The sequence below is a fragment of the Pseudaestuariivita rosea genome, from assembly GCF_017592335.1.
Taxonomy (GTDB): Bacteria; Pseudomonadota; Alphaproteobacteria; order Rhodobacterales; family Rhodobacteraceae; genus Parasulfitobacter; species Parasulfitobacter rosea.
The window spans coordinates 112694-215728 of the sequence record NZ_JACNMP010000003.1 but is presented as its reverse complement, the minus strand read 5'-3'; the positions used below and the strand labels follow the sequence as shown (position 1 = coordinate 215728).

At 55.7% G+C, this 103035-nt stretch carries 103 protein-coding genes and 2 pseudogenes (1 of these 105 running past the window's edge); 50 read left to right on the top strand and 55 right to left on the bottom strand.

The window, feature by feature from the left end:
- Positions 1-132 precede the first annotated feature (132 nt).
- From glyS to H7848_RS04110, 4 genes are read right to left on the bottom strand one after another with little or no spacing between them, the layout of a single operon-like run.
- A complete protein-coding gene (gene glyS, locus H7848_RS04125) occupies positions 133-2385 on the bottom strand; it encodes a glycine--tRNA ligase subunit beta (RefSeq protein ID WP_208348247.1) in 2253 nt (750 codons plus the stop codon).
- On the bottom strand, positions 2386-2916 hold the full coding sequence (locus tag H7848_RS04120; RefSeq protein ID WP_208348245.1) for a DUF6446 family protein: 531 nt from the start codon (positions 2914-2916) through the stop codon (positions 2386-2388).
- Between the two features lie 10 nt (positions 2917-2926).
- On the bottom strand, positions 2927-3601 hold the full coding sequence (locus H7848_RS04115; RefSeq protein ID WP_208348242.1) for an FkbM family methyltransferase: 675 nt from the start codon (positions 3599-3601) through the stop codon (positions 2927-2929).
- Positions 3598-4548, bottom strand: coding sequence for a glycine--tRNA ligase subunit alpha (locus tag H7848_RS04110; protein WP_208348240.1), 951 nt, complete (start codon positions 4546-4548; stop codon positions 3598-3600). The genes H7848_RS04115 and H7848_RS04110 overlap by 4 nt, the downstream gene beginning before the upstream one ends.
- A 144-nt stretch (positions 4549-4692) precedes the next feature.
- Between H7848_RS04110 and H7848_RS04105 the strand changes: the two genes are divergently transcribed.
- Positions 4693-6417 carry a serine protease gene (locus H7848_RS04105; RefSeq protein WP_208348238.1) on the top strand — a complete coding sequence of 575 codons (1725 nt, stop codon included), beginning with the start codon at positions 4693-4695 and terminating at the stop codon, positions 6415-6417.
- Here the strand turns inward: H7848_RS04105 and H7848_RS04100 are convergent, their stop codons facing one another.
- Both H7848_RS04100 and H7848_RS04095 read right to left on the bottom strand, forming a co-directional pair.
- A complete protein-coding gene (locus H7848_RS04100; RefSeq protein WP_208348236.1) occupies positions 6418-7044 on the bottom strand; it encodes a DUF1287 domain-containing protein in 627 nt (208 codons plus the stop codon).
- Positions 7044-7472, bottom strand: a complete 429-nt coding sequence (locus tag H7848_RS04095) for a VOC family protein (protein WP_208348232.1) — start codon at positions 7470-7472, stop codon at positions 7044-7046. Before H7848_RS04095 ends, H7848_RS04100 begins: the two co-directional genes overlap by 1 nt.
- Positions 7473-7632: 160 nt before the next feature.
- On the opposite strand from H7848_RS04095, the gene thyX reads away from it, so the two are divergent.
- Positions 7633-8553 carry an FAD-dependent thymidylate synthase gene (gene thyX, locus H7848_RS04090; RefSeq protein ID WP_208348229.1) on the top strand — a complete coding sequence of 307 codons (921 nt, stop codon included), beginning with the start codon at positions 7633-7635 and terminating at the stop codon, positions 8551-8553.
- A 467-nt stretch (positions 8554-9020) separates the two neighbouring features.
- Positions 9021-10409, top strand: a pseudogene (locus tag H7848_RS04085) (transposase).
- A 112-nt stretch (positions 10410-10521) separates the two neighbouring features.
- On the opposite strand, the gene H7848_RS04080 reads toward H7848_RS04085, so the two are convergent.
- A complete protein-coding gene (locus tag H7848_RS04080) occupies positions 10522-10977 on the bottom strand; it encodes a MarR family winged helix-turn-helix transcriptional regulator (protein ID WP_208348226.1) in 456 nt (151 codons plus the stop codon).
- Between the two features lie 90 nt (positions 10978-11067).
- On the opposite strand from H7848_RS04080, the gene H7848_RS04075 reads away from it, so the two are divergent.
- The gene (locus H7848_RS04075; RefSeq protein ID WP_208348223.1) at positions 11068-11667 is read left to right on the top strand and encodes an SRPBCC family protein; all 600 of its coding nucleotides are present in this window, start codon (positions 11068-11070) and stop codon (positions 11665-11667) included.
- 7 nt (positions 11668-11674) lie between these two features.
- Positions 11675-12187 (top strand): YdeI/OmpD-associated family protein, encoded by a 513-nt coding sequence (locus H7848_RS04070; RefSeq protein ID WP_208348222.1) that lies wholly within the window; start codon positions 11675-11677, stop codon positions 12185-12187.
- Positions 12188-12646: 459 nt separating this feature from the next.
- Here H7848_RS04070 and H7848_RS19725 read toward each other — a convergent pair whose 3' ends face one another.
- The 3 genes from H7848_RS19725 to H7848_RS04060 form a co-directional block, all read right to left on the bottom strand.
- Entirely contained in the window at positions 12647-12760 is a 114-nt protein-coding gene (locus H7848_RS19725) for an antibiotic biosynthesis monooxygenase (protein ID WP_237072564.1), read from the bottom strand.
- A 286-nt stretch (positions 12761-13046) separates the two neighbouring features.
- Positions 13047-15452: a YbcC family protein gene (locus tag H7848_RS04065; protein WP_208348218.1), complete on the bottom strand. Its 2406-nt coding sequence runs from the start codon at positions 15450-15452 to the stop codon at positions 13047-13049.
- Between the two features lie 14 nt (positions 15453-15466).
- Positions 15467-16984 carry a proton-conducting transporter transmembrane domain-containing protein gene (locus H7848_RS04060; protein ID WP_208348216.1) on the bottom strand — a complete coding sequence of 506 codons (1518 nt, stop codon included), beginning with the start codon at positions 16982-16984 and terminating at the stop codon, positions 15467-15469.
- Positions 16985-17083: 99 nt separating this feature from the next.
- On the opposite strand from H7848_RS04060, the gene H7848_RS04055 reads away from it, so the two are divergent.
- Complete coding sequence (locus H7848_RS04055) at positions 17084-17950, top strand: LysR family transcriptional regulator (RefSeq protein WP_208348213.1); 867 nt, start codon at positions 17084-17086, stop codon at positions 17948-17950.
- Between the two features lie 63 nt (positions 17951-18013).
- Here the strand turns inward: H7848_RS04055 and H7848_RS04050 are convergent, their stop codons facing one another.
- On the bottom strand, positions 18014-18907 hold the full coding sequence (locus H7848_RS04050; protein WP_208348211.1) for an endonuclease/exonuclease/phosphatase family protein: 894 nt from the start codon (positions 18905-18907) through the stop codon (positions 18014-18016).
- Entirely contained in the window at positions 18889-19425 is a 537-nt protein-coding gene (locus H7848_RS04045; protein ID WP_208348208.1) for an AAA family ATPase, read from the bottom strand. The genes H7848_RS04050 and H7848_RS04045 overlap by 19 nt, the downstream gene beginning before the upstream one ends.
- 90 nt (positions 19426-19515) lie before the next feature.
- Here H7848_RS04045 and H7848_RS04040 point away from each other — a divergent pair, with 90 nt between their 5' ends.
- Positions 19516-20802 (top strand): AsmA family protein, encoded by a 1287-nt coding sequence (locus H7848_RS04040; RefSeq protein WP_208348205.1) that lies wholly within the window; start codon positions 19516-19518, stop codon positions 20800-20802.
- A gap of 6 nt (positions 20803-20808) precedes the next feature.
- Here H7848_RS04040 and H7848_RS04035 read toward each other — a convergent pair whose 3' ends face one another.
- Positions 20809-21306 carry a hypothetical protein gene (locus H7848_RS04035; protein WP_208348203.1) on the bottom strand — a complete coding sequence of 166 codons (498 nt, stop codon included), beginning with the start codon at positions 21304-21306 and terminating at the stop codon, positions 20809-20811.
- Positions 21307-21455: 149 nt separating this feature from the next.
- Between H7848_RS04035 and H7848_RS04030 the strand changes: the two genes are divergently transcribed.
- The 11 genes and pseudogenes from H7848_RS04030 (at position 21456) to H7848_RS03980 (ending at position 37714) form a co-directional block, all read left to right on the top strand.
- Positions 21456-22169, top strand: coding sequence for a class I SAM-dependent methyltransferase (locus H7848_RS04030; RefSeq protein ID WP_208348201.1), 714 nt, complete (start codon positions 21456-21458; stop codon positions 22167-22169).
- A 75-nt stretch (positions 22170-22244) separates the two neighbouring features.
- Positions 22245-24272, top strand: a complete 2028-nt coding sequence (locus H7848_RS04025; RefSeq protein WP_208348199.1) for a M3 family metallopeptidase — start codon at positions 22245-22247, stop codon at positions 24270-24272.
- Positions 24273-24419: 147 nt separating this feature from the next.
- Positions 24420-27185 carry a formate dehydrogenase subunit alpha gene (gene fdhF / locus H7848_RS04020; RefSeq protein ID WP_208348197.1) on the top strand — a complete coding sequence of 922 codons (2766 nt, stop codon included), beginning with the start codon at positions 24420-24422 and terminating at the stop codon, positions 27183-27185.
- A 199-nt stretch (positions 27186-27384) separates the two neighbouring features.
- Positions 27385-29355 (top strand): AMP-binding protein, encoded by a 1971-nt coding sequence (locus H7848_RS04015; protein WP_208348195.1) that lies wholly within the window; start codon positions 27385-27387, stop codon positions 29353-29355.
- A gap of 49 nt (positions 29356-29404) precedes the next feature.
- Entirely contained in the window at positions 29405-30223 is an 819-nt protein-coding gene (locus H7848_RS04010; protein ID WP_208348192.1) for an ABC transporter ATP-binding protein, read from the top strand.
- Between the two features lie 32 nt (positions 30224-30255).
- Positions 30256-31359 (top strand): annotated as a pseudogene (locus tag H7848_RS04005) (branched-chain amino acid ABC transporter permease); the annotation flags it as partial.
- A gap of 3 nt (positions 31360-31362) precedes the next feature.
- Complete coding sequence (locus tag H7848_RS04000; protein ID WP_208348189.1) at positions 31363-32529, top strand: branched-chain amino acid ABC transporter permease; 1167 nt, start codon at positions 31363-31365, stop codon at positions 32527-32529.
- A gap of 60 nt (positions 32530-32589) precedes the next feature.
- Positions 32590-33873 carry an ABC transporter substrate-binding protein gene (locus H7848_RS03995; RefSeq protein WP_208348187.1) on the top strand — a complete coding sequence of 428 codons (1284 nt, stop codon included), beginning with the start codon at positions 32590-32592 and terminating at the stop codon, positions 33871-33873.
- A gap of 104 nt (positions 33874-33977) precedes the next feature.
- Entirely contained in the window at positions 33978-34802 is an 825-nt protein-coding gene (locus H7848_RS03990; RefSeq protein WP_208348185.1) for an ABC transporter ATP-binding protein, read from the top strand.
- Between the two features lie 58 nt (positions 34803-34860).
- Positions 34861-36081: a phenylacetate--CoA ligase family protein gene (locus H7848_RS03985; protein ID WP_208348184.1), complete on the top strand. Its 1221-nt coding sequence runs from the start codon at positions 34861-34863 to the stop codon at positions 36079-36081.
- Between the two features lie 13 nt (positions 36082-36094).
- Positions 36095-37714: a peptidoglycan-binding domain-containing protein gene (locus tag H7848_RS03980; protein WP_208348181.1), complete on the top strand. Its 1620-nt coding sequence runs from the start codon at positions 36095-36097 to the stop codon at positions 37712-37714.
- Here the strand turns inward: H7848_RS03980 and H7848_RS03975 are convergent.
- Positions 37711-38514, bottom strand: coding sequence for an undecaprenyl-diphosphate phosphatase (locus tag H7848_RS03975; RefSeq protein WP_208348177.1), 804 nt, complete (start codon positions 38512-38514; stop codon positions 37711-37713). The genes H7848_RS03980 and H7848_RS03975 overlap by 4 nt on opposite strands.
- Positions 38515-38729: 215 nt before the next feature.
- Between H7848_RS03975 and H7848_RS03970 the strand changes: the two genes are divergently transcribed.
- The 10 genes from H7848_RS03970 to cobO all read left to right on the top strand — a co-directional run bounded on the left by H7848_RS03970 (position 38730) and on the right by cobO (position 50431).
- Complete coding sequence (locus tag H7848_RS03970) at positions 38730-40163, top strand: NAD(P)-dependent oxidoreductase (RefSeq protein ID WP_208348174.1); 1434 nt, start codon at positions 38730-38732, stop codon at positions 40161-40163.
- A gap of 196 nt (positions 40164-40359) precedes the next feature.
- On the top strand, positions 40360-41196 hold the full coding sequence (locus H7848_RS03965; RefSeq protein ID WP_208348172.1) for a hypothetical protein: 837 nt from the start codon (positions 40360-40362) through the stop codon (positions 41194-41196).
- Positions 41193-41888, top strand: a complete 696-nt coding sequence (locus H7848_RS03960) for a hypothetical protein (protein WP_208348170.1) — start codon at positions 41193-41195, stop codon at positions 41886-41888. The genes H7848_RS03965 and H7848_RS03960 overlap by 4 nt, the downstream gene beginning before the upstream one ends.
- A 3-nt stretch (positions 41889-41891) precedes the next feature.
- Positions 41892-42320: a GFA family protein gene (locus H7848_RS03955; protein WP_208348168.1), complete on the top strand. Its 429-nt coding sequence runs from the start codon at positions 41892-41894 to the stop codon at positions 42318-42320.
- A 77-nt stretch (positions 42321-42397) separates the two neighbouring features.
- Positions 42398-46936, top strand: coding sequence for a glutamate synthase large subunit (gene gltB / locus H7848_RS03950; protein WP_208348167.1), 4539 nt, complete (start codon positions 42398-42400; stop codon positions 46934-46936).
- Positions 46937-46977: 41 nt separating this feature from the next.
- Positions 46978-47745 (top strand): monofunctional biosynthetic peptidoglycan transglycosylase, encoded by a 768-nt coding sequence (gene mtgA / locus H7848_RS03945; protein WP_419555490.1) that lies wholly within the window; start codon positions 46978-46980, stop codon positions 47743-47745.
- Between the two features lie 52 nt (positions 47746-47797).
- Positions 47798-48463: an FtsZ-binding protein FzlA gene (gene fzlA, locus H7848_RS03940; RefSeq protein ID WP_208348164.1), complete on the top strand. Its 666-nt coding sequence runs from the start codon at positions 47798-47800 to the stop codon at positions 48461-48463.
- The gene (gene queG, locus H7848_RS03935; protein WP_208348163.1) at positions 48444-49490 is read left to right on the top strand and encodes a tRNA epoxyqueuosine(34) reductase QueG; all 1047 of its coding nucleotides are present in this window, start codon (positions 48444-48446) and stop codon (positions 49488-49490) included. The genes fzlA and queG overlap by 20 nt, the downstream gene beginning before the upstream one ends.
- A gap of 60 nt (positions 49491-49550) precedes the next feature.
- Entirely contained in the window at positions 49551-49736 is a 186-nt protein-coding gene (locus H7848_RS03930; RefSeq protein WP_208348162.1) for a hypothetical protein, read from the top strand.
- Positions 49737-49837: 101 nt separating this feature from the next.
- Positions 49838-50431 (top strand): cob(I)yrinic acid a,c-diamide adenosyltransferase, encoded by a 594-nt coding sequence (gene cobO / locus H7848_RS03925; RefSeq protein WP_237072563.1) that lies wholly within the window; start codon positions 49838-49840, stop codon positions 50429-50431.
- 37 nt (positions 50432-50468) lie between these two features.
- Here the strand turns inward: cobO and fliP are convergent, their stop codons facing one another.
- From fliP to fliF, 4 genes are read right to left on the bottom strand one after another with little or no spacing between them, the layout of a single operon-like run.
- On the bottom strand, positions 50469-51197 hold the full coding sequence (gene fliP, locus H7848_RS03920; protein ID WP_208348158.1) for a flagellar type III secretion system pore protein FliP: 729 nt from the start codon (positions 51195-51197) through the stop codon (positions 50469-50471).
- Positions 51194-51487 carry a FliM/FliN family flagellar motor switch protein gene (locus tag H7848_RS03915; RefSeq protein ID WP_208348156.1) on the bottom strand — a complete coding sequence of 98 codons (294 nt, stop codon included), beginning with the start codon at positions 51485-51487 and terminating at the stop codon, positions 51194-51196. The genes fliP and H7848_RS03915 overlap by 4 nt, the downstream gene beginning before the upstream one ends.
- Positions 51459-52070 (bottom strand): FliH/SctL family protein, encoded by a 612-nt coding sequence (locus H7848_RS03910; RefSeq protein ID WP_208348153.1) that lies wholly within the window; start codon positions 52068-52070, stop codon positions 51459-51461. Before H7848_RS03910 ends, H7848_RS03915 begins: the two co-directional genes overlap by 29 nt.
- Entirely contained in the window at positions 52070-53704 is a 1635-nt protein-coding gene (gene fliF, locus H7848_RS03905) for a flagellar basal-body MS-ring/collar protein FliF (RefSeq protein ID WP_208348149.1), read from the bottom strand. The genes H7848_RS03910 and fliF overlap by 1 nt, the downstream gene beginning before the upstream one ends.
- A 126-nt stretch (positions 53705-53830) precedes the next feature.
- Between fliF and H7848_RS03900 the strand changes: the two genes are divergently transcribed.
- The 10 genes from H7848_RS03900 (at position 53831) to H7848_RS03855 (ending at position 63362) form a co-directional block, all read left to right on the top strand.
- The gene (locus tag H7848_RS03900) at positions 53831-54313 is read left to right on the top strand and encodes a flagellar basal body-associated FliL family protein (RefSeq protein ID WP_208348146.1); all 483 of its coding nucleotides are present in this window, start codon (positions 53831-53833) and stop codon (positions 54311-54313) included.
- Positions 54314-54324: 11 nt separating this feature from the next.
- On the top strand, positions 54325-54690 hold the full coding sequence (locus H7848_RS03895) for a hypothetical protein (protein WP_208348144.1): 366 nt from the start codon (positions 54325-54327) through the stop codon (positions 54688-54690).
- Complete coding sequence (locus tag H7848_RS03890) at positions 54690-55271, top strand: MotE family protein (protein ID WP_208348142.1); 582 nt, start codon at positions 54690-54692, stop codon at positions 55269-55271. The genes H7848_RS03895 and H7848_RS03890 overlap by 1 nt, the downstream gene beginning before the upstream one ends.
- Before the next feature lie 73 nt (positions 55272-55344).
- Positions 55345-56211 carry a flagellar motor stator protein MotA gene (gene motA / locus H7848_RS03885; protein ID WP_208348140.1) on the top strand — a complete coding sequence of 289 codons (867 nt, stop codon included), beginning with the start codon at positions 55345-55347 and terminating at the stop codon, positions 56209-56211.
- Complete coding sequence (locus H7848_RS03880) at positions 56211-58214, top strand: hypothetical protein (protein WP_208348138.1); 2004 nt, start codon at positions 56211-56213, stop codon at positions 58212-58214. Before motA ends, H7848_RS03880 begins: the two co-directional genes overlap by 1 nt.
- 224 nt (positions 58215-58438) lie before the next feature.
- A complete protein-coding gene (locus H7848_RS03875) occupies positions 58439-59032 on the top strand; it encodes a transglycosylase SLT domain-containing protein (protein ID WP_208348135.1) in 594 nt (197 codons plus the stop codon).
- 16 nt (positions 59033-59048) lie between these two features.
- Positions 59049-61139 (top strand): flagellar biosynthesis protein FlhA, encoded by a 2091-nt coding sequence (flhA, locus tag H7848_RS03870; protein ID WP_208348128.1) that lies wholly within the window; start codon positions 59049-59051, stop codon positions 61137-61139.
- Positions 61136-61909, top strand: coding sequence for a flagellar biosynthetic protein FliR (locus tag H7848_RS03865; protein WP_208348127.1), 774 nt, complete (start codon positions 61136-61138; stop codon positions 61907-61909). Before flhA ends, H7848_RS03865 begins: the two co-directional genes overlap by 4 nt.
- A complete protein-coding gene (locus tag H7848_RS03860; protein ID WP_208348126.1) occupies positions 61909-62991 on the top strand; it encodes an EscU/YscU/HrcU family type III secretion system export apparatus switch protein in 1083 nt (360 codons plus the stop codon). Before H7848_RS03865 ends, H7848_RS03860 begins: the two co-directional genes overlap by 1 nt.
- Positions 62991-63362: a hypothetical protein gene (locus H7848_RS03855; protein ID WP_208348125.1), complete on the top strand. Its 372-nt coding sequence runs from the start codon at positions 62991-62993 to the stop codon at positions 63360-63362. The genes H7848_RS03860 and H7848_RS03855 overlap by 1 nt, the downstream gene beginning before the upstream one ends.
- Here H7848_RS03855 and H7848_RS03850 read toward each other — a convergent pair.
- Genes H7848_RS03850 through H7848_RS03810 form a run of 9 tightly spaced genes read right to left on the bottom strand, consistent with a single transcriptional unit; the run spans position 63334 to position 67891 of the window.
- On the bottom strand, positions 63334-63828 hold the full coding sequence (locus H7848_RS03850; protein ID WP_208348124.1) for a flagellar basal body-associated FliL family protein: 495 nt from the start codon (positions 63826-63828) through the stop codon (positions 63334-63336). The genes H7848_RS03855 and H7848_RS03850 overlap by 29 nt on opposite strands.
- Positions 63829-63838: 10 nt before the next feature.
- Entirely contained in the window at positions 63839-64564 is a 726-nt protein-coding gene (gene flgH, locus H7848_RS03845; RefSeq protein ID WP_208348123.1) for a flagellar basal body L-ring protein FlgH, read from the bottom strand.
- A gap of 9 nt (positions 64565-64573) precedes the next feature.
- A complete protein-coding gene (gene flgA / locus H7848_RS03840) occupies positions 64574-64996 on the bottom strand; it encodes a flagellar basal body P-ring formation chaperone FlgA (protein ID WP_208348122.1) in 423 nt (140 codons plus the stop codon).
- Positions 64996-65781 carry a flagellar basal-body rod protein FlgG gene (gene flgG, locus H7848_RS03835; protein WP_208348121.1) on the bottom strand — a complete coding sequence of 262 codons (786 nt, stop codon included), beginning with the start codon at positions 65779-65781 and terminating at the stop codon, positions 64996-64998. The genes flgA and flgG overlap by 1 nt, the downstream gene beginning before the upstream one ends.
- A gap of 12 nt (positions 65782-65793) precedes the next feature.
- Positions 65794-66507, bottom strand: coding sequence for a flagellar hook-basal body complex protein (locus H7848_RS03830; protein WP_208348118.1), 714 nt, complete (start codon positions 66505-66507; stop codon positions 65794-65796).
- A gap of 3 nt (positions 66508-66510) precedes the next feature.
- Positions 66511-66780, bottom strand: coding sequence for a flagellar biosynthetic protein FliQ (locus H7848_RS03825; RefSeq protein WP_208348117.1), 270 nt, complete (start codon positions 66778-66780; stop codon positions 66511-66513).
- A gap of 3 nt (positions 66781-66783) precedes the next feature.
- Complete coding sequence (gene fliE / locus H7848_RS03820; RefSeq protein ID WP_208348114.1) at positions 66784-67074, bottom strand: flagellar hook-basal body complex protein FliE; 291 nt, start codon at positions 67072-67074, stop codon at positions 66784-66786.
- Between the two features lie 17 nt (positions 67075-67091).
- On the bottom strand, positions 67092-67484 hold the full coding sequence (flgC, locus tag H7848_RS03815; protein WP_208348112.1) for a flagellar basal body rod protein FlgC: 393 nt from the start codon (positions 67482-67484) through the stop codon (positions 67092-67094).
- Between the two features lie 14 nt (positions 67485-67498).
- Positions 67499-67891, bottom strand: a complete 393-nt coding sequence (locus H7848_RS03810; RefSeq protein ID WP_208348110.1) for a FlgB family protein — start codon at positions 67889-67891, stop codon at positions 67499-67501.
- Positions 67892-67980: 89 nt separating this feature from the next.
- On the opposite strand from H7848_RS03810, the gene H7848_RS03805 reads away from it, so the two are divergent.
- Complete coding sequence (locus H7848_RS03805; protein ID WP_419555489.1) at positions 67981-69333, top strand: FliI/YscN family ATPase; 1353 nt, start codon at positions 67981-67983, stop codon at positions 69331-69333.
- Positions 69334-69360: 27 nt separating this feature from the next.
- Here the strand turns inward: H7848_RS03805 and H7848_RS03800 are convergent, their stop codons facing one another.
- From H7848_RS03800 to H7848_RS03785, 4 genes are read right to left on the bottom strand one after another with little or no spacing between them, the layout of a single operon-like run.
- A complete protein-coding gene (locus H7848_RS03800) occupies positions 69361-70314 on the bottom strand; it encodes a 2-hydroxyacid dehydrogenase (protein WP_208348107.1) in 954 nt (317 codons plus the stop codon).
- The gene (locus H7848_RS03795) at positions 70311-70649 is read right to left on the bottom strand and encodes a tRNA-binding protein (protein WP_208348105.1); all 339 of its coding nucleotides are present in this window, start codon (positions 70647-70649) and stop codon (positions 70311-70313) included. Before H7848_RS03795 ends, H7848_RS03800 begins: the two co-directional genes overlap by 4 nt.
- Positions 70642-71454 carry a pyrroline-5-carboxylate reductase gene (proC, locus tag H7848_RS03790; RefSeq protein WP_208348103.1) on the bottom strand — a complete coding sequence of 271 codons (813 nt, stop codon included), beginning with the start codon at positions 71452-71454 and terminating at the stop codon, positions 70642-70644. The genes H7848_RS03795 and proC overlap by 8 nt, the downstream gene beginning before the upstream one ends.
- Positions 71455-71482: 28 nt before the next feature.
- The gene (locus tag H7848_RS03785) at positions 71483-71986 is read right to left on the bottom strand and encodes a type III secretion system chaperone family protein (protein WP_208348100.1); all 504 of its coding nucleotides are present in this window, start codon (positions 71984-71986) and stop codon (positions 71483-71485) included.
- Positions 71987-72356: 370 nt separating this feature from the next.
- Between H7848_RS03785 and rpmI the strand changes: the two genes are divergently transcribed.
- From rpmI to pheT, 10 genes are all read left to right on the top strand, one after another.
- Complete coding sequence (gene rpmI, locus H7848_RS03780; RefSeq protein ID WP_208348098.1) at positions 72357-72557, top strand: 50S ribosomal protein L35; 201 nt, start codon at positions 72357-72359, stop codon at positions 72555-72557.
- A 12-nt stretch (positions 72558-72569) separates the two neighbouring features.
- Entirely contained in the window at positions 72570-72932 is a 363-nt protein-coding gene (rplT, locus tag H7848_RS03775) for a 50S ribosomal protein L20 (protein WP_208348096.1), read from the top strand.
- Positions 72933-73052: 120 nt separating this feature from the next.
- Positions 73053-74126: a phenylalanine--tRNA ligase subunit alpha gene (gene pheS / locus H7848_RS03770; protein WP_208348094.1), complete on the top strand. Its 1074-nt coding sequence runs from the start codon at positions 73053-73055 to the stop codon at positions 74124-74126.
- Complete coding sequence (locus H7848_RS03765; protein WP_208348092.1) at positions 74126-74497, top strand: DUF2513 domain-containing protein; 372 nt, start codon at positions 74126-74128, stop codon at positions 74495-74497. The genes pheS and H7848_RS03765 overlap by 1 nt, the downstream gene beginning before the upstream one ends.
- A gap of 59 nt (positions 74498-74556) precedes the next feature.
- The gene (locus tag H7848_RS03760) at positions 74557-75036 is read left to right on the top strand and encodes a hypothetical protein (RefSeq protein ID WP_208348090.1); all 480 of its coding nucleotides are present in this window, start codon (positions 74557-74559) and stop codon (positions 75034-75036) included.
- A gap of 7 nt (positions 75037-75043) precedes the next feature.
- The gene (locus H7848_RS03755) at positions 75044-75415 is read left to right on the top strand and encodes a hypothetical protein (protein WP_208348088.1); all 372 of its coding nucleotides are present in this window, start codon (positions 75044-75046) and stop codon (positions 75413-75415) included.
- 27 nt (positions 75416-75442) lie between these two features.
- Positions 75443-75757 (top strand): hypothetical protein, encoded by a 315-nt coding sequence (locus H7848_RS03750; RefSeq protein WP_174137632.1) that lies wholly within the window; start codon positions 75443-75445, stop codon positions 75755-75757.
- Positions 75758-75874: 117 nt separating this feature from the next.
- Complete coding sequence (locus H7848_RS03745) at positions 75875-76099, top strand: AbrB/MazE/SpoVT family DNA-binding domain-containing protein (RefSeq protein ID WP_208348085.1); 225 nt, start codon at positions 75875-75877, stop codon at positions 76097-76099.
- The gene (locus H7848_RS03740; protein WP_208348082.1) at positions 76096-76482 is read left to right on the top strand and encodes a type II toxin-antitoxin system death-on-curing family toxin; all 387 of its coding nucleotides are present in this window, start codon (positions 76096-76098) and stop codon (positions 76480-76482) included. The genes H7848_RS03745 and H7848_RS03740 overlap by 4 nt, the downstream gene beginning before the upstream one ends.
- A 77-nt stretch (positions 76483-76559) precedes the next feature.
- Positions 76560-78956 carry a phenylalanine--tRNA ligase subunit beta gene (pheT, locus tag H7848_RS03735; RefSeq protein ID WP_208348081.1) on the top strand — a complete coding sequence of 799 codons (2397 nt, stop codon included), beginning with the start codon at positions 76560-76562 and terminating at the stop codon, positions 78954-78956.
- Here the strand turns inward: pheT and H7848_RS03730 are convergent.
- From H7848_RS03730 to H7848_RS03680, 11 genes are all read right to left on the bottom strand, one after another.
- Positions 78953-79411, bottom strand: coding sequence for a YHS domain-containing (seleno)protein (locus H7848_RS03730; protein ID WP_208348080.1), 459 nt, complete (start codon positions 79409-79411; stop codon positions 78953-78955). The two genes, pheT and H7848_RS03730, sit on opposite strands and share 4 nt — an antisense overlap.
- A gap of 143 nt (positions 79412-79554) precedes the next feature.
- Positions 79555-80268: an FG-GAP repeat domain-containing protein gene (locus H7848_RS03725; protein ID WP_237072562.1), complete on the bottom strand. Its 714-nt coding sequence runs from the start codon at positions 80266-80268 to the stop codon at positions 79555-79557.
- Positions 80268-80591, bottom strand: coding sequence for a 2Fe-2S iron-sulfur cluster-binding protein (locus H7848_RS03720; RefSeq protein ID WP_208348079.1), 324 nt, complete (start codon positions 80589-80591; stop codon positions 80268-80270). The genes H7848_RS03725 and H7848_RS03720 overlap by 1 nt, the downstream gene beginning before the upstream one ends.
- A 96-nt stretch (positions 80592-80687) precedes the next feature.
- Positions 80688-81614, bottom strand: a complete 927-nt coding sequence (gene ppk2, locus H7848_RS03715) for a polyphosphate kinase 2 (protein WP_208348078.1) — start codon at positions 81612-81614, stop codon at positions 80688-80690.
- Positions 81615-81756: 142 nt separating this feature from the next.
- On the bottom strand, positions 81757-83166 hold the full coding sequence (locus tag H7848_RS03710; RefSeq protein ID WP_208348266.1) for a Do family serine endopeptidase: 1410 nt from the start codon (positions 83164-83166) through the stop codon (positions 81757-81759).
- A 187-nt stretch (positions 83167-83353) separates the two neighbouring features.
- Complete coding sequence (locus H7848_RS03705) at positions 83354-83548, bottom strand: DUF2065 domain-containing protein (protein WP_208348076.1); 195 nt, start codon at positions 83546-83548, stop codon at positions 83354-83356.
- The gene (hflC, locus tag H7848_RS03700; RefSeq protein WP_208348073.1) at positions 83548-84459 is read right to left on the bottom strand and encodes a protease modulator HflC; all 912 of its coding nucleotides are present in this window, start codon (positions 84457-84459) and stop codon (positions 83548-83550) included. The genes H7848_RS03705 and hflC overlap by 1 nt, the downstream gene beginning before the upstream one ends.
- A 1-nt stretch (position 84460) precedes the next feature.
- The gene (gene hflK, locus H7848_RS03695) at positions 84461-85612 is read right to left on the bottom strand and encodes an FtsH protease activity modulator HflK (protein WP_208348071.1); all 1152 of its coding nucleotides are present in this window, start codon (positions 85610-85612) and stop codon (positions 84461-84463) included.
- Positions 85613-85677: 65 nt separating this feature from the next.
- On the bottom strand, positions 85678-87129 hold the full coding sequence (locus H7848_RS03690; RefSeq protein WP_208348264.1) for an FAD-dependent oxidoreductase: 1452 nt from the start codon (positions 87127-87129) through the stop codon (positions 85678-85680).
- A gap of 10 nt (positions 87130-87139) precedes the next feature.
- A complete protein-coding gene (gene rpiA, locus H7848_RS03685; RefSeq protein WP_208348068.1) occupies positions 87140-87928 on the bottom strand; it encodes a ribose-5-phosphate isomerase RpiA in 789 nt (262 codons plus the stop codon).
- 80 nt (positions 87929-88008) lie between these two features.
- Entirely contained in the window at positions 88009-89019 is a 1011-nt protein-coding gene (locus H7848_RS03680) for a hypothetical protein (RefSeq protein ID WP_208348067.1), read from the bottom strand.
- A 120-nt stretch (positions 89020-89139) separates the two neighbouring features.
- Between H7848_RS03680 and H7848_RS03675 the strand changes: the two genes are divergently transcribed.
- On the top strand, positions 89140-89796 hold the full coding sequence (locus H7848_RS03675) for a sulfotransferase family 2 domain-containing protein (RefSeq protein ID WP_208348066.1): 657 nt from the start codon (positions 89140-89142) through the stop codon (positions 89794-89796).
- A 489-nt stretch (positions 89797-90285) separates the two neighbouring features.
- Here H7848_RS03675 and H7848_RS03670 read toward each other — a convergent pair whose 3' ends face one another.
- The 13 genes from H7848_RS03670 to H7848_RS03610 form a co-directional block, all read right to left on the bottom strand.
- A complete protein-coding gene (locus H7848_RS03670) occupies positions 90286-91242 on the bottom strand; it encodes an aldose epimerase family protein (RefSeq protein ID WP_237072576.1) in 957 nt (318 codons plus the stop codon).
- 2 nt (positions 91243-91244) lie between these two features.
- Positions 91245-93146, bottom strand: a complete 1902-nt coding sequence (locus H7848_RS03665) for a beta-galactosidase (RefSeq protein WP_208348064.1) — start codon at positions 93144-93146, stop codon at positions 91245-91247.
- Positions 93146-94534, bottom strand: coding sequence for a dihydrolipoyl dehydrogenase (lpdA, locus tag H7848_RS03660; protein WP_208348063.1), 1389 nt, complete (start codon positions 94532-94534; stop codon positions 93146-93148). Before lpdA ends, H7848_RS03665 begins: the two co-directional genes overlap by 1 nt.
- A 51-nt stretch (positions 94535-94585) precedes the next feature.
- Positions 94586-94960, bottom strand: a complete 375-nt coding sequence (locus H7848_RS03655; protein WP_208348062.1) for a hypothetical protein — start codon at positions 94958-94960, stop codon at positions 94586-94588.
- Positions 94957-95352, bottom strand: coding sequence for an MAPEG family protein (locus H7848_RS03650; RefSeq protein WP_208348060.1), 396 nt, complete (start codon positions 95350-95352; stop codon positions 94957-94959). Before H7848_RS03650 ends, H7848_RS03655 begins: the two co-directional genes overlap by 4 nt.
- The gene (locus tag H7848_RS03645; protein ID WP_208348057.1) at positions 95349-95792 is read right to left on the bottom strand and encodes a hypothetical protein; all 444 of its coding nucleotides are present in this window, start codon (positions 95790-95792) and stop codon (positions 95349-95351) included. The genes H7848_RS03650 and H7848_RS03645 overlap by 4 nt, the downstream gene beginning before the upstream one ends.
- A gap of 3 nt (positions 95793-95795) precedes the next feature.
- Positions 95796-96350 (bottom strand): L,D-transpeptidase family protein, encoded by a 555-nt coding sequence (locus tag H7848_RS03640; protein ID WP_208348055.1) that lies wholly within the window; start codon positions 96348-96350, stop codon positions 95796-95798.
- Between the two features lie 293 nt (positions 96351-96643).
- Positions 96644-97024, bottom strand: coding sequence for a hypothetical protein (locus H7848_RS03635; RefSeq protein ID WP_208348053.1), 381 nt, complete (start codon positions 97022-97024; stop codon positions 96644-96646).
- A gap of 87 nt (positions 97025-97111) precedes the next feature.
- Positions 97112-98632, bottom strand: coding sequence for a 2-oxoglutarate dehydrogenase complex dihydrolipoyllysine-residue succinyltransferase (odhB, locus tag H7848_RS03630; RefSeq protein ID WP_208348051.1), 1521 nt, complete (start codon positions 98630-98632; stop codon positions 97112-97114).
- Between the two features lie 7 nt (positions 98633-98639).
- A complete protein-coding gene (locus H7848_RS03625) occupies positions 98640-101600 on the bottom strand; it encodes a 2-oxoglutarate dehydrogenase E1 component (protein WP_208348049.1) in 2961 nt (986 codons plus the stop codon).
- The gene (locus H7848_RS20290) at positions 101597-102076 is read right to left on the bottom strand and encodes a DUF805 domain-containing protein (protein WP_208348048.1); all 480 of its coding nucleotides are present in this window, start codon (positions 102074-102076) and stop codon (positions 101597-101599) included. The genes H7848_RS03625 and H7848_RS20290 overlap by 4 nt, the downstream gene beginning before the upstream one ends.
- Positions 102077-102078: 2 nt before the next feature.
- On the bottom strand, positions 102079-102960 hold the full coding sequence (gene sucD, locus H7848_RS03615; protein WP_208348046.1) for a succinate--CoA ligase subunit alpha: 882 nt from the start codon (positions 102958-102960) through the stop codon (positions 102079-102081).
- A gap of 61 nt (positions 102961-103021) precedes the next feature.
- A protein-coding gene (locus tag H7848_RS03610) for a hypothetical protein (protein WP_208348044.1) crosses the window boundary here: on the bottom strand, positions 103022-103035 show its 3' end. It continues 577 nt past the right edge of the window; only the last 14 of its 591 coding nucleotides appear in the window; the start codon falls outside the window, past its right edge; it ends in the stop codon at positions 103022-103024.

Genomic DNA, 103035 nt, shown 5'->3' with positions numbered 1-103035 from the left:
CGAGACGCCGCCGAACGCACGATAGAGGCAACATGGCGCAGGATCGGTAAGCTGCTCGACCGCTTCACCCCGCAGGAATGTGCGAATTACCTTGTCAACTCAGGATACGCTTCAACCTGATCTCATCTTGCTCTAGCCTTCGATCCGGGTCAGGTCCGCGACGCTAAGGCAGATTGTGCGAATGCGGCTGAGAAGGTTCAGGCGATTACGGCGCAGGATCTCGCTGTCGGCGTTTACCTGAACGGCTTCGAAAAAGGCGTCAATCGGCCCGCGCAGGGCGGCCATAGCTGTCATCGCCGTTTCGAAATCCTCGGCCTGCATGGCCGGATCAATCTTGGCCTGCGCATCGTCAAGCGCGGCGAACAGTGCTTTTTCTTCGTTCATTTCAGCAAACTTGATATCGGCGCCGAATGAGTATTCGACCCCATCCTTTTCTTCCGCCTGCGTCAGGATGTTATTGGCCCGTTTGAACCCTTGCAGCAGGTTTTCCCCGTCGTCGGTTTTCAGGAACGCACTCAGCGCCTCGGCCCGTTTGACCAGCAGGGTCAGATCATCATTTCCCGGCATCGCGATACAGGCGTCGATGACGTCGTGGCGGATACCTTCGTCACGCAGGTGAACTTTGAGGCGGTCGTGGATGAAGGAGAGAAGGCTGGCACCAGGATGTTGTAGTTGCGAAAAATCAATGGACAAAAGCCTTCTTTCCATATCGCTCGGGCCACTAATTTTCCGCTTTTCGTCTCCTATCTTGGATCGCCAATCTTGAAAGACGACTTTTGGAACTCCGAGCCGTTCAGCCGCCTCAAGATCAGCCTTTTCCTCATCGTCAAGAATATCCCACCTTAACTTTGTATCATAAGGATCATAACCACTAAGTATTAAATTCAGCAGCTCAACTTTTATCGTATTCTCCAAGATCAGTCTTGTTAGACCTAGTGCAGCTCTGCGCAATGCATATGGATCTTTAGATCCCGTAGGTTTTTCCGAAATCCACCAGAAACCCGTTAGCGTATCGATTTTGTCAGCCAGCGCGACGGCGACCGATATCGGGTTTGTCGGCACATCGTCGGATGGTCCGAGGGGCGAGTAGTGGTCCTGGCACGCCTCGGGCACGCCGTCATCATGGCCCGCGGCTTTGGCATAATACTTCCCCATGATCCCCTGAAGTTCGGGGAATTCGTAGACCATTTCGCTGGCCAGGTCGGCTTTGCAGACACGCGCGGCCTCGGCCGCCAGATCGGGTTTCGCGCCGACTAGCGGGGCGATTTCGCGGGCCAGGGCCTCGATCCGCGCAATCCGTTCCGCCTGCGATCCCAGCTTGTTGTGGAAGGTGACATCGGCCAGCGGCTTGGCCATACCTTCCAGCCCGATCTGATTGACGGTACGCAGGTCGTTTTCCCAAAAAAACTTCGCATCGGCCAGGCGGGCACTTAAAACCTTCTCATTCCCGGCCAGAATTGTGGCGCCATTGTCGACTGTTTCGCGATTGGCGACTGTCACAAATCGAACAATTTTGCCCGTTTTCGTGTCACGAACCGAGAAAAACTTTTGATGCTCACGCATTGAGGTCTGAAGCACCTCGGGCGGCAGGTCCAGATAATCAGCCCCGATATTGCCCATCAGAACGACCGGCCATTCGACCAATCCGGCGACCTCGGCCAGCAGTCCTTTGTCTTCGACAACCTCAAGACCCTGGGCAAAGGCCATGTTCGTGGCGTCGTGCCGGATGTGTTCGGCGCGTTCGGTCGCATCCAGCACGACATGGGCGCGCTTCAGCTTGGCTTCGTAATCCTCAAACGAGGTCACCTTGATCGCGCCCTGCGACATGAAGCGGTGACCTTGCGTGGTGTCGCCCGCAGTGATGTCATCCACGATCAGCGGCACCATCTGCGCGCCGTCTTCCGCATAAAGGATGCACAGGATCGATTGCAGTGGCCGCACCCACCGCAAGCTGCCCGCACCCCATCGCATCGACTTGGGCCAGGGGAAGTTGCGGATGGTGTCGCCCAAAACCTCGGCCACGATATCCGCTGCAGGGCGGCCCGGTTTTTCGATCACGGCAAAATAGACCTGGCCCTTTTTGTCATCACGCACCTCAAGCTGGTCCTTGGTCAGACCGGTTGAGCGCAAGAATCCCTCGACCGCCTTTTCGGGCGCGTCGGTGCGGGGGCCTTTGCGTTCCTCGCGCACATTCGGGCTTTCAGCGGTCAGGCCATTGACCGTCAGCGCCAACCGCCGCGGCGTGGCAAAGGCGCGGACCCCGGCATAGATCAGGCCCGCCTCGACCAGACCATCGGTGACCCGTTTTTGCAGATCACTGGCCGCCTTGGCCTGCATCCGCGCGGGGATTTCTTCAGAAAAAAGCTCAATCAGCAGGTCGGGCATCTAGTTATCTCTTGCAGGGGGTTCGGGGCAGCCGTCGGGCGTGGGTTGGCCATCAAAGACGACTTCACCACAGGCGTTGATCTGGTGCCAGACAAAGCCGCGGCCGTCGTCCAGAATGGCGACAACACGGTCGATGCCGTAGGTGATGTTTTCGGTGCCCATAAAGGCGATGGCGGTTTCGTTTTGCAGGGCGGTGCCGATTTCGTCAGCATCGAAACAGTCGAACCAACCGGGGGCCTCAAGCGGGACGGCATCGTCGTAAATCACATAGGTTTCCGTCAGCATCGCCTGGCTTTGGGGCGTTGTGAAACAGGCGCGATACCTCAGGGGGGAACTGCCTGCGTCAATCGCTTCAAAGCTGTCATACAAGATCGGTTCGGGTTCGCCCGAGACGATCGTCGTCATCTGAACGTCGGTCAGGCCATTCGCCTCAACCGGTTCATAGAACGCGTAAATCTGCAGATAATACAGGGCGATGCCTGCGATAACGGCCATTGCGACAATCCCTATTCCGATGATTTTGCCTGACATCTGATGCGCCTTAGATCCAATCAAGATTGACTTGGGTTTTCGGATAGGCCTTGGCAATCCGTTCTTTCAGCGCCTTGAACCGGGGTCGCAGGGCCTTGAACTTGTTTTCATGGGTTTCGGCAACGGTACAGCGGATGTGGCGGAACAGATCATCACGTTCCATCTGTTCAAGAATATCCAGTTCGGCCCCTTCGATATCCATCTTCAGAAAAGCGATTTCGGTGTGTTCGTCCAGCTTTGTCCGCAGGAAGGCCGGAAAATCGATCAGATCGACTTCGATCGCGCTGTCATCGCTTTCATCGATCTTGCGCCCGCCTTCGATGATCGTGCTTTTGACCGATCCGCCTTTAGGGTTGTCGTCAAAGTTCACGGACCGCATCAGGTTTACGGTGCCAGCAGACAAACCGACGGCGGCATTCTGAACGGTGACATTGTCGTTTTCCCTAAACCGCTGCGAGAGCCGATCAAAGGCATAGGGGTCCGGTTCAAAGCAGTGTACGGTCGCACCAGTTGCAGCCAAAGGTTCGGTGACGTCGCCAATATTCGCGCCGCAGTCGATGACCAAGTCACCGGGTTTCAACATGGATGTGATGCCAAACAGATATCCTTTGGCAAAACTGTTGCGCATATTCCGGTCATGCCGCCGTTTGTATTTTTCCAGTTCTTGCGCCGGATCGGGTGTCATTGTGCGGCCTGATTTTCCGGGCTGACCTCAAACCCCCCCGCCTCGGTCTGCACAAAAGCATCGGCGCATTGTTTCGCCAACGCGCGGACGCGGCCGATATAGGCCTGGCGTTCGGTGACCGAGATAACGCCGCGCGCGTCCAGCAGGTTGAACAGGTGGCTGGCCTTGATGCACTGGTCATAGGCGGGGTGCGCCATGATGATACGCATGCCGGTTTTCGGGTCTTGGGCGGGTTCTGACAGGATGCGTTCGCATTCGGCCTCGGCATCCTTGAAATGCTGCAACAGCACATCCGTGTCGGCCACATCGAAATTCCAGCGGGCGTATTCCTGTTCGGTCTGACGGAATACATCGCCATAACTCAGCGCAATCGGGGTCTGCGGGTCGTTGAACGGCATGTCCATCACGTGATCAACGCCCAGAACATACATCGCCAGCCGTTCAAGACCATAGGTCAACTCGCCCGAGACGGGTTTGCAGTCATGCCCGCCGACCTGCTGGAAATAGGTGTACTGGCTGACCTCCATCCCGTCGCACCAGACCTCCCATCCAAGGCCCCAGGCGCCCAATGTCGGGCTTTCCCAGTCGTCTTCAACAAAGCGGATGTCGTGCAGGTCCATATCGATCCCGATGGCCTCAAGGCTGCCAAGGTACAGGTCCTGCAGGTCAGGGGGGCTGGGTTTGATCAGCACCTGATACTGGTAGTAATGCTGCAGCCGGTTGGGGTTTTCGCCATAGCGGCCATCGGTTGGCCGACGGGATGGCTGAACATAGGCGGCAGCCCACGCGTTTGACCCCAAAGCGCGCAAGGTCGTTGCCGGGTGAAAGGTGCCTGCGCCCACCTCCATGTCATAGGGCTGCAGGATCGCGCAGCCCTTGGATGCCCAATAACTCTGCAAACGCAGGATGATTTCCTGAAAACTGCGCGGCGTTGTGGCGTTTGACATGGTATAACCCTGCAAAGTAAAGCCTGTGTGTCCTAACGGTCAGCGCAGCAAGGGTCAATTGCCCGAAATCCGATTATTGGGTCGCCAGCGTGCTATGATTTGCTAGGTATATCGCAAGATCGGGCGAACAGGCTGGTGATTTGGATGATATTGCGGATTTGGATCGGACTTTTGCTGTGGGCGGTTGCGATTATACCGTTGCAGGCCCAGGATCGCGTCTGGGTTCAGATCGAGGCGCAGCCCAGTCTGACCGAAGCGCAGGAACGCATCCGCGATTATTCCGCCAGTCTGACGGATATCAATGGTTTCGCGCTTGATACGGGCTGGTATGGTATCGTGCTTGGGCCTTATTCCAGGCCGGATGCCGATCGCACCCTACGCAGGCTGCGGCGCTATGGGCTGATCCCGCGCGACAGCTTCATCGCCTTTGGCGATAACTTCAGTCGGCAGTTCTGGCCCATTGGGGCGGGCGCCTTTACCACGCTGGCGACGCCGCCTGCGCCGCAGATCACGATCGAGCCCGTGTCAGAAGCCCCACCGCTGATCGACGAAACCCCGCAACAGGCCCGCCGCAGCGAGGCGCGTTTGACCCGGCAAGACCGCGAACTGCTGCAAAAGGCGCTGAAGTGGGCGGGCGTTTATACCGCAGGCATCGATGGTGCCTTTGGCCGCGGCACCCGCAGCGCGATGCGTGATTGGCAACTGCAAAAGGGGTACGAGGACACCGGTATTCTGACCACGGCGCAGCGCGTGGAACTGCTGCGCGACTATAATGCCGTGCTGGATGGGCTGGACATGCAGATCGTGGTTAACTCCAACGCTGGTATTCAGATCATACTGCCCAGTGCGGTTCTGGCCTTTGATAAATATGAACCACCGCTTGTGCATTATCGCCCCACGACCGACCTGCAGGTTCAGGTTCTGCTGATCAGTCAGACGGGGGATGCCAACAGTCTGCTTGGTCTTTACGACCTGCTGCAAACGCTTGAGGTGATGCCGACCGACGGCCCCCGTGAACAGAATGATCGGCGGTTTGAAATCACCGGCGTTGATGCAACCCGCCATTCCTATGCCTATGCCGAACGCCAGGGCGATGTGATCAAGGGGTTCATTCTGGTCTGGCCTCCGGGCGATACCCAACGGCAGGCCCGCGTTCAGCAGGAAATGCAGGACAGTTTCACGGTCATTGATGGTGTGCTTGACCCTGATCTAGGCCCGCCGGACATGGAACAATCGATCGATCTGGTCTCAGGCCTTCAAATTCGGCGCCCACGCCTGTCACGATCGGGCTTTTATGTCGATCAGGATGGAACCGTTCTGACCACGACCCGTGTCATCGATCAATGCGCCCGGATCACCTTGGATGAACAGTATGAAGCCGAGGTCGTCGCGCAAAACAACACCCTGGGCATCGCCATCCTGCGCCCGAAAGAACCTTTGTCGCCCGCCGGCGTTGCTGCGTTCCTGGTCGGAGTGCCACGCATTCAGGATCAGGTCGCCGTTGCCGGTTATCCCTATGAGGGTGTCTTGGGCAAGCCATCCCTGACTTTCGGCCAACTGGCTGATATTCGCGGTTTGGATGGGGCTGATGATGTGGACAGGCTGGCACTGACTTCCCTGCCGGGCGACGCCGGTGGGCCTGTTCTGACAAACACCGGGGCCGTGCAGGGCATGCTGCTGGCGCAGGATCAACAGGATCGGCAACTGCCAGAGGACGTCAAATTCAGCATTGATGCGACAGTTCTTGTGGCCGAACTGGCAAAGCTGGGTGTCGAAGCCACGCTGGCGTCAGATCAACAGCTGTTGCTACCCGAAGACCTGTCACAACTGGCCGCCGATATGACAGCATTGGTCAGCTGCTGGGATTAATCAGGCCAGCCGCCTCAGACGCTCGCGTTGTTCAGAACCCAACCGGAAATGCCCGGTGATCTTATGATCGAACAGCATATCCTGCGTTCGCGTGCCCCAACCGATATTATGCGTGATCAACGGCCGTTCGTCATCACGGCTGCGTCGGTCGCTGGCAATCCCGATATGGGGCAGATTGCTGCCTGTCAGACGCCAACTGACAATGTCACCCATCTGAAACACACTTGAATCTGACGACACAGACCGCGCCGCGCCGATCCGCGCAAACAGGGTTTCAAGGTTCGGAACACGCCGGTGATCGATGTTACGATCTGGTCGCGTCAGACCCCAGTTCTTTGGATAGGCCGAAAAATTATTCCGCATGTCGCGGTTCACAGCCACCTGCAAATCAATGTCCCACGCATCACGCATCGCGCGGATCACGACATCAGTGCAGACCCCACGCAGCCTGGGGATATCGCCACCGGGAAAGCCCAGCCCGCGGTAACTGCCGTCGTAAATCAGCGTGACGCCGACCTGACCCTGCGCCGCTGCGACCAGTTGCGCCATCGCCGGATCAGGCGTCGCCAGCGCAGGTGCCGCAACCCAGGCCGCCGCACCCGCCAGAACTGCGCGCCGTGATAGCATCACCAATGCCCTGTGTTCTCCATACTGGCCCAGGGTTCGGCGGGGGGCAGATGGTCGCCCTCTTGCAGCAATTCGATCGAGATATTGTCAGGCGACCGCACAAACGCCATATGCCCGTCGCGCGGCGGGCGGTTGATCGTCACGCCATTGTCCATCAGCTTCTGGCACATGTCGTAGATGTTATCGACGCGATAGGCCAAATGCCCGAAATGCCGACTGTCCGAGGGCAACGCATCATCGCCATCCCAGTTGTAGGTCAGCTCAACCGGGCATTCCTCTTGCCCCGGCGGGGCCATGAAAACCAGCGTGAACCGACCTTTGTCGTTTTCCATCCGGCGGGTTTCCTTCAGGCCCAGCAACTCATAAAAAGCCATTGATTTTTCAAGATCTTTCACGCGCACCATCGTGTGCAGATATTTCAAAGACATGCAGTAAGCCCCCTTGCTGTTTCGCCCACACTCTAACACCAAAAACCACAGTTTCGACCCCTTGCTGCAATAAATCACAAAACACCTGATATAGATGTTTTGCGAAACGTGACTGCAATATATAGTGGCCCGCGACTCAGGATGACAGAAAGCAGATGCCATGCCACTTAGCCCGGAACAACAGGCCGAAATCGACGAACTGCGTGCGACCCCGCAACCGACCCTGCGCGCGGTCAGCCCAGGGATGGAGCAGCATCTTTACAAGGCCTACGACGTTCTGGATCACGGCTTTATCCGGGTGATCGACTATATGGGCGACGACGCCGCCATTACGCAGGCCGCGCGCGTCAGCTATGGCAAGGGCACCAAATCGGTCAGCAATGACGAAGGGCTGATCCGCTATCTAATGCGTCACTGGCATTCGACGCCGTTCGAGATGTGCGAGATCAAGCTGCACGTTAAATTGCCCGTCTTTGTGGCCCGCCAGTGGATCCGCCACCGCACGGCGAATGTGAATGAATACTCGGCCCGCTATTCGATTCTGGATCGCGAATTCTACATCCCCGCGCCCGATCATCTGGCCGCGCAATCCACAGTGAACAACCAGGGCCGTGGCGCTGCGCTGCAAGGCGAAGAGGCCGCCCGCGTGTTGGAGATTCTGAAAACCGACAGCACCCGCGCCTATGATAACTACGAGGCGATGATCAGCCAGGACGATCAACAGGGTCTGGCCCGCGAACTGGCGCGTATGAACCTGCCTGCGAATATCTATACGCAGTGGTATTGGAAGGTTGATTTGCATAACCTTTTTCACTTTTTGCGGCTGCGGGCGGATGCACATGCGCAATATGAAATCCGGGTCTATGCCGATGCGATTTGTGAGGTCGTGAAGGACTGGGTGCCGTTTGCCTATGCGGCGTTTGAGGATTATCGGATGGGTGGCGCGAATTTGTCAGCAAAAGCAATAGATTGCGTGAAACGGATGCTGGCGGGTGAGGAGGTGACTCAGGAAAGCTCGGGCATGAGCAAGGGCGAGTGGCGCGAGTTTGAGGGGGCTTTGGGGACACCGAAGCCCGTGTGATAGCACATCTTAACGCCCCGCACGGTGCCCGAAAAAATGTGCAGATTGCACATATTGGGCTGAAAAGGCCCAAAACTACCGAAAATAAATGTGCAATTTGCACATTTTTGGGGAAAGAGGCCGCCGACACATGTTTTGTGACAAATCGTACGTTTTGTACGCAGGTTTCGTACGATTCTCGGTCGTACAAAACTGCCTGTCAACACGTCCTGTGCTGTCAGACATCCTTAACAAAGCATCCGAATTAACCATTTCCGCGGGCCATTAACGTCTCATAAATCGCACCGTACGGTGCCAAACTTTGCAACTTTACAAAAATCGAATCGAAAACTTTGCAAAGTTTGCAGCGTTAAGGTTTGGCTAAGAAATGTCGGATGTCGGCAATGAGCCTATTCCGTTGAAAAACTCTCTCTTGATCGAGACTGATGTGTCTGATTCAATTTCCGTATTGAACGGGAGTTTTAGTGATGATGGGACCGAGGCAGGAAGCGCAAGGATCGCTGTTCTATGAGTTCTCAATTGAGGATCATGTCCCGCAAGATCACCTTCTTCGAGGTATAGACCGGTTCGTCGAACTGTCTGATATCCGCCGGCATCTTGCTCCGTTCTACAGTTCGACTGGCCGACCGTCAGTTGATCCGGAACTGATGATCCGGATGCTGCTGATAGGCTACGTGATGGGCATTCGATCTGAGCGACGGCTCTGTGACGAGGTGCATCTCAACCTCGCGTACCGCTGGTTTTGCCGCCTCGATCTCACCGATCCGGTGCCGGACCATTCGACCTTCTCGAAGAACCGGCACGGCCGTTTCCGACACAGTGATCTTTTGCGGCATTTGTTCGAGACGGTTGTTGCGCGCTGTATCGAGGCAGGGTTGGCCAGTGGGCAGCGTTTCGCAGCTGACGCCAGCCTGATCCAAGCTGATGCCAATCGGCAGAATTCTTCACCGCAGCGGGATTGGGCACCTGAGAAGATCATCCCTGATGAGGCCCCCCGCGCCGTCAGGGAATACCTGGATACGTTGGATGACGTCGCCTTCGGCGCGGCAAGCCCGGTGAAGCCGAAGTTCATTTCGCATTCCGATCCAGCCTCGCAATGGACTGGCGCGCGGGGTGGACCCGCCTATTTTGCCTATTCAGCCAACTATCTGATCGACACGGACAACGGAGTGATCCTGGACGTGGAAGCAACCCGGTCGATCCGCCAAGCTGAGGTTGGCGCTACCCGAACCATGGTCGACCGGGTGCGTGAACGCCATGATCTGAACCCTGAGCGGCTGATCGCAGACACGGCCTATGGCTCTGGGCCGATGTTGAGCTGGATCGTCGATCAAGGCATTGCTCCACATATTCCTGTCATCGAAAAGTCCGGCCGCAAAGATGGAACGTTCGAACGAGCAGACTTTACCTTTGACGCTGAAAACGATGCCTATATCTGCCCTGCTGGCAAGGAACTCAGACAGTATCGCCGAGCCTACACAAAACCAAGAGAGCCCAGACCGGACAAGGATGGTATCCTTCGCTACCGCGCCCGTAAACCCGACTGCGACGCCTGAATCCTGAAGAGCCGATGCTGCCCGAAAGAGCCACAGCGCAAAGTGACGCGCTCCATCCATGAACCATCCCGAGATGCGGCTCGTGCCATCTCCCAAACCACCCAATATGCAATCTCGTGCAAACTCAGAAAGAAGGTCGAGATGCTGTTTGCCCATCTCAAGCGCATTCTCGGTCTCGGGCGCCTTCGATTACGTGGCCCATGCGGCGCTCAGGACGAATTCCACCTCGCCGCCACCGCCCAAAACCTCAGAAAACTCGCAAAGCTCATCCCGGCTTCACAAAAGATATCCGCCATATGACCAAGATCTCGGCTGGACAGATACCAAGGACAAACCCAAGCATTCAAACCGTAGAGTTTTTCAACGGAATAAGCCCAGATCTACCACATGCTGCACGCAGCGCGAATGGCTGCTATCGATCATTGATCGATGTGACGACCTCATATGCAGATGACGCGTCATTGAGGTGTTTCACCGCAGCTTTTCGCTCGTCCGCAGAATATTCTGCAGCGATCCGCTCGATTTCTCTCGCAACCCCAGAATAGATCGGCCCAAGGGTTTTGAAAAGGTAAGGTGTCGGATGGACGATGATCCCTCGCCGGTCGTGCGGGTCACGTTCGCGCCTTGCTAGGTCTGCTTTTTCCAAACGGTCTAGCAACGTCGTGACGGACCCAGTGGTCAATCCCAACTCGGCTGCAATCTTGCTTGGCTTAACCGGTGCTTCTGCGAGCATGTTCAAACACCGCAGGTCGTTCCGGCTGACGCCGACGGTGTTGGCGGCTTTCGTATCGAGCCGGTCAATACTTGCGTACAATCTGCGGCACGCTCCGACCAGGTCCCGAGGCGTCGCTTCTTCGGAAGATGGCATCAGCTGTTATCCGTTTAGCTTGACAATCAAGTTACTTGATATAGATCATCGCTCAAGTGATACTTGAACACAAGAACCATGGAGACTGACATGGAAATCGCGCTTTATGTTGTGCTGGGGCTGGTTGCGCTCATAGCCCTTTTGTCTGCGCTCGCGCCCGCGCGGGTGGAATACACCGAAGAGATAACGGTCAATGCACCCGTCCAGCAGGTCTATGACGACATCCGCCTGCAAGAGCATCTGATGCGTTGGTCGGCCTGGCCGAAGGAAACCAAATCGACCTGTACCGTAGAAGGCACGGATGGAGAAACGGGTGCCAAAACGGTGTTCTTCACTAAGGGCAAACGGGTTGGCCATCAGGAAGTTGTGCGCCTGAAAGAGAACGACGAAATCGTTCTCACGCTTGTTGGCCCTGGGCCACCGCATAAGCCGAAACTGACTTTTGAACTTCGTCCTGAGGGCGAAGGGTGCACGCGCGTGTTTGCTCACTTCATCAACGAACTGCCGCGCCCATTTAACGCGATCTGGAGGTTTGCTGGTCTCACGAAATGGACGAGGGAGATGCACCGGAAGGACCTCGCCGGTCTCAAGGCGTTCTCAGAGCCACCGCACCGAGACATGAACGGAGACGTTGTCGGGCGCCCACCGAAAGGAGAAAATCCTTACGAGCATAACAAGCAGGCGGCCTGATCGTCACATGGACTACTTCACCCACGAATTTGTCGGCGAGATTGCCCTGCATGGCGTCGGCAAGTCGCGGGTGATCACCTACAAGGTTTTGTTCATGCCACCGCGTTTTGAGGACGAACTGCCCTTCCAGACCTACCCGCGTTTGCGGGTGGAAGGTGAGATCACCGACGTACCTGTGCGCGGTGCATGGATGCCGGTGGGTGACGGAAGGCGCTACTTCATTGTTTCGCCCGACATCAAGGCCAATACCGGTCTGGACGTCGGCGATGAGGTGGAGATGCGGTTCAGAGTAGATGATCAGGACTACGTTGATGTCCCTGGCGCTTTACTGGCGGCTTTGAATTCGGACGATGCGGCGTCGGCGCAGTGGAACAAGCTGACAGCCGGAAAGAAACGGATGTTCACCAACCACGTCTTCTCTGCAAAGACCGCACCGACCGAACAACGTCGCGTTGACGAGGCGATGGCAGCGATCACAGAAGGGATCACGCTCCGCGACCTGCAACAACGTAAGAAATAGCTCCACCTATTCTAACAGAAGCTGCCATTGGCGCGAGCATACTGAACGGCAGTTAAGTCCGCATCTTGTCCGTTGAGGCGTGGGGCAGTCAATGTTGTGTATCGCGAACGCGGGTTTGAGGAATAGCCCGCGCTGATTACAATCTTGCCGACGGATTGGTCCCTTTTGCTATGTCGAAATCAAAATGTGTCGGGTCGCTCGCGTTGGGTTCCACATTCTCTGTCAAACGGCCCCTTTGAGGCTGGATTGGAGAGGTCCCGGATCAAGTCCGGGACTGCGCAATGGTGAGTGTCGCGTTTATTTGACGAAGGGCAGGAAAGGGATACGTTCGCGGTGGGCTGCCTTGGCAACCAGATCATCGACTGCGGCCAGGAAATGAGGTGAGGCATTGTGCGCATCTCAACCTGCGGCGTTTTCATAGAGCTCATACACCAGAAACTCGGCGGGGTTATCGGGCGATCAGTAGGGCATGAAGAATTTCATACCGGGTTCGGCCATCGAGGGTTCAACAAGGGTTTCCAGGATTTTGGCAATGGCATCTGCCTCGCCCTCTTTCGCGGTGATACGAACCATAACGACGAAGCCGTTGTTCAGATTTGCTCAGATTTGCGGCGGCCGGGGTGCTGGCATAGACACTCATGAAATCAGTGCCGGTTTTATGGTCGATGTTTGAAACCTAAGAAGGATTGCACTGCACGATAGAAGGATAGCGGGAAGGTAGAGTGTGAGGTGGTCCACAAGTTGCATCCTTTGATAGTATAAATGTTCATATTGTGTTCTCAATTTGATGTGGATGTAAGGAATTGTTTCGTATGGTTGTTCGCCCTGCACCAAAGGGTGAGGTGCAGGGCAATCATGGTCAGGCGGCTTTTGCAGCGGTTTGGTTTTGGTCGACTTGGTTAAACGCAACCCACGTCAGATCACCGGCATAGCGCCAGGCCATGTGGCCGTCTTGATCCATCGCGAAGAGGTGCAGCCAGCCGTTGTCGAACAGCTCTCGCACGTCGGGATGTTTTTCCAGGATGGTGTTCATCGCGTCGCGGGGGGCCTCGATCAAAACCGACAGGCGTAGGGGGTCGTGCTGGTAGGTTTCGCCGTCGTGCACCGATTGCCACGGCAGACCGGCCCGTAAAGTGCCGCCGTTACCTTCGATCACGCCAATGCCGCCGGTGACGTTGTGCAACAGCTTGTTGCCACCGCCAAAGACATCCGGCGCGACGGTTGAGCCATAGTATTGCAAGCTGATCCAGCTGGCGACGACGACGGGGGCGGTCATAATCAGCTCAAGCACCTTGAAATCAGTGTCGGACTGCCAGTTATAGCTGTGCAGGAAGCTTTGCCCGCCCAGGTCGCGGCCGGTGGTCCGGTGACGCGGCGCGGCGATGAAGGCACTGCAGCCCGCCAGACCCCATTCGGGGCGCAACTCGGCCCAGTTTAGTGCGCGTTTGGCGACGTCTTCCTGATTTTCTGCGCGGGGCAGTGTCAGGGCCCGTTCCGAGCGTGCAATTTTGGCGGCTGCCCCCAGCCAATCGCGCAGGGCTGCCAGATCATCGCGGTGATTATCCGTCAGTTGGTCACCGTCGTACAGAGTGACCTGATCGGTTGTCGTGTCGTGCAGCGCGCCGATGAATAGCGTATCGGCGGGCACGGTAATTCCGCGATCCTGCAGCCCTTTGCGCACCCCCGGATCATTCAGCAGAGCGGCCAGCAGGCGCGCGTTGACCTCGCCCGAATGGCCGCCACAGGCGCCGCAGTGCAGGGCGCTGGCGTGGGGGTTGTTGGTGACATTCGCGCCGTGGCCTGCGATCATGACAATGCGGGCGAAATCCTTGGTCAGGCTCATGGCGCCCAGGATGGTTTCGGCGGCGTCCACCTGTTGATCCAGCGTCAGTTCGGTGGTCAGGCGTGGTTTCGGGGCATCGGGGGCTTTGTTGCCGGAAAGGCCAAAGACGTCGCGGATCAGTTTGCCGACATAGATCGGGCCGGTCGCTTCGACGAAGGCGAATGAGGATACGGCAGCCAGTTTGAACCGCCCCCAGGCGCGGGTGGCGCGGGCGGTGATGCGCGCTGTGCGGTCCTGATGGCTGTGCCAATCCGTGCCCGAGACCGAGTGTACACCGGGGTTCAGCAGCACGGGCAGCCGGTTTTCCGGAACGTCCGAGGCGAAGTCGTGGTGTTGTGCAGCCAGGCCGAAGAACCCAGCAAAGCCAAGGGTTTGTACACCTTTATCCTGGGCTTCAAACGCGCGGCGGAAAACCTCGGACCGGACATCGATGCAGAAGACGGCCTGAACCTTGGCCCGGTCAACAGGGGCATTTTCAACCGGTGCGACAAGCTTTTCGGCCAGCGTCCGTTGCTGGGCGTAATCGGCCGCGGTTTGCAGGATACCAAGCGCCCTTTGGGCGGGCGTCACGGTCAGCGGCGTTGCGTGTTTTGCACAGATTTCGGCCCAGTCTTGGGCCAGCGCGTCGTCGTATTGATCCAAAATCGCCACCTGCCAGACCAGTTGGGTCGCCAGCAGATCGCGCATGCCGTGATCTGGTGTGCCGGCCAGATCGGCTTGCCACTGGTGGTGGCGGGCGTATTGTGCCCAGCCCCCCAGCTTCATCAGCTGCTGGTGAAAGTAGGTCTCAAGCCCCTCGGGCGACAGGCCAAGACGTTGGACAGATTGGGTCAGGGCAATCTCGGCCGATCGGGGCAGGGCTGTTACGTGTTCGGCAAAGCCGCTCAGCCCCAGGATTTCGGGTGTCAGGTCGTGCGCCGCAAAGCTGCGCCAGGCGTCCCAGATGGATTGACCATCATTTGCAGACCAAAGGGCTTGTCCCTGGTCGAAAAAACCACCGGCCCAGACGCCCATGCGGTCGGCCAGAATGCCGGGCCAGTCGGTGCCGCTGTGATCCGTGGCCAGATCGGCGACACAGGGCAGGGTTTCGGACTGATGCTGTTGCGCAGCTTTCAGCACGGCATCGACGTCGGGCAGATCTTTCGTTTTCACGCCTTGAAGGGCGGTGTCGATATCGTCGCGGGTGATCTGGCCCGTTTCAAACCGCTGGATGTACCATTCAGCTGGCATGGTGACGGCGGTGCCGGTGATGCGGTCAAGACGGGCGGCTGTCTGGGCCAGACCTTCGCTGCTTTGGCCCAGAAACGGGTTCACGGCGACGCTGGTGGTCAGAGGCCAGACCGGAGGAATGGCCAAAGCGGCTTTCTGGGCGGCATCCCGAACGGTGGGTTCGTCGCAGAATTGGTGGGTCTGATAGGTCATTGGTTCTGTTCCTCTCACGACGATTTTTTCACCGACCAGCCGTTGATCAGGCGATCGAACATGGCGTTGATGTAAAAGCCGTTTGTTATGTGCACCCGCAGCCCGCGGGCGACCGGGTGGTGCGCCCAAAGCGGCAGCATGGCCTGGGCCACCGCAACGCCGCCAAAGCTGAGCAGGGCAATGATCATCAGCGCCCATTCCAGCGGCCCAGGGGCGGGCGTGGCGGGCAGCGTGCTGGCCATCATCCATTCCGACAGGCTTTGCAGGGCGAAATACCCCGTGGTGGCGGCCAGCGCATAGCCCGCTGTCAGCTTCGTCAGGGCGCGGGGTGCCGCATCGGCCAGGCCCTGGGCTAACAGATAGGCCACACCAAAGATCAGGATGGCGCCCAGGGCAATGGCCTGCACGGATTTGCCTGTCAGGCCAAAGATCGTGCCGATGATGGCATAGATCGCCAGCGCCACCAGAAAGGCCCGCCCCACGGCTGCGGCATTCGGAATGGCCACCGGGCCGGGGCGGCGTGTGGCGGCGACGACATCAACCGCGGTACCCGATGACAGGAAGGCGTGCGCCTTATAGAGTGAATGTGCCACGATATGCAGAAGCGCCAGCGGAAACAGCGCCAGGCCGCATTGCAGGATCATAAAGCCCATCTGCGCGATGGTGGACCAGGCCAGCGATGTTTTTACCGCCGATTGGGTCAGCATGACGATCCCGCCGAACAGCGCCGTCAACCCGCCGATCATTGCCAGGATAGCCAGAATGATCGGTGCGGATAGCATCACATCGGCAAAACGGATCAGCAGGAAGCCACCGGCGTTGATGACACCTGCGTGCAACAGGGCTGAGACGGGGGTTGGGGCCTCCATCACCTCGGTCAGCCAGCTGTGGCTGGGGAACTGCGCGGATTTCAGGATCGCCGCCAGCGCCAGCAGGCCAGCGGCCCACACCGCCGCGGTGCCGTGATCTGCCAACAGGATGGTCGCAATATCGCCCGTGCCATAGGTCCAGAACAGGATGATGACAGCGGCGATCAGCGATACCTCGGACAGGCGGGTGACCCATAGCTTTTTGCGAGCTGCACGGATCGCGCCGGGGCAGTCAGCGTAGAATAGCAGCAGTTTTTGAAGGAAAAATCCGGTCGCGATCCAGGCTGCGACCAGTTGGACCAGATTGCCCGACTGGACCAGCAACAGGACAGAGGCCAGCGTGGCACACATCAGCGCCATGAATCTGTCCTGCCCCGGTTCACGGTCCAGATAGGTCTTGCTGTAGCGCAGAACGATCCACCCGATAAAGGCCACCAGCAGCAGCATGACGATGCTGAGCATATCCAGCCGCGTTGACAGGCCCAGACCCGCTGCACCGATCAGGGGGCTGGTACCGCTGCCCGCAAGGGCCAGGATCACGGCGCTGACGGTCACGATAGCCAGGGCGGCCAAAGCGCCCCATTCGGCTGTGCGTGTGGATCGACCAAACAGCGCACAGCCGAATAGCAGGGCTGGTGCCAGTAACGGGACAAGGTAGATCATGGTAACCTCCGGCAAAAGCGTTTCGGCATTAACTAATTTGAAAGAGCGATATAAAAAAATTTATTGTTTTTTACATATCGTTCTATTTATACGAACGATATGGCAGCATTGAATTACAATCACCTTCGGTATTTCTGGGCCGTGGCCCATGACGGTAACCTGACGCGGACGGCGGAAAAGCTGAACCTGTCGCAGTCGGCGCTGTCGGTGCAGATCCGCAAGCTTGAGGATCGTCTGGGCCACGATCTGTTTGAGCGGCGGGGGCGGCAGCTGCACCTGACCGAGGCCGGGCGCATTGTATTGGATCATGCGGACGCGATCTTTGCCACGGGGGATGAGCTGCTGGATACCCTGCGCAACGCGGGGCAGACCCGCCGTGCCATTCGGATTGGAGCGCTGGCCACGCTGTCGCGCAACTTTCAACTGCAGTTTCTGCAGCCGATCTTGGACCGTCAGGATGTTGAGCTGGACCTGCATTCGGGCAGTCAGCGGGAATTGCTGGCGGCCCTGGCGGCGCTGCAACTGGATGTGGTGCTGACCAATCAGCAACCGGCGCGGGATGGTGTGACGCAGTTGATGTCCTATAAACTGGCCGAACAGCAGGTCAGTCTGATCGGGGATCAGTCTTATGAGAAGGCGCCGCTTGAAACGCTGTTGGTTGAGCACCCCGTAATCCTGCCGACCCGCGCCAGCAGCATAAGGCAGGATTTCGATGCGTTGACGGAACGTTTGGATGTCCGCCCGAACATTGCCGCTGAAGTGGACGATATGGCGATGATGCGGCTTTTGGTGCGGGAACGTGTCGGTCTGGCTGTTATGCCGCCGATCGTGGTCAAGGATGAACTTGTGCAGGGCGATTTGGCCGAACTAAGCCCGCTGCCCGGAATTTACGAGAATTTCTATGCCGTGACGCTGGACCGCCAGTTCCCGAACCCGATCCTGAAAGAATTGATACAGGGCGGATAGGGCCGTAGGCTTTGCTTTGCGGCATCGTCCAGTCGCCTGATTTCAAAATATTCTGCTGGTAAGTCAGGTGTCTGGCATCACTCCGATCCGGGCCACAACGCCGAAATGATCTGATCCAAGCAAGGGGCGGCGCTGGGTGGGGTCGTTCACGGGGGCCAGAATGTGATCAATGGGCAGGTTGATAAATCTATGCAGCGGTAAGGTCCTGATGACGGTTCCTGCAGTTTGGGTCTGTGTCGTGGCCTCAAAGCGTCCGACGATATGTGACCACGGCACCATGTTGAAATCACCGCCGATCACTATCGGGCCGTCGAGGGATTCCAGCACAGCCAGTATTCGTTCGGCTTGCCCCCGTTGCCCATGTGGCCAGGGCCAGTAAAGGTGAAGTGAGACCAGCCAGACATCGCCATCGGGGGTTTGTGTTTGTGCCGCGATCATACCAAGGCGCGGCTGACATATTACCGTTTCTTTGATGATGGGCCAGCGTGAGGCGATGGCGACGTCACCGACGGCAGAAAACGGGCAGGTGACCTGATGGGGCAGGATTTCAGCTACGCCGGTCAGCACGACACGATTGCGTGCGCTGAGTTCCTGAAGTGTCAGAAAATCCGGAGCTTGCGCAACGATATCATCAATGATCGGCTGATGCGTGGCCATCTTAAACAGTAGGTTTTTCTGATAGATCGTGTAGGGCCGATCAGGCGTATCTGGTTGTCGGCGATCCAGCAGAATGAGACCGGCCGCGATAAATGCTGTTGCGCTCAGGACAATTGTGCCAACCCGCCACCTGCAGCACAGTGCGATAAACGCTGCGCAAAGGGCCAAGCTGGCCAGTTCCAACCGAAAGACGGCCAAAGAATCTGCAGCTGCGTGAAAGGCACCGGCATAGCTCGCCAGCAAAGGAAAAAGCGGTAACCATAAAACGCCGCGTATCACTGTCACAGTTTTCTGGCCCACCCAGCAATTTCTTCTGCGGCGCTGTCTGCACCTCGGTTTGTTACATCAAGTCGCAGCAGGTTTGGAACATCAAGACCTTTCAGCACAGCGCCGTTGCCGTGGTTTCGAATGGCATATTCTGCCTCTTGCGGTTTGCGTTTTGCTGCACGACCGGGGTCTTTTATGCGGCGGATATTTTCGTCCAGGTCACATCGCAGATGCACCACGCAAAAGGGTGGACGTGCTTTGCCAAGCGTCAGCAGGTTTTCCCATTCCTCAGTCGCCCAATCGCTGTCGCCGGTCAGGACAGTTGTCAGGACCACAGGCACATCGGCGGGCAACTGCAGAATCAGATCATGGGCGATGCGTTCGATCTGGCGTGTCGTTTCCTTGAAAAGCTTGGATTTGAATTCAGTCAGGGCGAAGGCGACATTGTAGACCGTGTGAATATCCAGCAGACGCCCGTGCAGCTGATCTGCCAGCACACGACCGATGGTTAACTTACCGACACCAGGATATCCGTTCAGAACGATGATCATTGTTACCCTATTCTATCAAGACTTTACATGCGCGCCATTATCGGATGCTAATCAGCGTTGTTTATCTGTTGATTGCCGAAAGGGCCCTTGATGGAAGCATTGCTGCTCATTATTAGTGAACTGCTTTTTATCGCAATTTACCCCTTTGTTGCATTTGTTGGCGGAATAATTGCCGCGATTTTTGAAGCGGTCCTGACCTTTTTCGCGATGCTGCTCCGGCCTTTGTTTGAGCGCAACCGAAAAAAGCAAACGAACCCGAAAACGTCCCCTGTTCGCCCGAAACGGAAAGGCAGAAAATATCTGCATTGGATCGCTGCGCCGTTGATTTTTGTTGGCGCTGTCATTGTGGCCCTGAACTATCTTTTCTTCGAACCGGCGTTGAGTTTTGCGTTGGATCAGATCGAGGATCGGACAAGCTATGACATCGAATTTACAGCGGCTTCGGGCGATATCTTTACAGGTCGATTGGCGATCAGCGGGTTTGAGATACGCGATCAGGCGGGTCGCGAAGCGGGGCTGATGCTGGGTTCAGCCAGCGATTTTGAGATTGACGTGAACATGTGGACCTTGTTGTCGCGCGATGTTGTACTTGAAAAACTCGTGCTCAACGACGCTGTCGGAACAATCATCCTGCCGCCTGAAAGCGAAAGTCAGAATGAAAATCGGCCAGAACAAGATGCCGAGCCGCGTCGCAAACGTGGCTTTGTCGTTGAAAACCTTGCCTTCTCGGACATTGAAGTTCTGGCGGTAACGGCAGACCAGACATCGCATTCGCTACAGATTATCCAGGCCACCAGCCAGCCGTTTCGCAGCCGGATGGCCGTTTTTGATCTGTTCTTCCGCTCAAATATGAATGCAACAGTGGACGGTGTACCGCTTGTCGTCAGCACCGAGACCATTTCCGATAACGGTCGCCGTACAGTCTGGCGCTTTGATGATTTCCCCGTTACTGCCGCGGCGGTTTTTGTGGATCGTGCGCCCTTTACCTGGCTGAACGGCGGGACAATCTCGGCCAATGTGCAGGATGCATGGGACCTGAGCGACCAATACATCGACATGGATTGGCGGCTTGATCTGAAAGACACCGATATTGCGGCACCGCCCGAGGCCGGCCGTACGCAACGCCTGATGATTGCGGCGTTGGATCGGGTGGTTGAGCAGCGTGATGGCAATGCCAGTCTGGGTTTCCAGATGCGCTTTGATCAGGATGGTCTGCGCAATGGTGCCACGGGTGATATGACTGTGTTCTGGGATGCTTTGGTGGCAGGCGTGACAAAGGCGATTTCGGATAACCTTGGGGAACGCGCCGAAGAAACCCAAGACCGTTTGAACGGCATCGGCAACAGGATCAGGGACATCTTTCAGCGTGAAAACTGATCTAATTTACGCTTTGGCTTTGGCCAGCCATTGATTGATCCGATCAACGATGTCTTGTGGCCCTTTGTCATCGCCGTAAACCTCGCGCAGAGGATAGACGCCTTTATCCTGATCTTTGCCAATCTCAATCGCAGGGCGATAAAGGTACATATCTGATTGAAAGCGTTTTTGCTCAACACGCTTTTGTCTTTGCAAAACGGCTTGATCTATATCAGCTAGATCAAATTGGACCTGATCATAGCGAAAAACTGTGCGTCGCCGCAGCGTGACGTGGCCCGTAGTTTTATCAAAAATGGCTTGTGTTCGTTCGACGAAAAACACAAACAACAGACCGCCCGTCAGACCCCCGATGATCAAAGGAAAAAAACCTTTAAGGTCCCCTTGAAGAATATTACTGATCCCGACACCTGTTACTGCCAAGGTCACAGCGGATATACCAATGGCGAAAATCCAGGGTGTGTAGTCCAAAATAAGTTGTTCGGGAGTGTCGCGAGTAATTTTCATGAAAATTGTTCTTAAACGACTTTATGGCCGAAATAGGGACAAGTCTTTTGCAGACCTAAATTATGTCGGTGATGTTCTGGAAATTCTGCATTACCAAATCCTGTAATCTGATATATCCGGTCGCGGGCTGACGCAATTAAGGTGGCGGAATGCAAGATGGATGGGATGCCTCTGCTGCGGCATGGGTTACCGATATGGCGGATGGTGGTGATCACAGTCGCAAGGCGATCCTGGATGCGCCAATGTCCGCGCGGGTTCTGGCCAGCGGGGCGCAGAAGATGCTGGATGTGGGCTGTGGTGAGGGGCGCTTTTGCCGGATGATGGCGGCGCAGGGTGTTGCGACCGTTGGCATAGACCCCACTGCGGAATTGTTGCAGGCGGCCAAGGCGGCTGATCCGGGTGGCGACTACAAGCTGGCCGGGGCCGAGGCGCTGCCGTTTGACGATGGCAGCTTCCCCCTGGTGGTCAGCTATCTGACGTTGATTGATATCGCGGATGCGAGAACTGGGCTGTCCGAGATGGTGCGCGTTCTGGCGCCGGGTGGGCGGTTGCTGATTGCAAATCTGACTGGTTATTGCACAGCAAGCCAGATCAAGGACGGCGGATGGAAACGGGCCGAGGACGGGTCGGTTACGATGACAATGGATCGCTATCTGGAAGAACACAGTCACTGGGCGGAATGGCGCGGGATCAGGATCAGAAACTGGCACAGGCCAGCTGCGTTTTACATGCAGAACCTGCTGGATCTGGGCATGCAATTGACGTTTTTCGACGAACCGCCGTCGCAGGATCCGGTACGTGGCGCCCGATACAATCGCGCGCCGTATTTTCAGATTATGGAGTGGCGCAAGCCCGGCGGCTGATGTCCCTGAATTTAAATACAATCGCTCTGGAACTTCAGGTGGGGGCGTCTTAGTTTCTTCTTAAAGGAGAACGCCATGACAAACCCGCTGCTGACCGATTGGACCACACCCTTTGAAGTTCCGCCCTTTGATCAGATTGACGACGATCATTTCCAGCCTGCCTTCGATCAGGCACTGGCCGAGGCGCGGCGTGAGATCGAGGCGATCGCCCATGACCCCGAAGCACCGACATTTGCCAATACGGTCGAGGCGCTTGAGCGATCCGGCAAGAAACTGGATCAGGTTTTGTCGGTGTTCTATACCCTCTCTGGCACCGATAGTAACCCGATGCGCGAAGAGCTGCAGCGCGCCTTTTCGCCCGAATTGGCAAAATTCAGCAGCGAGGTATCCCTGAACGCCGATCTTTTCGCGCGGATCAAGAAATTGTGGGACGCGCGCGACGATCTGGACCTGACCGATGAACAGCACCGTGTGCTTGAACTGAAGCATCGGAATTTTGTCCGTGCGGGGGCCGCGTTGGAAGGGGACGCGCGGGACCGGTTGAAAGAGATCAGTCAGAAGCTGGCCACGCTTGGCACGCAGTTCAGTCAGAACCTGCTGGCGGATGAACGCGACTGGTATATGGAGCTGACCGAGGAAGACATGCGCGGGCTGCCCTCATTCCTGATTGAGGCCGCGCGGGCGGCAGGCACAGAAAAGGGTCTTGAGGGGCCGATTATTACCCTTTCACGGTCGCTGGTCGTGCCGTTTTTACAGTTTTCGCCCCGGCGTGATTTGCGCGAAAAGGCCTATCAGGCCTGGACGTCGCGCGGTGCTATGGGCGGTGAAACGGACAATCGTGGGATTACGGCCGAAACGTTGGCCCTGCGGGCCGAGATGGCGCAGCTTTTGGGCTATGACACCTATGCGGACTATAAGCTGGAACCGGAAATGGCCAAGACGGCAGATCGCGTGCGCGAATTGCTGATGGCGGTATGGGAACCGGCCAAGGGGGCGGCGAACGCCGATGCCTGGGTGCTGGAAAAGATGATGCAAAGCGATGGCGTCAATGGTGATCTGGAACCCTGGGATTGGCATTACTATTCGGAAAAGCGCCGCAAACAGGATCATGATCTGGATGAGGCTGAGCTGAAACCCTATCTGCAGCTTGATCAGATGATTGAAGCAGCGTTCACCTGTTCAACTCGGCTGTTCGATCTGCAGTTTGAGCCGGTTGAGGTGCCACTTTACCACCCGGATTGCCGCGCATGGGAAGTCACGCGCGACGGCAAGCATATCGCGATTTTCATCGGCGACTATTTCGCGCGCAGTGGCAAACGGTCGGGCGCGTGGTGTTCGGCCCTGCGGGCGCAGAACCGGATGGATAAAGAAGTGCGCCCGGTTGTGATGAACGTCTGCAACTTTGCCAAACCGCCCGAAGGGAAGCCGGCACTGCTGTCCTATGACGACGCGCGCACGTTGTTCCATGAATTTGGTCATGCGCTGCATCAGATGCTAAGCGATGTGACCTATGAGATGATATCAGGCACATCCGTTCCGCGCGATTTTGTGGAACTGCCCAGCCAGCTTTATGAACACTGGCTGGAAGTGCCCGAGGTATTGGCCGAATTCGCAACCCATGCCCAAACCGGTGACCCGATGCCGGTGGACATGCTGAACCGCCTGATTGCGGCGAAAAACTACGATATGGGTTTTCAGACGGTGGAATACGTGGCCTCGGCCATTGTTGATCTGGCGTTTCACGATGGTACTGCTCCGGACGATACGATGGATAAACAGGCCGAGGTTTTGGAACAGATCGGCATGCCCCACGCCATTCGCATGCGCCATGCGACACCGCATTTCGCCCATGTCTTTTCCAGCGGGTATTACGCGGCCAGTTATTACAGCTATATGTGGTCCGAGGTCATGGACGCAGATGCCTTTGCCGCGTTTGAAGAGGCCGGTAGTGCCTTTGACGAAGAGACGGCCGATAAGCTGGAAGAACATATTCTGTCGAAGGGTAACTCGGTCGATCCGGCCGAGCTTTATGTCGCTTTCAGGGGGCGTTTGCCGGGTGTCGAGGCCTTGCTGAAGGGTCGTGGTCTGGACGTGGCGGCATAGGTCCGGTTTCGCCTTCGGCGAGAGTATTTTTGCCAAGAAGAAGGCATGTCTGGTCTGATTGACGGGAATGTGTCCTGTGACGTCGCGGATGGGCGTCTGACATTCCAGCTGTGATGGTTTAGTCTGGCCCAGGAACGGAGGATCACGATGGCCGGAACGGTTCGATTCACACTGGATGGCGCAGAGGTTGAGGCGCAGGCGGGCGAGACGATCTGGCAGGTTGCTAAACGTCAGGGCACGCTGATCCCCCATCTGTGTCATCGGGATGAGCCGGGCTATCGTGCCGACGGCAACTGCCGCGCCTGTATGGTCGAGATTGAGGGCGAGCGCACTCTGGCGGCGTCCTGTATTCGCACACCTTCTGATGGCATGAGCGTCACCACCGATTCTGCGCGGGCCGACACGGCGCGGAAGATGGTGATGGAGATGCTGCTGGCCGATCAGCCTGAACGCGATGTGGCCCACGACAAATCCTCGCACCTTTGGGATATGGCCGCGGTGCAGCAGGTTCAGGGTGGCCGGTTACCTGCACTGGAAGATGCCCGGGTGCCACTGTTGGATGACAGCCATGTGGCGATGTCGGTCAATCTGGATGCCTGCATTCAGTGCGGCCTGTGCGTGCGTGCCTGCCGCGAGGTGCAGGTCAATGACGTGATCGGCATGGCGGGGCGCGGCCATGACAGCTATCCGGTTTTTGACTTCGACGACCCGATGGGCGACAGCACCTGTGTGGCCTGCGGTGAATGCGTGCAGGCCTGCCCGACCGGGGCGCTGATGCCCGCGACAGTTGTTGACGCGGATCAGGTGGGCGATAGCGGCGATTACGACAGCGAGGTTGAAAGCGTTTGCCCGTTCTGCGGTGTGGGCTGTCAGGTCTCGCTGAAGGTCAAGGATGGCCGTGTGAAGTTTGTTGAGGGGATCAACGGCCCCGCGAATGAAGGGCGGCTGTGCGTCAAGGGGCGCTTTGGTTTTGATTATATCCACCATGACCACCGCCTGACCAAACCCCTGATCCGCCGTGCGGATGCCCCGGCCAAGGGTCTGAACGTCGATCCCGGCAACTGGTCGACGCATTTCCGCGAGGCTTCGTGGGAGGAAGCGTTGGAGGTTGCCGCGACCGGGCTGAAAGGGCGCGGGCGCGAGGTGGCTGGTTTCGGATCGGCCAAATGCACGAATGAAGAGGCTTACCTGTTCCAAAAGCTGATCCGTCAGGGGTTTGGTCATAACAACGTTGATCACTGCACACGGCTTTGCCACGCGTCTTCGGTCGCGGCGTTGCTGGAAAATGTCGGATCGGGGGCCGTGACGGCGACGTTTAACGAGATCGAGAATGCCGATGTCGCCATCGTCATTGGCGCCAATCCGGTCGAAAACCACCCCGTCGCGGCGACTTATTTCAAGCAGTTCGCCAAGCGGGGCGGCAAGCTGATCGTGATGGACCCGCGCGGGCAGGCGCTGAAGCGGCATTCGACACATATGCTGCAGTTCCGCCCCGGTGCGGATGTGTCGATGCTGAATGCGATTATGCATGTGATCGTGGAAGAGGGCCTTTATGATCAGCAATATATCGAGGCCTACACCGAAAATTGGGAAGCCGAGAAGGCGCATCTGAAAGGCTTTACGCCCGAAAAGATGTCTGAGATTTGCGGTATTGAGCCAGAGACTCTGCGCGCCGTCGCCCGCGATTTTGCAACCGCTAAAGCGGGCATGATTTTCTGGGGTATGGGCGTGTCACAGCATATCCACGGCACGGATAATTCGCGCTGCCTGATCAGTCTGGCGTTGATGTGCGGTCATGTGGGGCGGCCAGGCACAGGGCTGCATCCGCTGCGCGGGCAGAACAATGTGCAGGGTGCGTCAGACGCAGGACTGATCCCGATGTTCCTGCCGGATTATCAGACGGTGACAGACGACGGTGTGCGGTCCGCCTTTACCGAGGTCTGGGGCGGCGGTGACTTCAGTGCCGAAAAGGGCCTGACCGTGACCGAGATTCTGGATGACGTCCACGCGGGCAACATCAACGCGATGTATATTCTGGGCGAAAACCCGGCGATGTCGGACCCTGATGTGGACCATGCCCGTGCGGCCTTGGCCAAACTGGATCACCTTGTGGTGCAGGATATCTTCCTGACCGAAACCGCGAATTATGCCGATGTGATCCTGCCTGCCAGTGCTTTTGCTGAAAAGGCAGGCACGGTGACGAACACCAACCGTCAGGTCCAGATGGGTCGGCCTGCCGTGCCACCGCCCGGCGAGGCGAAAGAGGACTGGTGGATCACGACAGAGCTGGCCAATCGACTTGGGCTGGGTTGGACCTATCAGCACCCGTCCGAGGTCTTTGCCGAGATGAAGCGGAATATGACCTCGCTTGATAATATCACCTGGGACCGGCTTGAGGCGCAAAATGCCGTCACATATCCCAGCCTGTCGCCCGAAGACCCCGGTCAGCCGATCGTCTTCGGCGATGGTTTCCCGCGCGTTGAGGGCCGTGCTAAGTTCACCCCTGCCGATGTGATCCCTCCGGACGAGACACCGGATGCCGATTATCCTATGATCCTGACCACCGGGCGGCAGTTGGAACATTGGCACACCGGCAGCATGACGCGGCGGTCCAAGGTTCTGGACGCCGTTGAGCCCGAAGCAAACTGTTCTTTGCACCCCAAGACACTGCGCAAGATGGGTGTTGCGGCAGGTGATCTGGTGCGGCTGACAACACGGCGCGGGTCTATCGAAATCATGGCCCGCGCAGATCGGGCTGTTGCCGAAGACATGGTTTTTGTGCCCTTTGCCTTTGTCGAAGCGGCTGCAAATATTCTGACAAATCCGGCAATTGATCCTTATGGCAAGATACCCGAGTTCAAATTTGCGGCCGTTCGTGTTGAGCCGGCCAGTCAGTCTTTGGCGGCCGAATAAACGACGGTCGCTTTTATTGATTCGTATGGCTCTGCATTCTGAAAGTTTCAAAAACACCGCAAACTATTGAAATTTTCAGTTATTTGAACGGTTGTTCAGAAAAACATTGACGTTGCGTCTTTCTATCCCACAATATTCAGCAAGGCTTGGGCGACTGGGCTGGAACCGGTGAAAACCGGAAAGGGAGGAAAACTTGGACATGTCGACGGCATCGGCGGAGCATTCTGCGCTGGTCTCTATACCGCATCTGTTGGCGCGTAATATGGCGCAGCTTCCGGACAAGGCGGCTTATCGGGAAAAAGAATTCGGCATCTGGCAAAGCTGGACCTGGTCGCAGTCTGCCGACGAAATTCGTGCGATTGCCCTTGGGTTTCTTGAGATTGGCGTCAACAAGGGTGATTTTATCGCGGTGATCGGGCGCAATCGTCCGGCGATGTACTGGTCGATGGTCGCGGCACAGATGGTTGGTGCGGTGCCAGTGCCCCTTTATCAGGACGCGGTCGCCGAAGAGATGGCCTATGTTCTGGAACACTGCGGTGCACGCTTTGTGGTGGTTGGCGATCAGGAACAGGTCGACAAGGTGATCGAGGTGCAGGAGACCGTTCACGGGATTGAGCATATCGTCTACCATGACCGCCGCGGCATGCGGAAATACGATCACACGCAGATGAATGCGTTGGATGACGTTCAGGCGACCGGACGCGCCGCGCACGAACGATTTGAGGCCGAGCTTGAGGCCCGTTGGCGCGCTCTGACCTATGATGATATCTGCGTGATGCTTTATACCTCGGGGACGACCGGGCGCCCCAAAGGCGTCGTGCTGTCGAACCGCAACATTATCGAGACATCCAAGAATTCGTCTGAATTTGACCATCTGCGCGTTGATGATGAGATTCTGGCCTATCTGCCGATGGCCTGGGTTGGGGATTTTATCTTTTCCATTGGGCAGGCCTATTGGAATGGTTTCTGCGTGAACTGCCCTGAAAGCCAGGACACGATGATGACCGATCTGCGAGAGATCGGTCCGACCTATTATTTCGCCCCGCCGCGCGTGTTTGAGACACAGCTGACAAATGTGATGATCCGGATGGAGGACGCAGGGCGTCTGAAGAAGTGGTTGTTTGACAGGTTCATGGCGGTGGCCAAACGCGTCGGGCCAGCGGTTCTGGACGGTAAGTCTGTCAGCGGGATGGATCGTTTCAAATACTGGCTGGGTGATCTTCTGGTCTACGGGCCCCTGAAAAACACGCTGGGTTTCAGCCGTGTGCGTGTGGGCTATACAGCCGGTGAGGCGATTGGGCCCGAGATTTTCGATTTCTATCGGTCCCTGGGCATCAATTTGAAACAGCTTTACGGGCAGACAGAGGCATCGGTGTTCATCACGCAGCAAAAGGACAACGAGGTGCGCCCTGATACCGTGGGCACCCAGACCCCCGGTGTCGAACTGCGCATCGCTGAAAATGGTGAGGTTTTCTATCGCTCACCCGGCGTATTTGTTGAGTATTTCAAGAACCCTGAAAGCACCGCCTCGACCAAAGATGCTGACGGATGGGTTGCCACGGGCGATGCTGGATTTATTGAAGAGGCGACCGGTCATCTGCGCATCATCGACCGCGCCAAGGACGTGGGCAAAATGGCCGACGGTCGCCTGTTCGCGCCGAAATACGTGGAAAACAAGCTGAAGTTTTTTCCTAATATCCTTGAGGCCGTGGTGTTCGGAAACAACCGGGATTATTGCACAGCGTTCATCAACATTGATCTGACCGCCGTCGGGAACTGGGCCGAACGCAACAACATCGCCTATGCCAGCTATCAGGAACTGGCCGGTCATCCACGTGTGCTTGAGATCATCCAGGGCCACGTCGAAGCAGTCAACGAAAGTGTTGCCGAGGATGAGATGCTGTCCGGTTGTCAGATCCATCGATTTCTTGTGCTGCATAAGGAATTGGATGCGGATGACGGCGAACTGACCCGGACCCGCAAGGTCCGCCGCCGTATTATCGAAGAGAAATTCGATGACCTGATCACGGCGCTTTATGACGGATCACAGACTGTCTCGACCGTGACCGAGGTGACCTATGAAGACGGGCGTAAGGGGTCGATCAAGGCGACGCTGGAATTGCGGGATGTAAAAACGATCTCGGCCCCCTCACAAATGGCGGCGGAATGATGGTGCGGGATTTGAGTATTTTGGGAACAATAAAGACGGGGTCCCGCACATGAAGGACACTTATGAGCCTTATGTGACGGAAGATGGTCGTCAGATCGGCGGCGTGTTGATGGAGATGAAGAATATCACGCTGCGCTTCGGCGGTGTCGTGGCCATCAAGGATATCAGCTTTGACATTCGCGAAGGTGAGATTCGTGCGATTATCGGGCCGAATGGCGCGGGCAAGTCGTCGATGCTGAATGTGATCAGCGGGTTTTACCACCCGCAAGAGGGCGAGGTTTGGTTCAAGGGCGAAAAACGCAAGCCCATGAAGCCCTATCAGGTTGCGCAGCAGGGGGTGGCGCGGACGTTTCAGAACATCGCTTTGTTTGAGGGCATGAGCGTTCTGGACAATGTCATGACTGGCCGTTTGACACATATGAAAAGCAATCTGCTACAACAGGTGATGTGGTGGGGTGGTGCGGAAAAAGAAGAAACCGCCAACCGTGAGCGTGTTGAAAAGATTATCGATTTTCTGGAAATCCAGCACATTCGTAAGACGCCCGTCGGCCGTTTGCCTTATGGCCTGAAAAAGCGCGTCGAACTGGCGCGGGCGCTGGCGGCTGAGCCCATGCTGCTGCTGCTGGATGAACCGATGGCGGGCATGAACGTTGAAGAAAAAGAGGACATGAGCCGCTTTATCCTGGATGTAAACGATGAATTCGGCACGACGATTGCGCTGATCGAACACGATATGGGTGTTGTCATGGATCTGTCAGATCGGGTTGTCGTGATGGATTACGGCAAAAAGATCGGCGACGGCACCCCGGACGAAGTGCGCAGCAACCAGGATGTAATTGATGCCTATCTGGGGGTGTCTCATGACTGACCGCCATTTGCCCAACCGGAAAGGAGAACATCATGCCTGATCAGTTGCTTTTTGGTATGGAAGTCGCGCTGAATGGCCTGATGGCGGGCGTTCTATATGCGCTGGTCGCTTTGGGGTTTGTGCTGATCTACAAGGCCTCGGGCATCTTCAACTATGCGCAGGGGGTCATGGCGCTGTTTGCGGCACTGACTCTGGTCGGGATCATGGAGGGGCAGGTGCCATTTGCCCATCTGATCAATGCGATTTTCGGCACCAAGATTCATCACCTTGGAACCCCCATTCCGGAAATGCTCGACCCTGATGTGACAATTGCCTACTTCAATACCGAAGGGGCTGGCTGGATATCATGGTTATTGGGTGGGATCGGAAACTTCTTTATATGGCCTATTAATAACTTCGACATCGTCCTTGCGCTGATTTTCACAGTTTTTGTGATGATAGCTCTGGCTTGGGCCGTTCAGCGTTTCATCTTCCGCCATCTGGTCAATCAGGAACCGATCATTCTGTTTATGGCGACGATCGGTCTGGCCTATCTGCTGGAAGGTGTCGGGGAATTGATGTGGGGCGCCGAGGTCAAGACGCTTAATGTTGGCTTACCCCGAGGTATCGCTGAAGGGGTCGAGAGTGTCACCGAAGGTTGGTTCGGTTATGGCTTCTTTCTGTCGCGATTGGATATTGTCGCGGCCGTTATTGCTGCAGTTCTGGTGACGGCACTGACGCTATTCAGCCAATACTCAAAACAGGGCCGCGCCCTGCGCGCTGTGGCGGATGACCATCAGGCAGCGCTTTCGGTGGGCATTTCGCTGAACTTCATCTGGATTCTGGTGTGGTCCATTGCGGGTTTTGTCGCTTTGGTTGCGGGCGTGGTTTGGGGGGCCAGTTCGGGCGTTCAGTTTTCACTCAGCCTGATCGCGCTGAAGGCCTTGCCGGTTCTGATGCTGGGCGGTTTTACCTCAATCCCCGGTGCCATTGTCGGCGGGTTGATCATTGGCGTGGGCGAAAAGCTGTTCGATTTCCTGATGAACCCGATCATCGGCGGTGCAACGGAAAACTGGTTTGCCTATGTGCTGGCCCTGATCTTCCTGATCTTCCGCCCGCAAGGTCTGTTCGGCGAAAAGATTATTGAGAGGGTGTGATCCATGTTCTATCGTGAAGCCGGGGATTTTAAGACCTCTTACGTTGATGACAGCCAGACTTTTCCGATCAGCTTTGACCGGTATCGGTATTACTTTGTTCTGTTTGTCGCCTTTGCACTGCTGCCGTTTATGGTCGATGACTATTGGGCCAGCCAGATTTTGGGGCCGTTCCTAGTGTTCTCGATCGCGGCCATCGGGCTGAACATCCTGACCGGGTATTGCGGTCAGGTCAGTTTGGGCACCGGGGCGTTTATGGCGGTGGGGGCTTATAGTTGCTATAAGCTGATGACCGGTGTGGATATCTGGTATCCTGCGGTTTGTGATGGGTCGCGTATTCTGTTTTTCTGGTGCAGCGGACGGGCGGAATATCAGATTTGGTTCCAACTGCCCGAGATAAACATTCTACTCAGCATTCTGCTATCGGGTTTTATCACGGCCTTGGTCGGCGTGTTTTTCGGCCTGCCATCGCTGCGGATCAAGGGGTTTTATCTGGCCGTGGCGACGCTGGCCGCGCAGTTCTTCCTGATTTGGTTGTTTAACAGCGCATCATGGTTCTACAATTTTTCTGCCACAGGTCAGATCACCGCACCCGATACGTTTGTGGCAGGTGTCCAGGTGACAGGGGCTGAAACGCAACCCTGGGCGCTTTACATGGTCTGTCTGGTCTTTGCTTTTGGCTGTGCCTGGATGGCCCGCAATCTGACGCGGGGCAGCATTGGTCGCCGCTGGATGGCCATTCGCGACATGGATATTGCAGCTGAAATCATTGGGGTGAATCCCCTGAAAGCCAAATTGACGGCCTTTGCTGTGTCATCCTTTTTCATTGGGATTGCAGGCGCGCTGTTTTTTGCGGTGGTGTCGGGTACGGCCGAAGCGGGGGATGTTTTTGGCATCCAGACATCTTTCGAAATTCTGTTCATGATCATCATTGGCGGGCTTGGGTCGATCTTTGGGTCATTTGCGGGCGCGGCCTTTATCGTGATCTTGCCCGTTGCACTGCGCGTTATCGGAACCGAGATGTTCGGCTGGCCATCCGAGATTGTTGAGCATTTCCAGTTTGTCATCGTCGGCGCCTTGATCATTATGTTTTTGATCGTCGAGCCGCATGGCCTGGCGCGGCTGTGGCAACTGGCAAAAGAAAAACTACGACTTTGGCCGTTCCCCTATTAGGGTCGGCATAAGACCGGGGACAAACCCGGCATCATCAGAAATCTAAGGGAGGAACCTGAGATGAAAAAAAGACTAGCAACACTGGCTGTCGCAGCGGTTATGGCGGCGGGGCCTGTTATGGCGGATTTGGTCTTTCCGTCGCTGTCCTATCGGACAGGGCCCTATGCGGCGGGCGGTATTCCGTTTGCTGATGGCTACGCGGATTACTTTACATTGCTGAATGAACGCGATGGCGGCATCGGCGGTGTGATGACCCGCGTGATCGAATGTGAAACCGCCTATAACACTGAAAAAGGCACCGAGTGTTACGAGCGTACCAAGGGCGAAGGTGCCCTGGTTTATCAGCCGCTGTCGACTGGCATCACCTATCAGCTGATCCCCAAAACCGCTGCCGATGGCATTCCGCTGCACACGATGGGCTATGGCCGGACCTCGGCCGCGAATGGTAAGGTCTTCAGCAACGTCTTTAACTATCCCGCGAACTATTGGGATGGGGCATCCATTGCGATCAACTATCTGCTGGATCAGAACGGTGGTGATCTGAGCGGTAAGAAAATTGCGCTGGTCTATCATAACTCGGCCTATGGCAAGGAGCCGATCCGGACCCTGAACGAGCTGAGCAACAAGCACGGCTATGAACTGCTGGAAATCGCCGTGGATCATCCGGGGCAAGAACAGAAATCGCAGTGGCTGCGTATCCGTCGTGAACGTCCGGATTACGTGCTGATGTGGGGTTGGGGCGTTATGAACCCGGTTGCCATTCAAGAGGCGGCCAATATCGGCTTCCCGATGGAGAATTTCATCGGCGTCTGGTGGTCGGGTTCAGAAAACGATGTACTGCCAGCCGGGGCCGACGCAGACGGCTATAAGGCGCTGAACATGCACAATGTGGGCGATGACTTCCCGATTTTCGAAGACATCCAGCAGTATGTCGTCGATACCGGCAAGGCCGCGGGTGCGGGCGATCAGATTGGTACAGTGCTGTACAACCGTGGACTATACGCAGCCATGCTGGCGGCCGAAGCTGCCCGGACAGCGCAGGAAATTCACGGTGTTGGGGACATTACGCCGGCCCAGATGCGTGACGGGATGGAAGCATTGGTGATGACCGAAGAACGCATGACTGAATTGGGCATGCCAAATTTCGGACCTGAATTCAGTGTGTCCTGTGAAAACCATGGCGGTTCTGGTCAGGGTAAGGTGCAACAGTGGAATGCCTCGGCTGGTGAGTGGGAAATTCTGACAGATTGGATTACATCCGACAAAGAGGTGATCATGCCGCTGGTCATGGAAGATTCCGAGGCCTTTGCAGCCGAGAACAACATTGAGATGCGCTGTAACTAAGCGCGTTATTCCCCCGGCTGGTCGCAGATGGCTGGCCGGGGGATTTGAGTATTTACGGAACAATAAAGTCGCAGGCCGCGCGTTAACCTTAATGGAGTGTGAAGATGTTGGATGCCGGGCATACGCAAGAGACACTGCTTGAGGTCAACAATATCGAGGTGATCTATAATCACGTGATCCTTGTGTTGAAAGGCGTTAGCCTGACTGTGCCCAAGGGCGGGATTACTGCGCTTTTGGGCGGAAACGGTGCTGGCAAGACAACGACGCTGAAGGCAATCTCGAACCTGCTGCATTCTGAGCGGGGCGAGGTGACCAAAGGCACGATTGAATATCGCGGACAGCGTATCCAGGATTTGTCGCCTTCGGACCTTGTGCAGCGCGGCGTTATTCAAGTGATGGAGGGGCGCCATTGCTTTGAACATCTGACGGTTGAGGAAAACCTGATGACCGGCGCCTATACGCGTAAAGACGGGTCAGCTGCGGTCAGTGCCGATCTTGAGATGGTCTATAGCTATTTTCCGCGGCTGAAAGAGCGGCGAAAATCGCAGGCGGGCTATACCTCGGGTGGAGAACAGCAGATGTGCGCCATCGGGCGTGCTTTGATGAGCCGGCCCGAGACGATTTTGCTGGATGAACCCTCGATGGGTCTGGCCCCGCAACTGGTGGAAGAGATCTTTACGATTGTGAAGAACCTGAACGAAAAAGAGGGCGTCAGTTTTCTGTTGGCAGAACAGAACACTAACGTCGCCCTGCGTTATGCCCATTACGGCTATATTCTGGAAAGTGGGCGGGTTGTTATGGACGGCCCCGCGAAAGAGCTAAGCGAAAATCCCGACGTGAAGGAATTCTATCTGGGTATGAGCGAAGAGGGCCGCAAATCCTATCGTGATGTCCGCAGCTATCGGCGCAGGAAACGCTGGCTGAGCTAAGCTGTTATTGAATAACGGGCCGGTTTGCGCCCTGATCTGACCAAGAGGAGCGACCGGAATGGCGTCATTTTTCGACGAACTTGAAACCCGTAGCGACGATGCAAGGGCGGCTGCGCTGGCAGAAGCTTTGCCAGAGCAAATTGCGCGGGCCAAAGGGTTGGCTGGATTTTCCGGTCTTGCTGGTGTTGACGTGGACCAGATCACAAGCAAACAGGATCTGGCCGCACTGCCGGTTTTGCGCAAATCCGAATTGGGCGAGAAACAGAAGAAAACCGCACCCCTGGGCGGGTTTGCCACGCATCCCGTCACGGGGTTTGCCCATGTATTCCAGTCGCCAGGGCCGCTTTATGAACCTGGCCAGGTTAGCCATGACTGGTGGCGTTTCGGGCGTTTTCTGCATGCGGCGGGGATCGGCGAAAGTGATATCATTCAAAACTGTTTCGGTTATCATCTGACGCCCGCGGGCATGATGTTCGAAAACGGCGCGCGTGCGGTGGGGGCCACAGTTTTGCCCGCCGGAACGGGCCAAACCGAATTGCAGGCGCAAGCGGCGCAGGCAATTGGGGTGACGGCTTATGCCGGGACGCCTGATTACCTAAAAGTCATTCTGGAAAAGGCCGATGAACTGGGGTTGTCGCTGAACATCACCAAAGCGGCCGTCAGCGGTGGGGCGCTTTTCCCCTCGCTGCGTCAGTTCTATGCCGACCGTGGGATCACTTGCCTGCAGTGCTACGCCACCGCCGATCTGGGTCATATCGCCTATGAAAGCCCGGCGATGGAGGGGATGATCGTCGACGAAGGTGTGATCGTGGAAATCGTTACACCCGGCACGGGTGATCCAGTGGCTGAAGGCGAGGTGGGCGAAGTTGTAGTTACCTCGCTGAACCCTGACTATCCGCTGATCCGCTTTGCGACCGGCGATATGAGTGCGGTGATGCCCAGGCAAAGCCCTTGTGGCCGGACGAATATGCGGATCAAGGGCTGGATGGGCCGGGCCGATCAGACGACCAAGATCAAGGGTATGTTCGTGCGACCGGAACAGGTCGCGGCCCTTGTCGCAAAGCATGATGAGGTCACGCGCGCCCGCGTCATTACCACGCGGGACGGTGAAACAGATGTGATGACCGTTCATATCGAAAGCCCCACGGGTGATGCGGCGGTCTATGCGGCCTCGGTCCAGGATGTCTTGAAACTTCGCGGGCGTGTGAAGGTTGTGCCAACGGGCACATTGCCCAAGGACGGCATCGTCATCGAAGATCAGCGAAGTTACGACGACTAGGTTAGGAGTTCCCATGAAGCTGTTTTATGCATTTCTGTTAACTGTCATAGCGACCCCTGCGGTGTCAGATATTGCACTGGTGATTGGGAACAGAAGTTATGACGAGGCGCCGCGCGTTTCAGACGCCTCGCGGGTGCGGGACACCGTGGCGATACTGCAGGAAGACGGCTTTCAGGTCTTTGATGGCCGCGATATGACAGCGGAACAGATGCAAAATCTGGCGGGTGAATGGCTGACCGAGGTGAACGAGGGCAGCCCTGATCGTATCTTTGTTTTGCTGGCCGGTCATGTCGTGATGCGTGATGATCGGCCCTATCTTTTGGGTGTTGCCGCGGATGAACTATCGGCCTTCAGTCTGGGCCGGGATGCTTTGCCCATTACACCTTTGCTGCGGGTCATGTCCGACAATCCGGGACGCGCTGTCTTTATGCTGTCGCCATCGGATGATGCGCCGACCGGGCCGGGGTTGGTGGGCGCGTATCAAGGGATCGAAGATGTACCCCAAGGCATTGCCATTGCGGATGGTGATATGCGTGGGCTGAATTCGGTGCTTGAGACTTTGCTTGAGGGGCGCAGCTATCGCGACATGGCGGTCACTTCGCCGCGTGGTGTTTCCTTCCGCGGGTTTCTGGGCAGCAGCGGTAATTTTTCTGGTGCCGAGCAAAGCGATGGTGATGCGACAGGTTCGGTTGAGCAGGGATATTGGCGCGCGATCCAGGATCTGGATACCCAGGATGGATATCGCGCGTATCTGCGGGCTTATCCCAGGGGGCAATATGCGGATGACGCGAACCGTCAGATCATCGCACTTCGGGATGAACCCGAACGCGCTGCGCGTGAAACTGAAGACGATCTGGAACTTTCGCGGGATGATCGCCGTCAGATCCAGCGCGATTTGACTCTGCTTGAGTACAACACCCGCGGCATCGATGGAATTTTCGGGCCCGGGACGCGGGGTGCTTTGACCGCCTGGCAACGCGAGAATGGGTATGAAGATACTGGATTTATCTCTCGCCCACAGATCGTCGCCTTGCGGGAACAGGCCCGAGCCCGCGCTGCGGTGCTTGAGGAAGAGGCCCGCGTCCGTAGGGAAGAACAGGAACGTGAAGATCGCGCTTACTGGCAGGAAACAGGCGACAGCGGGGACGAGGAAGACCTGCGCGCCTATCTTGAACGCTATCCTGACGGTCTGTTTTCGGACGAGGCCAAAGAGCAACTGGAAGAATACGAGGCCGAAAAGCGTGCCACGGCCGAGGTTGCCGAGCGTGAATTCTGGGATGAGGTGAAAGAGCGCAATACGATTGATGCCTACCGCGATTATCTGCGGCGTTATCCTGATGGGCTGTTTGTTCCTGCGGCGCAGGCTGCGATCACAGAATTGGAACAGGGCAGTCGCAATGAGGCCGAAGTTGATCGCGCCTGGCAAGAGGAGCGCAATATCGTCCGCGGTCAGATCGCCAGACTGTTGGCCGAGCAGGCGCTGGCCGCCAACGGTACTGATCCGGGGCGTATTGACGGGGAATTCACCGACAAAACGCGTCGTGCCATCCGTGATTTTCAGCGCAACCGCAACCTGCCGGTCACTGGCTATATCTCACAGGATACGGCTGTTCAGTTGTTGGGCGGGCGTTAGGCGTAGGCGATGTAAAGCAGTATGATGCCAAGGATGACGCGGTAAATCACATAGGGTGTGAAGCTGACACTGCGCAAAAGCCGCATCATCAAGCTAAGGGCAAGCAGCGCGGATAGAAAGGCAAAGACGGCGGCAATAACGCTATCCAGGGCCAATGCCGCGTTTGCATCGCGAATGACGTCGATGCTAAGCAGAACGCCGCTGGCAATGATCGTCGGGATCGACATTAGCATAGCGATCCGTGCTGCGTCTTCGCGATTGTACCCCAAGGCCCGCGCACCTGTAATGGTCGCACCAGAACGAGACGTGCCCGGGATCAAAGCAATCGCCTGCCACAGCCCCATGATGACAGCGTCTTTCAGTGACCAGTCCTGGGCTATCTTTGTTGTGGGGCCTTTTTGATCGGCCCAATACAGGATGATGCCGAACACCAGCATCGTCCAACCAATCACCGCCGTCGATCGCAGCATATCTGTCAAATCCGCGATATGCAGGATAAAGCCGAAGATGATCACCGGGATCGTGGCGATCAACAACAAAAACGCCAGCTTCGCGCCCGGCGTATCGGCACGACCCCGCACAAGCCGCGGCAGACCACCGATCGCGACTTTTACATCGCGCCAGAAATACAGTATAACTGCGAATAATGTGCCAATGTGGACTGCGGCATCGATTGTCTGTCCCTGATCCTCAAGCCCGGTCAGATTCGGCAAAAGAATCAGGTGGCCCGACGATGAAATGGGCAAAAATTCAGTAAGACCCTGAATAATCGCAACTAAAAAAATATGAAAAAGCGACATCAACTTGCCATTTGGTTTCTTTTGATGAATAATAAGTTATTGATATAAAAAGAAAAGATAAAATATGTATCATATATACTGACCTAAATATACATATGAGGCCTAAAGAAAGTTCATCTTGACTGAAAAATTCTTCATTTAGGTCAGTATAATTTACTTTTATTTTAATCTGATCTTCCGTAAACAGTCTTTACTGCCAAAAAGCGGAGGATGTTGTGGCGCAGCAGAAGATGTTGAAATTCGTGGATGTTGAGCGCGAAATGCCTGAAAAGCGTCCACCTGATCTGCGCAAGCAGGATTTTGACGAGATTTATGGTGAATATGCGCGGGAAAAAGCGGCTGAGCAGGCCGGGCGCTGCAGTCAGTGTGGTGTGCCCTATTGCCAGACGCATTGTCCGTTGCACAACAACATTCCCGACTGGCTGCGTCTGACGGCTGAAGGTCGGTTGCAAGAGGCCTATGAGCTCAGCCAGGCCACCAATACTTTCCCTGAGATTTGCGGGCGCATCTGCCCTCAGGACCGGTTGTGCGAAGGCAATTGCGTGATCGAACAATCGGGCCACGGCACCGTCACCATTGGCAGCGTTGAGAAATATATCACCGACACCGCCTGGGAACAGGGATGGGTCAAGCCAATACAGCCGCACCAGGAACGCCCTGAATCTGTTGGCATAATCGGCGCGGGGCCGGGTGGTTTGGCGGCAGCCGATGTGCTGCGCCGCAAGGGATTTCAGGTGGTTGTTTATGATCGTTATGACCGCGCGGGCGGTCTGATGACCTATGGCATCCCCGGTTTTAAGCTGGAAAAAGATGTCGTGATGAAACGCATCGACCAGCTTGAACAGGGCGGTGTTGAATTCGTGCTGAACTGCAATGTTGGCGATGACATCAGCTTTGAGGATATTCGCAGCAAACATAATGCGGTGCTGATCGCGACGGGCGTCTATAAGTCCCGTGATCTGCAGGCCCCTGGTGTCGGGGCGCAAGGTATTGTTCGCGCTATAGATTTTCTGACCGCCAGCAATCGCAAAAGCTTTGGCGATGATGTGCCAGAGTTTGACAGCGGCGAGTTGAATGCAGAAGGCAAGCGCGTCGTTGTGATCGGCGGCGGGGATACGGCGATGGACTGTGTGCGCACGTCGGTCCGGCAGGGTGCAAAAAGCGTTAAGTGCTTGTACCGCCGTGATAAAACGAACATGCCGGGATCGCAGCGCGAGGTGAATAATGCCGAAGAAGAGGGCGTCGAATTCGTCTGGCTAAGCGCGCCCAAAGGCTTCACCGGTGATACCGTCGATGGTGTCATGGTGCAAAAGATGCGCCTGGGCTCGCCCGATGCAACAGGTCGCCAAGCCCCTGAAATCATTGAAGGGTCTGATTATGTTGAGGAGGCGGACCTGGTCATCAAGGCCCTTGGGTTCGAACCCGAAGAGCTACCAGCGCTTTGGAATGTCCCCGAACTTGAGGTGACGCGTTGGGGCACGATCAAGGCCGATTTTCAGACCCATGCCACAAACCTGCCCGGCGTCTATGCTGTGGGCGATATCGTGCGGGGCGCAAGTCTGGTGGTCTGGGCCATCCGCGACGGGCGCGAGGCGGCTGACGCCATTATGAATTATATTAACGGCACAAGGTCCATCGCCGCAGAATAGAAATCCTTCGCCGCGAAAGCCGCCAGATTTGTTACAATTCGTACGTTTCATAGGTGCCTTTTGTACAAATCAAAACGTACAAAACAGCGGGTTTCGGGGTGAATGGCGGCTAAAACGTACGGAATTTAGGCTTTCACAATAAGTCTTACCCGGACGGTCAGAAAGATGAATAGGACAGGACTGCTGTCTGAACGAAATGTTAAGGAAAGAACAAAAGCTGATGCGGTTGTTTGGTATTTCACTGGGGATCATGATGGGTCTGGCATCGCCCGCCGCGACGCAGTCTTTTGATGTGCCCGCTGGATGCCAGGGCTTTCTGACCGTTCAGCAGCAGGTATGCCGGGTAAAGCATTACTTCACCTGCGAAGGCGACCCCGAAGGCCATCGCCACATCCATACCCATACCGCTGACGGTCTGATCCAGCACATGGTCATTGATAGCCATTTTAACTGGGTGCTGGTCGATTTTGTCGGACATGCCCGCCGGTTTGAGGTGCCGAACAATGTTGTGGGCAACGATAGCCTGTCGATCCTGCAGCGTGATGGCATCTATCGTTTTGATGATCCGCTTTATGATGTGATGGGCGATCAGCGGCACGCGGTCCGTTGGATCGGTGCCAATGAGCTGACGGGCCAATCGCGTATTATCGACGGTGTACAGATGCTTGAGGTGACTCATTTGAGCGATTTCTACGATGCCTCGGGCGCAATTTACGCGCATTATGATGCGGTTCAGTTGCTTTGGCCGGAATACGGGTTGTTCCTGTCATGGTCATGGGTGGATCAGGGCAGTGGCGAGATGCTGTTTGATCGGCCCATCGATCTGATTTTTCCAGGCGAACCGGGCTTTGACCAGGCCACGCCCCGCTATGGGTGTGACGCGCTGATGTCGGGGCTTGATCAGCCGGATCATGCGCCTTTTCGACACGTTGCAGAGTTTGTTTCGGCTGGTGCCAAACCCCGTGTTATGACGGCCATACCCACGCTTGGCCCGGCACCGACGGGCGCTTCATTTATAACAGGTGATCAATGAAAAAACTCTTCTGGTTTCTGACCTTGGCTTTTGTGCCATTTGTACCGGTTTCAGCGCAGCAATTCACTCCGCCTGCTGGCTGTGATGCGCATCTGACCATTCAGTATCGCGGGTGTCTGATGAATAACATCTGGACATGTGAGGCCGACAGCCCCGGCGATAAGTGGATGGCCTTGTTTACGTCGGATGGGCCCCGTCGCGTGCGGCGCGTGGATAGCGAATTTCAGTGGCTTGAGACGTATTATGTCAATCCGGCCGCTACGGAACTGATGCAAAACCCTGCGCCTGATCCGGCGTCGCTGGCCGAGCTGTTTGAGACGAGCTACGACACCTATGATTTTGTCAAATCGATCAAGGGCGATGCCACGCGCCAGCCCCTGCGGTATGTTGGCTATGATCGTCTGACCGGTGAAGAGACGGTGATCGATGGCGAGAGGTTGCTGAACACGGAATATTCCTATTCGGTTTCGTTACCCAATGGCGATGTCATTCAGACCCGCGGTGGTCGGCAGTATGTTCACCCAGAAGAGCGTATCTTTCTGTTTGGCACGTCCCAGAACGCCGATGGCAGCGACCGTACGGATCACACTCCGGTTGAGTTTATTCGCCCCGGCGAACCCGGGTTTTTCGCAACGCGGCCGCGGTACGACTGCGATGCCCTGATGTCGCACTACATTCCGCAGGGGGATTAGGTCATGACAAAGACAGGTGGATGTTTGTGTGGCGCGGTCCGGTATGAGCTGGCGAACGAGCCGACCAGTTATGGTGCCTGCCACTGCGGAATGTGCCGCAAGTTTTCGGGCGGGATTGAATTGGGCCTGCAGGTCATGCCGGGCGGTGTGACCTGGACGGGCGAAGAGGCGATCCAGACCTATCAGTCGTCAGAATGGGCCGAGCGAGGGTTCTGCAAAATCTGCGGATCCAGCCTGTTTTGGCGCTTGACGGCGCCTGGTCCGATGCAGGGCATGCTAAGCCTGTCGGCTGGGACTTTGGACGGCCTCGAGGGGCTGGAATTCAACGTCGAAGTCTACATCGACCAGAAACAGGGCGCACATGAATTTGCGGGTGACCGCAAACGGATGACCGAAGCTGACGTTCTGGCGATGGTCGGGGGCAGTGCGTGATCGAAGCGGTTTGTTTGAACAGATAAAAGGTTCCCGCTGCACCCTTAGTGCGGCGGTTGGAAAGAAGGAAGAATGCCATGACCAAATATGATGCAAACTGGGCTGCGGCTGAGGAAGCGAAGCGCAAGTGGTTGGCTGAAAACGGGCTTTATGCCGAGGCGGACGAACATTCGTCTTGTGGCGTTGGGCTGGTTGTGTCGGTCGATGGCAAGCCAAGTCGTAAGGTCGTGGAAAACGGGATCACTGCGCTGAAGGCTGTGTGGCACCGCGGGGCTGTGGATGCGGATGGCAAAACTGGTGACGGTGCGGGCATTCATGTGCAGATCCCTGTTGAGTTCTTCTACGATCAGATCCGCCGCACGGGCCATGAACCCGATATGAACAACCTGATTGCCGTCGGTCAGGTCTTTCTGCCCCGCACGGATTTCGGCGCGCAAGAAACCTGCCGCACGATTGTCGAGGCCGAAGTGCTGCGCATGGGGTATTACATCTATGGCTGGCGGCATGTGCCTGTGGATGTCAGTGTTCTGGGCGACAAGGCCAATGCCACGCGGCCCGAGATCGAACAGATCATCATAAATAACTCGAAAGGGGTTGATGAGGAAACATTCGAGCGAGAGCTTTATGTGATCCGCCGCCGGATCGAAAAAGCCGCCGCCGCTGCAGGTGTGCGCGAACTTTATATCTGTTCCCTGTCCTGCCGGTCGATGATCTACAAGGGCATGATGCTGGCGCAGGATGTGGCCGAGTTTTACCCCGATCTGAAAGATGACCGCTTTGAGAGCGCCTTTGCGATCTATCACCAGCGGTATTCGACGAACACTTTCCCGCAGTGGTGGCTGGCGCAGCCGTTCCGGATGCTGGCCCACAATGGTGAGATTAATACGCTGAAGGGCAACCTGAACTGGATGAAAAGCCACGAAATCCGCATGGCCTCCAGCTATTTCGGGGACATGGCCGAAGACATCAAACCGATTGTGGCGCAGGGGTCGTCGGACTCGGCGGCGCTGGATTCGGTCTTTGAGGTTCTGGTGCGCGCGGGGCGCTCGGCCCCCATGGCGAAAACAATGCTGGTGCCGGAAAGCTGGTCGAAGCAGGCGGTGGAGCTGCCGCAGGCCTGGCGGGACATGTATTCCTACTGCAACAGCGTGATGGAGCCCTGGGACGGCCCCGCGGCGCTGGCCATGACCGATGGGCGTTGGGTTTGCGCCGGCTTGGATCGGAACGGTTTGCGCCCGATGCGCTATGTGGTGACGGGCGATGGGCTGATGATTGCCGGGTCCGAGGCCGGGATGGTGCCCGTGGACGATGCGATTGTCGTCGAAAAAGGCGCGCTTGGGCCCGGCCAGCTGATCGCCGTTGACATGAAAAAGGGCCTGTTGTTCCACGACAGCGAAATCAAGGACAAATTGGCGCGTGCCCTGCCCTTTGGCGACTGGGTCGGCAAGATCAATGAATTGGACGACAAGCTGGCCGCGGTGACCGAACGGCCGATGTTTACGGGGGGTGAGCTGCGCAAGCGTCAGATCGCGGCGGGCTATACCATTGAAGAGCTTGAACAAATCCTGGCCCCCATGGCCGAGGACGCGAAAGAGGCGCTGGCGTCCATGGGCGATGACACGCCCTCGGCCGTGCTGTCGGAAAAGTACCGCCCGCTGAGCCATTTCTTCCGCCAGAACTTTAGCCAGGTCACAAACCCGCCGATCGACAGCCTGCGCGAATACCGGGTGATGAGCCTGAAGACACGGTTCGGAAACCTGAAAAATGTGCTGGACGAAGACAGCAGCCAGACCGAAATTCTGGTTCTGGACAGCCCTTTTGTGGCCAACGCGCAATTTGATGAACTGACGGCCAGTTTCAACGCGCCGATGGTCGAAATTGACTGTACCTTTGGCGCTGATGAAGGGCCTGAGGCGCTGCGCAAAGGTTTGGCGCGTATCCGGGCCGAGGCTGAAGATGCGGTCAGGTCTGGTGCCGGGCACGTCACTCTGACGGATCAGCATCAGGGCGAAAATCGTGTAGCAATGCCGATGATCCTGGCGACATCAGCCGTGCATTCCTGGTTGACACGCAAGGGTTTGCGGACGTTCTGCAGCATTAATGTGCGGTCGGCCGAGTGCATTGATCCGCATTACTTTGCGGTGCTGATCGGGTGTGGGGCGACTGTGGTAAATGCCTATCTGGCCGAAGATTCTATTGCGGACCGGATTGAACGCGGTTTGTTGGATTGTTCTCTGACCGAGGCGATGCAGCGCTATCGCCATGCGATTGATCAGGGCCTGCTGAAAATCATGGCCAAGATGGGGATTTCGGTTGTGTCGTCCTATCGCGGGGGGCTGAATTTCGAAGCCGTGGGTCTAAGCCGTGCGATGGTCGCGGAATATTTCCCCGGTATGCAGTCGCGGATTTCGGGGATCGGAACGGCTGGCATTCAGCGCAAACTGGAAGACGTGCACGCCAAAGGCTGGCGCGGTGGCGCGGATGTGCTGCCTATCGGCGGGTTCTACAAGGCGCGTCGTACGGGCGAAAAACACGCCTGGGAAGCGCAAACAATGCATATGATGCAGGCGGCCTGTAATCGGGCAAGTTATGAGCTTTGGAAGCAGTATTCGGCCAAGATGCGGTCGAACCCGCCCATTCATCTGCGTGATCTATTGGATATCAAACCGCTGGCGAACGCTATTCCGATTGAAGAGGTGGAAAGCATTACATCGATCCGCAAGCGTTTTGTGACGCCGGGGATGTCGCTGGGTGCGTTGTCGCCCGAGGCACATAAGACGTTGAATGTTGCGATGAACCGAATCGGCGCCAAGTCCGACAGTGGAGAAGGCGGGGAAGATCCGGCGCATTTCGTGCCGGAGCCCAACGGTGACAATCCCAGTGCGAAGATCAAGCAGGTTGCCAGTGGCCGGTTCGGTGTGACGGCCGAGTATCTGAACCACTGTGAAGAGCTTGAGATCAAGGTGGCCCAGGGTGCCAAACCCGGCGAGGGCGGTCAATTACCGGGGATGAAAGTCACCGATCTGATCGCGCGATTGCGGCATTCGACCAAGGGTGTGACGCTGATCAGCCCGCCACCGCACCATGACATCTACTCGATCGAGGATCTGGCGCAGCTGATCTATGATCTGAAACAGATCAACCCGCGCTGTAAGGTGACGGTCAAGCTGGTCGCCGCCAGTGGCGTGGGCACGATTGCTGCCGGTGTGGCGAAGGCCAAGGCGGATGTGATCCTGATTTCTGGCCATAATGGCGGGACGGGCGCGTCGCCTGCGACCTCGATCAAATACGCCGGGTTGCCATGGGAAATGGGCCTGACCGAGGCGCATCAGGTGCTTAGTATGAACAACCTGAGGGGTCGTGTGACCCTGCGCACCGACGGTGGGTTGCGCACGGGTCGTGACATTGTGATGGCTGCGATGATGGGGGCCGAGGAATACGGCATCGGCACCGCCGCCCTGATCGCGATGGGCTGCATTATGGTGCGTCAGTGTCAGTCAAACACCTGCCCTGTGGGTGTCTGTACGCAGGATGAAAGCCTGCGCGCCAAGTTCACAGGCAATGCAGATAAAGTAGTGAATCTGATCACATTCTATGCGCAGGAGGTACGTGAGATTTTGGCCAGTATCGGTGCGCGGTCGCTGGATGAGGTGATCGGGCGGGCGGATCTGCTGTCTCAGGTCAGTCGAGGATCGGCACATCTGGATGATCTGGATCTGAACCCGCTATTGATCACCATCAATGGGGCCAAAGATGTGGTTTATGACATGGTCAAGCCACGTAATGAGGTACCCGATACGCTGGACGCTGAAATCGTGAAGGATGCGGCGCGGTTCCTGAACGATGGCGAAAAGATGCAGCTGCAGTATGCGGTGCAGAACACGCTGCGGACCATCGGCACGCGCACCTCAAGCCATATCGTCAAGAACTTTGGGATGCGTAATGCGCTGCAGCCCGATCACCTGACGGTTAAACTGAACGGCTCGGCCGGGCAGTCGCTTGGGGCCTTTGCAGCACCTGGCCTGAAGTTGGAGGTCGTGGGCGACGCTAACGACTATGTCGGCAAGGGTCTGTCGGGGGGCACGATTGTGGTGCGCCCGTCGATGTCTAGCCCGCTGAAAGCGGATGAGAATACGATCATCGGCAACACGGTGCTTTATGGTGCAACCGATGGGTATCTGTTTGCAGCCGGTCGCGCGGGCGAACGTTTTGCCGTGCGGAATTCAGGCGCCAAGGTCGTGATTGAGGGCTGCGGTGCCTGTGGGTGTGAATACATGACGGGTGGTGTCGCGGTGATCCTTGGCAGCATCGGGGCGAACTTCGGGGCCGGGATGACGGGTGGTATGGCCTATCTGTACGATCCCGATGGCAAGGCGCCGGACATGATGAACATGGAAACGCTTGTGATCTGTCCTGTCACCATGGAACACTGGGAAATGCAGCTGAAAGAGTTGATCGAGCGCCATGCTGATGAAACTGGCAGTATGAAGGCAAAAGATATTCTGCAGAACTGGGATATCGAAAAGGACAACTTCCTGCAGGTTTGCCCGAAAGAGATGCTGGTCCACCTAACTGTGCCTTTGTCGCAAGAGTTGGGGGCGGTTCCTGCCGAATAGACGAATGTATTCTTGACGGTTTTGTTTAAAGCCATAGGACTATGGCGATGACAGACTTGACAACACTTAGACCCAAGCGCAAATCGCGGGGCGGAAGACGGACAAAAGCGGGTTACAACAGCACGCCGCTTTTATTGCGCCCTATTCTATGGCTTTGGCGTCTGACCTGGCAGGTAACGTTTTATGCTGTATTGCTTGTTTTGGCCGTCGTTGGCTTGTTCAGCTTTGTTGACCCACCGTCGACTATCTATATGAACGAAGAAGCTCAGCGATTGGGAAACCTGAAACACGAATGGGTTCCGATTGAGCGTATATCGCCGGTCATGGCGCGATCGGTTGTAGCGGCTGAGGATGCAAATTACTGTTTGCATTGGGGATTTGATGTCGATGCGATCCGCGACGTAATTGCAGAAGGCGGTCGCCGCGGGGCCTCGACCATCAGCCAGCAGGTCGTCAAAAATGTCTTTTTGTGGCATGATCGCAGTTGGACCCGAAAGGGGCTAGAGGCGCTGTTGACTCCGGTGGTTGAGGCAATGTGGTCCAAACAACGGATCGTCGAGGTCTATCTGAATGTCGCGGAATTCGACGAAGGTGTCTTTGGCGTTCAGGCGGCGGCACGTCATTATTTTGGGGTCGATGCTGATCAGCTTTCTGCAACACAGGCCGCACGTCTGGCAGCGATTCTGCCCAGCCCCAAACGTCGTTCGGCCTCTCGTCCGTCAGGGTTTGTGCAGCAAAGAACCTCTCAGATTGTCAGCGGAGCGGCCGCGATCCGCGCTGATGGGCGTGCGGATTGCTTCCAAGGTTGAAAATGTGGCAATTCCAAGGCATTGAGATCAAAACAGACCGAGCAGAATACAAATGAACCGCCTTTTTCACGTACCGCTTTCCCCCTTTTGTCGGAAAGTTCGCCTATGTTTGGCTGAAAAGAAGATCGAAGTCGAACTGGTCGAAGAGCGATATTGGGAGCAAGACCCAGAATTTATGCGCCGTAATCCTGCGGGTAAGGTGCCGATCTTAAAGATGAACGGACGCATGATGCCCGAAAGCGGCGCCATCTGCGAATTGATAGAAGATTTGTATCCCGACCCGCCGCTTTTCCCGCGAAAGCCGGAAGACAAGTATGAAGTCCGCAGACTGGTTGCCTGGTTTGATGATAAGTTTCATCAAGAAGTCACCAGCAAGCTGCTTTATGAGCGTGTGAATAAAAAGATCACCAAGCAGGGTTATCCTGACAGCAAGAACGTAAAGGAAGGTGCCAAGGCCATCAAATATCACCTTGATTATATGTCCTGGCTGTTGGATCAGCGGCGCTGGCTGGCTGGCAATGCGATGACGCTGGCGGATTTTGCGGCGGCGGCACATTTGTCGTCGTTGGATTATATTTCGGATGTGGACTGGAACCGGTCTGAAAATGTGCGCGATTGGTACGCCAAGATCAAATCGCGGCCGGCTTTCCGTGGTCTTCTGGCCGATCACATCGCGGGCTTTCCTCCTCCGTCGCATTATGCCGACCTCGACTTCTGATCTGAAGACGCGACTGATTGATTTTGCAAATCAGGCTGGTTTTGCAAAACTGGGCATTTGCCGCCCTGACGCGGTACCTGACATCGCAAACAGGTTGGATGACTTTGTTGCACAGGGTCGGCATGGTCAGATGACCTGGATGGCGGAGCGTATGCATTGGCGTGGCAGCCCGGCGGCGCTGTGGCCCGAGGCACGGTCAGTCATTATGCTGGCAGAACCTTACACGCCTGACCATGATCCGCTTGAGGTGCTGCAGCAGAAAGATCGTGCCGCCATCAGCGTTTATGCGCAAAATCGCGACTATCATGACGTTGTCAAAAAGCGTTTGAAACGCGTGGGACGCTGGCTGTTGGATCAGGCAGACGGTCAGATCAAAGTTTTTGTCGATACCGCGCCTGTGATGGAAAAACCACTTGCGCAGGCCGCTGGTTTGGGATGGCAGGGGAAGCATACGAATTTGCTGAGCCGTGATCTGGGGAACTGGTTTTTTCTGGGGGCGATTTTCACGACGATCGATTTTCCGGTTGATACAGCGGGCGTTGAAAACTGCGGCAGCTGCACGGCCTGTCTGGATATTTGTCCAACGAATGCCTTCCCCGCACCGTTTCAGTTGGATGCGCGACGTTGCATTTCTTATCTGACCATTGAACATAAAGGGCCTGTCGATCCGCAGCTGCGCCCTTTGCTGGGCAACCGGATATATGGCTGCGACGATTGTCTGGCGATTTGCCCCTGGAACAAGTTCGCGGTGACGTCGCAGGAAATCAAGTACAAGGCCCGCCCCGATTTGCTGTCGCCGCGCTTGGCGGAGTTGGTGGTTCTGGACGATGCTGGTTTTCGGGCGCTTTTTTCGGGATCCCCCATCAAGCGGATCGGCCGGGATCGTTTTGTGCGCAATATCTTGTATGCCATTGGAAACTCTGGCGATGTGTCCTTGCTGCCTGCTGCAAAGAAGCTGTTGAATGATCCTGACCCGGCTGTTTCTGATGCAGCCCGATGGGCCGTCGAACAGCTTTCAGCGATATGAGGTCTAAAAAACCTGGTGGTTGTATGTTATATAAATCGCATCACTTTGGGAGGAGACAGCATGGCCAAGCATATTCTGGATCAGGACCACGGCGGCAATGACACGCTTCGTGTGCAGCAGTTTCTTAAGCTTGAGCGTCGCAAGGCGACATCATCCATTGTACGAAAACTGCGCCAACGCCCGCGGACACGACAGCAGTTACACGTGCAAAAATATCTTCGGATCGCACGGGGTGAACTAGCCTGAATATAGCGCGATAGCTGTGATTGGCCGTCCGCCTGGGCGGCCTTTTTAATGTTGTTATTTCGGATCGCCATGCCATCTTGTGCCGAAAGAAAGGGCATATGATGGATACCCACAAAGAAAAAATGCAAAAGCTGCAGGCCGCGCAGAAAAAGAAAACGTCCGAGGCTGTCGATCCCGGTCGGGGTCTGGTTCTGGTGCACACGGGCAATGGCAAAGGCAAGTCCAGTTCGGCGTTTGGTGTGATTGCGCGGGCGCTGGGCTGGGGGCAAAAAGTGGCTGTTGTTCAATTCATCAAGGGCAAGTGGATCACGGGCGAGCGTCAGTTTTTCAAGAAGTTCCCGGATGAATTAACCTGGCTTACGATGGGCGATGGTTTTACGTGGGATACCCAGGACAAGGATCAGGATACCAAAGCGGCCGTGGCAGCCTTTGATCATGCCATCCAGATGATGGAAAGTGGTGATTTTGACCTGATCGTTCTGGATGAAATCAATATCGCCCTGCGGTATGACTATCTGGATGTGCAAGCTGTTTTGGATGGATTGAAACAGCGTTCGGATCGGACAAGTGTGATCCTGACGGGGCGTGATGCCAAGTCTGAACTTTGCGATTACGCTGATCTTGTCAGTGAGATGCGTGAAGTCAAACACCCGTTTCAGGTTGGTATCAAAGCGCAACGCGGTGTGGATTTCTGATATCGGCAGACCAGCATATCTGCCGATCTGCCGATCGTTAGCTGAAGTAACTTCGAACCAGACTGCCTGCAATCAGGCTCCAACCGTCTGCGACGACAAAGAACGCCAGTTTGAATGGCAACGACACGATCGCGGGCGGCACCATCATCATACCCATCGACATCAGTACGGCCGCGACAACTAGATCGATGATCAGGAATGGCAGGAAAATCAGGAACCCGATTTTGAACGCGCGTTCGATTTCAGACAACAGGAACGACGGTACCATCAGCGACAAGGGCGATTCTTCGCTAAGCGTTGGGTCGGATTGCGGCCTTAGGTCGGCGAAGGTTGCATAGATATCAGGGTCGACACGCGCCGCCATGAAGACGCGAAACGGCTCCATGGTTCTTATAAAGGCTTCCTCGATCTCGATTTCCTGATTGGTCAAAGGTTCGATCCCGTTGACGTAAGCCTCCATGAAGACGGGCTCCATCACGAAGTAAGTTAGAAACAGGGCCAGACTGACGATCAGCATGTTTGGTGGGGATTGCTGCAGCCCGATCGCCTGCCGCAGAATGGCCAAGACCGTGACCATAAACGGAAAACAGGTGATCATGATCGCCAAGCCTGGCACCAGGCTAAGCACGGTGATCAACGCAAAAAGCTGGATCGCCCGCCCAGAAAGAGAGCCATCGTCGCCGAGCGAGATTGAGATATCCTGTGCCGAAGCGGGCGCCGCCAGGGCGAGCGCCATCAGCAGGACAATGGGCAGAAGTCGTGTCATTCCAAACCGTTTTTCATATCAGCGACTTCGGTTAAGCGAACGGCAAGTTGACCGGCGCGTTTGCCGTCCAACTCCTCAAGCACACCCCGTGCGATCAGCCGGTCACCGATGAACAATTCGACCGGGTCGTCAACGGCGCGGTCCAAAGGCAGGACCGAGTTGGGCGACAGATCCAAAAGCTCTTTGACCTTCGGCCGCGCTGTTCCGACCGAGATCGTGATTTCGATAGGGACCTGAGTGAAAGGGCTGGCGGATGGGTCTTCAGGCGATTGGGTGTTGAGATCGGTCATTTTGCGTATCCTCTTGTGACAGCGTGAAAAAATCTTCTACCAGCTGTCGAATTTTGTGGGTTGTATGATCCATGTCGATGTGTTGGGCCGTGCTGCCGTGCTGGATGAATGCCTGCCCGACGCTGAGCGAGGCATCGGCAAAAACCGTTAGTGGGAAAGGCTGCGTTTCTGGGATCATGGATTCTAGCTGGGGTAGATTTTCTTCTGCTACCGCGATGTGCATCGGGGCATCGACCGTACCGTTTGCCGCTTTCATGATCTGATCTACGATCATCGGCAAAAGACTGTCTTGCGCGATTTTCGGCAGAACAGCTGCGGTCATCTCACGAAAGACGGGTTCCAGTGTTTTCAGGATGTGGCTGCGGGCCTCGTGATAGGTAAAGCTGAGATCCTGCAAATTTTGTGCAAACTCAGCCGTTATGCGGGTGCGTGCATCGTCGGCACTTTTTTCCGCATCTGCCCATCCCGCTTTGTAACCATTTTCGAAAGCATCCAGCTTTGCTTCTTCCAATTCGGTTTCGGACACCACATTTGGCTGTGGTTCGGGTACGCCAAAATCTTCCAACTCAAGAAGCGCCGTCATCAGGCTTTCTCCTCTTCATCTTCCATCCATTTGCGAAGGATTTCGACGGTCTCATCCTGACGTTCATCGATCAGGTTACGCAGACGGGCGACGGGATCATTGTTCAGATTTGGCAAGGGTTCGAAATCGCTGCCCATGTCGTTGGCGACCGGAAAGTCGAAACTGGGCGGGGTGGACATGACGGGCATGTCATCGTCGCCTGCAATTTCACCATCTAATGAAGGTAAGCCCGGCGGTTCGGTATCAAAGGCAGGTGAGGGTGGCGCCAATTCGGGTACCGCCGGTGCGGGTCTGGCCAACAGAATGGGCCGCACCACGAAAAGGCCCAAAAGCAGTGTGACCAAAGCCAGAACTACCAACTGAATCAACGTCATGACGTTCAGATTAAAGCCGGACAGCATGGATTGCTGGGCAGTGGTTCCAAGTTCGGCCAAGGGCTCAAACGCCATGGATTTGATCGTGATGACGTCGCCGCGCGCTTCACTGAAGCCGACAGCAGATGCGACCAGTTCGCGAAGGGCCTCAAGCTCGACATCGGGGCGGGGCTGGAAAACCTGTTCACCGGTATCACTGGTTTGCGCAATGCCATCGACAAGGACCGCAACGGTCAGCCGCTTGATCGCACCCGGCGCGCGCAGCACCTCACGCTGTGTTTCCGAGACCTCATAATTAATGCGTTCGCGGGTTTCCGAGTTCTGGCTGGAGTTGCTGCCCTGTTGCGCATTGGCCTCGCCGTCCGGCAGGTTTGAGGCCACTGTTACGGTCCCGCCTGATTGACCGCTGGCGGTGTTGGTCCGCTCTTCCGTATCGGTGCTGATTGCCACCCGGCTTTCGGGATCAAAGCGACGTTCGACAATCGATTCCCGGTCTGTCACCGTTTCAAGGCTAACCTCAACGATCGCGTTTCCTGCGCCAACACGGGCGGCCAGTAGGCGTTCAACGCTCTGTTTCAGGGCCGCCGCCCGATCCAAATCCGACCCGCTTGGTGCACTGGGTTCGTCGGGGGCTCCGATCAGATTTCCCTGCCCGTCAATCACCGAGACATTCTCGGGTGCCAGACCGGCAACCGCTGACGAAACTAGAAACCGCAGCGCATTGGCCTGTGCTGCGCTGATCGTGCCGTTGGATGATGTCACCCAGACCGAGGCGGTCGGATTGATATTTCGTGCAAATGGTTGCGCGCTGGGGCTGGAGATATGGACCCGGGCGCTTTTGATATTGGGACTGGCAATGATCGTTCTGGCCAATTCGCCTTCCTTGGCGCGCCAATATGCAGCGTCAAACATCTGCGATGTCGTGCCGAACCCCGAAAGTGAATCAAGCAATTCGTAGCCCGCCCCACCCGTTGCAGGAAGACCCTCGCTTGCAAGCGACATTCTAAGGATGTCACGCTGCGCGCTATCGACATAAATTGCATCTCCACGCACTTCATAAGGGACACTACGGGCTTCAAGCGCGGTAATCACTTCGCCGGATGCAGATGTCTCAAGACCTGAATAGAGTAAAGACATCGACGGATTGGTTGCCACACGCGACAACGCAAGAACGGTGACAAACATGGCAACCGTCGCAATGGCAACCACCATGCGACGTCGATTGTCTAATCCTCTCCAGACAGCTTGGATTTGCTGCAAGACGAAACTCCCTTAAGTTTGGGCATTCTGCCCCCGTCTGATAGCGACTCATGGAGGATGCTTATTAACAATCGGTTAGCTTCCTGCGGTTTATAGAGGATTCATCAAAATCAACCGGGGCATAGAATGGCTGAGGAACAGGAAGATACCGAACCGAAGAAGAAATCTTCGAAATTACCGTTGATTATGGGGCTTGTCTTGGCGCTTGTGGGCGGCGGCGGTGGCTTTTTTGCCGTGCAATCAGGCATGATTCTAGGGGCTGCACCGCAAGAAAAACAGATGGTATCCAAGGAAACGAGTGCGTTACCCAAGGTAGCCTTTGTTCCGATGGATCCACTTTTAATCTCGCTTGGACGCGGCGCTGATAAAACACATCTGCGTTTTCAGGCTCAGCTTGAGGTGCAGGCAGGGCATGAGGAAGATGTTGCAGCCCGTTTGCCCCGCGTGATCGATGTTCTGAACAGCTATCTGCGGGCCGTCGAGCTTTCGGAAATCGAAGATCCAAGCGCGTTGGTTCGCCTGCGCGGTCAAATGTTGCGTCGTGTGCAGATGGTGGTGGGCGAAGACTACGTCAAAGACCTGCTGATCATAGAATTCGTCTTAACCTAAGGAACACTTCAATGAGTCTGATTGCAGATATTCTACTGGTCGCAGGCGCGCTAGCCGCTGCGTTTTATTGCATGATTCTTTCACGTCGGTTGCGTCGGTTTACTGACCTAGAGAAAGGTGTGGGGGGCGCTGTTGCTGTCTTGTCTGCGCAAGTCGATGATATGACAAAGACGCTGCAGCACGCCCAGAAAACTGCGCAATATTCGGCTGGATCACTGACTGAATTGACCGAACGTGCCGAAACTGCTGCCAAACGTTTGGAATTGCTGGTTGCATCGATGCATGATTTGCCCGAGGCGCAAGCGTCATCCGCACCCCCCGCTAAGCCCAAAGATGAACCTGTCTTTATGCGCCATCGTGAACGGGGGGCGCATTAATGGCCAGAAAACAAAAGAAGACCCGCCGTGGTAAAGGGACGTTGTTTCTGATTGCGGGACTATTAGCGGCGTCGGGCATATTTCGGCTGTCGGGTGGGGTTGGTGAAGCGGTCGCACGAGAGTTTGAGTCGTTTTCCGAAGCCGAGGTGATTGCCGAAACCCAAACGTGTTCGGCTGATCTGGAACCTGTTTTGGCTGCCATTCAAGCCCGCGAGTCACGTCTTGAAGAACGCGAAGCGCAACTTGAGAAACGGATGCAGGAACTGGCCCACGCCGAGGTCGCAATCCGCGAAAACTACGATGCCCTTGTAACAGCAGAAGAGGAACTCGCCGCGACCTTGGCGCGGGTCGAGAGTGCCGCGGAAGACGATGTATCACGGCTGACGGCGGTTTATGAGAATATGAAACCCAAGGATGCCGCTGCCCTTTTTGAGGAGATGGCACCAGAATTTGCCGCCGGTTTTCTGGCGCGGATGCGTCCCGACGCTGCGGCCGAGGTCATGGCGGGCTTACAACCGAAGACTGCCTATACAATCAGCGTTCTACTGGCCGGTCGAAATGCTGATTTACCCAAGGAATAGCGTTTACGCTTACCGATTCTTAAGACGCAGCTGAAACATTACGCGTCGTAACAGTTGAGTCGCAGGTGATCGAATGATCGGAATTGTTGGTATCGCCATTGTTTTTATCATGGTTTTTGGTGGCTATATGGCCGCTGGCGGCAAGTTTGGCATCATCATCAAGGCTTTGCCGTTCGAAATGATGATGATCGGGGGCGCGGCTATTGGTGCTTTTGTCATCAGTAATGACATGGGCGGGATCAAACACACGGCCAAGGATGTGGCCAAGGTTTTCAAGGGCCCTAAGTGGAAGCCTGACGATTATCGAGATTTGCTTTGCCTTTTATTTGAACTGGTTCGATTGGCCCGTCAAAATCCAGTCGGGTTAGAAGAGCACATCGAGAATCCTAAAGAGTCAGCGATTTTTTCGAAGTATGAAAAGATTTTGGCAGATCATGAAGCGATTGAGTTGATCTGTGACACGCTTCGTTCCGCGTCAATGAACTACGACGATCCACATCAGGTGGAAGAGGTGCTGGAAAAGCGGATGGAAGCCAATTTCCATCACGCCATGCATTCCAGCCACGCGCTTCAGACGATTGCCGATGGTTTGCCTGCTTTGGGGATTGTGGCCGCTGTTCTGGGTGTTATCAAAACTATGGGGTCTATTGATCAACCCCCTGAAATTCTTGGCAAAATGATCGGTGGCGCTTTGGTCGGTACGTTTCTTGGCGTTTTCCTAGCCTATGGTTTCGTGGGTCCTTTTGCCGGTAAAGTCAAAACACTGACAGAAGAGGATAACCATTTCTATCAGCTGATACGTGAGGTACTGGTCGCCAACCTTCACAAGCATTCGGTCAATATCTGTATTGAGGTGGGGCGCCAGAATACACCAGCGCACATCAGGCCCAGCTTTGCTGATCTGGAAGAAGCATTGAAAAACGTCAAGCAGGCGGCCTGATGTTGCGTCTTTTCTTGATCCTATTCTCGATAATGACCGCATCAGTTGCCCACGCTGAGACAATCTTGGTCCGTTCTGGCGAACATACAGGCTTTTCCAGACTTGTTCTGGATTTTGATGACTTGCCGGACTGGAGTTTTGTTGAGCGCGACGCGACTTATGATCTGGAAATACTTAACCAAGACATTCGTTTCGATACGTCCAGCGTTTTTCGAAAAATCCCACGAAAACGAATAATATCGGTTTCTGATAGCCGTGATGGTGTGCTGTCGTTGAAAGTGAATTGTGACTGCACAGTAGAAGCTTTTGAGCACCGTGGCCGCAGTATCGTTTTGGACGTCATTGACCGAACGTCGGACGGAGCAAAAAGAGTTGTCGTTCGACCGGCGCAGCACCAACCAAAACCGGACATTTTTCCCATAGTGTTTGATGAAACCGCAGACCACAAGGCTTCTCCTGCACCGGATACGATCAAAATCATCGAGACGCTTGAATATGATCGCCAGCGTGTGTCTGATGCTCAGGCCCAATTGCTGCGTCAACTCAGTGAGGTTTTCGCGGATGGGATTTTGCAAACGGATCCACAGTCTACAGAAAAACAAATCGATGAGGCAGTCGTTATTGTCGAGGAAATTCAAAGCGCGGAGCCAAATGTACGTCTCAGCTCTAGCTCGGAAGAAAACGACAGAGTTAATCCGGTTTTGGACGACGACCAGCAATGTCTTTCCAATGACCAAATTAACATCGCATCCTGGGGTCAGTCAGGTCAGTTTACAGCAGGCGTTGCAACGTGGCGGACGAAACTGGTTGAGGAATTCGATCAGACAAATCAACAAGGTTTGAAGGGTCTGATCCGTCATTACCTGTATTTCGGCTTCGGTGCTGAAGCCATTCATCTGATTGAGAATGTGGGGCTGATTTCAGATGATCGCGAAGCTTTGTTGGCGATGGCGTATCTGTTTGAATATGGTGAAAGCCCACAAAATGGCTTCTTTCAGAATATGTATCTTTGCGAAAATGCGTCCGCACTTTGGGCGATTTTAGAGGCGCCTGATAATATAAAAAATGCAAATACGGCTGCTGTGCTTCGCGAATTTAACGCGTTACCAAAACATCTAAGGCAGGTCCTTGGTCCGCGATTATCGGAAAATATGATGTATGGCGGGGATTTGGGCAGTGCGAACCTTGTTTTGATCTCTGCGACGCGCGCGGTAGGTGCTGAAACGTCTGCATTGTCGCTGGCAGAAGCAAAACTGGATCTGAAAGAAGGTCGAATTGAAACAGCTGAGGCTTCTTTACAGGGCTTAACCAGCGAAAATACTATCAGTGCTGTTGATGCGTTTTCTACTTTAATCGAAAGCAAACTGGCACGCGACGAGGTGATTTCAACTGCTGATCGTACGCAATTGGCTGCGTTTGCGTTCGAGCATAAGGATACACCAAAGGAACGTTTCCTAATTTCGCTTAGTGCGCGTGCGGCTGCTGTTTCGGGCGACTATCAAGCCGCCGTTGAAAATCTGAGCCAGATTAAGGATGCGGACATATCTTTTAGATCGCTGATTATGCAGGATTTGATGGACAACAGCAGTCAGACGGATTTCCTCAAGCTGGCGTTCTCACCGCCGAATGAACTGATGCCGAGGCAGTTGAATGATCAAACACGTTTGTTGATTTCGTCAAAACTACAAGATCTGGGTTTCGAGGAACAATCGAAGCTATGGACCGGAAACCCGACTTCCGACAAAGTAGATGGTGTCGTCGCCGCGACCCAAACGCGAGAAGATGAAGTGACACAGATGATCGCGCAAGTATCCGATGATCAGGTATCAAATCGCCAGTCTGAAGCAAATGCGTCGATCGAAGCGAACCAAGCGGCCTCAACCAGTATTCAGTCGGCCCAAAATGACAAGGTACTGCTGAGAAATCGAAACCTGCTTGAGCAGAGCAATCGTGTTCGGCAGTCACTGGATGCAATTTTATCGGGCGACCGTTCGGTGAATTAAGGCCTTAATTACCTTTTCTAAAGATTTGATCGTTTAGTGTCGGCCGACAACAGTGGCAGAAGGCGCTGAACATGAATCACTACGGTCGGACCGGCTTTGACTATGTGCAGGGTTTGAGCTGCTTTGCGGGCCTCTGTCTTATCCGCATGCGTTTACTTTTATTTTCGATGATCTGCATCGGCATAATAGCAGGCAAAACGCATGCAAGATCAGACGAGACCTGTTTGATCGCCGCACATGAGGCATCAAAGGCGACGGGTGTACCTTACACGGTTCTTGCTGCGATTTCATTGACTGAAACCGGTCATCAGAAAAATAGACGGTTAGAGACCTGGCCTTGGACCATAAATGTTGGCGGCAAAGGCGTCTGGTTCGATAGCAAGAAAGACGCCATTTCAAATGCCTTAAGGTATTATCAGGAAGGTGCAAGAAGTTTTGATATCGGTTGTTTCCAGATCAACTACAAATGGCACGGACACGCATTTTCATCAGTTGAGGAAATGTTCGACCCGCGGAAAAATGCAACATATGCAGCGGGTTTCCTAAAAGATCTTTATGAGGAATTCGGAGACTGGAGCAAGGCGGCTGGTGCCTATCATTCAAGAACGCCGCGCTTTGCCGAAATCTACCGCAAGCGCTTTGATGTCTATCACGCCAGAGTTTTGTCAAATGCAGTTGCGGCGCCGACACAGAAACATGATCTGGCGGATACAGATGGACCTAAGCCACTGATAAATTTGCCACGTCAATCGTTTGCGTTGGGATCTTTGGTACCGACATCGCCCTCTTCCACGGCCACCGCGCCGTTTATTCAGTGACAACGACTGTAACCTTATGCCGAAATTGAGCCTGACAACAATATTTCAACCAACCATTCTGCTGGCGCTGGCGTTGATGGCAGTCATTGTCATGATGATTTTGCCAGTCCCGGCCTGGGTGCTGGATATCGGCTTGGCGGCGTCCTTTGCCTTGGCCATTCTGATTTTCACGATTACGCTTTTCATCGAACGGCCGCTTGATTTTTCAGCCTTTCCGACGATCCTGCTGGCATCGCTTATGCTGCGATTGTCCCTGAATGTGTCGTCGACCAAACTTATTATTGGACAGGGTCATACTGGAACCGATGCCGCAGGTGATGTCATCGAGGGCTTCGCGATGTTCGTCATGGGCGGTAGTGTGTTGTTGGGGCTGGTCGTTTTCTGCGTTCTGCTCATTGTCAACTTCATCGTAATTACTAAAGGTGCGGCTCGTATGGCCGAGGTTGGCGCGCGTTTCGCGCTGGATGGCATGCCGGGCAAGCAGCTTGCGATCGATAGCGATATGTCGGCAGGTGCGATTGATCATACGCAGGCCAAGCAGCGACGTGAAACCGAACAGGCCGAAACAACATTTTTTGGATCGCTTGATGGTGCGTCCAAATTTGTAAAAGGCGACGCCATTGCGGGGCTGTTGATTACCCTTCTGAACCTTGTCATGGGGCTGATCATTGGCATTGCATTGCATGGCATGCCAATTGGGCTTGCTTTTGAAACCTATGCGATATTAACGGTCGGTGACGGTTTGGTGTCGCAGATCCCGGCAGTCATAATCTCGATCGCATCTGCGTTGCTGCTGGCCCGCGGTGGCGCCAAAGGTGCGGCTGACTTGGCGATGTTCAGCCAACTGGGGAAATATCCACCTGCTCTGGCAACCGTTGGGGCTTTGATGTTTCTGTTTGCATTAGTACCCGGGCTGCCTTTCATACCCTTTGTTGCCGGTGCAATCGCTTTGCTAAGCGCGGCATTCTATGTTTATCGAAAACAGCAGGCCGAGGCGCGCGCAGCCAGGCAAGAGACTGAAAAAGTCGAACCGGTCGAGCAGGAAAAGCCTTTGGGCGATATCCTGGACCTTGATGACATCCATGTCGAATTTTCCTCGGACTTGATTCCGATGGTGCTGGATCCAGGAACGGGTCTGGATGCGCGTATCTCGAATATGCGCACCCATGTGGCGACTGTTTATGGGTTGATCCTGCCTGAGATGCGCCTGACCGATGACGCGTCCCTGCCGCCAAATACCTATGTCATTCGGATACAAGGGGTCGAACAGGCGCGCGATTGCCTGCAACCCGAACGGATATTGGCCCTGACAGCGGCAGATTCTAACATTTTGCCGCCTGGTCAGGATGTGAATGAACCTGTCTATGGCGCACCTGCCAGATGGATATCGCCCGAACACGAAGAAGATGCCGCGTTTGAAGGCCTGACAGTCGTAACCCCGACCGAAGTTCTGGCGACACACCTGCTTGAGGTCATCAAACGCAATTTCCCGCGTCTTTTGTCGCTTCGCGCCTTACGACGTTTGTTGGATGAAATGGTGAATTTGTCAGATCCAATGCGGGCTGATGCAAACCGAAAGATGCTTGACGAGTTGGTGCCAGACAAAGTGCCCGTGGACCTGCTTTTGTCGGTCCTGAGGTTGCTGCTGGAAGAGCGTGTTTCAATAAGGAACCTGCCTTTGATTCTGGAAGCTATATCGGAAGCACGCGGTGCAATGGCGACGCCCGAAGGCATATGTGAACACGTTCGGCAGCGGTTGGGCTTCCAGTTGATCGCAGATCTGAAACGTGACGATGGCTCAATCCCGTTGGTACAATTAGCCCCTGAATGGGAGGAGAAATTTATCAGCTACCAGATTGAGGGGGATCGGGGTCAAACGGATATCGCCTTGCCGCCTGATTTGTTCAACCGCCTTGCGACATCCCTGGCAGAGCGTATTACAAAAGCAGGTGAAAAGGGTGTTTATCCCGCAGTTGTAACATCTATGCGGCGGCGGCGTTTTTTGCGGACCGTCATGATTGCCAAGGGCCTTGCGAACCCCGTTCTTTCATTCGAGGAAATCGGGATCGACGCACAGCCAGCTTTGGTGGGCATGGTTCCTGCATGAATATTGCCGCAGATCAGATCATGGTTTTCGCCCAGACTGCGCTTTGGGGGGGCTTTATCGTTTTTCTGCGCGTCGGTGCCATCATGGCCGTTTTGCCTGCATTTGGTGAACAAACCGTTCCAGCGCGAGTCAAACTGGGTTTGACACTGGCGTTTACCTTGATCGTCGCGCCAGCCGCCCTGTCGGGCATCGATGTTCAGAACGAGCCGTTCACGAAACTGCCCGTCTTCGTCATGACCGAGGTCATCGCAGGCCTGGCGATTGGACTATCCATCCGTCTGTTCGTGATGGCTTTACAGATCGCGGGCACGATCGCCGCCCAGTCGACGTCTCTTTCGCAGATATTTGGTGCCGCCGGAATCGACCCGTTGCCTGCCATGGGACATGTACTGGTCATCGGCGGTCTTGCGCTTGCAGTGATGACGGGTCTGCACATTCGCGCGGCCGAGTTGATCATATTGTCCTATGACATCATGCCAGCAGGACAGTTTCCGGATGCCAGTGTTCTGACGGCCTGGGGCACACAGCGGATTGCCCACGCTTTTGCGCTGGCCTTTGGCTTGGCCGCACCGTTTTTTATCGCATCGCTTATCTATAATTTGGCGCTTGGCGTGATCAATCGGGCCATGCCGCAGCTGATGGTGGCCTTTGTCGGCGCGCCCGCGATTACCGCTGGTGGTCTGATACTATTGATGCTTAGCGCACCCTTTCTGCTGCAAATCTGGGTGCAAAGTCTGAATGCCTATCTGGCCAATCCGCTAGGTGGCTGATGGAAGAAGACGACGACAAGCAATATGAAGCCAGCCAGAAAAAGCTGGATGACGCCCGGAAAAAGGGCGAGGTCCCGCGATCGGTCGATCTGACAACTTCTGCGGCCTATGCTGGGCTTTTGCTGTCTTTCATCGCATTGGGCGCCTGGTCGGTCAATCAGGGGGGAACTGCGCTTTTGCCATTTTTGGCCAGCCCCGATCAGCTGGAATCCATGTTCTTTTCCGGTCACGGCGTCACGATCAGTGCCAGTGGAACCATGACCGCTCTGGTGGCGACGTTGCCTTGGTTTCTAGGGCCTGCGATCTTTGCGCTTGCCGCAGTTATCGCGCAACGCAGTTTTGTGGTCTCGGGCGAAAAACTGGCCCCAAAACTTTCGCGCATTTCACCTTTGTCCAACGCCAAGAATAAATTCGGCCGCAACGGGCTTTTCGAGTTCGCCAAAAGCTTTGCCAAACTGGTCCTGATCTCTCTAATCATGGGTATATTTTTGTGGCTGAAGCTGCCGCAAATCATGCAATCGATGAGCCTTAGCCCAGGTATGGTCAGCACGCTTCTGGCCGAATTGTCGGTTGAGTTCCTGATGTTTGTGCTGCTGGTGTCCGGATCAATCGGCATCATCGATTTCTTTTGGCAACGGCAGGAACACCTGCGCAAGAACCGGATGTCGCACAAGGAATTAAAGGATGAAGCAAAAGAATCCGAAGGTGACCCCCATTTGAAACAGGAACGCAGGCAGCGTGGCTATGACATTGCGATGAACAAAATGCTGGCTGATGTTCCTGATGCAGATGTTGTGATCGTGAACCCCGAACACTATGCGGTGGTTCTGAAGTGGGATCGCGCCAACGGTGGCGCTCCGGTTTGCGTTGCCAAGGGTGTGGATGAAGTTGCTGCCCGCATCCGGGAAGTCGCAAATGAAAACGCTGTTCCAATCCATCGCGATCCGCCCACGGCACGTTCTCTTTACGCGACGGTTGATATTGGGCAAGAGGTACCACCCGATACCTATGAAGTCGTGGCCGCTGCCATTCGTTTTGCCGAAACAATGCGTCTTAAAGCGCGCCAGAAAGGCTGGGGATAGTGCATGATAAACGTCTAAAGGAATTGGCTCAGGTGACAGATCTGGCTTATCAGGCCCAGCTTCAGAAATCGAAACCCCTGCTGCGCCAGCAAGCTGAGATTCAGTCAGCGTTGGCCGAGATCAGGCAGGCCGAAGCCAACCGAGCGATCGAGTTGAAAATGGCGGATCAGCTGGATCCGGCCACGCGCGCCAGGGCGGATGTTTATTGGAGCAAATGGCTTGAGCGGCAAAAGAAAATGCTGATCCAGAAGCAGACAGAGATTGCCCTGAAGCTTGAAGAAGAACGACAGGCCGCGGCCTATGCCTTTGGCCGCAAATCGGTGGCAGAAGAGCTGCTGAAAATCAAACGTCCTGGCGAACGATATCGGTGATCAAAACATCATTTGCGATGTCGCCCAAGGTCCGTTGGGCGGTTTCTCGTAGGGCTGTTCGCAGGCTTTGCATATTGCTGTTGTTGGTAAAAGCACCCGCAAAGCCACCGACGTTCGCATGGTCGAACAAGACCTGTAAAAACGCATCGCGCAGCTTGGGTTCACGTTGAAAAACCGCCGTTTGCTGGCCTTGCTCAATCTCAACGCTCAGCGAAAGCACCACCAGTGAACTGACTGCACCATCCTTGACAACCGGCACAATGAACTGATTGTTGAGTTTCACATAGTCAAACGCACCTTCGGTTTTTGGAGCGTTATCCTTGGCCGCTTCGGAATTCTTTGCAGACTCATCACCTGTTTTGGCTTCAATCTGCTCATCTGCGGGCGGTTTCAGGAAAATTCCTGCGCCAACGCCTGCGCCGGTTCCGATGACAGCTAAAACAACTGGCAAAATGAGTTTCTTCATAACGGCCCCCTTAAAATGGCGCGACTTTTTCCAGTATTTGTTGCCCATAACGCGGTTGCTGCATTTCCGAGATATGCCCGCGGCCCCCATAGGAAATTCTGGCTGACGCGATTTTGTCGTATGTAATTTCATTCAAACGAGAGATATCGGCAGGCCGCACAAATCCACTGACAAGCAATTCGCGCAATTCGAAATTGACGCGAACTTCCTGCCGCCCCTCAATCGCCAGAACGCCATTTGGCAAGACATCAACGATCGTCGCCGCGACCCGCAGTGTCAGCTTTTCCTGACGCCGGACTGACCCGTCACCCTCGGATGAGCTGGATGAATTCACGCTGACCGCATCACCCAGGGATGCGCCCGCAGGCAGACGTGGATCAATGCGCTGTGGAATGCCAAAAAGCTGCGGGATCGCCAGGCTTTCGGAGCCACTACGACTGCGATCAGTTGAATTTGAGATCTCGGCCCGATCGTCGATTTCTATGACCACAGTCATGATGTCACCGCGCTGAACGGCGCGCCGATCGCCCAGCAAAGACTGGCGTTCACCGCTCCAAAGTGATGCGTTGTCGATCCGCCGGGACGGCGTGCGCGACTGCGGCAGACTGGGGGTCAGCATCGCAATACGTTCGGAACTTTCTACGTCTGGTGTGAATTTCGGCTCACGCCCAATTGTATCAACACCGGTGCATGCCGCCGACATCAACAAAACTGCGAAGATGGTTAATTTTTTCATTCTGAAACCCTAGTTTGAAACGCGGACCGAGCCGTTGGACATAACAACACCACTGATTGTGGTGCGTGAACTGATATTCATCACCCGGATCATATCGCCAACACCACCGCGCCCAAGCGCGCGCCCTTCGGCTGAAATTGTCAGACCGCCGCGTTCGAACTGGATCGAGACAACCTGGTTGCGTTCAACCAATGCAGGTGGGCCAATGTCGCCTGGCCGAATGGGGCGCCCGGCATAAAGTACGACCCGTGCCTCTTTCCCGATGACATCGACAGGATTCGACAGACCACCAACGACATCAGCATCAATGACCGAGATATCTTCGGGCGTGATAATCGCCTGCGCCCGCACAGTGCGCGTCGCAACCAGCGTATCTGCCCAAACTGGTGCACAGATCGCAACACAGGCGATTATATATGCAATCCGCTTCATCATCTGATCTGAGTGGTCGCGCCAAGCATCTGGTCAGCCGCAGTCAGGACTTTGGCGTTCAGCTCATAACCACGCTGCGCTTCAATCAGTTCTGTCACCTCGCGCACGGCGTCAACAGAACTGTCCTCAAGATAGCCTTGCCGTAACATTCCCAAACCGTTTTCGCCGGGGGTTGTCACCAATGCAGGGCCAGAGGCGCCGGTTTCGGCGAACAGATTGCTGCCAATCGCCTCAAGGCCTTTTGGGTTTGTGAAACCGGCCAAAGTGAACTGTCCCAGTAGTTCAGGCTCGATCCGGTCGTTAAAATAAGCATAGACCTCGCCCTCGGCATTGATCGAGATGCTGCGCGCGTCCGATGGAATGGTGATATCGGGGACAACCGGATGCCCGTCGGCGGTTACAATCTGACCATCAGCCGACCGGTTCAAGGCGCCATCTCGGGTATAGGCGGCGGTGCCATTTGGCAGCGTCACTTCAAGATAGCCCTGACCTTCGATCGCGATGTCCAGATCGCCGTTTGTCTGTGAAAGCGACCCCTGCGCCAGGTTCATCGCCACGGAGGAGGGGCGCACGCCAAGGCCAAGCTGAATGCCTGTCGGCAGCAAGGTGCCATCCTGCGCGTTGATTGTCCCCGCCCGTGCCATCTGCTGATAATGCAGGTCTGAAAACTGGACCTGTCGGGCGTTGTACCCGGTCGTATTCATGTTCGCGAGGTTGTTCGAAATCACCTCAACCCGCATTTGCTGGGCGCTCATGCCCGTTGCCGCAATATTCAATGCTCTCATTTTATCAACCCTTTACTGCCCAAGTGTCCGCATCACGTTGCGGATGCGTTCGTCTTCTTTATCCATGAACCCCTGACCCATTTCGTAGGCGCGCTGTACTTCGATCATCCGGGCCACTTCGGACACGGCATCGACATTCGATTTTTCCAGAAAGCCCTGAATGATCGACGACCCCTCGACAGGCTCAACGCCATTCTCTGCACGAAACAGGGTGCCGCTTTGTCGTGTCAGGTCATTCAGATCTGCCGGTGCGAACAGCCCGATTTGCGCCAGTAGTCGGCCATTGGCGCCAACCGTCCCGTCCGCTGCAACGCTGACTTGGCCCGCGTCGGGCGGAATGAAAATCGGGGCGCCACCTGCATCCAATACGCGGTGACCATCGGGTGTCACCAGTTCGCCTTCGCCATTTGGGGTAAAGCTGCCCGCCCGCGTCAGGCGTTCACCATCCGGCGTTTCGACCATGAAAAAACCATCACCTTCGATCGCCAGATCAAAGGGGGCGTTTGTCTGGGCCAGCCCGCCTTGAACCGGGCTGGTGCTGCGAACCGTTGCGGTCGCCATGGACAGGGACGGACCGCCATCAATCTGTTTGACATGCTCGGCAAACACGACCCCTTCACGTCTGTAACCGGTTGTCGAGATATTTGCGATATTATGCGCGATGGTCTGCATTTCGCGCATCAGGCCGGATTGACGCGTCAGTGCGCCATAGGATGCATTTTCCATAACTCAGAATCCTCCTGCGATCAGCGGGATCAGCTGATCTTGAAAAAAGCCGACCAGGGTCTGGGTCATGAAGTTCATCGAAATCCAGAATACCCCCAACATTGCCCCAACCTTTGGGACGAATGTCAGCGTCATTTCCTGGATCGATGTCAGCGCCTGGAACAGGCCAACCGTCAGACCTGCGATCAAAGCCACGGCCAGCATCGGCGTTGAAATCGCCACAGCAATCCAGAGGCCCTGCCGAAGGGTGTCATAGAAAATGATATCGTCCATGGATCAGACGGGCATCCGCAGAATTTCCTGATAGGCTTCGACAACCTTGTTGCGTACTGAAACAGCCGTTTCGACGGCCAGTTCAGTTTGCGCCAGGGCCTGAACCAGGGCGTGTGGGTCGGCGCCGCCGGTCATTGCCGCTTGTGACAGGTTTTCGCTGTTTTGTAACGTCTGCATAAAGTCTTTGGCCAGCGTACCGAACGCGCTGCCTGCGCCGCCTTCTTCGGGTTTGGGGGCTGTGGCCGGACGAGTGGCGGTGTACTGTTGGGCGGCAATCGATGATAGCATTTCCATTCTGGAACTCCTTATTATTAACGGCGCAGCAATTCGCGCAATGACGACGACATTTGCCGCGCCTGATCGAACATACGAAGGTTCGCTTCGTAACTGCGTTGCGCTTCGCGCGCGTCAGCGATCTCGACCACCAGATCGACGTTCGATCCATCATAGTGGCCCGTTTCATCGGCCATGGGGTGCGACGGGTCATAAACCCGCTCCAGGGCCATTTGGGATAGTTTCACGTCCCCCAGTTTGACGTCACCGGTCTTTTGACCAGCCTGCCATATATTTTCAAAGGCAGCCGTCTTGCGCCGGTATCCCGGTGTATCGGTGTTTGCGATGTTTTCCGACACCAACCGCAGGCGTGCGGCCTGTGATTTCATACCGCTGACAGACGCGGACATGCTTTGGGAAAGATCACTCATGACATCAAAACCCTTTACTGACGGCCAATGGTGCTGTGCAGAACATTCAGCCCGCTTTTGTAGATCATAATCGCGCGGTCGTGCTGCCGCTTGGTCTCGATGGACCGAAACATCTCATGCTCGATCGAAACAGAGTTGCCATTTGGGGAGAGGTTGCTTTGATCTTCGGCCAATACAGTGCGGTGGCCAGGCAAGGGGCTGTCGCCGTGCAAGTGCCCTGCGCGGGTTGCCTTTTGCTGGGCCATGGGCGCGGTCGCTGCGAACTGTTCCGCAAAGGGCGTGATATCACGCGCACGATAACCGGGCGTGTCAGCATTCGCTATGTTCTGGGCGACGATGTTCTGTCGCGCGCTTGCATGTTGGGCCATCGCATGGGCCATCTGAAAGACTTTCAGATTTTCAAACACCGGGGCTTCTCCCTCGATCAGATTTCAACGAAGGCTTAACGGTGAGTCCCTTAATAAAGGGTTTCAATGACCCGATTTTGGAGCGTCCCGTGGAACGAATTGATTTAAATTGTCTGAAAGCTGAGATCGGGGCTTTAACGCCTGCCCGTAGAATCGGTTATGTTTCAGGGGTTTATGGTGGAGTGGTCGAAATCGAAGGTCTTTCCGATATCGGGCGACTCGGGGATCAGGTCTCACTTAAGACAGCAGACGGCGCGATCTCGGGCGAGGTTCTGCGCATGACTGCAAGTCACCTTTCGATTCTACCTGACCATGATCCGGTGGGGCTTTCTATTGGCGATCAGGCGATTCTGGACGGTCAGGTTGCGCTTGCGCCGCATGATGGTTGGATCGGTCGGGTGATTGATCCTTTTGGCAAGCCGTTGGACGGACGGCCGCTGATGCGTGGACCTGCCGCGCGGACCCTGCGTGCTGCGCCACCCGAACCCACGCGCAGGCGTCCCTTGGGCGACCGGCTGGAAACCGGGTTAGCGGCATTCAATACAATGCTGCCGATTGTCGCCGGTCAGCGAATCGGTCTTTTTGCGGGATCCGGCGTGGGCAAATCCACGCTGTTGTCGCAACTGGCGCGCGGTCTTCAGGCTGATGTTGTTGTCATCGCCCTGATCGGTGAACGGGGGCGCGAGGTGGGCGAATTCATTCATAAGGTCCTTGGGCCCGAGGGTATGAAGCGCAGTGTTGTCATCGCCGCCACCTCTGACCGGTCGCCGCTGGTCCGTCGTCGCTGTGCCTGGGCCGCTATGTCGGTTGCTGAACATTTCCGCGATCAGGGCAATAACGTGCTGCTGCTGGCGGACTCGATCACGCGCTTTGCCGAAGCGCACCGCGAAATCGCCCTGGCCTGCGGTGAAAACGCGTCGCTGCGTGGTTATCCGGCGTCAACATCTCAGGCGATCATGTCCCTTTGCGAACGCGCAGGTCCGGGGGAAGAGGGGCAGGGCGATATCACCGCCGTCCTTAGCGTTCTGGTCGCGGGGTCGGATATGGATGAACCCATTGCCGACATCACGCGCGGTGTGCTGGATGGCCACATTGTGTTGGATCGTGAAATCGCAGAACGCGGCCGCTTCCCCGCGATTGATTTGCTACGATCCGTATCACGAAGCCTGCCCCATGCTGCAACGCCCGAGGAAAACCAGATCATCGAAGAATTTCGCAAGCTGCTTGGGACCTATCAACGGTCCGAAATGATGATCAAAGCCGGTCTTTATGCAGCGGGCTCGGACCCCGAACTTGATCGTGCCATCCGGCTTTGGCCCCAACTTGATGCCTTCCTGGCCGAGCATGAAGACACCGACACGCGCGCCAGTTTCTATCGGCTGGCCCAAATCATGGGGCGCATGGCCCTTTTCCCTCAGTCAGATGATGAGGTGGACGCTTAGTAAGAGGTTTCGCAACGGTAGATCAGGTTACGGAAATACTTTGTTTGGTAGCGGATCACCGGCCAGATATGCGGCTAGGTTTTCAACCGCCATCAAGCCCATCTGTATCCTGACCTCAAGTGCTGCTGTCCCAAGATGGGGCAGCAAGACGACGTTTTCCATCTGGCGCAGGTCGTCTGGCACCTCGGGTTCAAATTCGTAAACGTCCAAACCTGCCCCTGCGATTTGACCGGTTTTTAGGGCCGTGATCAGGGCGGACTGATCTACGATGTCACCACGGGCGACGTTGATCAGATGGCCCGTGGGCTTCATCGCCGCCAACTGCGCTGCGCTGATAAGGTGATGCGTTTCCGGGGTGGCAGGGACCGCGATAACCACGATGTCAGCCTTTTTCAGAACATCATCTATCTCCGCCATTTGCTGACCAATCGCATCAGGTTTCGGCGAGCGGTTGAAAAACACAACCTGCATTCCAAAACCAAGATGCGCGCGCTTTGCGATGGCTTGACCGATCCGACCCATCCCGATGATCCCCAGCACTTTGCCAGACATATGCAGGCCCAGCATCTGGGTCGGGTGCCACCCGCTCCACTCGCCAGCGCGGACCAGTCTTTCGCCTTCGCCAGCGCGACGGCAGCTCATCAACATCAGCGTCAGCGCAATATCCGCTGTGGCGTCGGTGACTGCTCCGGGCGTGTTGGTGACAGCAACACCGGCCTGTTCTGCGGCCGCTACATCAATGTGGTTATAGCCGACACCGAAGTTGGCGAGTATCCGGCAGGTGATATCAGGCGTGCGAAATGTCTCGGCCCCGAAATCATCGCCAAGCGTTGGCAAGATCGCATCATAGGTCTGCAGCGCCTGCGCGGCCTCGGTACAGTCCATCGGGGTTTGGTTTTCCCGAACGGTGACATCAAAGGCATCTGGGATCGCATTCAAAACATCATCGGGCAGATGTCGCGTGACAAGCAGGCGGGTCAATACATCCGTCCCCCGATAGGTACATCCAGATCAGGGCGCAGCAGAACGACTTCGTTTTCGGCATCGGGTACACCCAGAACCAGCACCTCAGACATGAACTTGCCGATCTGACGCGGGGGGAAGTTGACCACGGCGATAGCGCGTTTGCCGATCAATTCGTCGGGCGTGTAATGCGCAGTGATCTGGGCCGAGCTTTTCTTTTCACCAATTTCATCCCCGAAATCGATCCACAGCTTGATGGCGGGCTTGCGCGCCTCGGGGAAAGGTTCGGCGCGGGTGATCTGACCCACGCGAATGTCAACTTTCAGGAAATCGTCAAAACTGATCTCAGCCATTTGCAAGTTCCTTTGACCGATCCACAGCGGCCTTCACCGCACGACCCAAAAGGGGGGGAAAGCCGGTTTCAGCGTCCATCAGTACCTCAAGAGCGGCCTGCGTTGTACCGTTTCGGCTAGTCACATTGATTCGCAACTGTTCGGGTGTTTCATCAGACTGCATCGCCAAAGCACCCGCGCCAGCGACGGTAGCCTTGGCCAGCTGCAAGGACAGATCAGCCGGCAGCCCTTGTGCCACGCCCGCCTTGGCCAGGGTTTCGATCAGGTGAAACACATAAGCCGGACCTGATCCCGAAACACCCGTAACAGCGTCAATCTGACCTTCATCAGACAATTGCACAGTCTGGCCCACGGCTTGCAAAAGGTGCTCTGCCAGGGCTGCATACCCCCTAGCGCTTTGATTTGTGCAATAGGGAGTGATGCCCTGACCGATGGCGGCCGGTGTGTTGGGCATTGCACGAATGATGGGCGTGGCAGCCCCAATTACATCTTCGTAATGGCCAAGGGTCACACCCGCCGCTACCGAGATAAAGAGCGTTTCACCATTGCCGTAGCTTTGCAGACGGGGCAGGGCGTCACCCATCATCTGAGGTTTGACCGCTATCAGAACAACAGCGGGTGCGTCTGGTAATTCTGTATTAAGATGAACGGATTGGGATTGCAGCCATTCGGATGGATAAGGTTCCAAAACCCAAACTGCATTCGCGTTAATGCCCTGGTTCAGCCAACCCGATAACAGCGCCGATCCCATTTTCCCGCAACCCAAAAGGAGCAGCCCGCGGCTATTGATAGTGTCCAGGTCCATACCCACCCCTCCATTTTCAGGGGTGACGTTATGCGCGACCGTAGGCCTCTGCAATGGCGACTTGCATCGCATGCTCGACCGGCTGTTCGCCCCATGTGGCCAGCTGCAGCGCGGGATAGAAGCGTTCCGCCGACAGAACGGCTGTGTTTATGGCCGTATCGATCTGTTCGGGGCTGGCAATCTGACCGCCCGCCAAAATCAGACCATAACGATACACCATCAACTTCTGCGCGGCCCAATACGTAAATGACCCTGCCCAACATGTGTCATTTATACTGTTGAGCGTTTCATAAAGCGCTGCCATCCGGTTTTCCGGCGGCTCCATTTCAAAGGTACAGATCAGCCGCAGCGTTTCGTCATGGGCACACCAGGCCAGTGTGACCGAATATGTCCGCCACTGCCCCTCAACAGCCATTGCGATCTGATCGTCGGCGATCCTGTCAAAATCCCAATCGTAGTGCTCTGCGATATGTTCAACAATATCAATGGGATGAAGGTCTTCTGTTTCCAGATACTGCTCAGAAAGTGCCATGGTGGCCTCTCTTGGTTGGCGCTTGCAGCCGGCAGTGCCCCAAGCGCTAGGTGCCTGCTCTAGGTGCGGTGGTTCATTCCGCCGCCCTTACCAAATATGGTGATACCTGTTCTGCGATCTGTAAAGTGATATTTTGGCTAAAACCGCAATAAGTTGTGGACAGCTTGTTTCCAGCTACAAGAATGGGCGGGTTTAATGCCTGCGGCGCGAGTATTTTCGGAACAATGATGTCAATGAAACAACTGTTTTTGCTAATAATATACTTGCATTGGGCCGCGCGCTGTCTTAACAGGCGCCTCTGATCTGCGCGAGCGGCCAAAGTGGCATGCCGAGTCGCGCTTGAACCGTTGAAAAGATACAGGAGACGGAAATGCCCAAGATGAAGACGAAATCGAGCTGCAAGAAGCGGTTCAAAGTGACGGCCAAGGGCCGCGTGAAAGCTGGTCAGGCGGGCAAACGCCACGGCATGATCAAGCGTTCGAACAAGTTCATCCGCGATGCGCGTGGAACAACCGTACTGTCGGCCCCTGACGAGAAAATCGTCAAGTCGATGATGCCCTATGCGCGCTAAGGAGGATTTCAGATGTCACGTGTAAAAGGTGGAACCACAACCCACGCCCGTCACAAGAAAGTCACCGACGCTGCGAAAGGCTATTACGGCCGTCGCAAGAACACGTTCAAGGTGGCGCGTCAGGCTGTCGATAAAGCCAACCAATATGCAACCCGCGACCGCAAGAACCGCAAGCGCACCTTCCGCGCGCTATGGATTCAGCGTATCAATGCTGCTGTCCGGTCCCATGACGAGGCGCTGACATATTCGCGCTTCATCAACGGTCTGTCGCTGGCCGGGATCGAGGTTGACCGCAAGGTTCTGGCCGATCTGGCTGTGAACGAACCTGATGCCTTTGGCGCAATCGTCGATCAAGCGAAAGCCGCGCTGGCGTAAGCTGTCTGAATTTTGAATGCAAAGCCGCGCGCCACCGGGTTGCGCGGCTTTTCTTTTGCCGGTCTTGCACTTGCGGCGGTCAGTCGCTAGCAGAACGGCAACGCATATTGGAGGGGTCCGATGGACGATCTGAGGGACAAGTATCTAGCCGCCATTTCCGGTGCTGCCGATGAAGCCGCGCTGGAAGATCTGCGTGTGCAAGCCGTCGGGAAAAAGGGCGAAATCAGTCTGAAAATGCGCGAGTTGGGCAAGATGACCGCTGAGGAACGTCAGACCGTTGGCCCCAAGCTGAACGCGCTGAAGGACGAAATCAACAGCGCCCTGGCGGCCAAGAAAGCAGGGCTGGCCGACGCCGCACTGGATGAACGTTTGCGCACCGAATGGCTGGATGTCACGCTGCCGGGCCGCCCCCGCCGTCAGGGCACGATCCACCCGATCAGCCAGGTGTGGGAAGAAGCCACGGTGATTTTCGCCGATATGGGCTTTGCCGTTGCCGAGGGCCCGCAGATCGAATCTGATTGGTACAACTTTGATGCGCTGAACATCCCCGGCCACCACCCCGCGCGGGCCGAAATGGACACGTTCTATATGCACCGGGCCGACGGCGACAACCGCCCGCCACACGTTCTGCGCACGCACACCAGCCCCGTGCAAATTCGCAGTATGCAAGATCAGGGCGCGCCCCTGCGCATCATCTGCCCGGGCCGTGTGTACCGTGCGGATTACGACCAGACCCACACGCCCATGTTCCATCAGGTCGAGGGGTTAGCGATCGACAAAGACATCAGCATGGCCAACCTGAAATGGGTGCTTGAGGAATTCTGCCGCGCGTTTTTCGAAGTCGACAACGTCGAACTGCGCTTCCGCGCGTCGCATTTCCCTTTCACCGAACCGTCAGCCGAGGTCGACATCCGTTGTTCCTGGGACGGCGGCCAGCTGAAAATTGGCGAGGGCGACGATTGGATGGAGATCCTTGGGTCCGGCATGGTCCACCCCAAGGTCCTGCAGGCGGGGAATATCGACCCCAATGAATGGCAGGGCTTTGCCTTTGGCATGGGAATCGATCGGATTGCGATGCTGAAATACGGCATCCCCGACCTGCGCGCATTCTTCGACAGCGACCTGCGCTGGCTGCGGCATTATGGGTTCAGCAGCCTGGACCAGCCAACGCTGCACGGGGGGCTGAGTGGATAATGCCTAAGCGTAATTTAGATAGGATCCGTGAACTTTTGTTGATGGCGGAAGAAACAGAACTGGATCCAGACGATGATTTCAATTCAGGGTATATTGATTTGATGTCACAAATTTCGCCAGAAGATGGATATCAGCTTCTACTTATGCGAGATGAGAGGCTTATCGAAGGCAAGGATGCAAATCTTGGTCTCTTTCGTTTGACCGCTGCCGGTCATAATTATTTGGATTCTATGCGCGACGAAGGTGTTTGGAGCAAAACTAAAAAAGCTGTTGCTGAAACAGGTGGAAACGCCACATTAGAGATTGTCAAAAAAATAGCAGTAGGTTTCTTAGAAAAGAAGATCGAAGATAAAACCGGACTGAAACTGTGAATTCAATCCAAGCTATCCAGATGCTCACCAAATTCTCCCTCCCCGCCATGGTCCGTCTTATGGACCGCACGCTGCTCCCCTCGGCGCAGCAGTTGACGGTTGGACCGGTGTGTATCAATGCCGAAGCCTCGGTCGGTATCGGGGATATGGACGTGGGCGAAGCGCGGACGATAATGGCTGAGATTGACGCCAAATCCTCGGCGCTTCTTGCCGTGCTGGCGATTATCCTGGCGGCATCGGCCTTTATCTTTTCGCTATCGCAAACTTGGATCGCACTGTTGCTGATGTTCGCGCAGGTCACGACGATCTCGATCTCGATCCTCTACCTGCTGCGCTGCCTGATCTACGAACCCGCGCCCCAATTGCGGCACGTGTTTGAAATGGAGGCCGTCACCCACGACCACGCCCTGCAGATCGAGGCGATCAAACAGGTTCATTATTTCAACCGCGTCGTGATGCAGACCGTCCTGACGTCGGTCCTGTTCTTCACCATGTCGATGCTGGTGGGTGTTGATGCGATGATATCCGGGGCGGAGTAAAACCCGCATGGCAAAACCCATCCTATGGTTCTTATCGCGACTTTTGATCATCGCGTTGTTGGCCGAAATATATGCATGGAACACAGATGCGTCGCCTGCATTGTGGTTGTTTGGCTTTGCAGTGCTTTTGGGGTCTATGACAGCCGTTTCGGTATCACAAGCGACCTATGAAACAATTGAAACGGGTGGTAATTGGCAGGTTCGCAAAGTTGATAGTCTGGAAGCGACACCAACATCAAAGGTACTTTATCAGCTATTCCGATTGAGATGGCTAGCGATCGCTCTGCTCTGTCTGATTGCTGCAGTTCTGTATGCTGATTTTTCGACAAAAGGGTCGCTTATCAAGAGTATTTTGGATATTCCTTCTGAAAAGCCATGAAAACGTGATGTTTGTTATAAGCCTGCCATGTATGAATTTTCCGCATTAGTCGCATTTATCTACAATTGGGTTTATGAAAAAGCGAAGGCGAATTTGGCGCTCATGGCTACGTTTTTTGTACTTCTGTTTATCGGTTTCATTATTTTATTTATCTTTTTCATGAACATTTCAGCGTTTTTAGCCATAGTTTACACTATTATTTTTTCATCTCTTTTGGCTGCTGCTTATTTCGCCATAATGAGGGCCGTTTCTGAGAAACTAGATGCTCGTAATCAGATTAAACTAAATCATGAAAAGGCGATAAAGACGGCAAAGATGATCGAAAAAGGCTCTAAGTCGTAATTGCTTTCCAGACCTCAACCCTGTTTTCACCATGTTGATGTGATGATGAATGGCCTGCTAATTGCAATTTACTTTAATCCATCGTATATACATCCACATATACGGAAAGGTTGCAGTATGATCGAAATAAAAATCAGAAAAGTCGGAAACTCGGCCGTGATGACCCTGTCAACCGAAATGCTGGCAATGCTGGACGCGAAAGAGGGCGACACCCTGTTCGTTGTGCGCGGCGATGACGGCAGTCTGAAAATCATGGCGCATGATCCGTCAGTGGCTGAAGCCCTGGCCGCGGCTGAGGTCGTGATGGATGAGAACCGCGATCTGCTTCAGGCGCTGGCTTGAGCGCGCCTGTCTGGGTTCCGCTGGCCGCAATCATCGTTATCCACGACAGACAAATCGCCCGACATGGTGGGGCCTCTGGCTTGCGGGATAAGGCATTGATTGAGATGGGGGCCAGTCGCGCCATGAACCTGGCCGCATATTCGGATGCAGGACTGGCGGATATTGCAGCGGCCTATGCGTTTGGCATTGCCAAAGCGCATGCCTTTGTTGATGGCAATAAGAGGACTGCGTTTGTGACCGCGGTGACCTTTCTGCGGTTGAACGGCTATGCGTTTCGCCCCGACCCTGTCACCGGTGTTCGTATGATGGAGGATCTGGCATCCGGTCAGAAGACCGAGGCCGAGTTTGCCGCCTGGTTAAAGAACGGGATGCACCCGATCTGATCCGCATCGGGGCTTCCCCATCCCGGCCGCTTGATGTAACACCACCGGCGAACCACCGGACCCAAGGGCAGACGGACATGAAATTCACCCTTTCCTGGCTGAAGGATCATCTTGAAACCTCAGCCTCGCTTGACGACATCCTTTATGCGCTGACCGACCTTGGTCTTGAGGTTGAAGAGGTTTCGAACCCCGCTGAAAAGCTGAAGGATTTCACCATCGGTAAGGTGTTGCAGGCCGAAAAGCACCCCGATGCGGATCGGCTGCGGGTGTGTCAGGTGGAAACGGATGAGGGCGTCAAGCAGATCATCTGCGGTGCGCCGAACGCACGGCAGGGGATCACGGTGGTTGTGGCCAAGCCCGGTGTCTATGTGCCAGGCATTGATACGACCATTGGTGTTGGCAAGATCCGCGGCATTGAAAGCTTTGGTATGATGGCCAGTGAGCGTGAGATGGAGCTGTCGGATGAACACGACGGCATCATCGAACTGCCCAGTGGAGAAGTTGGCGAAAGCTTTGCCGATTGGCTGGCCGCGAATGAACCGGCCAAGGTTGACCCGGTGATCGAGATTGCGATTACGCCCAACCGCCCCGATGCGCTTGGGGTGCGGGGGATCGCACTAGACCTGGCCGCGCGTGGATTGGGGACTATGAAGCCGCGTGATCTTGATCCGGTTCAGGGTCAATTCCCTTGCCCGATCGCGGTGACGATTGATGATGACACCCGCGATGCTTGCCCAGTATTTTATGGCCGTGTCATCCGCGGTGTGAAAAATGGCCCCAGCCCGCAGTGGCTGCAGGATATTCTGCGTGCCATCGGTTTGCGCCCCATCAGTGCGCTGGTCGATATTACGAATTTCTTTACCTATGATCGCAATCGCCCTTTGCATGTTTTTGATGCTGACAAGGTGCAGGGTAACCTGCGTGTGCACCGTGCAAAAGGGGGCGAAACGCTGGTTGGTCTGGATGAGAAAGAGTATACATTCCAGCCCGACATGACGCTGATCTCAGACGATAGCGGTATTGAAAGTATCGCAGGTGTCATGGGTGGTTTGCCCACAGGTTGCACTGAAGAAACCGTAAATGTCTTTCTTGAAGCCGCCTACTTTGATCCGGTGCGGACGGCGCTGACGGGTCGTGCGCTGAAGATCAACAGTGATGCGCGCTACCGGTTTGAGCGCGGTATCGATCCGGCCTGGACGCCCCACGGGCTGGAACATGCCACACGGATGATCCTTGATCTATGTGGGGGCGAAGCCTCGGACGTGGTTATCGCGGGTGAAATCCCGGATGTGTCACGCGCATATAAGCTGGATACGGATCGTGTGCAGTCGCTGGTGGGTATGGATATTCCCGCTGAAGACCAGCGCGCCACACTTGAACGGCTTGGGTTCCGGCTTGACGGTGATATGGCCCATGTGCCCACCTGGCGACCCGATGTGATGGGCGAAGCGGACTTGGTCGAAGAGGTCGCGCGGATTGCATCCCTGACCAAGCTGCGGGGGCGGCCACTGCCCCGCGCACAGGTGGGCGTGCCGAAACCCGTACTGACGCCCATGCAGCGGCGCGAACAGGCGGCGCGGCGGACCTGTGCGGCTTTGGGATATAACGAATGCGTCACCTATAGCTTTATCGACAAAGCCTCGGCCGAGCTGTTCAGTGGTGGCGATGATGCAACGATGCTGGCGAACCCAATCAGCTCTGAAATGAGTCATATGCGCCCCGCACTGCTGCCGGGCTTACTGCAGGCCGCGGCGCGCAACCAGGCGCGTGGTTTCATGGATCTGGCTCTGTTTGAGGTCGGCCCGGCCTTCCACGGGGGCGAGCCGGATGAACAGCATCTGCTGGTTTCAGGTCTGCTGATTGGCAGCACCGGCCCCAAAGACGTGCACGGCAGTGCGCGCGCCGTTGATGTTTATGATGTCAAGGCCGACGCCGAGGCGGTTCTAAGTGCAATTGGTGCGCCCGCCAAAGTGCAGATTTTGCGCGGGGCGCAGGAATGGTGGCATCCGGGGCGGCACGGCATGATTTGTCTGGGGCCAAAGAAGGTGTTGGGCATTTTTGGCGAGCTGCACCCCAAGGTTCTTTCCGCAATGGATGTCAAAGGTCCCGCGATGGCGTTTACGATCTGGCCGGGCGAGGTGCCCTTACCGCGATCAAAGTCGGCCACCCGTCCCGCGCTTGAGATAACAGACCTGCAGGCGGTTGAGCGCGACTTTGCCTTTGTCGTTAATGCCGATGTTGAGGCACTGACGCTTGTCAATGCGGCAGCGGGGGCCGACAAAGGCCTGATCGACGATGTGCGCGTCTTTGACGAATTCATTGGCGGTGCTTTGGGCGAAGGCAAGAAATCCCTTGCCATTACCGTTCGTCTGCAGCCGCGCGATAAGACGTTGAAGGACGAAGATATCGAAGCTGTCAGCGCCAAGATCGTCGAAAAGGTGACCAAGGCAACCGGCGGTACGCTGCGCGGCTAGTTCAGCACCGCGGGCCAGTTTGCATCAGCGCTTGCGATGCGGCCGGGGATGTCACGTTCCCACCGGCGTTGCACGCGGCGTGAAAAGTTCAGATACAGCTTGTCATCAACAATGCGCCAGGCCTCGGGTACGGTCGACGCCGTATAGCCTTCACTGACCGCATAAGCGCAGTATCCGCCATATTGCGGGGCAAAGCTTTCAGGGTTTTCGATAAAGGCCGCGCGGTTTTCTTCGGTCGAAAAACGCCAGGTTGCACCCATCCAATCGTGGGTCAGGTCAGGATTGCCCGCAACGGGCTGGCCTTCGGTGAAGTAGGCCACGACGTCGGTGCCATCAACGGCCACGCCATCCTCGGCATAGATGGTTGGTGTTGCGGCGCGGGCGACGGTCGCGAAGGTGGTCAAGACGGGTGTCGTTGCTGCAAAAAGCAACATGGTGCGGCGGGTGATGGGCATTGGTCTCTCCGAAGCTGCTGGCATTCTGTTTATCGTCAGATGGGACGCCGGTCATCTTCGAACCATATTTTACACAGAGGTGTTATTCTGCCCGCCATTCCGTGATCTGGCTGTAATAAAGGGCGAGCTTAGACTTGAGATTTCTATTCACACCTTAGCGCTTTGGCAAAATCGGCACGGTTCTGGTGCGGTGCAATAGGGCTGCTGACAAGTTTCCCGTTTGTAAATCGGGTCGCTACAACTGCGGTCCAGTCTGCTGAAGCCGTGATCATCTCAGGCCCCTGACCACAATCTCGGATGCCGCCTGCGATGTCGCGTTCGCCGATGCGATGGTTTGTCAGTCCTGCCAGATCAGCAACAGGTTCAAGTTCGCGATCTTTAAACCGCCAAACCCGCAGTGTTTTTGCCAGATGGGGGCGGTCGATATATGCAATTTCGATATATCCGTCACCATCCAGATCAGCCGCCCCAATCGGCGCAAGCCAGCGATTTGTTCGACCGATATGGGGCGTTTCGGCGATTTTGCGACGATCGTCATATATGGCAAGTTGTGCACCCAGACGGACATCCGTTTCTATGACGACAACTTCTGGCTTACCGTCACCAGTGACATCCCAAAGCCGCGGTGTGATATCTTCGAAGACATGATCCAAGGGCAGCTTATGAACGCGCGTTTCATGGCGCAACACGGCGTCTGTACCGGTCTGAGCCACATCAATCTCAAGCGTACCATATTCGATATCGTCACCCAGAATGGCGTGGCCATACCGGGTTGTCGGATCCGTGAACCGTGCCTCTTTCACGTCGGCCACAGCGCAGCCCGCGCATAAAACCAGCAGACCCAGGTATCGCCACATCAGATCTGTTTTTCAGGCATCTGAACGACCAGCCCGTCCAGGTCATCGGTCACCTTGATCTGGCAGGTCAAACGCGACTGGCCAGGCTTTGGCTCATACGCGAAATCCAGCATATCTTCTTCCATCGGATCGACGGCAGGCAGCTTTTCATACCAGTCCTCGCGCACATAGACATGGCAGGTCGAACAGGCGCAGGCGCCACCGCAATCGGCCTCAATCCCCGGGATATTGTTGTCGCGGGCACCTTCCATGACGGTCAGTCCGTTTGCCACATCCACGACATGCTCTTTTCCGCCGTGCTCGATATAGGTGATTTTTGCCATCTGACGCCTCTTTTCAAACTTAACCGCTTTTACCTAGCCAAGCTTGGGAAAACACGCCAGCGCATTTTTCAAGACGCTGGCGGTCTGACGCAGATTTTATGACGTGCTTTTGCGATCGGCAGGATGAAGAGATTTGCCCAGAATATGATCCGATTTGTGAATGACCTGATCTGCACGTCCGACAATCAAAGGGTCGGCCCCGCGCACGATTTTGCGGTCCTTGTCAGGGTAATCCAGACTGTTCAGGAAATGCTGCATGCAGTTCAGGCGGGCCCGTTTCTTGTCGTTGGATTTGATCACAGTCCAGGGTGCGTCGGCGGTGTCGGTATAGAAGAACATCGCTTCTTTCGCTTCGGTGTAGTCGGACCACTTGTTCAGGCTGGCCTTGTCAATAGGGCTAAGTTTCCACCGCTTCAGTGGATCGGTTTCGCGGCTTTCAAACCGGGCGCGCTGTTCGTTCCGAGTGACCGAGAACCAGTATTTGTAAAGCCGGATACCCGATCTGACCAGCATGCGTTCGAATTCCGGGGTCTGACGCATGAATTCCAGATATTCCTGCGGTTGGCAAAAGCCCATGACCCGTTCCACACCCGCACGGTTATACCATGACCGATCATACAGAACGATTTCACCCCGGGTGGGCAAATGATTGACATAACGCTGAAAATACCACTGTCCTTGTTCTTCTTCTGTCGGCTTGTTCAAGGCCACGACACGGGCAGCGCGGGGGTTCAGGTGTTCGGTAAACCGTTTGATCGTACCGCCCTTACCCGCGGCATCACGACCTTCAAATAGAAGAACGAATTTCTGACCGGTTTCCTGTGCCCAAAGCTGAACTTTCAAAAGCTCGGCCTGCAGCTTGGCTTTCTGAGCTTCATAGCTGCGACGGGACAATTTTTGATCATAGGGATAGATACCATCGCCGAAGGTTTCGTGAACTGCGTCAATGGTTGGCTTCGCGGGCTGGACCTCAACGGGTTTTGGCAGTGTACCGTTGCCCTTTTTTGCATTCACGATCGTCATTTTCGTCTCCTTCGGGTGCATCACGGGACCATAACAGAAAATGACACCCATTACTTTGACTTGTCGCAAAGACGGGGACTTACACAAAAAGAAACCGGGCCTTGTGACCCGGCTTCGTCCGTGTTCAGACTGGTTGAGAGCGCTATTCTATCGAAATCGCAACAAAACGCGGTTCACCCGCACGCCGAATTAGCAGCAAAAGCGATTTACGACCCGCTTCTTTGGCCTCTTCTATCTGGGTTTCAAGATCAGCGATGCTGGCAACGGCCTGTTGGCCTGCTTCGGTGATCACATCACCTGCGCGCAGGCCCTTTTCATAGGCTTCCGAGGCACCATCGACATCGGTAATAACCAGGCCCTCAATACCTGCCTGTAACTGCAGTTCTTCGCGCAAGGCTTGTGTGATCGGCGAAAGGGTAAGGCCCAGCATATTCTGCTCGGTCACTTCTTCCTCGGGCACAGCGGCGGCCGGAATGGCACCTTCGGCCGTTTCGCGGCGGCCGAGCGTCACCAATAGCGTTTGCGTTTGTCCTTCGCGGAACACAACAACACGAACGCTTTTACCAACGGCCGTATTGCCAACGCGACGCACCAATTCGCGGGTGTCAGACACATCTGCGCCGTCAAACGAAAGAATGACATCCCCGGCCAACATTCCGGCGTCTTCGGCGGGGCCAGCGGGAACATCTGTTATAAGCGCGCCTGCGGCTTCTTCAAGACCCATTGCCTCGGCCACGTCGGGGGTCACGTCCTGAATGCGGACACCCAACCAGCCGCGGCGGGTTTCACCGAATTCCTGCAGTTGCTCGACAACGCTGGTCACCACATTCGCCGACATCGCAAAACCGATGCCAATCGATCCGCCGTTTGGCGAAAGGATAGCGGTGTTCACGCCAATGACCTGACCGTCCATGTTGAACAGTGGACCGCCCGAGTTGCCGCGGTTGATCGCAGCGTCGGTCTGGATATAGTCGTCATAAGCGCCTGACAGCGCCCGCCCACGTTGTGAGACGATACCGGCTGATACAGAAAAGCCCTGGCCCAGCGGGTTACCCATGGCCATGACCCAATCACCAACACGCATTGCATCGCTATCACCAAATGGAACGAATGGCAGTGGTCCGTCTGCTTCGACTTTCAGCAGGGCGATGTCTGTATTCCGATCCGTGCCAATTACGGTCGCGGGCAGTTCCCCGCCTGTGAAGAATTCGACCAGGATTTCGTCAGCGCCTTCGATGACGTGGTTGTTCGTCACGATGAAGCCGTCTTCGGAAATCACAAAGCCCGATCCCAATGCCGATGACCGGCGTGGTGCGCCATCGGGGGCGGGCAGGTTGCGGAAAAATTCTTCAAACGGTGATCCTTCGGGCACCAGTCCTTGCGGGCCAGTGCGCCCTGCAACCGTCGTAGATGTCGTGATATTCACAACAGCCGGACTGATCTGATCGGCCAGATCAGCAAAGCTTTCCGGTGCGCCCCGAGCGTTTGCGAACATGGCTTGTGCCAGCAAAAAGGCAAAGCCAAGGATCAACGCAAACAGCATCTGAGGCATCGTGCGTGTTTTTATAAGTGCGATTGCCTTGGGTTTCAAACTTCAACTCCTTAGTCATTCAATCTACGTGACCTGCGGTCTTGTCTAACAAAGTAGGGTGCTTTTGCCATAACGCCAAGCGTTGAAAGTCCGCGTCACGCCAGTGTGAGACGGAATTGATCATTAACCACAATTATATTGAATGAATTCAGGCCCCAAGCAGTTTGGCAATCCAGACAAAACATATTCCGGTTGCAAGGCAAGCAATTCCAATCATGCGACGTTGTTCAATTGAAAGGTTGCGCAGGGCCTGCAACAGGTCTTCTATAAGCGAAGGGGCCAGTGCATAGACCAGCCCCTCGACGACCAATACCAGCCCTATGGCTAGAAGAATCGTTTCCATTACTGCTGTGATGCGACACCACCGTTTGTGGTTCTGGCATCCAGCCCTGTACCATCGAGGTAGTTGAAAAATTCGCTGTCAGGGGTGATAATCATTGTTGAGTTACTGCCCTGAATAGCGCGTTCGTAGGCCGCCAGCGAACGATAGAAGTCAAAGAAATCGGGATCTTGGGTAAAGGCGCTGGCAAAGATGTTATTGCGCTGCGCATCAGCTTCACCGCGGGTGATTTCAGCTTCGCGACGGGCTTCAGAAACCAATTCAACAACCGTACGATCAGCCTGGGCGCGAACGCGTTGGGCGGCTTCTTCCCCGCGGGCGCGTTCATCTGTAGCTTCGCGTTCACGTTCCGCCCGCATCCGGTCGAATGTGGCTTCCAGGTTCTGATTGGGAAGATTTGTTTGTTTCAAACGAACGTCAACAACTTCCAGACCCAGATCTTCAGCCCTTGCATCCGCCTGAATACGAATGCGTTGCATAAGATCTGAACGTTCTTCGGACAAGATTGTGTTTGATGTCACACCATCGGCACCCAGAACAGCGCGGGTCTGTGTCGTCAGGATCGATGCCAACCGATCTGCACCGGCACGTTGTCCACCCGGACCAACAGCCAGCCTGAATTGTTCGACATCTTCAATCCGATAGCGGGCAAAGGCATCGACAACCAGACGTCTGTCATCAGACGGTGTAACCTCAATTGCAGGTGTATCCAACGACAAGATGCGTGCATCATAACGCACCACTTCGTCGATGATTGGCAATTTGAAGTGAAGCCCCGGTTCCTCTTCGATTTGCTGTATCTGACCAAAGCGCAGAACCAGCGCTTTTTCACGCTCATCGACGATGTAGACCGATGAAAGGCCAACAATCAAAACGACAAAGACAGCGGCAATTGCAAAGATCGTCTTATTCATATCAGTTCTCCGCTGTGGTTGTGTTGCGGCGTAATTCGTTCAACGGCAGATAAGGCACGACGCCCTGTCCGTTGCCGCTGCCATTATCATCAAGGATCACCTTGTTCACGTCACCAAGAACGCGTTCCATGGTTTCAAGATAAAGACGTTTGCGCGTCACCTCGGGGGCCAAACGATATTCAGTTAAGACTGCCAGGAAGCGGCTCGCCTCCCCCTGAGCTTCATTGACGACACGTGCGCGATAGCCCTCGGCTTCTTCCAGGACCTGAGCCGCTTCACCCCGTGCACCCGCCAGAACGCGGTTTGCATAGGCATCAGCCTGACGTTCAAGGCGGTCACGTTCCTGTTCCGCAGCCTGAACATCGCGGAAAGCGTCGATAACTTCCGATGGCGGATCAGCACGGTCAAGGTTGACACGGACAATATTGATACCGCTTTCATAGCTATCCAATGTTGACTGAATAAGTATTGTCACTGTGTCTGCAATCAATTCACGATCACGGTTCAGAATTGGCGATAGCTCAGACTGGGCAATGATTTCACGCATAGCCGCTTCGGATACGGCCCGCACGGTCTGCTGGCCATCGGCCAGGTTGAACTTGAAATGCTCAAGGTTGCTGATGTTCCAGACCACCTGAAAGTCAATATCGACGATGTTTTCATCCGTGGTCAGCATCAGACCTGCATCCCCACGCTGACCACCACGCCCTACGCCAATATCTTCGGTGTTTTCACGGGTGACCGCTTCGACTTCGTAGGTCACCAGGGGCCATGGGGCAAAGTTTAGACCCGGGCCGCCAGTGCTGGAAAATTCGCCCAAAAACAGCTCAACCGACTGTTCTTCCGGACGGACTGTGTAAAACGATGCGGCGATCCACGCGATGAAAGCTACAACAAAACCGATACCAACCACAGTTCGGGTTGGAAAGGGCTCTCCTCCGGTGGGTCCACCTGGACCGCTGCCATTGCCACCGCGACCGCCCATCAGAACGCGTAGTTGTTCCTGACCTTTTTTCATCAGATCGTCAATTTCCGAACGTCCGCCTTCCGGCCCAGGGCGCCGGTTGTCATTTCCTCTATCTCCGCCTCGGTTGCGATCGTCGCCGTCCGAGCCGCCTCCGCCGCCCCAAGGGCCGCCGTTGTTGCCAGCCATTTTTGCTGTTATCTCCTTGGTGGATAAGTGTTGTTGTTCATAACTTGATGGTGCGGGCCGGAAATTCAAGCCGTCCGCATCGGTGTTTTCATTGTTACAATCTCTTCCGACATTGTCGGATGTACTGCAACCGTTCTGTCAAAATCTTCTTTTGTTGCGCCCATTTTAACGGCGATCCCCGCCAGCTGTATCATTTCCCCCGCATAGGGCGAGACAATGTGACATCCCAAAACCTTGCGTGTTTCTCGGGAAACGACAAGTTTCATCAAAATACGGTCGGGGCGTCCGGCAAAGGCCGTTTGCATGGGCCGAAATGAGGTGCAGTAAACCTCAATTGGTTCCTGATCGCGCGCCTCTTCTTCGGTCAGGCCAATCGTGCCGAACTCGGGCTGCGTGAAAATGGCCGATGGAATCAGTTCGTGATCCGGCTTGGTCGGGTTGCCTTTGAACACGGTTTCGACAAAGGCCATGCCTTCGCGGATGGCCACGGGGGTCAGTTGGACGCGGTTTGTGACATCGCCAACGGCGTAGATCGATGGCGCCGACGTCTGTGAATAGTCATCAACGATGATTTCATGGCGCCGACCCAGTTTCACGCCTGCTTCTTCCAGACCCATATCCTGCGTGTTCGGCGAACGGCCTGTCGCAAAAAGGACCTGATCGAAAACACGTTCAGTACCGTTGGTTGCCTTGACCCAGATCGGTCCAGTTTTGTCTGATGTTTGCTTGCGCGTGATCACCTCGTGATCCTCGATCATTGCCGCGTCGGACGATGTGCCGCCTTCGTAGTCGGGGTTATGATCACTGGCGCGCTTCATTTCAACGATGTTGGTTCCTGTGCGCAGGTCGATCCCTTTTTCCCGCATCAGATCCGCCACCAAACCACGCCCTTCGTCGTCAAACCCACGCAGAATCTGAGCGCCGCGGTAATATTGCACGACCTCGACACCCATGCCGTTCAGGATGCATGCAAATTCACACGCAATGTATCCGCCACCAATAATCAGGATTGATTTTGGCAGTTCCTTCAGGTTGAAGATATCATTTGAAGTAATCCCCAAGTCAGCATTGGGCAGATCAGGTTTGACCGGATATCCGCCGGTGGCAATCAGGATGTGCTTGGCTGTCTTTTTGTCGCCATCGGCCAGTTCAATCGTGTGTGGGTCAACAAGCCGCGCGCGACTGTCATGCACTGCAACGTCCGAACTGCGCAGCAGGTTGCGATAGATTTCTTCTAACCGGTCCAACTCACTTGCAAGATGGCTTTGAAACTTCGGCCAATGAAAATCGCCATCTTTCACATCCCAACCATAAGACCGCGCATTTTCGAACATTTCACGGTATTCGCTGGCAAAGACCATCAGCTTTTTGGGAACACACCCGCGGATCACGCATGTTCCGCCCATGCGGTATTCTTCCGCCAGGCCGACCTTAGCGCCTTCGGCTGCGGCAACACGCGCCGCCCTGACACCGCCTGATCCGCCGCCAATGACGAAAAGATCATAATCGAAATCCATTCCAATCCTTTCAGTCATCAATGTCCAAGAACAGATTGTCTTCTTCGAAAATCTCAACCTGCGTCTGTTCCATGATGCTTTCGTTGATATCCCGAACTTCGACCTTGCCGTCGGAATATCCGATCACAACGGCATCGCATATATCAATGAACAGCCCATTTTCCACAACGCCGGGCGCCTGGTTCAACACAAGCGACAGCTGCTGTGCATTTCCGATCCGGCGTAAATCCAGATCAAGAATATAATTGCCTTCATCGGTCCTGAAAGGCTGGTTGTTTTTCATACGCAGGCTGGCACGGCGCCCCATGACATCAAGACCAATCAGCATTTCTTCGATCAGCGTTTTTGTCGATTGCCATCCAAATGGAATGACTTCGACCGGTAGGGGGAACGCACCAAGTGTGTCCACCTGCTTGGTGGCGTCAGCGATGATAATCACCTGTTCGCTGGCCGTTGCGACGATCTTTTCCCGCAAAAGCGCCCCGCCGCCGCCTTTGATCAGGTTCAGCTGGCGATCATATTCGTCGGCTCCATCGATGGTCACGTCCAGCCAGCGTACATCATCCAGTGTCGTAACTGTGATGCCTTCGGATTTGGCCAGTTCCGCAGTCTGGGCCGAGGTCGCAACACAGATGATATTCAGTCCGTGATCACGGACCATTTCACCAAGACATTTGACAAACCAAGCGGCAGTCGATCCGGTGCCAAGACCCACGCGCATTCCGTTTTCAACATAATCCGTTGCACGACGTGCGGCAAAAAATTTTGCTTGATCTACTGGCGATAAATCCAAAGACATAAACCCCCGACTCCTTTAACTGGCTGCCTTATAAAGAAACTGATGGCAAGGTGCGAGTGTCTAGTGCTGAAAAATGCCGATTAACCACCACAAATGGATTGAAGACTGATCCATTCGCCGTCTGACAGAATTGGTGAAGGGGTTCGCCCGATAAAAGGGTCGGCTTCGATCAGGGCAAGGGTTGTTTCGCCGGATGGATCAAGCGCATAGGCATAAGGCCCGGAACTGACGCCAGCTTTGGCAAAGGCGGTCAGTAGCGCGTTGTCATCAACCGGGCGTGGTGGGGTGCTCAGCAGTGTTTCTGCATAGGCTAACAGTGTTTGATCAGGAATGTCTGCGGTCGTCAAAAGGCGAAAGGTGGTTAAAATTCCGCCATATTCCAGAAGGTCACGCAGCGGATCGCGCGTTTCCGTCCGGATCAGCTGCGCCAGGATAAATCCTGCTGCGACGGCGGGGTCTTCGTGATCTTCAAAAACCTTGGCCGGTATCAGGATTGCCTTGCCCGGCAGATGAACTGTTTCTGGTAGTCCCGCAGGATAAATCAGTATTTGGTTTTCAATGCTTAGACGGGTTTTCAGCGTATCAAGCGCATCAGACCCATCAGGCGAACCACAGGGCATGCCCGCGATGCGGTCGATCTTTTCCAGCAAAGCTGCGCCAATCTCATCCCGTTTGACGTCGGGCACGACCTTAAGGGTGTGTCGTTGCAGCGCGCCAGGCAGCCAAAGAAGCAAAACAGCCAGTACAACCGTGATGCTGCCCCCCAGACTAAGCCAGCGCAGCCGCCCGGGACGCGGCCGGTGGCGGGCGATGGCTTTGGTAATCTTGTCGATCGCCGCAATCAGATCGGGGTCTTCGATTTCAAGCTGCTCGGTGCCTTCGGTATCGGGGGCGTAATGCGCAGGGGATTTGCCGGGGTTCAGGCGTTCAATCGCGGGTAAGGACCAATGCGACAGCGCCCGGCCATTTTTATCAGCAATAACAAGGGTTGCGTCGCCAAAAGATACCACAACATCCTGCCTTTGCGCGGTGTCAGAGGCGCGCCACAGACCGGTGCTTTGCAGCTTTGCGTATTGTTTAAGTGCGGTCATCTATGTCTGCTCGTATTTGGCGGAAGAATAGCCCAAGATGAATGTATCGACAATCTGGGGATGGTGCGATGGGTGAAATCAGGTTTAATATGACATGATATCAAGGGGATGCATCCGCCTATGATCTATTCGCCGCAGCGGCAGTATCTGTTTATCCACATCCCCAAGACGGGCGGGACGTCGATGGCGATGGCGCTTGAGGCGCGGGCGGCGCGGGATGATGTGCTTGTCGGGGACACGCCCAAGGCCAAACGGCGAAAGGCGCGGCTGAAAAAAATTCGGACAAGGGGGCGGTTGTGGAAACATTCGACGCTGGCGGATTTGGATGGGCTTGTTGAGCCGGATGAACTGCAGCGGCTGTTTGTTTTCACGATGGTGCGTAATCCGTGGGATCGGATGGTCAGCTATTACCACTGGCTGCAGGATCAGGACTTTGACCATCCGGCGGTGGGATTGTCCAAGCAATTGGATTTCAGTGGTTTTTTACATCACGATATGATCAAAACCTCAATCCGGCAGAACCCCTATGGCAGCTATATGCGGATGTCGCCCGACGGGGCTGAGCGGTGCGATCTGTTCATCAGGCTGGAAAATCTGGCCGAAGATTTACTGCGGCTTCAGGCGCATCTGGGCTTTGACATTGATCTGCCGGTTTCGAATGCCTCGCGCAGGCAAAAGGATTATCGCAGCTATTATTCTGATGAAAATGCTGAAGTGATTTCAATGCTTTGCGCTGAAGATATTGCCCGTTTTTCCTATTCCTTTGACGGGCCATGAAAAGCGACGCAACGTCGCAAAGGGTAACGCTCCGTTTGGTTGGATTTTACGGCGAAAATAGATGTGCAATTTGCACATTTTCGGGCTTTTCAGAGGGGGCCGACAACGCGTTTCGTACAATTCGTACGCAGGGTTTGTACGATTCCCGCGCGTCTGTAAGTGGCGTCAATAAGGGCGATGCGGTCAGGCATGGTTAACGAACGGGCGGTGTTAACTATTAGAGCATTGTCCTAAAAATCCGCAACGCTTTATCCGCCCTCGTCGCCCGGTGGGTACCACCGGGCAGCGCCCGACCCGCCCCCCAGGGCGGGCGCTTATCTCGCACCCACCCTCGGGCCGGTCGCTGCCCTCAGCTCTCATCAAACACATTTGAGATTTTAAGGACGATGCTCTAAATCCGTCGTTCATGACATTTTAACCCAACCGTACGGCGCAGGATTGAGAAACTTTGCAAACTTGTGGGCCAGAGTTTTGCAAAGTTTTGCGTGTTCACAATTGCCGAAAGCTCCACCGCGTTTCCTGGGTATAGATGTCATCGGGGGTCAGCAGGATGCTGGGAAAATTCGGGTGGTTTGGGGCGTCGGGCCAGCTTTGGGCCTCAAGCGCCAAACCCGCATAAGGGGCACCCGGAAAATTCGCGCCGTCATAGACCTGAAGGCCGGGTTCGGTTGTGGCCATTGTCATGCTTAGGCCTGATGGGCCGGTCAGGGTGGCGATATCGGTGACGGGGCGGCGGGTGTTGGACAGGCAGAAGTTGTGATCCAGCACAGCGTCTGTGCCGGGGGTCAGGTCGCGTGGCGTGCGAAAATCAAAGGGCTTACCTGCGACCGGGGCAATTTCGCCGGTGGGCAGGTTGTCGTGCGTGGGCAGATAGTGATCGGCGTTGATCTGTAACCTGTGGCCCGCATAGGTCGGCGCGCCGCCCAGGTTCCAATAGCTGTGATTGGCCAGATTGATCAGCGTCGTGCGGTCCGTCGTGGCGCTTAGGCGCAAGGACAGGGTCGCCTCAGTCAGGATGAATGCGGCGATCAGGGTGCGATTGCCGGGAAAGCCGCCCTGACCATCGGGCAGGGGCAGTTGCAGTTCGGCATAGTTTTTGGCGACCATGGTCGGGCGCCATGGCTGCAGGTGTGTCCCGGCGCTGCCGCTGTGGCGGGTGGTGCGGCCCGCTTCGTTGGCGTCGAAATGGGTTAGCTGGCCGTCGATCATGGCCTGCGCGCCGCCGATACGGTTGGCGACAGGGCCGACGATGCAGCCGTTTGCACCCTTGCCGGTCTGGTAAGGCGCAAGATGGTCGAAACCGGGGGTCAGGCTGTGGGGGATATCGTCGAGGTGCACGCTTTGAATGGCGGCACCGAAGCTCAGGACGTTCACCCGCAGGCGGTCGTTGGACAGGGTGATCAGCTTGGCCGTGCGACCGTCGGGCAGTGTGCCCCAGTCGCACATGGTCACACCAGTGGTTCCCAGTGGACGCCCGCGGCGGGGATGTCGGTATCGCCCCACTTGGCCGCGTCGGGCGCATAGTTGAAGATAAAGCGGTGCGTCGCGGTATCGCGGAGGCGCAGACCGTCGGTCAGGGTGTGGGTGGGGATACCTTGGCGGGCGCAGGCGGTTTTAATGATATCCGTCAGCGTATCAGGGTCGGGCCAGCCCGCCAGATAGTGCAGCCCACTATTGCGGACCATTGCGGCTGCGCCGGTTTTGGTTTTCAGCGCGACATCGGCGGCGCCTTCCAGATGCTCGAACCAATGCACCATGCGGCCGTTTTCCAGCGGGATATCGGCCGATGGCGGGATGCTTTCGGTGTGGGTGATACGCACGTCAAGACCGGGGATATTGGGGCCAAGCGGTGTCGGGATCGACAGGTTCGGTGTCTTGGTATTGGTGCGCGGACCTAGGATGGCGGTGCCGTCGAATTGGGTCAGGGCGGTGATCAGGCCATCGGGCAGCGACAGGATGCCGGGGGCCAGGACCAGTTTGTAGGCCGACAGGTCGGTGGTGGTCGAAGGGACGATGTCGATATTCAGGCCATTGACGCGCAAGGCCTTATAGAAGGCGAAGGTCAGGCGGAAATAATCGAAATCGGCGCCCTGGGGTTGGACTTGCCACGCCCAGGCGGACGGATAGTCGAAGATCAGCGCAACGTCTGCGGTGGCAGTGCCGGTGTCGGGCAGGGTTTCGATTTCATCCGCGACCTGCCGCGCCTCGGCCAGGGCTGGGGCGGGGTCACTATCTGGGCGCAAGAGGCCCGCGTGCATCTGTTCCTGCGCAAAGGGGGCCTGACGCCAGCGGAAATAGCAGACGGCCTCAGACCCGTGGGCGAATGCCTCCCACGCCCAAAGGCGGGCCATGCCGGGCAGCGGGGCCGGGTTGTATGGGGCCCAGTTCACGGGGCCCGGTTGTTGTTCCATGATCCACCAGCGGCCCCGCCCGACGGCGCGGTACAGGTCGTGGTGAAAGGCCTGCATGTCCGGGTCGCCCTGCCGCAGGAAACGGGTTTTGTGATCATCGGTCGCCTCAAGCCGGTCAGAGAGGAACCCGATGGGGTAGCTGTCCCAACTGGCGATATCCAGATCAGCGCCGACGTCGAAATGGTCGAAGTCCAGCACGCGGCCCATGTAGTTGTGGATCAGCGGCGCGTCGGTGTGTTTGCGCAGGATGTCGGTTTGTAGGCGGTTGAAGCTGACGACCTGATCCGAGCTGAAGCGCAGGAAGTCCAGGTGGTGGGATGGGTTGGCTTCGGTCACGGTCAGGTTGGGCAGGTCGATCTGGTCGAAGTCGGTATACTCCATTGACCAGAAGACATTGCCCCAGGCGCGGTTCAGGGCGTCGGGGGATTGGTACTTCTGGGCCAGCCAGTTGCGGAATTCGCGGCACGCGGCGTCTGAGTAGGACACGGTGGTGTCGTGGCAGCCGTATTCGTTGTCGGTTTGCCAGGCGGCGATATGTGGGTTTGCACCATAGCGTTCGGCCAGCAGTGTGACGATGCGGCGGCATTCGTCGCGATAGCCCTGGTGCGAAAAGCAATAGTGGCGGCGAGAGCCGAATTTGCGCGGGTGGCCGTTTGCATCGACGGCCAGCATATCAGGGTGCTTGTCGACGACCCATTTAGGCGGCGTCGCGGTGGGCGTTCCAAGGATCACCTTTAGCCCCGCGGCACCCAGAACATTGATCGCGCGGTCCAGCCAGTCGAACTGCAGATCGCCCGGCGTGGGTTCCAGCCGGGACCAGGCGAATTCACCGATACGGACCCATGTCAGGCCGGTGTCCACCATACGCGCCGCATCGGCCTGCCACATCTGTTCCGGCCAGTGTTCGGGATAGTAGCAGGTGCCCAGCGTGCGTTTCATCACGAATGGATCGGGCCGTCCCCGCAGGCCAGTGCCGCTTCGCGCACGGCCTCGGAATAGGTGGGGTGGGCGTGGCAGGTGCGGGCCAGATCCTCGGCCGCGGCGCCGAATTCCATGGCGACGCAGATTTCGTGGATCAGGTCACCGGCCATAGGGCCAACCACATGGGCGCCCAGAATACGGTCGGTTTCCTTATCCACCAGAATTTTTACAAAACCATCGGCCGCAAAATTCGCCTTGGCCCGCGCGTTGCCCATGAAGGAAAACTTACCCGCCTTATAGGCGCGCCCGGCTTCTTTAAGCTGTTCTTCGGTCATGCCGACATTCGCAACTTCGGGGTGGGTGTAGATCACACCGGGGATGACGCCGTAGTTCACGTGGCCCCTCTGACCGGCGATGGTTTCGGCGACGGCCATGCCCTCATCCTCGGCCTTGTGGGCCAGCATGGGGCCTTCGATGGCGTCACCGATGGCGTAGATGCCGTTCACATTCGTCTGCCAGTGATCACCCACCTTGACCTGACCACGGTCGGTCATCGCCACGCCAAGCGCATCCAGACCCAGCCCGTCGGTATAGGGTTTGCGCCCGGTCGATACCAAAACGACATCCGCATCGATGGTATGTTCGCTGTCATCCTTGCGCAGTTTATAGGTGACTTTCGCCTTGGTCTTGGTGGCCTCAACCCCTTGGACCGCAGCGCCCAGAGTAAAGCTGATGCCCTGTTTTGTCAGCAGCTTCTGGAAGGTCCGCTGAACCTCGGCGTCCATGCCGGGGGTGATGGCATCGAGGTATTCGATCACATGCACCTCGGTCCCCAGACGGGTATAGACCGAACCCAGTTCCAGCCCGATGACACCGGCGCCGATCACAACCATCTTTTTCGGAATTTTGGGCAGCTCTAGCGCGCCGGTTGAGGTGACAACAACCTTTTCGTCAATCTCAACACCCGGCAGACTGGCGGCTTCGGACCCGGTGGCGATCACGATATTCTTAGCCTCGTGCACCTCGTCCCCGACCTTGACCTTGCCGGCTTCGGGGATTGATCCCCAGCCTTTCAGCCAGTCGATCTTGTTTTTCTTGAACAGAAATTCGATGCCCTTGGTGTTGGCCTCAATCGTTTCGTTTTTATAGGTCAGCATCTGCTTCCAGTCGACTGACGGAGATTTGCCCTTCAGACCCATTTTCGCAAAGTTATGTTCAGCCTCGTGCAGCTGATGACTGGCATGCAGCAGCGCTTTTGACGGAATGCAGCCCACGTTCAGACAGGTGCCGCCCAGGGTTTCGCGCCCCTCGACACAGGCTGTTTTAAGGCCCAGCTGAGCACAGCGAATTGCACAGACATAGCCGCCGGGGCCGCTGCCGATTATGATGACGTCATAGCTGGACATAAAGGTCTCCTTCAGAGGTTACCGTAGATAAAGAGTGTTGCGGCTTGAGGGTCAAGTGCCGTCTTGTGACTTTCGTCGCGAAAGACGGTCATACTGATCACTCTGCCAAAGCCAGATAAAAAGTCCGAGCAAAATCAACGGTGAAAACACCAACAACAGACTAAACGGATCAGCCCCCGGTTGGGTAGAATACAGCATCAGCATGAAACCATTAAAAGCATCGATGAAGTAAGCAATGTAAATCACTATAACGATAGGCAGCCGCAAAAGATGCGTGCCCAAAAGCACGGCCCACCAAATGATAAATCGCCAATGGGCGGGATAAGGTTCCTGAGTGGAGGCATGAAATGAAATCAAAAGACACCATGCCAAGATCAGTGCAATCACCCAATAGAGAGCGGTGGTAAGCCAAGTGCGTTTGTTCATATAAGTGCATCAACAAGTATGATGACCGTCGACGCCATGCCGACACACCAGATCAATGACCGCCATGGAGCCCATCCAAAGGCATAGGCCGGAATATATAGAATACGAGCTGCCAGATAGACCCAGGCACATGTCACGGTAACGGGGCTGGATTGATTGGCCAAGGTCACGACAACAACGGCGATGGTGAATAAGATAAGTGCCTCAAAATGATTGTTCATCGCACGGATCAGACGGCCGGTGCGGGGGCTGACATCTTTCTTAATGTCATCATCGCGCGACCCCATGGTTTTACGGGTCCCAATCTCCATGTTTGTGGGCACCGCCATCAGCACAAATTGGATCACTTGCAACAAACCGGCAAGGGCCAGGACGGTCAGTTCGGGGGTCATGGGCGGCGCAGCTCCTGCGTTTTGATCAGATAGATCAGTATCCCAATTGCTATCACAAAAGGCACTATTGCAATATGTTGTTGAAACATCTGCTCAACAGACGAAGTCACAAAAAATCTTTCCGTAAAATTATAGACGATGACGTTGCCCAATTCAGGAATAGTAAGCAAAATAACAATCCAAAGACCTGCGCCTGACCGGATGAGAACTGAGATTAACAATAGTGTTTCCGGCGCAATACCAAGAATAAATTTAACAATCATAAAAATAATGGTGTCTTGGCGAAGGTCAGGAACTAAAACTTCCGGCGGTGCCGCTTGCATCATCGGGTAGATAAACGCGCTGATTTTCATCAGAATGATAAACCCTAGAATGGCGACTAAACCCCAGTAGATAGCTTTTGAAATAGTACTTCTCTTACTCTCTAAACTCTTTTGCACTTATTAGTCCTGTATAGTGATCGGGGTGCCATCGGGCACCAGCGACCAGATTTCGCGCATTTCCTTATCGGTGACGGCAATGCATCCGTTTGTCCAGTCGACGAACCGCTGTAATGGGCCGACAAAGCCCCAGCCGTTGAGGATGCCGTGGATCATGATATTGCCGCCCGGTGACACGCCGCGGGTGGCCGCGGCGGCGCGGTCATCGGCATTGGGGTATGAGATATGCAGGCTAAGGTGGGCCACCGACGCGGCATTGCGCCAGTCGATAATATAGATGCCGACGGGCGTGCGTTCGTCGCCCTCTTGCTGTTTATGTCCCAAGGGGGCGGCACCTAGGGAAATCCGGTAGGTGCGGATCACCTGACCATCCCGCAGCAACTGCAGGGTCCGGTCGCTTTTGTCGACAAAGATCGCATCGGCCTGCTGATCGTCGGGTGCCATTTCAGGCGGGGGGCCTGAGGCGCTGTGCAGGATCGACCCGGCCGCAAAAGCAATGGCCATCAGGGCGATAAGGGCGGCGAAGCTGCGTTTGATCAGTTTGGCAATAAGGCGCATGCGGCTCCGAAATGGAATTTATGTGAATAGGGTTTTTGAAATTAAACAGAATTTAACGGGTGAAATGCAAGGGTTGAGGTGATTTGAAGTGTTTGAGGTTGCTATGCTGTTTGCTTTTATCCTGTCGATCGGGCTGGAATCGCCCGCGGTAGACGTTATTTTCCACAGCGGCCGAACCGGCGAAGACGGCTGCCACGAAGACCGCCGGAACAGGGATCGGCATTGTCATTAGCTGCCGGGCGACAGTTTGACGAGCCGTGTGTTAAGCCGGTAGTTGATGATACCTTGGCTTGCTAAAATAACTCGTCATCTTTATCCGTATTCAAAACCCAAACTGCTAAACCCAGAATAGCGGCCAGCCCGACCCCTTTTGTGGCGAGAGACTGCAACAAAGCGGGCCCACTGATAGCAAAATCGAATGCCCGAAAGCCGACGAGGGCAAGGTAGAGCAGAGACAATATAATCAAAGCCTCGGTAAAGGGGATGACTGCGCGCCGTTTGTGAAAACCTGTATAAATCTGCGCAATTCCAAGAGCGATGGCTGCGGTGTAGATCAGGTTACCTTCCAGTGGATGCAAATATGTGAAGCAATTGATGTAACTGGGATGGGGCGTTTCAACGGCAACGAACAGCATAATCAGCGAAAACATGATGATTGCAAATGATGCAATCATCGTGGTTCCTAGAACGATGTGAAATCTCGCGTTCAAAATCAGATCACAATTCTAACATTACTAGACCAGATATCGCCCCAATCTACCTTACAAATCCATCAGCAGACGGCGTGGGTCCTCGAGCGCTTCTTTCACGCGGACCAGGAAGGTCACCGCGCCTTTGCCGTCGACGATGCGGTGGTCGTAGGACAGGGCCAGGTACATCATCGGGCGGATTTTGATTTCTCCGTTAATGACCATCGGGCGGTCCTGGATTTTGTGCATCCCCAGAATACCAGACTGCGGCGGGTTCAGGATGGGGCTGGACATCAGTGATCCGTAGACACCGCCGTTTGAGATCGTGAAGGTGCCGCCCTGCATTTCGGCCATCGAAAGTTTACCATCGCGGGCGCGTTTGCCCTTTTCGGCGATGGCTTTTTCGATAGCGGCAAAGGACATGCTGTCAGCATCGCGGATCACCGGCACCACCAGACCTGTTGGCGTACCGGCGGCGATGCCCATATGGACGAAGTTTTTATAGACGATGTCGGTGCCATCGATTTCGGCGTTGACCTCGGGCACCTCTTTCAGGGCGTGGCAGCAGGCCTTGGTAAAGAACGACATGAACCCAAGCCGCACGCCGTGTTTCTTTTCAAACAGGTCTTTGTATTCGCTGCGCAACGCCATGACCTCGGTCATGTCGACCTCATTATAGGTTGTCAGCATCGCGGCGGTGTTCTGGCTGTCTTTCAGACGTTTCGCGATGGTCTGGCGCAGGCGGGTCATTTTCACACGCTCTTCCCGCGCGGCATCATCGGCGGGCACAGGTGCGCGGGGCGCTGCGGGGGCGCTGGGGGCCTCGGCCTTGGGGGCGGTCAGTGCTTTCAGAACGTCCTCTTTCATCACACGGCCATCGCGCCCGGTGCCGGTGACCTGATCGGCACTCATGTTGTTTTCTGCCATCAGTTTATTGGCCGAGGGCGCGTTTTCGATGTCTTTTCCGGTGCTGGGCGTTGTGGCCCCGGCGGGGGCAGGTGCTGCGGCGGGGGCGGCTTGCGCTGCGGCACCGCCGGATGACGACAGAACGGCCAGCTTGGCGCTGGCGTCAACGGTTGTGCCTTCGGGCGCCAGAATTTCGGTAAGGGTGCCGGCGGCGGGTGCGGGGACCTCGACACTGACTTTGTCGGTTTCCAGTTCGCACAGCATTTCGTCCTGGGCGACGGTATCACCGACGGCTTTGAACCAGGTCGATACGGTCGCTTCTGTCACGCTTTCGCCCAGTGTGGGGACCATGACATGAACCGATCCGCCGCTGGCGCCGTTTGCCGCTTCAGTCGGCGCTTCGTTTGGCTTTTCTGCTTCAGCCTTTGGCGCAGGTGCCGCCGCCCCGGCGCCTTCGCTGATGTTGGCCAACAGGGCATCAACGCCGACTGTGTCACCTTCGTTTGCAACGATTTCCGACAATGTTCCGGCGGAAGGCGATGGCACTTCGACCGTGACTTTATCTGTTTCCAGCTCACACAGCATTTCGTCCACGGCCACGCTGTCGCCCGGTTTTTTGAACCATGTCGCGACGGTGGCCTCGGTTACACTTTCACCCAAAGTCGGAACGCGCACTTCTATAGACATTTTGTGTTTATCCTTCGATCGTCAGCGCTTCATCCACCAGCGCTTGTTGTTGTGCTTTGTGTTGCGAGGCAAGGCCCGTCGCGGGTGAGGCTGCAGCGGCGCGACCCATGTAGACGGGTCGCGTGTGCTTGGCGCCAATGCGGCGCAGGACCCATTCGATGTTGGGTTCGATAAAGCCCCAGGCCCCCTGATTTTTGGGTTCTTCCTGACACCAGATCATTTCGGCGCCTTTGAACCGTTCCAGTTCCTTGACCACCGAATGCGCGGGGAACGGATAGAATTGTTCCACACGCAGCAGATAGATATCGTCGATCCCGCGGGCATCCCGTTCTTCCAGAAGGTCATAATAGACCTTGCCGGAACACAGCACGACACGGCGGATGTCCTTGTCGGCTTTAAGCTTGGTGTCAGAGTTTCCCTTTTCGGCGTCGTCCCACAGCACCCTGTGGAAGCTGGACCCGGTGGTGAAATCCTCGGCCTTGTTTATGGCCAGCTTATGGCGCAGCAGGGATTTGGGCGTCATCAGCACCAGTGGTTTGCGGAAGTCGCGGTGCAGCTGGCGGCGCAGGATGTGGAAGTAGTTAGCGGGAGTTGAACAGTTTGCGACGATCCAGTTGTCACCACCGCACATCTGCAGGAACCGTTCCAGCCGGGCCGAGGAGTGTTCGGGCCCCTGACCTTCGTAGCCATGGGGCAGCAGCATCACCAGGCCAGACATCCGCAACCATTTGCTTTCGCCTGAGCTGATGAACTGATCGAACATGATCTGCGCGCCGTTGGCAAAATCGCCGAACTGCGCTTCCCACATGACCAACGCGTTGGGTTCGGCCAGCGAATAGCCATATTCAAACCCCAGGACCGCATATTCCGACAGCATCGAATCGATGACTTCGTACCGCGCCTGACCCTGACGGATGTTGTTCAGCGGATAATAGCGTTCTTCGGTTTCCTGATTGATCAGGGCCGAGTGTCGCTGGCTGAAGGTGCCGCGCGTCGAATCCTGACCAGACAGGCGCACGGGGTAACCTTCTGTGACCAAAGACCCAAAGGCCAAAGCCTCGGCCGTGGCCCAATCAAAGCCGTCCCCGCTGTCGAACATCTTTTTCTTGGCGTCCAGGAGTCGACCCACGGTTTTATGCATCGGGAAACCGTCGGGCGCAGAGGTCAGCGCCTGACCAACCTCTTTCATCGTTTTCTTGCTGATCGCCGTTTTGCCGCGCTGGTAATCCTCGCTGTCGCGCTTGTCCAGGTGCGACCAGCGGCCGTCCAGCCAATCGGCTTTGTTGGGCTTATAGTCTTTTCCGGCCTCGAATTCTTCGTTCAGATGGGCCTGGAAGGCGGCTTTCATATCCTCGATCTCGCCTTCGGGGATCAGGCCATCTTTGACCAAGCGTTCGGTGTAAAGCTGCAACGTGGTCTTATGCTTTTTGATCCGCTTGTACATCACCGGGTTGGTGAACATCGGTTCATCACCCTCGTTATGGCCGAAGCGGCGATAGCAGAAGATGTCGATGACAACGTCTTTGTGGAACTTCTGGCGGAATTCGGTGGCGACCTTGGCTGCGTGCACGACGGCCTCGGGGTCATCGCCGTTGACATGGAAAATCGGTGCCTCGACCATCAGCGCGATATCCGTGGGATAGGGACTGGACCGGCTGAAGTGCGGGGCGGTGGTAAAGCCGATCTGGTTGTTGACAACGATATGCATCGTACCGCCGGTGCGGTGGCCGACCAGCCCCGACAGGCCAAAGCATTCGGCCACAACACCCTGGCCCGCGAAAGCCGCGTCGCCGTGCAGCAAAATGGGCAGAACCTGAGTGCGGGATTTGTCGTTCAGCTGTTCCTGTTTGGCACGGGCCTTGCCCAGAACAACGGGGTTCACCGCCTCAAGGTGGCTGGGGTTCGCGGTCAGGGAAAGGTGAACGGTGTTGCCGTCAAATTCCCGGTCCGAGGACGCGCCAAGGTGATATTTGACATCGCCCGAGCCATCGACATCTTCGGGCTTGAAGCTGCCGCCCTGAAATTCGTTGAAGATCGCGCGATAGGGTTTGGCCATCACATTGGCCAGCACCGACAAACGCCCGCGGTGGGGCATGCCGACGACGATGTCTTTCACGCCAAGACTGCCACCGCGTTTGATGATCTGTTCCATCGCTGGAACCAATGCTTCGCCCCCATCCAGGCCAAAACGTTTTGTGCCCATGTATTTGACATGCAGGAACTTTTCAAAGCCCTCGGCCTCGACCAGTTTGTTCAGGATCGCGCGACGACCTTCGCGAGTGAAGGTGATTTCCTTATCATACCCTTCGATCCGTTCTTTCAGCCAGGCGGCCTCTTCCGGGTTTGAGATATGCATGTATTGCAGTGCGAAAGTGCCGCAATAGGTGCGTTTTACGATGTCCAGAATTTCGCGCATCGAAGCGATCTGCAGGCCCAGCACGTTGTCGATAAAGATCGGACGATCCATATCGGCGTCGCTGAAGCCGTATGTTTTGGGGTCCAGTTCGGGGTGCGGGGTCTGGTCGCGCATGCCAAGCGGGTCCAGATCGGCCACAAGGTGCCCCCGGATCCGGTAGGCGCGGATCAGCATCAGGGCGCGGATACTGTCGAGAACCGCGCGTTTGATCTGATCGTCGCTGACCTCAACACCCTTTTCAGCGGCCTTGGCGGCGATCTTTTTGCCCGCCTCTTTCACCTCGGCCGGTGCGGCCCACTCGCCCGTCAGCGCGCCGGTCAGGTCATCGGCGGGTTGCGGCGGCCAGTCACCCCGCGCCCAGGATGGCCCCTGCGCTTCGGCCTTCACGTCCAGCTCGGCATCCCCCATTTGCCTGAAAAACGCCTGCCATGCCTCATCCACAGCGTTCGGATCGTTGGCGTATCGGGCGTAAAGCTGTTCCAGATACTCGGCATTATGCCCCTGCATAAAGCTAGAGGCATGAAAGACGTCGTTGGGGGTATGTTCGGTCATGGCGTTACCTCATGTGGGTTGGGACCGTATTTGTTGGGGCGGTTAACGCTTGGCAAACCGCACAATACCAAAAGCACAAAGATACACCCAAAGTAGGCCAATATTGCCCATAGGGCTTCGGGCATCATTCTGGTTCGTGATTGAAAACCATAGTCAGACTGATCAACAAAATAGACTAATGGCGGTGCTATTAATAACAGCAACGGTATGAATAACAAAATCTTAGGGGTTACTTTGGTGTCCGAGAGACGACGATAAATCGCCGCAAAAACCGGCAGCATGCAAACAACGAACAATAAAGAAAAAAACTGAAAAACTGTTAAGTAGCTGAGCATGAACTGTGGTTCAATCCAAGCTATCAATAGAATTCCCATAAGCCACAAAGTGACAAACCACCAGAATTCAGACCGCGTGGCACGGCCTGAGAACACGAAAGATTTTCGCAAACACGTGGTTATGGCTTCCTTTGGTCCCATCGCTACCCAATCGCTTTCAGCACAGCCTCACCAAGACCCGCAGGGCTGTCGGCGACGACGATACCGGCGGAGTTCATGGCTTCGATTTTGTCTTCAGCACCACCCTTGCCACCAGCGACAATTGCGCCTGCGTGGCCCATGCGGCGGCCGGGGGGGGCGGTGCGACCGGCGATGAAACCGGCGATGGGTTTGCTGCGGCCCTTCTTGCGTTCGTCGGCGATGAACTGGGCGGCCTCTTCCTCGGCCGATCCACCGATTTCGCCGATCATAATGATGCTTTCGGTTTCGTCATCGGCCAGGAACCATTCCAGCACGTCGATATGTTCCGTGCCCTTGATCGGGTCGCCGCCGATGCCCACGCAGGTCGACTGGCCCAGACCCACGTCGGTTGTCTGCTTCACGGCCTCATACGTCAGTGTGCCGGAACGGCTGACAACGCCCACCGACCCGCGCTTGTGGATATGGCCGGGCATGATGCCGATCTTGCAGGCGTCCGGCGTGATGACACCGGGGCAGTTCGGGCCGATCAGGATGCTGGTTGAACTTTCCAACGCGCGCTTGACCTTCATCATGTCCAGCACCGGGATACCTTCGGTGATGCAGCAGATCAGGGGGATTTCGGCATCAATCGCCTCAAGGATCGAATCTGCGGCAAAGGGGGGCGGTACGTAGATCACGCTGGCATTTGCGCCGGTCTTTTCAACCGCTTCGTGGCATGAGTTGAACACAGGCAGATCAAGGTGGGTCATCCCGCCCTTGCCGGGTGTCACCCCGCCAACCATCTTGGTGCCATAGGCAATGGCCTGTTCGGAATGAAACGTGCCCTGAGAGCCGGTGAAGCCCTGGCAGATCACCTTGGTGTTTTCATCTACAAGTACGGCCATTTTAATTTCCCTCGATCATGTGTGTTCTGTGGTGGTGCCGGTGGGTGTCATGCATCGCGGACTACCTGCGGCTTC

Coding starts and splice junctions, on each gene's coding strand:
- glyS (WP_208348247.1), bottom strand. CDS start 2,385: ATGCCCGACCTGCTGATTGAGCTTTTTTCTGAAGAAATCCCCGCGCGG.
- H7848_RS04120 (WP_208348245.1), bottom strand. CDS start 2,916: ATGTCAGGCAAAATCATCGGAATAGGGATTGTCGCAATGGCCGTTATC.
- H7848_RS04115 (WP_208348242.1), bottom strand. CDS start 3,601: ATGACACCCGATCCGGCGCAAGAACTGGAAAAATACAAACGGCGGCAT.
- H7848_RS04110 (WP_208348240.1), bottom strand. CDS start 4,548: ATGTCAAACGCCACAACGCCGCGCAGTTTTCAGGAAATCATCCTGCGT.
- H7848_RS04105 (WP_208348238.1), top strand. CDS start 4,693: ATGATATTGCGGATTTGGATCGGACTTTTGCTGTGGGCGGTTGCGATT.
- H7848_RS04100 (WP_208348236.1), bottom strand. CDS start 7,044: ATGCTATCACGGCGCGCAGTTCTGGCGGGTGCGGCGGCCTGGGTTGCG.
- H7848_RS04095 (WP_208348232.1), bottom strand. CDS start 7,472: ATGTCTTTGAAATATCTGCACACGATGGTGCGCGTGAAAGATCTTGAA.
- thyX (WP_208348229.1), top strand. CDS start 7,633: ATGCCACTTAGCCCGGAACAACAGGCCGAAATCGACGAACTGCGTGCG.
- H7848_RS04080 (WP_208348226.1), bottom strand. CDS start 10,977: ATGCCATCTTCCGAAGAAGCGACGCCTCGGGACCTGGTCGGAGCGTGC.
- H7848_RS04075 (WP_208348223.1), top strand. CDS start 11,068: ATGGAAATCGCGCTTTATGTTGTGCTGGGGCTGGTTGCGCTCATAGCC.
- H7848_RS04070 (WP_208348222.1), top strand. CDS start 11,675: ATGGACTACTTCACCCACGAATTTGTCGGCGAGATTGCCCTGCATGGC.
- H7848_RS19725 (WP_237072564.1), bottom strand. CDS start 12,760: ATGGTTCGTATCACCGCGAAAGAGGGCGAGGCAGATGCCATTGCCAAA.
- H7848_RS04065 (WP_208348218.1), bottom strand. CDS start 15,452: ATGACCTATCAGACCCACCAATTCTGCGACGAACCCACCGTTCGGGAT.
- H7848_RS04060 (WP_208348216.1), bottom strand. CDS start 16,984: ATGATCTACCTTGTCCCGTTACTGGCACCAGCCCTGCTATTCGGCTGT.
- H7848_RS04055 (WP_208348213.1), top strand. CDS start 17,084: ATGGCAGCATTGAATTACAATCACCTTCGGTATTTCTGGGCCGTGGCC.
- H7848_RS04045 (WP_208348208.1), bottom strand. CDS start 19,425: ATGATCATCGTTCTGAACGGATATCCTGGTGTCGGTAAGTTAACCATC.
- H7848_RS04040 (WP_208348205.1), top strand. CDS start 19,516: ATGGAAGCATTGCTGCTCATTATTAGTGAACTGCTTTTTATCGCAATT.
- H7848_RS04035 (WP_208348203.1), bottom strand. CDS start 21,306: ATGAAAATTACTCGCGACACTCCCGAACAACTTATTTTGGACTACACA.
- H7848_RS04030 (WP_208348201.1), top strand. CDS start 21,456: ATGCAAGATGGATGGGATGCCTCTGCTGCGGCATGGGTTACCGATATG.
- H7848_RS04025 (WP_208348199.1), top strand. CDS start 22,245: ATGACAAACCCGCTGCTGACCGATTGGACCACACCCTTTGAAGTTCCG.
- fdhF (WP_208348197.1), top strand. CDS start 24,420: ATGGCCGGAACGGTTCGATTCACACTGGATGGCGCAGAGGTTGAGGCG.
- H7848_RS04015 (WP_208348195.1), top strand. CDS start 27,385: ATGTCGACGGCATCGGCGGAGCATTCTGCGCTGGTCTCTATACCGCAT.
- H7848_RS04010 (WP_208348192.1), top strand. CDS start 29,405: ATGAAGGACACTTATGAGCCTTATGTGACGGAAGATGGTCGTCAGATC.
- H7848_RS04000 (WP_208348189.1), top strand. CDS start 31,363: ATGTTCTATCGTGAAGCCGGGGATTTTAAGACCTCTTACGTTGATGAC.
- H7848_RS03995 (WP_208348187.1), top strand. CDS start 32,590: ATGAAAAAAAGACTAGCAACACTGGCTGTCGCAGCGGTTATGGCGGCG.
- H7848_RS03990 (WP_208348185.1), top strand. CDS start 33,978: ATGTTGGATGCCGGGCATACGCAAGAGACACTGCTTGAGGTCAACAAT.
- H7848_RS03985 (WP_208348184.1), top strand. CDS start 34,861: ATGGCGTCATTTTTCGACGAACTTGAAACCCGTAGCGACGATGCAAGG.
- H7848_RS03980 (WP_208348181.1), top strand. CDS start 36,095: ATGAAGCTGTTTTATGCATTTCTGTTAACTGTCATAGCGACCCCTGCG.
- H7848_RS03975 (WP_208348177.1), bottom strand. CDS start 38,514: ATGTCGCTTTTTCATATTTTTTTAGTTGCGATTATTCAGGGTCTTACT.
- H7848_RS03965 (WP_208348172.1), top strand. CDS start 40,360: ATGTTAAGGAAAGAACAAAAGCTGATGCGGTTGTTTGGTATTTCACTG.
- H7848_RS03960 (WP_208348170.1), top strand. CDS start 41,193: ATGAAAAAACTCTTCTGGTTTCTGACCTTGGCTTTTGTGCCATTTGTA.
- H7848_RS03955 (WP_208348168.1), top strand. CDS start 41,892: ATGACAAAGACAGGTGGATGTTTGTGTGGCGCGGTCCGGTATGAGCTG.
- gltB (WP_208348167.1), top strand. CDS start 42,398: ATGACCAAATATGATGCAAACTGGGCTGCGGCTGAGGAAGCGAAGCGC.
- mtgA (WP_419555490.1), top strand. CDS start 46,978: ATGGCGATGACAGACTTGACAACACTTAGACCCAAGCGCAAATCGCGG.
- fzlA (WP_208348164.1), top strand. CDS start 47,798: ATGAACCGCCTTTTTCACGTACCGCTTTCCCCCTTTTGTCGGAAAGTT.
- queG (WP_208348163.1), top strand. CDS start 48,444: ATGCCGACCTCGACTTCTGATCTGAAGACGCGACTGATTGATTTTGCA.
- H7848_RS03930 (WP_208348162.1), top strand. CDS start 49,551: ATGGCCAAGCATATTCTGGATCAGGACCACGGCGGCAATGACACGCTT.
- cobO (WP_237072563.1), top strand. CDS start 49,838: ATGGATACCCACAAAGAAAAAATGCAAAAGCTGCAGGCCGCGCAGAAA.
- fliP (WP_208348158.1), bottom strand. CDS start 51,197: ATGACACGACTTCTGCCCATTGTCCTGCTGATGGCGCTCGCCCTGGCG.
- H7848_RS03915 (WP_208348156.1), bottom strand. CDS start 51,487: ATGACCGATCTCAACACCCAATCGCCTGAAGACCCATCCGCCAGCCCT.
- H7848_RS03910 (WP_208348153.1), bottom strand. CDS start 52,070: ATGACGGCGCTTCTTGAGTTGGAAGATTTTGGCGTACCCGAACCACAG.
- H7848_RS03900 (WP_208348146.1), top strand. CDS start 53,831: ATGGCTGAGGAACAGGAAGATACCGAACCGAAGAAGAAATCTTCGAAA.
- H7848_RS03895 (WP_208348144.1), top strand. CDS start 54,325: ATGAGTCTGATTGCAGATATTCTACTGGTCGCAGGCGCGCTAGCCGCT.
- H7848_RS03890 (WP_208348142.1), top strand. CDS start 54,690: ATGGCCAGAAAACAAAAGAAGACCCGCCGTGGTAAAGGGACGTTGTTT.
- motA (WP_208348140.1), top strand. CDS start 55,345: ATGATCGGAATTGTTGGTATCGCCATTGTTTTTATCATGGTTTTTGGT.
- H7848_RS03880 (WP_208348138.1), top strand. CDS start 56,211: ATGTTGCGTCTTTTCTTGATCCTATTCTCGATAATGACCGCATCAGTT.
- flhA (WP_208348128.1), top strand. CDS start 59,049: ATGCCGAAATTGAGCCTGACAACAATATTTCAACCAACCATTCTGCTG.
- H7848_RS03865 (WP_208348127.1), top strand. CDS start 61,136: ATGAATATTGCCGCAGATCAGATCATGGTTTTCGCCCAGACTGCGCTT.
- H7848_RS03860 (WP_208348126.1), top strand. CDS start 61,909: ATGGAAGAAGACGACGACAAGCAATATGAAGCCAGCCAGAAAAAGCTG.
- H7848_RS03850 (WP_208348124.1), bottom strand. CDS start 63,828: ATGAAGAAACTCATTTTGCCAGTTGTTTTAGCTGTCATCGGAACCGGC.
- flgH (WP_208348123.1), bottom strand. CDS start 64,564: ATGAAAAAATTAACCATCTTCGCAGTTTTGTTGATGTCGGCGGCATGC.
- flgA (WP_208348122.1), bottom strand. CDS start 64,996: ATGAAGCGGATTGCATATATAATCGCCTGTGTTGCGATCTGTGCACCA.
- flgG (WP_208348121.1), bottom strand. CDS start 65,781: ATGAGAGCATTGAATATTGCGGCAACGGGCATGAGCGCCCAGCAAATG.
- H7848_RS03830 (WP_208348118.1), bottom strand. CDS start 66,507: ATGGAAAATGCATCCTATGGCGCACTGACGCGTCAATCCGGCCTGATG.
- H7848_RS03825 (WP_208348117.1), bottom strand. CDS start 66,780: ATGGACGATATCATTTTCTATGACACCCTTCGGCAGGGCCTCTGGATT.
- fliE (WP_208348114.1), bottom strand. CDS start 67,074: ATGGAAATGCTATCATCGATTGCCGCCCAACAGTACACCGCCACTCGT.
- flgC (WP_208348112.1), bottom strand. CDS start 67,484: ATGAGTGATCTTTCCCAAAGCATGTCCGCGTCTGTCAGCGGTATGAAA.
- H7848_RS03795 (WP_208348105.1), bottom strand. CDS start 70,649: ATGGCTGAGATCAGTTTTGACGATTTCCTGAAAGTTGACATTCGCGTG.
- proC (WP_208348103.1), bottom strand. CDS start 71,454: ATGGACCTGGACACTATCAATAGCCGCGGGCTGCTCCTTTTGGGTTGC.
- H7848_RS03785 (WP_208348100.1), bottom strand. CDS start 71,986: ATGGCACTTTCTGAGCAGTATCTGGAAACAGAAGACCTTCATCCCATT.
- rpmI (WP_208348098.1), top strand. CDS start 72,357: ATGCCCAAGATGAAGACGAAATCGAGCTGCAAGAAGCGGTTCAAAGTG.
- rplT (WP_208348096.1), top strand. CDS start 72,570: ATGTCACGTGTAAAAGGTGGAACCACAACCCACGCCCGTCACAAGAAA.
- pheS (WP_208348094.1), top strand. CDS start 73,053: ATGGACGATCTGAGGGACAAGTATCTAGCCGCCATTTCCGGTGCTGCC.
- H7848_RS03765 (WP_208348092.1), top strand. CDS start 74,126: ATGCCTAAGCGTAATTTAGATAGGATCCGTGAACTTTTGTTGATGGCG.
- H7848_RS03760 (WP_208348090.1), top strand. CDS start 74,557: ATGGACCGCACGCTGCTCCCCTCGGCGCAGCAGTTGACGGTTGGACCG.
- H7848_RS03755 (WP_208348088.1), top strand. CDS start 75,044: ATGGCAAAACCCATCCTATGGTTCTTATCGCGACTTTTGATCATCGCG.
- H7848_RS03750 (WP_174137632.1), top strand. CDS start 75,443: ATGTATGAATTTTCCGCATTAGTCGCATTTATCTACAATTGGGTTTAT.
- H7848_RS03745 (WP_208348085.1), top strand. CDS start 75,875: ATGATCGAAATAAAAATCAGAAAAGTCGGAAACTCGGCCGTGATGACC.
- pheT (WP_208348081.1), top strand. CDS start 76,560: ATGAAATTCACCCTTTCCTGGCTGAAGGATCATCTTGAAACCTCAGCC.
- H7848_RS03730 (WP_208348080.1), bottom strand. CDS start 79,411: ATGCCCATCACCCGCCGCACCATGTTGCTTTTTGCAGCAACGACACCC.
- H7848_RS03725 (WP_237072562.1), bottom strand. CDS start 80,268: ATGTGGCGATACCTGGGTCTGCTGGTTTTATGCGCGGGCTGCGCTGTG.
- H7848_RS03720 (WP_208348079.1), bottom strand. CDS start 80,591: ATGGCAAAAATCACCTATATCGAGCACGGCGGAAAAGAGCATGTCGTG.
- ppk2 (WP_208348078.1), bottom strand. CDS start 81,614: ATGACGATCGTGAATGCAAAAAAGGGCAACGGTACACTGCCAAAACCC.
- H7848_RS03710 (WP_208348266.1), bottom strand. CDS start 83,166: ATGCCTCAGATGCTGTTTGCGTTGATCCTTGGCTTTGCCTTTTTGCTG.
- H7848_RS03705 (WP_208348076.1), bottom strand. CDS start 83,548: ATGGAAACGATTCTTCTAGCCATAGGGCTGGTATTGGTCGTCGAGGGG.
- hflC (WP_208348073.1), bottom strand. CDS start 84,459: ATGAATAAGACGATCTTTGCAATTGCCGCTGTCTTTGTCGTTTTGATT.
- hflK (WP_208348071.1), bottom strand. CDS start 85,612: ATGGCTGGCAACAACGGCGGCCCTTGGGGCGGCGGAGGCGGCTCGGAC.
- H7848_RS03690 (WP_208348264.1), bottom strand. CDS start 87,129: ATGGATTTCGATTATGATCTTTTCGTCATTGGCGGCGGATCAGGCGGT.
- rpiA (WP_208348068.1), bottom strand. CDS start 87,928: ATGTCTTTGGATTTATCGCCAGTAGATCAAGCAAAATTTTTTGCCGCA.
- H7848_RS03680 (WP_208348067.1), bottom strand. CDS start 89,019: ATGACCGCACTTAAACAATACGCAAAGCTGCAAAGCACCGGTCTGTGG.
- H7848_RS03675 (WP_208348066.1), top strand. CDS start 89,140: ATGATCTATTCGCCGCAGCGGCAGTATCTGTTTATCCACATCCCCAAG.
- H7848_RS03670 (WP_237072576.1), bottom strand. CDS start 91,242: ATGTGCGACTGGGGCACACTGCCCGACGGTCGCACGGCCAAGCTGATC.
- H7848_RS03665 (WP_208348064.1), bottom strand. CDS start 93,146: ATGAAACGCACGCTGGGCACCTGCTACTATCCCGAACACTGGCCGGAA.
- lpdA (WP_208348063.1), bottom strand. CDS start 94,534: ATGTCCAGCTATGACGTCATCATAATCGGCAGCGGCCCCGGCGGCTAT.
- H7848_RS03655 (WP_208348062.1), bottom strand. CDS start 94,960: ATGAACAAACGCACTTGGCTTACCACCGCTCTCTATTGGGTGATTGCA.
- H7848_RS03650 (WP_208348060.1), bottom strand. CDS start 95,352: ATGACCCCCGAACTGACCGTCCTGGCCCTTGCCGGTTTGTTGCAAGTG.
- H7848_RS03640 (WP_208348055.1), bottom strand. CDS start 96,350: ATGCGCCTTATTGCCAAACTGATCAAACGCAGCTTCGCCGCCCTTATC.
- H7848_RS03635 (WP_208348053.1), bottom strand. CDS start 97,024: ATGATTGCATCATTTGCAATCATCATGTTTTCGCTGATTATGCTGTTC.
- odhB (WP_208348051.1), bottom strand. CDS start 98,632: ATGTCTATAGAAGTGCGCGTTCCGACTTTGGGTGAAAGTGTAACCGAG.
- H7848_RS03625 (WP_208348049.1), bottom strand. CDS start 101,600: ATGACCGAACATACCCCCAACGACGTCTTTCATGCCTCTAGCTTTATG.
- H7848_RS20290 (WP_208348048.1), bottom strand. CDS start 102,076: ATGGGACCAAAGGAAGCCATAACCACGTGTTTGCGAAAATCTTTCGTG.
- sucD (WP_208348046.1), bottom strand. CDS start 102,960: ATGGCCGTACTTGTAGATGAAAACACCAAGGTGATCTGCCAGGGCTTC.